108 protein-coding genes (2 of these 108 cut by a window edge) are annotated in these 112,219 nt (G+C 71.1%); 45 read left to right on the top strand and 63 right to left on the bottom strand.

The window, feature by feature from the left end:
- A protein-coding gene (locus OG406_RS14940) for an alpha/beta fold hydrolase (RefSeq protein WP_266847034.1) crosses the window boundary here: on the bottom strand, positions 1-24 show its 5' end (the start). 966 nt of this gene lie to the left of the window's left edge; 24 of the gene's 990 nt are visible here — the first part of the coding sequence; it begins with the start codon at positions 22-24; its stop codon lies off the left edge, out of view.
- Between the two features lie 159 nt (positions 25-183).
- On the opposite strand from OG406_RS14940, the gene OG406_RS14945 reads away from it, so the two are divergent.
- The 4 genes from OG406_RS14945 (at position 184) to OG406_RS14960 (ending at position 2,119) form a co-directional block, all read left to right on the top strand.
- Entirely contained in the window at positions 184-402 is a 219-nt protein-coding gene (locus OG406_RS14945) for a hypothetical protein (protein ID WP_164371918.1), read from the top strand.
- A gap of 186 nt (positions 403-588) precedes the next feature.
- Positions 589-1,230 carry a TetR/AcrR family transcriptional regulator gene (locus OG406_RS14950; RefSeq protein ID WP_081219278.1) on the top strand — a complete coding sequence of 214 codons (642 nt, stop codon included), beginning with the start codon at positions 589-591 and terminating at the stop codon, positions 1,228-1,230.
- Between the two features lie 193 nt (positions 1,231-1,423).
- Positions 1,424-1,651, top strand: a complete 228-nt coding sequence (locus OG406_RS14955; RefSeq protein WP_081219277.1) for a DUF3107 domain-containing protein — start codon at positions 1,424-1,426, stop codon at positions 1,649-1,651.
- A 198-nt stretch (positions 1,652-1,849) separates the two neighbouring features.
- Positions 1,850-2,119: a hypothetical protein gene (locus OG406_RS14960; protein ID WP_081219276.1), complete on the top strand. Its 270-nt coding sequence runs from the start codon at positions 1,850-1,852 to the stop codon at positions 2,117-2,119.
- Between the two features lie 178 nt (positions 2,120-2,297).
- Here the strand turns inward: OG406_RS14960 and OG406_RS14965 are convergent, their stop codons facing one another.
- The gene (locus OG406_RS14965; RefSeq protein ID WP_081221797.1) at positions 2,298-3,059 is read right to left on the bottom strand and encodes a ferritin-like fold-containing protein; all 762 of its coding nucleotides are present in this window, start codon (positions 3,057-3,059) and stop codon (positions 2,298-2,300) included.
- A 472-nt stretch (positions 3,060-3,531) separates the two neighbouring features.
- Here OG406_RS14965 and OG406_RS14970 point away from each other — a divergent pair, with 472 nt between their 5' ends.
- Together OG406_RS14970 and OG406_RS14975 are read left to right on the top strand one after the other, a co-directional pair.
- Positions 3,532-5,826 (top strand): DEAD/DEAH box helicase, encoded by a 2,295-nt coding sequence (locus tag OG406_RS14970; protein WP_267048470.1) that lies wholly within the window; start codon positions 3,532-3,534, stop codon positions 5,824-5,826.
- Positions 5,827-5,995: 169 nt separating this feature from the next.
- Positions 5,996-6,865 carry an alpha/beta fold hydrolase gene (locus OG406_RS14975; RefSeq protein ID WP_329186170.1) on the top strand — a complete coding sequence of 290 codons (870 nt, stop codon included), beginning with the start codon at positions 5,996-5,998 and terminating at the stop codon, positions 6,863-6,865.
- A gap of 34 nt (positions 6,866-6,899) precedes the next feature.
- Here the strand turns inward: OG406_RS14975 and OG406_RS14980 are convergent, their stop codons facing one another.
- Positions 6,900-7,796, bottom strand: coding sequence for an NYN domain-containing protein (locus OG406_RS14980; RefSeq protein ID WP_164371913.1), 897 nt, complete (start codon positions 7,794-7,796; stop codon positions 6,900-6,902).
- A gap of 225 nt (positions 7,797-8,021) precedes the next feature.
- Here OG406_RS14980 and OG406_RS14985 point away from each other — a divergent pair, with 225 nt between their 5' ends.
- The gene (locus OG406_RS14985; RefSeq protein ID WP_106983652.1) at positions 8,022-8,174 is read left to right on the top strand and encodes a hypothetical protein; all 153 of its coding nucleotides are present in this window, start codon (positions 8,022-8,024) and stop codon (positions 8,172-8,174) included.
- A 162-nt stretch (positions 8,175-8,336) separates the two neighbouring features.
- Here the strand turns inward: OG406_RS14985 and OG406_RS14990 are convergent, their stop codons facing one another.
- From OG406_RS14990 to OG406_RS15000, 3 genes are all read right to left on the bottom strand, one after another.
- Complete coding sequence (locus OG406_RS14990) at positions 8,337-8,942, bottom strand: MarC family protein (RefSeq protein ID WP_164371912.1); 606 nt, start codon at positions 8,940-8,942, stop codon at positions 8,337-8,339.
- Positions 8,943-9,299: 357 nt separating this feature from the next.
- Positions 9,300-10,157: a PHP domain-containing protein gene (locus OG406_RS14995; protein WP_266616318.1), complete on the bottom strand. Its 858-nt coding sequence runs from the start codon at positions 10,155-10,157 to the stop codon at positions 9,300-9,302.
- 169 nt (positions 10,158-10,326) lie between these two features.
- Positions 10,327-10,968: a DUF6758 family protein gene (locus tag OG406_RS15000; protein WP_081219272.1), complete on the bottom strand. Its 642-nt coding sequence runs from the start codon at positions 10,966-10,968 to the stop codon at positions 10,327-10,329.
- 162 nt (positions 10,969-11,130) lie between these two features.
- Between OG406_RS15000 and OG406_RS15005 the strand changes: the two genes are divergently transcribed.
- Positions 11,131-12,384, top strand: coding sequence for an MFS transporter (locus OG406_RS15005; RefSeq protein WP_267048469.1), 1,254 nt, complete (start codon positions 11,131-11,133; stop codon positions 12,382-12,384).
- Positions 12,385-12,476: 92 nt separating this feature from the next.
- Here OG406_RS15005 and OG406_RS15010 read toward each other — a convergent pair whose 3' ends face one another.
- Positions 12,477-13,061: a suppressor of fused domain protein gene (locus OG406_RS15010; RefSeq protein ID WP_267048468.1), complete on the bottom strand. Its 585-nt coding sequence runs from the start codon at positions 13,059-13,061 to the stop codon at positions 12,477-12,479.
- Positions 13,062-13,681: 620 nt separating this feature from the next.
- Between OG406_RS15010 and OG406_RS15015 the strand changes: the two genes are divergently transcribed.
- Both OG406_RS15015 and OG406_RS15020 read left to right on the top strand, forming a co-directional pair.
- Positions 13,682-14,794 (top strand): magnesium and cobalt transport protein CorA, encoded by a 1,113-nt coding sequence (locus tag OG406_RS15015; RefSeq protein ID WP_164371908.1) that lies wholly within the window; start codon positions 13,682-13,684, stop codon positions 14,792-14,794.
- A 24-nt stretch (positions 14,795-14,818) separates the two neighbouring features.
- The gene (locus tag OG406_RS15020) at positions 14,819-15,361 is read left to right on the top strand and encodes a hypothetical protein (RefSeq protein ID WP_267048467.1); all 543 of its coding nucleotides are present in this window, start codon (positions 14,819-14,821) and stop codon (positions 15,359-15,361) included.
- Between the two features lie 40 nt (positions 15,362-15,401).
- Here OG406_RS15020 and OG406_RS15025 read toward each other — a convergent pair whose 3' ends face one another.
- Positions 15,402-16,163, bottom strand: coding sequence for a hypothetical protein (locus OG406_RS15025; protein WP_267048466.1), 762 nt, complete (start codon positions 16,161-16,163; stop codon positions 15,402-15,404).
- 186 nt (positions 16,164-16,349) lie between these two features.
- On the opposite strand from OG406_RS15025, the gene OG406_RS15030 reads away from it, so the two are divergent.
- Genes OG406_RS15030 through OG406_RS15040 form a run of 3 tightly spaced genes read left to right on the top strand, consistent with a single transcriptional unit; the run spans position 16,350 to position 19,508 of the window.
- Complete coding sequence (locus tag OG406_RS15030; RefSeq protein ID WP_329186178.1) at positions 16,350-17,747, top strand: magnesium transporter MgtE N-terminal domain-containing protein; 1,398 nt, start codon at positions 16,350-16,352, stop codon at positions 17,745-17,747.
- On the top strand, positions 17,737-18,330 hold the full coding sequence (locus OG406_RS15035; protein WP_081221794.1) for a DUF1003 domain-containing protein: 594 nt from the start codon (positions 17,737-17,739) through the stop codon (positions 18,328-18,330). The genes OG406_RS15030 and OG406_RS15035 overlap by 11 nt, the downstream gene beginning before the upstream one ends.
- A 44-nt stretch (positions 18,331-18,374) precedes the next feature.
- Positions 18,375-19,508, top strand: coding sequence for an Mrp/NBP35 family ATP-binding protein (locus OG406_RS15040; RefSeq protein WP_164371904.1), 1,134 nt, complete (start codon positions 18,375-18,377; stop codon positions 19,506-19,508).
- Positions 19,509-19,601: 93 nt separating this feature from the next.
- On the opposite strand, the gene OG406_RS15045 is transcribed toward OG406_RS15040, so the two are convergent.
- From OG406_RS15045 to sigE, 5 genes are all read right to left on the bottom strand, one after another.
- The gene (locus tag OG406_RS15045) at positions 19,602-20,258 is read right to left on the bottom strand and encodes a hypothetical protein (RefSeq protein ID WP_329186181.1); all 657 of its coding nucleotides are present in this window, start codon (positions 20,256-20,258) and stop codon (positions 19,602-19,604) included.
- Between the two features lie 271 nt (positions 20,259-20,529).
- Positions 20,530-20,967: a sec-independent translocase gene (locus OG406_RS15050; RefSeq protein WP_164371903.1), complete on the bottom strand. Its 438-nt coding sequence runs from the start codon at positions 20,965-20,967 to the stop codon at positions 20,530-20,532.
- A 218-nt stretch (positions 20,968-21,185) separates the two neighbouring features.
- Positions 21,186-23,321, bottom strand: a complete 2,136-nt coding sequence (locus OG406_RS15055) for a trypsin-like peptidase domain-containing protein (protein ID WP_329186183.1) — start codon at positions 23,319-23,321, stop codon at positions 21,186-21,188.
- Positions 23,322-23,460: 139 nt separating this feature from the next.
- Positions 23,461-24,441, bottom strand: coding sequence for an anti-sigma factor family protein (locus OG406_RS15060; RefSeq protein WP_164371901.1), 981 nt, complete (start codon positions 24,439-24,441; stop codon positions 23,461-23,463).
- Positions 24,438-25,136 (bottom strand): RNA polymerase sigma factor SigE, encoded by a 699-nt coding sequence (gene sigE, locus OG406_RS15065; RefSeq protein ID WP_081219262.1) that lies wholly within the window; start codon positions 25,134-25,136, stop codon positions 24,438-24,440. The genes OG406_RS15060 and sigE overlap by 4 nt, the downstream gene beginning before the upstream one ends.
- 392 nt (positions 25,137-25,528) lie before the next feature.
- Here sigE and OG406_RS15070 point away from each other — a divergent pair, with 392 nt between their 5' ends.
- Positions 25,529-26,062 carry an O-methyltransferase gene (locus tag OG406_RS15070; protein ID WP_203660035.1) on the top strand — a complete coding sequence of 178 codons (534 nt, stop codon included), beginning with the start codon at positions 25,529-25,531 and terminating at the stop codon, positions 26,060-26,062.
- 178 nt (positions 26,063-26,240) lie between these two features.
- Here the strand turns inward: OG406_RS15070 and OG406_RS15075 are convergent, their stop codons facing one another.
- The gene (locus OG406_RS15075; RefSeq protein ID WP_003966491.1) at positions 26,241-26,408 is read right to left on the bottom strand and encodes a DUF3117 domain-containing protein; all 168 of its coding nucleotides are present in this window, start codon (positions 26,406-26,408) and stop codon (positions 26,241-26,243) included.
- Between the two features lie 362 nt (positions 26,409-26,770).
- On the opposite strand from OG406_RS15075, the gene OG406_RS15080 reads away from it, so the two are divergent.
- Positions 26,771-27,574, top strand: a complete 804-nt coding sequence (locus OG406_RS15080) for an enoyl-CoA hydratase/isomerase family protein (RefSeq protein WP_266847056.1) — start codon at positions 26,771-26,773, stop codon at positions 27,572-27,574.
- Between the two features lie 118 nt (positions 27,575-27,692).
- On the opposite strand, the gene OG406_RS15085 is transcribed toward OG406_RS15080, so the two are convergent.
- Positions 27,693-28,244 carry a DNA-3-methyladenine glycosylase I gene (locus OG406_RS15085; protein ID WP_266620221.1) on the bottom strand — a complete coding sequence of 184 codons (552 nt, stop codon included), beginning with the start codon at positions 28,242-28,244 and terminating at the stop codon, positions 27,693-27,695.
- Positions 28,245-28,270: 26 nt separating this feature from the next.
- Positions 28,271-28,621 (bottom strand): DivIVA domain-containing protein, encoded by a 351-nt coding sequence (locus OG406_RS15090; RefSeq protein WP_164371898.1) that lies wholly within the window; start codon positions 28,619-28,621, stop codon positions 28,271-28,273.
- A 206-nt stretch (positions 28,622-28,827) separates the two neighbouring features.
- Between OG406_RS15090 and folP the strand changes: the two genes are divergently transcribed.
- Positions 28,828-29,688: a dihydropteroate synthase gene (gene folP / locus OG406_RS15095; protein WP_164371897.1), complete on the top strand. Its 861-nt coding sequence runs from the start codon at positions 28,828-28,830 to the stop codon at positions 29,686-29,688.
- A 346-nt stretch (positions 29,689-30,034) separates the two neighbouring features.
- Here the strand turns inward: folP and OG406_RS15100 are convergent, their stop codons facing one another.
- Positions 30,035-30,793 carry a TIGR00730 family Rossman fold protein gene (locus OG406_RS15100; RefSeq protein ID WP_266847060.1) on the bottom strand — a complete coding sequence of 253 codons (759 nt, stop codon included), beginning with the start codon at positions 30,791-30,793 and terminating at the stop codon, positions 30,035-30,037.
- Positions 30,794-30,935: 142 nt separating this feature from the next.
- A complete protein-coding gene (gene dapE, locus OG406_RS15105; protein ID WP_164371895.1) occupies positions 30,936-32,015 on the bottom strand; it encodes a succinyl-diaminopimelate desuccinylase in 1,080 nt (359 codons plus the stop codon).
- Between the two features lie 146 nt (positions 32,016-32,161).
- Here dapE and OG406_RS15110 point away from each other — a divergent pair, with 146 nt between their 5' ends.
- Together OG406_RS15110 and OG406_RS15115 are read left to right on the top strand one after the other, a co-directional pair.
- Positions 32,162-33,172: a heavy metal transporter gene (locus OG406_RS15110; RefSeq protein ID WP_329186185.1), complete on the top strand. Its 1,011-nt coding sequence runs from the start codon at positions 32,162-32,164 to the stop codon at positions 33,170-33,172.
- A gap of 333 nt (positions 33,173-33,505) precedes the next feature.
- Complete coding sequence (locus OG406_RS15115; protein ID WP_164371893.1) at positions 33,506-33,952, top strand: ATP-binding protein; 447 nt, start codon at positions 33,506-33,508, stop codon at positions 33,950-33,952.
- Positions 33,953-34,054: 102 nt separating this feature from the next.
- Here the strand turns inward: OG406_RS15115 and OG406_RS15120 are convergent, their stop codons facing one another.
- Both OG406_RS15120 and fdxA read right to left on the bottom strand, forming a co-directional pair.
- A complete protein-coding gene (locus OG406_RS15120) occupies positions 34,055-35,152 on the bottom strand; it encodes a bifunctional succinyldiaminopimelate transaminase/glutamate-prephenate aminotransferase (protein WP_267048460.1) in 1,098 nt (365 codons plus the stop codon).
- Positions 35,153-35,366: 214 nt separating this feature from the next.
- The gene (gene fdxA, locus OG406_RS15125) at positions 35,367-35,687 is read right to left on the bottom strand and encodes a ferredoxin (RefSeq protein ID WP_030573070.1); all 321 of its coding nucleotides are present in this window, start codon (positions 35,685-35,687) and stop codon (positions 35,367-35,369) included.
- Positions 35,688-35,827: 140 nt separating this feature from the next.
- Between fdxA and OG406_RS15130 the strand changes: the two genes are divergently transcribed.
- Entirely contained in the window at positions 35,828-36,973 is a 1,146-nt protein-coding gene (locus tag OG406_RS15130; protein WP_267048459.1) for a GNAT family N-acetyltransferase, read from the top strand.
- 17 nt (positions 36,974-36,990) lie between these two features.
- A complete protein-coding gene (locus tag OG406_RS15135; protein ID WP_329186188.1) occupies positions 36,991-37,842 on the top strand; it encodes a transglutaminase-like domain-containing protein in 852 nt (283 codons plus the stop codon).
- 31 nt (positions 37,843-37,873) lie between these two features.
- Here the strand turns inward: OG406_RS15135 and OG406_RS15140 are convergent, their stop codons facing one another.
- The 9 genes from OG406_RS15140 to OG406_RS15180 form a co-directional block, all read right to left on the bottom strand.
- Positions 37,874-38,488 (bottom strand): response regulator transcription factor, encoded by a 615-nt coding sequence (locus OG406_RS15140; RefSeq protein ID WP_164371890.1) that lies wholly within the window; start codon positions 38,486-38,488, stop codon positions 37,874-37,876.
- Positions 38,485-39,708: a sensor histidine kinase gene (locus OG406_RS15145; protein WP_329190808.1), complete on the bottom strand. Its 1,224-nt coding sequence runs from the start codon at positions 39,706-39,708 to the stop codon at positions 38,485-38,487. The genes OG406_RS15140 and OG406_RS15145 overlap by 4 nt, the downstream gene beginning before the upstream one ends.
- Positions 39,709-39,713: 5 nt before the next feature.
- Positions 39,714-40,454, bottom strand: coding sequence for an ABC transporter permease (locus tag OG406_RS15150; RefSeq protein WP_081219246.1), 741 nt, complete (start codon positions 40,452-40,454; stop codon positions 39,714-39,716).
- The gene (locus OG406_RS15155) at positions 40,451-41,404 is read right to left on the bottom strand and encodes an ABC transporter ATP-binding protein (RefSeq protein WP_203660030.1); all 954 of its coding nucleotides are present in this window, start codon (positions 41,402-41,404) and stop codon (positions 40,451-40,453) included. Before OG406_RS15155 ends, OG406_RS15150 begins: the two co-directional genes overlap by 4 nt.
- Before the next feature lie 192 nt (positions 41,405-41,596).
- Entirely contained in the window at positions 41,597-43,834 is a 2,238-nt protein-coding gene (locus tag OG406_RS15160) for a hypothetical protein (RefSeq protein ID WP_329186195.1), read from the bottom strand.
- 160 nt (positions 43,835-43,994) lie between these two features.
- Entirely contained in the window at positions 43,995-44,420 is a 426-nt protein-coding gene (locus OG406_RS15165) for a DUF6113 family protein (protein WP_266616277.1), read from the bottom strand.
- 46 nt (positions 44,421-44,466) lie between these two features.
- On the bottom strand, positions 44,467-45,378 hold the full coding sequence (mshB, locus tag OG406_RS15170; RefSeq protein ID WP_267048454.1) for an N-acetyl-1-D-myo-inositol-2-amino-2-deoxy-alpha-D-glucopyranoside deacetylase: 912 nt from the start codon (positions 45,376-45,378) through the stop codon (positions 44,467-44,469).
- Between the two features lie 58 nt (positions 45,379-45,436).
- Positions 45,437-46,426, bottom strand: a complete 990-nt coding sequence (locus tag OG406_RS15175) for a helix-turn-helix domain-containing protein (RefSeq protein WP_329186198.1) — start codon at positions 46,424-46,426, stop codon at positions 45,437-45,439.
- A 198-nt stretch (positions 46,427-46,624) separates the two neighbouring features.
- Positions 46,625-47,110, bottom strand: a complete 486-nt coding sequence (locus OG406_RS15180; RefSeq protein ID WP_329186199.1) for an ATP-binding protein — start codon at positions 47,108-47,110, stop codon at positions 46,625-46,627.
- A gap of 155 nt (positions 47,111-47,265) precedes the next feature.
- Here OG406_RS15180 and OG406_RS15185 point away from each other — a divergent pair, with 155 nt between their 5' ends.
- Both OG406_RS15185 and OG406_RS15190 read left to right on the top strand, forming a co-directional pair.
- Positions 47,266-48,138, top strand: a complete 873-nt coding sequence (locus OG406_RS15185) for a helix-turn-helix domain-containing protein (protein ID WP_164371869.1) — start codon at positions 47,266-47,268, stop codon at positions 48,136-48,138.
- Complete coding sequence (locus tag OG406_RS15190; protein ID WP_329186201.1) at positions 48,135-48,344, top strand: DUF397 domain-containing protein; 210 nt, start codon at positions 48,135-48,137, stop codon at positions 48,342-48,344. The genes OG406_RS15185 and OG406_RS15190 overlap by 4 nt, the downstream gene beginning before the upstream one ends.
- A 4-nt stretch (positions 48,345-48,348) precedes the next feature.
- On the opposite strand, the gene OG406_RS15195 is transcribed toward OG406_RS15190, so the two are convergent.
- A complete protein-coding gene (locus OG406_RS15195) occupies positions 48,349-48,543 on the bottom strand; it encodes a hypothetical protein (protein WP_081219228.1) in 195 nt (64 codons plus the stop codon).
- A 207-nt stretch (positions 48,544-48,750) separates the two neighbouring features.
- Here OG406_RS15195 and OG406_RS15200 point away from each other — a divergent pair, with 207 nt between their 5' ends.
- Positions 48,751-50,901: a S9 family peptidase gene (locus OG406_RS15200; RefSeq protein WP_329186202.1), complete on the top strand. Its 2,151-nt coding sequence runs from the start codon at positions 48,751-48,753 to the stop codon at positions 50,899-50,901.
- Between the two features lie 148 nt (positions 50,902-51,049).
- Here the strand turns inward: OG406_RS15200 and OG406_RS15205 are convergent, their stop codons facing one another.
- Genes OG406_RS15205 through OG406_RS15225 form a run of 5 tightly spaced genes read right to left on the bottom strand, consistent with a single transcriptional unit; the run spans position 51,050 to position 56,705 of the window.
- Complete coding sequence (locus tag OG406_RS15205; RefSeq protein WP_329186203.1) at positions 51,050-52,111, bottom strand: ABC transporter ATP-binding protein; 1,062 nt, start codon at positions 52,109-52,111, stop codon at positions 51,050-51,052.
- Positions 52,092-53,078 (bottom strand): ABC transporter ATP-binding protein, encoded by a 987-nt coding sequence (locus tag OG406_RS15210; RefSeq protein ID WP_164371872.1) that lies wholly within the window; start codon positions 53,076-53,078, stop codon positions 52,092-52,094. The genes OG406_RS15205 and OG406_RS15210 overlap by 20 nt, the downstream gene beginning before the upstream one ends.
- Positions 53,079-53,083: 5 nt before the next feature.
- A complete protein-coding gene (locus OG406_RS15215; RefSeq protein WP_164371873.1) occupies positions 53,084-54,103 on the bottom strand; it encodes an ABC transporter permease in 1,020 nt (339 codons plus the stop codon).
- Positions 54,096-55,019, bottom strand: coding sequence for an ABC transporter permease (locus OG406_RS15220; RefSeq protein WP_081219218.1), 924 nt, complete (start codon positions 55,017-55,019; stop codon positions 54,096-54,098). The genes OG406_RS15215 and OG406_RS15220 overlap by 8 nt, the downstream gene beginning before the upstream one ends.
- Before the next feature lie 54 nt (positions 55,020-55,073).
- Entirely contained in the window at positions 55,074-56,705 is a 1,632-nt protein-coding gene (locus OG406_RS15225; RefSeq protein ID WP_164371874.1) for a peptide ABC transporter substrate-binding protein, read from the bottom strand.
- 547 nt (positions 56,706-57,252) lie between these two features.
- Between OG406_RS15225 and OG406_RS15230 the strand changes: the two genes are divergently transcribed.
- From OG406_RS15230 to OG406_RS15250, 5 genes are all read left to right on the top strand, one after another.
- Positions 57,253-58,281 carry an ABC transporter permease gene (locus OG406_RS15230; protein ID WP_267048451.1) on the top strand — a complete coding sequence of 343 codons (1,029 nt, stop codon included), beginning with the start codon at positions 57,253-57,255 and terminating at the stop codon, positions 58,279-58,281.
- A gap of 81 nt (positions 58,282-58,362) precedes the next feature.
- Positions 58,363-60,120: an ABC transporter substrate-binding protein gene (locus OG406_RS15235; RefSeq protein WP_329186208.1), complete on the top strand. Its 1,758-nt coding sequence runs from the start codon at positions 58,363-58,365 to the stop codon at positions 60,118-60,120.
- Between the two features lie 102 nt (positions 60,121-60,222).
- Positions 60,223-61,203, top strand: coding sequence for an ABC transporter permease (locus OG406_RS15240; RefSeq protein WP_267048449.1), 981 nt, complete (start codon positions 60,223-60,225; stop codon positions 61,201-61,203).
- Positions 61,204-61,261: 58 nt separating this feature from the next.
- Positions 61,262-62,299 (top strand): ABC transporter ATP-binding protein, encoded by a 1,038-nt coding sequence (locus tag OG406_RS15245; RefSeq protein WP_267048448.1) that lies wholly within the window; start codon positions 61,262-61,264, stop codon positions 62,297-62,299.
- Positions 62,300-62,325: 26 nt separating this feature from the next.
- Positions 62,326-63,372: an ABC transporter ATP-binding protein gene (locus OG406_RS15250; RefSeq protein ID WP_164371879.1), complete on the top strand. Its 1,047-nt coding sequence runs from the start codon at positions 62,326-62,328 to the stop codon at positions 63,370-63,372.
- Between the two features lie 171 nt (positions 63,373-63,543).
- Here the strand turns inward: OG406_RS15250 and OG406_RS15255 are convergent, their stop codons facing one another.
- Both OG406_RS15255 and OG406_RS15260 read right to left on the bottom strand, forming a co-directional pair.
- On the bottom strand, positions 63,544-63,936 hold the full coding sequence (locus OG406_RS15255) for a VOC family protein (RefSeq protein ID WP_266616249.1): 393 nt from the start codon (positions 63,934-63,936) through the stop codon (positions 63,544-63,546).
- Between the two features lie 3 nt (positions 63,937-63,939).
- Complete coding sequence (locus OG406_RS15260) at positions 63,940-64,458, bottom strand: DinB family protein (protein ID WP_266616247.1); 519 nt, start codon at positions 64,456-64,458, stop codon at positions 63,940-63,942.
- A 292-nt stretch (positions 64,459-64,750) separates the two neighbouring features.
- Between OG406_RS15260 and OG406_RS15265 the strand changes: the two genes are divergently transcribed.
- Complete coding sequence (locus tag OG406_RS15265; protein WP_329186210.1) at positions 64,751-65,485, top strand: class I SAM-dependent methyltransferase; 735 nt, start codon at positions 64,751-64,753, stop codon at positions 65,483-65,485.
- A gap of 87 nt (positions 65,486-65,572) precedes the next feature.
- Here OG406_RS15265 and OG406_RS15270 read toward each other — a convergent pair whose 3' ends face one another.
- The 7 genes from OG406_RS15270 to OG406_RS15300 all read right to left on the bottom strand — a co-directional run bounded on the left by OG406_RS15270 (position 65,573) and on the right by OG406_RS15300 (position 77,108).
- A complete protein-coding gene (locus OG406_RS15270) occupies positions 65,573-66,730 on the bottom strand; it encodes an ABC transporter ATP-binding protein (RefSeq protein ID WP_267048446.1) in 1,158 nt (385 codons plus the stop codon).
- A gap of 13 nt (positions 66,731-66,743) precedes the next feature.
- The gene (locus OG406_RS15275) at positions 66,744-67,805 is read right to left on the bottom strand and encodes an ABC transporter ATP-binding protein (RefSeq protein WP_164372067.1); all 1,062 of its coding nucleotides are present in this window, start codon (positions 67,803-67,805) and stop codon (positions 66,744-66,746) included.
- A 9-nt stretch (positions 67,806-67,814) separates the two neighbouring features.
- Positions 67,815-68,795, bottom strand: coding sequence for an ABC transporter permease (locus tag OG406_RS15280; protein ID WP_164372066.1), 981 nt, complete (start codon positions 68,793-68,795; stop codon positions 67,815-67,817).
- Positions 68,796-68,890: 95 nt separating this feature from the next.
- A complete protein-coding gene (locus OG406_RS15285; protein ID WP_164372065.1) occupies positions 68,891-70,699 on the bottom strand; it encodes an ABC transporter substrate-binding protein in 1,809 nt (602 codons plus the stop codon).
- Between the two features lie 150 nt (positions 70,700-70,849).
- A complete protein-coding gene (locus OG406_RS15290) occupies positions 70,850-71,884 on the bottom strand; it encodes an ABC transporter permease (protein ID WP_164372064.1) in 1,035 nt (344 codons plus the stop codon).
- A gap of 842 nt (positions 71,885-72,726) precedes the next feature.
- The gene (typA, locus tag OG406_RS15295) at positions 72,727-74,634 is read right to left on the bottom strand and encodes a translational GTPase TypA (protein WP_164372063.1); all 1,908 of its coding nucleotides are present in this window, start codon (positions 74,632-74,634) and stop codon (positions 72,727-72,729) included.
- 179 nt (positions 74,635-74,813) lie between these two features.
- On the bottom strand, positions 74,814-77,108 hold the full coding sequence (locus OG406_RS15300; RefSeq protein WP_329186211.1) for an ABC transporter family substrate-binding protein: 2,295 nt from the start codon (positions 77,106-77,108) through the stop codon (positions 74,814-74,816).
- A gap of 453 nt (positions 77,109-77,561) precedes the next feature.
- Between OG406_RS15300 and OG406_RS15305 the strand changes: the two genes are divergently transcribed.
- The 4 genes from OG406_RS15305 to OG406_RS15320 are packed head-to-tail and all read left to right on the top strand — an operon-like array spanning position 77,562 to position 81,482.
- Positions 77,562-77,885 carry a hypothetical protein gene (locus OG406_RS15305; protein ID WP_329186213.1) on the top strand — a complete coding sequence of 108 codons (324 nt, stop codon included), beginning with the start codon at positions 77,562-77,564 and terminating at the stop codon, positions 77,883-77,885.
- A 46-nt stretch (positions 77,886-77,931) separates the two neighbouring features.
- Positions 77,932-78,753 carry a hypothetical protein gene (locus tag OG406_RS15310; protein ID WP_329186214.1) on the top strand — a complete coding sequence of 274 codons (822 nt, stop codon included), beginning with the start codon at positions 77,932-77,934 and terminating at the stop codon, positions 78,751-78,753.
- An 18-nt stretch (positions 78,754-78,771) separates the two neighbouring features.
- Entirely contained in the window at positions 78,772-80,715 is a 1,944-nt protein-coding gene (locus tag OG406_RS15315; protein WP_329186215.1) for a fumarate reductase/succinate dehydrogenase flavoprotein subunit, read from the top strand.
- Positions 80,712-81,482: a succinate dehydrogenase/fumarate reductase iron-sulfur subunit gene (locus tag OG406_RS15320; RefSeq protein ID WP_164372058.1), complete on the top strand. Its 771-nt coding sequence runs from the start codon at positions 80,712-80,714 to the stop codon at positions 81,480-81,482. Before OG406_RS15315 ends, OG406_RS15320 begins: the two co-directional genes overlap by 4 nt.
- 90 nt (positions 81,483-81,572) lie before the next feature.
- Here OG406_RS15320 and OG406_RS15325 read toward each other — a convergent pair whose 3' ends face one another.
- Positions 81,573-81,893, bottom strand: a complete 321-nt coding sequence (locus OG406_RS15325) for a hypothetical protein (protein ID WP_164372057.1) — start codon at positions 81,891-81,893, stop codon at positions 81,573-81,575.
- Between the two features lie 79 nt (positions 81,894-81,972).
- Positions 81,973-83,271, bottom strand: a complete 1,299-nt coding sequence (locus tag OG406_RS15330) for a hypothetical protein (RefSeq protein WP_329186216.1) — start codon at positions 83,269-83,271, stop codon at positions 81,973-81,975.
- 166 nt (positions 83,272-83,437) lie between these two features.
- Here OG406_RS15330 and OG406_RS15335 point away from each other — a divergent pair, with 166 nt between their 5' ends.
- The gene (locus tag OG406_RS15335; protein ID WP_329186217.1) at positions 83,438-84,994 is read left to right on the top strand and encodes a hypothetical protein; all 1,557 of its coding nucleotides are present in this window, start codon (positions 83,438-83,440) and stop codon (positions 84,992-84,994) included.
- A gap of 55 nt (positions 84,995-85,049) precedes the next feature.
- Here the strand turns inward: OG406_RS15335 and OG406_RS15340 are convergent, their stop codons facing one another.
- The 6 genes from OG406_RS15340 to OG406_RS15365 all read right to left on the bottom strand — a co-directional run bounded on the left by OG406_RS15340 (position 85,050) and on the right by OG406_RS15365 (position 91,857).
- Positions 85,050-87,728, bottom strand: a complete 2,679-nt coding sequence (locus OG406_RS15340; RefSeq protein WP_327409018.1) for a SpoIIE family protein phosphatase — start codon at positions 87,726-87,728, stop codon at positions 85,050-85,052.
- 367 nt (positions 87,729-88,095) lie between these two features.
- Positions 88,096-88,503: an ATP-binding protein gene (locus OG406_RS15345; RefSeq protein WP_179165295.1), complete on the bottom strand. Its 408-nt coding sequence runs from the start codon at positions 88,501-88,503 to the stop codon at positions 88,096-88,098.
- Positions 88,504-88,686: 183 nt separating this feature from the next.
- Positions 88,687-89,097 carry a (deoxy)nucleoside triphosphate pyrophosphohydrolase gene (locus OG406_RS15350; RefSeq protein ID WP_327409019.1) on the bottom strand — a complete coding sequence of 137 codons (411 nt, stop codon included), beginning with the start codon at positions 89,095-89,097 and terminating at the stop codon, positions 88,687-88,689.
- Positions 89,098-89,142: 45 nt separating this feature from the next.
- Positions 89,143-89,325 carry an SPOR domain-containing protein gene (locus OG406_RS15355; RefSeq protein ID WP_081219182.1) on the bottom strand — a complete coding sequence of 61 codons (183 nt, stop codon included), beginning with the start codon at positions 89,323-89,325 and terminating at the stop codon, positions 89,143-89,145.
- Positions 89,326-89,654: 329 nt separating this feature from the next.
- On the bottom strand, positions 89,655-90,407 hold the full coding sequence (locus OG406_RS15360) for a GntR family transcriptional regulator (protein WP_081219181.1): 753 nt from the start codon (positions 90,405-90,407) through the stop codon (positions 89,655-89,657).
- Positions 90,408-90,555: 148 nt separating this feature from the next.
- Positions 90,556-91,857: a DUF4190 domain-containing protein gene (locus tag OG406_RS15365; RefSeq protein WP_267048437.1), complete on the bottom strand. Its 1,302-nt coding sequence runs from the start codon at positions 91,855-91,857 to the stop codon at positions 90,556-90,558.
- 283 nt (positions 91,858-92,140) lie between these two features.
- Between OG406_RS15365 and OG406_RS15370 the strand changes: the two genes are divergently transcribed.
- Positions 92,141-93,247 (top strand): threonine synthase, encoded by a 1,107-nt coding sequence (locus tag OG406_RS15370; protein WP_164372052.1) that lies wholly within the window; start codon positions 92,141-92,143, stop codon positions 93,245-93,247.
- A gap of 116 nt (positions 93,248-93,363) precedes the next feature.
- Here the strand turns inward: OG406_RS15370 and OG406_RS15375 are convergent, their stop codons facing one another.
- Positions 93,364-95,733 (bottom strand): DEAD/DEAH box helicase, encoded by a 2,370-nt coding sequence (locus OG406_RS15375; RefSeq protein WP_329186219.1) that lies wholly within the window; start codon positions 95,731-95,733, stop codon positions 93,364-93,366.
- A gap of 560 nt (positions 95,734-96,293) precedes the next feature.
- On the opposite strand from OG406_RS15375, the gene OG406_RS15380 reads away from it, so the two are divergent.
- Entirely contained in the window at positions 96,294-96,554 is a 261-nt protein-coding gene (locus OG406_RS15380) for a hypothetical protein (RefSeq protein ID WP_329186221.1), read from the top strand.
- Positions 96,555-96,583: 29 nt separating this feature from the next.
- Here OG406_RS15380 and OG406_RS15385 read toward each other — a convergent pair whose 3' ends face one another.
- The 4 genes from OG406_RS15385 to OG406_RS15400 all read right to left on the bottom strand — a co-directional run bounded on the left by OG406_RS15385 (position 96,584) and on the right by OG406_RS15400 (position 99,126).
- Positions 96,584-97,567 carry a class I SAM-dependent methyltransferase gene (locus OG406_RS15385; RefSeq protein ID WP_329186222.1) on the bottom strand — a complete coding sequence of 328 codons (984 nt, stop codon included), beginning with the start codon at positions 97,565-97,567 and terminating at the stop codon, positions 96,584-96,586.
- 109 nt (positions 97,568-97,676) lie between these two features.
- Entirely contained in the window at positions 97,677-98,300 is a 624-nt protein-coding gene (locus tag OG406_RS15390) for a helix-turn-helix domain-containing protein (RefSeq protein ID WP_329186224.1), read from the bottom strand.
- 293 nt (positions 98,301-98,593) lie between these two features.
- Complete coding sequence (locus OG406_RS15395; RefSeq protein ID WP_073443650.1) at positions 98,594-98,848, bottom strand: Txe/YoeB family addiction module toxin; 255 nt, start codon at positions 98,846-98,848, stop codon at positions 98,594-98,596.
- Complete coding sequence (locus OG406_RS15400; protein WP_053623546.1) at positions 98,845-99,126, bottom strand: type II toxin-antitoxin system Phd/YefM family antitoxin; 282 nt, start codon at positions 99,124-99,126, stop codon at positions 98,845-98,847. Before OG406_RS15400 ends, OG406_RS15395 begins: the two co-directional genes overlap by 4 nt.
- Before the next feature lie 189 nt (positions 99,127-99,315).
- On the opposite strand from OG406_RS15400, the gene OG406_RS15405 reads away from it, so the two are divergent.
- Entirely contained in the window at positions 99,316-99,585 is a 270-nt protein-coding gene (locus OG406_RS15405) for a type II toxin-antitoxin system Phd/YefM family antitoxin (RefSeq protein WP_326842432.1), read from the top strand.
- Positions 99,578-99,841 carry a type II toxin-antitoxin system RelE family toxin gene (locus OG406_RS15410; protein WP_329186225.1) on the top strand — a complete coding sequence of 88 codons (264 nt, stop codon included), beginning with the start codon at positions 99,578-99,580 and terminating at the stop codon, positions 99,839-99,841. Before OG406_RS15405 ends, OG406_RS15410 begins: the two co-directional genes overlap by 8 nt.
- A 134-nt stretch (positions 99,842-99,975) precedes the next feature.
- Here OG406_RS15410 and ychF read toward each other — a convergent pair whose 3' ends face one another.
- Positions 99,976-101,064, bottom strand: a complete 1,089-nt coding sequence (gene ychF / locus OG406_RS15415; protein WP_164372045.1) for a redox-regulated ATPase YchF — start codon at positions 101,062-101,064, stop codon at positions 99,976-99,978.
- 309 nt (positions 101,065-101,373) lie between these two features.
- Between ychF and OG406_RS15420 the strand changes: the two genes are divergently transcribed.
- Entirely contained in the window at positions 101,374-101,895 is a 522-nt protein-coding gene (locus OG406_RS15420; protein WP_329186226.1) for a DUF6542 domain-containing protein, read from the top strand.
- Position 101,896: 1 nt separating this feature from the next.
- Here OG406_RS15420 and ppgK read toward each other — a convergent pair whose 3' ends face one another.
- Together ppgK and OG406_RS15430 are read right to left on the bottom strand one after the other, a co-directional pair.
- Entirely contained in the window at positions 101,897-102,646 is a 750-nt protein-coding gene (gene ppgK, locus OG406_RS15425; protein WP_266847127.1) for a polyphosphate--glucose phosphotransferase, read from the bottom strand.
- Between the two features lie 29 nt (positions 102,647-102,675).
- Complete coding sequence (locus OG406_RS15430) at positions 102,676-103,689, bottom strand: 4-hydroxy-3-methylbut-2-enyl diphosphate reductase (RefSeq protein ID WP_267048431.1); 1,014 nt, start codon at positions 103,687-103,689, stop codon at positions 102,676-102,678.
- Between the two features lie 129 nt (positions 103,690-103,818).
- Between OG406_RS15430 and OG406_RS15435 the strand changes: the two genes are divergently transcribed.
- From OG406_RS15435 to OG406_RS15450, 4 genes are all read left to right on the top strand, one after another.
- On the top strand, positions 103,819-105,216 hold the full coding sequence (locus tag OG406_RS15435) for an APC family permease (RefSeq protein WP_266847129.1): 1,398 nt from the start codon (positions 103,819-103,821) through the stop codon (positions 105,214-105,216).
- A 143-nt stretch (positions 105,217-105,359) separates the two neighbouring features.
- Positions 105,360-106,568 (top strand): exodeoxyribonuclease VII large subunit, encoded by a 1,209-nt coding sequence (xseA, locus tag OG406_RS15440; protein ID WP_164372041.1) that lies wholly within the window; start codon positions 105,360-105,362, stop codon positions 106,566-106,568.
- 9 nt (positions 106,569-106,577) lie between these two features.
- The gene (locus OG406_RS15445; RefSeq protein ID WP_081219164.1) at positions 106,578-106,835 is read left to right on the top strand and encodes an exodeoxyribonuclease VII small subunit; all 258 of its coding nucleotides are present in this window, start codon (positions 106,578-106,580) and stop codon (positions 106,833-106,835) included.
- Positions 106,836-107,096: 261 nt separating this feature from the next.
- Positions 107,097-107,687 (top strand): malonic semialdehyde reductase, encoded by a 591-nt coding sequence (locus OG406_RS15450; protein WP_164372040.1) that lies wholly within the window; start codon positions 107,097-107,099, stop codon positions 107,685-107,687.
- 127 nt (positions 107,688-107,814) lie between these two features.
- Here the strand turns inward: OG406_RS15450 and OG406_RS15455 are convergent, their stop codons facing one another.
- Complete coding sequence (locus OG406_RS15455; RefSeq protein ID WP_164372039.1) at positions 107,815-108,333, bottom strand: DUF4245 domain-containing protein; 519 nt, start codon at positions 108,331-108,333, stop codon at positions 107,815-107,817.
- Between the two features lie 127 nt (positions 108,334-108,460).
- Between OG406_RS15455 and glpX the strand changes: the two genes are divergently transcribed.
- The gene (glpX, locus tag OG406_RS15460) at positions 108,461-109,492 is read left to right on the top strand and encodes a class II fructose-bisphosphatase (protein WP_081219161.1); all 1,032 of its coding nucleotides are present in this window, start codon (positions 108,461-108,463) and stop codon (positions 109,490-109,492) included.
- A gap of 165 nt (positions 109,493-109,657) precedes the next feature.
- On the opposite strand, the gene OG406_RS15465 is transcribed toward glpX, so the two are convergent.
- Positions 109,658-110,029 carry a WhiB family transcriptional regulator gene (locus tag OG406_RS15465; RefSeq protein WP_081219160.1) on the bottom strand — a complete coding sequence of 124 codons (372 nt, stop codon included), beginning with the start codon at positions 110,027-110,029 and terminating at the stop codon, positions 109,658-109,660.
- Between the two features lie 199 nt (positions 110,030-110,228).
- Positions 110,229-110,957 (bottom strand): DUF1707 SHOCT-like domain-containing protein, encoded by a 729-nt coding sequence (locus OG406_RS15470; protein WP_164372038.1) that lies wholly within the window; start codon positions 110,955-110,957, stop codon positions 110,229-110,231.
- 186 nt (positions 110,958-111,143) lie between these two features.
- Here OG406_RS15470 and OG406_RS15475 point away from each other — a divergent pair, with 186 nt between their 5' ends.
- Positions 111,144-112,219: the 5' portion of a fumarate hydratase gene (locus OG406_RS15475; protein ID WP_164372037.1), read on the top strand. 595 nt of this gene lie beyond the right edge of the window; only the first 1,076 of its 1,671 coding nucleotides appear in the window; its start codon is at positions 111,144-111,146; the stop codon falls past the right edge of the window.

The following is a 112,219-nucleotide window of genomic DNA, read 5'->3' on the forward strand; positions in this document are numbered from 1 at the left end:
GGACGGGAGTTCGGTCGAAGACATGCCGCAATGTTACGAGACGATCACGCCGGGGCTCATGTGTTCGCCGTCACAGATCGTCCGGGGATCGCATAGCGCCCCGATCGCGTGTCTCCTAGGCTTCGATCGAGGGCACTCGTAGGTACGTCAGGAGCGCACTCGTACCGTTCGGGAAGAGGAACCATGACAGTCGACCCGACAGATCCCACGACGTTCGACGACCAGTTCCGGGACATCCTCGACGTGGAGGCCCCGGAGGCGGACGCCGCCGAGCAGGCCAGCGAGGTCGATCCCGCCGAGGACCTGGACCCGGAGCCCCCGGGCGATCCCCTCAGCGCCGATGAAGGGGATCGCGCCGAGCAGGCCCGGGTCGTCCGGCAGAACGAGGACGACTACAGGTGACGCGACACCGCTGATCAGGGCCGTAGCGAGGGGCGGGCGCCCAGCTCGTCCCCTTCGGCCCCCTGTGCGCCGCCGCCGTCGGCGTCCGGTCCGTGAAATTCTGCGCTCGCACCGCACACAGCACGGTTACCGAAAAGTACGATGGCGGCGCGGCGCACACCGCAGTGGACAATTTTGGGAGGCGGCGTGACAGCCATCGAGCAGACAGAGGCGGCACGCCCGCGGGGCACTCGCCTGCCGCGCCGTGCCCGACGCAACCAGCTCCTCGGCGCCGCCCAGGAAGTCTTCGTTGCGCAGGGGTATCACTCGGCCGCCATGGACGACATCGCCGAGCGCGCGGGCGTCAGCAAGCCGGTCCTCTACCAGCACTTCCCGGGAAAGCTCGATCTGTACCTCGCCCTGCTGGACCAGCACTGCGAGTCCCTGCTCCAGGCGGTCCGCACGGCGCTCGCGTCGACCTCGGACAACAAGCTGCGGGTCCGGGCCACGATGGACGCCTACTTCGCGTACGTCGAGGACGACGGCGGCGCCTTCCGGCTGGTCTTCGAGTCGGACCTGACCAACGAGCCCGCGGTCCGCGAGCGGGTCGACAAGGTGACGCACGAGTGCGCCGAGGCGATCTGCGACGTCATCGCGGAGGACACCGGTCTCTCGCGTGCCGAGTCGATGCTCCTCGCGTCGGGGCTCGGCGGTCTGGCCCAGGTGGTGGCCCGTTCCTGGCTGCACAGCGACCGCAGTGTCCCGCGCGACCAGGCGGTGCAGCTGCTGACCTCGCTCGCCTGGCGCGGCATCGCGGGTTTCCCGCTGCACGGCACCGACCAGCACTGAGCGGGCAGGGCATCGATCGGCCCGAGCACACGGAAGCGGCCGGGGGCACATCCCCCGGCCGCTTCTTTGTTCCCGTCCGCTGTTCGCTCCTGGCGTTCCCGGGCGGAGCGTGCAGGTCCCCTCACCGGGCTAATGTGTGCTGCGTACGGCGCGTACGAACGCGCACATGACTGACCGTCGGAGGGACAAAGCCGTGGAGGTCAAGATCGGCGTGCAGCACGCGCCCCGCGAGATCGTTCTGGAGAGCGGTCAGACCCCGGAAGAGGTCGAGCGCGCGGTGTCGGAGGCGCTGGCCGGCACGTCGCAGCTGCTCAGCCTCGTGGACGACCACGGCCGCAAGGTCCTGGTTCCGGCCGACCGCCTGGCCTACGTGGAGCTCGGCGAGCCCACGCAGCGCAAGGTCGGATTCAGCGCTCTGTAAGAGGTTCACAGAGCGGCACGGAGGTACACGAAGGGTCCGGTGGCGACGTCACCGGACCCTTCGCGTGCATTCCGCCCCGCGCGAACTCCTCCACAGATGGAGCACAGTTCGAGCACAGGGGAGGGTTGCGTTCCGCACGCCACGGGTAGGACCGGCTACGACCGATTTGCACCGGCCGTGAGGGAGGGACACCCCACCATGTTCTTGGAAGCGCTCGGCTCCGCGCTGCTTGGTCTGGCTCTGGCATGGGCGGCCTCGTACCGCCTGCCGCACCGTCTGCCGGCCCGCAGCCTGGTCCTGTCGACGGGGGTGGCGGGAGGCCTGTTCGGCGCCTTCCTGACGCACACCGCGCTCGGCTCCGGCCACTTCCTCGTCATCCTCGCCGGAGCGGTGGCCGTCTCCGCGGCGCTGCTCTCGCTGCTGCTCCGCCCGGAGGAGCGTTTTCGCCGACGCTCGGCCACGGCCTGACGCCGGGCGACCGCCCGGTCCGTCCGGCGGGATCCGCGGGTTCCGTCCGCGCGGGCGCCAGCGGGACGAGAGGGAGCGGCAGCCGCGCGGATAGCCGCACCGGCAGCCGTTCGCGGTCCGCCGCGGCCAGGACGGGCCCATGGTCCCGGAGGCCGGGACCCGTCCGAGCGGGCGGGTGCTAGGCGGCCAGCCCCAGGGCCGCCATCCGCTTGGTGTGCGCCTCGGTGATGCGCGAGAACATCCGGCCGACCTCCGCGAGGTCGAACCCGTCCGCCACGCCGCCCACGAGCATCGTCGAGAGGGCGTCACGGTCGGCGACCACCCGCTGCGACTGCGACAGGGCCTCGCCCATCAGTCGTCGCGCCCACAGCGCGAGCCGGCCGCCCACCCGCGGGTCGGCGTCGATCGCGGCGCGCACCTTCTCGATCGCGAAGCTGGCGTGCCCGGTGTCGTCGAGGACGCCGAGGACCAGCCCGCGGGTGTCCGAGTCGAGGCGGGCGGCGACCTCGCGGTAGAAGTCACTGGCGATCGAGTCGCCGACGTACGCCTTGACGAGGCCCTCCAGCCAGTCGGAGGGAGCCGTCTGCTTGTGGAAGCCGTCGAGGGCCGCCACGAAGGGGTCCATGGCCTGGCCCGCGTCGGCGCCGACCGCGGTGAGCCGGTTCGACAGCTGCTCGAAGTGGTGGAACTCGGCCGACGCCATCTTCGCCAGCTCCGCCTTGTCGCTCAGCGTGGGCGCCAGCTTGGCGTCCTCGGCGAGCCGCTCGAACGCCGCCAGCTCGCCGTACGCGAGCGCTCCGAGCAGGTCCACCACCGCGGCGCGGTACTGCGGGTCGGCGGAGGCCGTGTCCCAGTTCTGCGCGGCGACTCCGGTGGCCGTCGGAGCGGTGTCTGCGGGGGCTTCGGCGGGCTTCTCAGCGGCGTTGTCAGGCGTCGTCATGAAGCGCACAATAGCCCTCTCACCGCACGGGGGAAGTCCCTGGTCAACCAGTGTGACGACGACTACGTGACCGAACCGGCCATCGCATATGCGCGAATCCGGGGTATGGTGGTAATGCGCCCGGCGAGTATGTGTCGGGCCGCACGAATGAGGATGCCCGGTCGGAGGCCCGATCGGCTCCGACCCGACAGCCCTCCTCGTCGGTACGGCACATTGCGTACGGCATCCGGAGGGAACCCTCAGCGGCACGAGAGCTCGAGCGTCGGCAGTGGTCCCATGCCACTCGGCCCGCCCGTCACAGAGCGGCCGACGTCCCCGGCACGGTCCCGTCACGACCCCCGCGCTCGCCTCGCACCGCGTACACAGAAGAGGCAGCACCCTGACTACGACTTTCCGAGAGCTCGGAATCCTTCCCGAGACGGCCGAAGCCCTTGAGGCCGTCGGCATCATCAACCCCTTCCCCATCCAGGCGATGACGCTCCCGGTGGCCCTTTCCGGCTCCGACGTCATCGGCCAGGCGAAGACCGGCACCGGCAAGACGCTGGGCTTCGGCCTCCCGCTCCTGGAGCGCGTCACCGTACCCGCGGACGTCGAGGCGGGCCGGGCGACGCCCGAGCAGCTGACCGACGCCCCGCAGGCCCTCGTCGTCGTCCCGACGCGCGAGCTGTGCACCCAGGTGACCAACGACCTGCTGACAGCCGGCAAGGTCCGTAACGTGCGCGTCCTCGCCATCTACGGCGGCCGCGCCTACGAACCCCAGGTGGAGGCCCTCAAGAAGGGCGTCGACGTCATCGTCGGCACCCCGGGCCGTCTGCTGGACCTCGCGGGCCAGAAGAAGCTCAACCTCGGCCACATCAGGGCGCTCGTCCTCGACGAGGCCGACGAGATGCTCGACCTGGGCTTCCTGCCCGACGTCGAGAAGATCATGAACATGCTGCCGCCCCGCCGCCAGACGATGCTGTTCTCGGCGACCATGCCGGGCGCGGTCATCGGTCTCGCGCGTCGCTACATGTCGCAGCCCACGCACATCCGCGCCTCGGAGCCGGACGACGTGGGCGCGACGGTCGCGAACACCAAGCAGTTCGTCTACCGCGCGCACAACATGGACAAGCCGGAGATGGTCGCGCGGATCCTGCAGGCCGACGGCCGCGGTCTCGCGATGGTCTTCTGCCGCACCAAGCGCACGGCGGCCGACCTCGCCGACCAGCTCCAGCAGCGCGGTTTCGCGTCCGGCGCGGTCCACGGCGACCTCGGCCAGGGCGCCCGCGAGCAGGCGCTGCGCGCCTTCCGCAACGGCAAGGTCGACGTGCTGGTCTGCACCGACGTCGCCGCCCGCGGTATCGACGTCGAGGGCGTGACCCACGTCATCAACTACCAGTCCCCCGAGGACGAGAAGACGTACCTGCACCGCATCGGCCGTACCGGCCGCGCGGGTGCCAAGGGCATCGCGATCACCCTCGTCGACTGGGACGACATCCCGCGCTGGCAGCTGATCAACAAGGCGCTGGACCTCGGTTTCCCGGCCCCGCCGGAGACCTACTCGACCTCTCCTCACTTCTTCGAGGAGCTGAGCATCCCGGCCGGCACCAAGGGTGTCCTGCCGCGTACCGAGCGCACCCGCGCCGGGCTCGCGGCCGAAGAGGTCGAGGACCTGGGCGAGACCGGCGGCCGTGGCGGTCCGCGTGGCCGCGGTGGCCGTTCGGCCGCGCCGGTGGCCACCCCTGTCGAGCGTGAGCGCGACCGTTCGGAGCGCACCCCGCGCCGCCGGCGCCGCACGCGCAACGGCGAGGCGGCGGCGACGCCTTCGGCAGCCCCCGAGGTCACCACCGAGGCGCCCGCGTCGGACGGGGCCACCGAGCCCCGGACGCCGCGCCGCCGTCGTCGTACGCGCGGAGGATCGGGCTCCGAGCAGCCGGCCGCCACGACCGCTCCGGTGGCCGAGACCGCGGTGACCGCCGTGGCGACGGCCGAGGGCGTCACCGACGAGGCGGCCAAGCCGCGCCGTCGCCGGGGCCGGAAGACCGCCGAGAGCATCGAGGCGATCGAGAACGCCGAGGCCGCGGTGACCGCGGCGGAGGCCGTGGTCGAGAGTGTCGCCGCCGAGGTCGTCGCGGACGCCGTCGAGGCCCCGGCCAAGCCGGCCCGTCGTCGGACCCGCAAGACCGCCGAGGCGGCACCGGTCACCGAGACGGTCGTCGAGACCGCCGAGGTGACCGAGGCGCCCGCCAAGCCGGCCCGTCGTCGGACCCGCAAGGTCGCTGAGGCCGTCGTCGACACCGTCGAGGCCGCCGCGACCGAGGTCGCCGAGGCGGTCGCCGAGACCAAGCCGCGGCGCACCCGCGCCAAGGCCGCGAGCACCGTCACGGACACCGCCGAGGCCACCGAGACGGCCGAGGCCAAGCCCGTCCGCCGACGCACCCGCAAGGCCGTCGCCGACGCCGACATCCCGGCCCAGGCCACGGACGACGCCGAGGCCAAGCCGGCCACCCGCCGCACCCGCAAGGCCGCGGAGGCCGTGGTCGACACGGCGGAGGGTGTCGCGGAGGCTCCGGCCAAGCCGCGGCGCACCCGCGCCAAGGCCGCGAGCACCGTCACGGACACCGCCGAGGCCACCGAGACGGCCGAGGCCAAGCCCGTCCGCCGACGCACCCGCAAGGCCGTCGCCGACGCCGACATCCCGGCCCAGGCCACGGACGACGCGGAGGCCGAGCCGGCCACCCGCCGCCGCACCCGCAAGGCAGCCGCCACGGAGCCCGCGGAGAGCTGATCTCCTGCCCGACGGCCCGGTCCCACCTCCTGGTGGGACCGGGCCGTCGGCGTTTCCCGCCCCGACGGGCGCCCGGCCGGGAGCGTGCCGCCCCGCCGCGGCGCACCGGGCCACGGGTGCCCCTCACCTCCCCGAGCGGCCTTCACGGGTGCCCTATAGCCTCCTGTGCATGAGCAGGCCCTACACGTTCGTCCCGCCCGCAGGTGTCCGCGCGTACCGCCTGGCGACCGCGCGCGGTGAGTTCGCCGTGCTCGACGCGGCGCCGGACGGGCCGCTGACGGGGACCGTGCTGCTGCTGCCCGGGTTCACCGGCAGCAAGGAGGACTTCGTCGCTCTGCACGCGCCGCTCGCTGCGGCGGGGTATCGCACGGTGGCCGTGGACGGGCGTGGGCAGTACGAGACCGGCGGACCGCTGGACGACGAAACCCCTTACGCGCAGGACGAGTTGGCACGTGACGCCCTCGCGCAGGCCGCCGCGATCGGCGCCCCCGTCCACCTCCTGGGGCACTCTCTGGGCGGCCACATCGCCCGGGCGGCGGTGCTGCTCGACCCGTCGCCTTTCCGTTCGCTGACCCTCATGGCCTCCGGCCCCGCGCAGATCTCCACGCCTCAGCAGCAGCGCGTGAAGCTGCTGCGGGACGCGCTCGCCGTGATGGGCATGGACGAGGTGTGGGAGGCGATCCGCGCGATGGAGCCGCCCGAGGAGACCGAGACCGGGGGCCTCGACGCGGGACTCGACGACCTCGCGGACCTCCGCCGCCGCTGGCTCGCCAACAGCCCGGCCCAGCTCGTCGCCACCGGACGCCAGCTGTGCACGGAACCGGACCGCGTCGCCGAACTGGCCGCCGTGCTGCTGCCCCAGCACGTGATCTCCGGCGAACACGACGACACCTGGCCGGTGCATCTGCTGGACGACATGGCCGTACGACTCGCTGCCCGGCGCACGGTCGTGGAAGGGGCGGAGCACTCCCCCAACACGGATCAGCCGCTGGAGACCGCCCGCGCCCTGGCCGCCTTCTGGGACACGACGGACGACTGACGGACAGCTGACGGGCGCGGGCCGACGGACCGGCCTAGTACTGCGCCTGAAGGTGCTCCCAGAAGCCGTCCCGCAGGGAGCGTCGCAGGTCGGACTGTCCGCGCAGCGAGTACTGGAGCAGGCCCTCGGCCTCGACCAGCAGGTCCTGGTCGACCGACCCCGGGAGGTAGGGGTGGCCGGGCAGCAGATCCACGAGGGACTCCCTGCCCCGCGCGGCGAGCCACTTCGCGGCGATCTGGGCGCCCACGAAGCGCACGTCCTCCCGGCTGGGCCGGGCCGCCGCCGTCGGGTCGTACGACTGGGCGGTCCTGCGCGCCACGTACGGCTTGAAGAAGTCGAGGTCGAACGTCCGCTGGCTGTCGACCTCCCAGAGCAGCGGCTCGGCCTGGTTGCGGCCCTCGGGTGCCTCGATGCCCCAGAGGTGGACCCGGGCCCCGTAGCCCTGCGCCGCCTCGACCGCGGAGACGAGGTCCTCGTCGCCGCCGAGCAGGGCCGCGTCGCTGATGGCGCGGTGCCGGGCGAGGGACTCCAGGTCGGACCTGATGAGTGAATCGACGCCCTTCTGCTGGTTGTTGGCGTTCAGATTGCCCAACCGGACCTTGACGTCGGGGAGTTCGGCGATCGACTGCTGCTCCGAGGTGTGGATGCGGCGCCGGGCGCCGTCGTACCAGTAGACGCGGAGCAGCCGGCTGTCGGCGAAGATCGTGCGGGCCCGGTCGATGAGCGCCTCGATGAGACCCTCGGTGTCCAGGTCGAACGAACGGCGGTCCTCCGTGCCGGCGACGAGCCGTCCCGCGGCCGCGTACAGATAGCCGGCGTCGACGAAGATCGCGTGCGTGGAGGGTGTCTTCGCCACCTCGGCGAGCATGCGCTGGAGCAGCTCGTTCGTGCGGTCGATGCGGGCGGCGAGCGCCGCGTGGTCGTCGTTCATCACGACCATTGTCCCGGCGGTCACGCTGCGAACACAACCGGCGGCGGTCAGTCTCCGCCACCCGGCTTACCGCTCAGTAATTAGGTTCTCGAAAAATTTCCTTAGCGTAGGGAATGTTTGTAACAAGCATCCCGTTGGATACATACGGAAGCCGGGACACCGATGCCCCGGCTTTCCCTACAAGTAGTTCTCCTCAGGAGGATGACCAGACGAAGGGAGAAGCCCATGCGCTTCGAAATCATGCGACTCGACGATGTCGACGGAACCCCCGTGGACAGCACCGTCGTGGATGCCGCCTCCGTCAACAGGATCGTTCAGCAGGCCGCCGCCATCGGACAGCGCCTGTGGATCCGCCCCGCCGATTCGACCGCTTCGTAATACTTCCCGTAGTGCGAGGACGCGACCGGTGGCGCCGACACGCGGCGCTGCGGACCGCGGCCGTCTATTGATGTAGAGACTTCGGAACCCCGTACGGCACGTATGCCGTACGGGGTTCTGCGTGTCCGGGGGGTGCGCGTCCGGAGCCGGGGGCCCGGTGGCTCAGCTCCCCTGGATCACCTGGGTGACGCCATTGATGATCTGCTGCACCGCGATCGCGGAGAGCATCATGCCCGCGAGCCGGGTCACGAGCACCACGCCGCCGTCCTTGATGACACGGATGATCAGCAGCGAGTAGCGCATCACGATCCACAGCACGACGTGGATCGCCAGGATCGCGGTCCACACCGAGACCTGCGTGGCGACCGTGTCGGCCTTCTGCACCGCGAGGATCACGGACACGATCGCTCCGGGCCCGGCGAGCAGCGGCATGCCGAGGGGCACGAGGGCGACGTTGACGTCCTTGGTCTGCTTCGGCTCGTCGGTCTTGCCGGTCAGCAGGTCGAGGGCGATGAGCAGGAGCAGTAGTCCGCCCGCGATCATCAGCGCGGGCACGGAGACGTGCAGGTAGTTCAGGATCTGGTGGCCGAGGAGCCCGAAGACGGTGATGACGCCGCCGGCGACGCAGACCGCCTGGAAGGCCATCCGTCGCTGCACCTTGGCCGGGCGGCCCGCGGTGAGCGCCAGGAAGATCGGGGTGATCCCGGGGGGATCCATGATGACGAAGAGCGTGAGGAAGAGGGAGCCGAAGACGGCGACGTCGAACATGGTGAGGAAGAGCCTTGCGCGTGGTGAGCGGGGGCGGACGGGTGTTCCGTCCGCCGGGGTGGGCGGGCGTCCCGCGGGCGGCGGGACGGGGACCTGGCGCGTACGGGCGCCGGGCGGCGGGGATCCGGCGGGCGCCGGAGGTCACGTGCGCCCGACGGCACGGACCGGCCCACAGGGGCGGTTCGGCGGCGGGCGGCACGAACCGTCCGGGACCGGCGGGCGCCTACAGGGAAGGGCCGTGCGGTACGGCGGACACGCCGTGACGGTGGGGATCCGGTTCAGGTCGGCCGGGCGTCGGCGACCGGTGGCCGGCGGGTGTCCGCCCGGCGCTCCGGACCAGGAGGGGAGCCTCCGGGGTCAGGCTCCGCCGGCTCCCGGGACGGGGAACGCCCCGGTGGAACGGCGGGTGATCTCTCCGTAGACCTCGGGGTCGGTGGTGAACTCGCCGAGCACGCAGGTCTTGCGGCTGCCGTGGTAGTCGGAGGAGCCCGTGGTGAGCAGCCCCAGTTCGGCCGCCAGGCCGCGCAGTCGGGCCCGGGTGGACGGTTCGTGGTCCATGTGGTCGACCTCGATGCCGTCGAGGCCCGCCGCGGCCAGCTCGGCGATCACCGACTCGGGCACGGTGTGGCCCCGCTTGGCCGCCGCGGGGTGCGCGAAGACCGTGACGCCTCCGGCTCCCTTGACGAGCCGGATCGCCTCGAAGGGGTCGGTCTCGTGCTTGGGGACGTAGGCGCGGCCGCCGTCGGCGAGCCACTCCTCGGTGAAGGCGTCGGAGACGGTGTCGACGACGCCCAGTTCGACGAGCGCGGAGGCGATGTGCGGGCGGCCGACGGACCCGTCGCCCGCGATGCGCGCCACCTGCTCCCAGCTGATCGGCACGCCCCCGTCGCGCAGCCTGGCGATCATGGCCTGGGCGCGCGGCACCCGGTCGTCCCGCACCAGCTCGCGCTCGGCGAGCAGGGCGGGCTCCTCGGGGTCGAAGAGGTAGGCCAGCATGTGCATGCTGATGCCGTCGACGCGGCAGGAGAGTTCGGCGCCGGTGACGAGGGTGAGCCCCTCGGGCAGCGCGGCGACGGCCTCGGCGTACCCGCGGGTGGTGTCGTGGTCGGTCAGCGCGACGACGTCCAGCCCGGCCGCGGCGGCGTTGCGCACCAGCTCGGCGGGGGTGTCCGTGCCGTCGGACGCGGTGGAGTGGGCGTGCAGGTCGATGCGCACTACGCGGACTCCAAGCGGTGACGGGACGGACGGGACGCTCAAGGATAACGGGAATCCGAGGCACTCCTGTCACACCCGAACCGGCCGAGCGCCCCCTACACCAGCGGACGGGCGGGGGCGCGGCGTTCCCCGGCGCCGCAGCCTGCCTCGTGGGCCCCGGAGACGGGCCTCAGGGCTCCAGGATCCGCGGCGACAGTGCCCCGCAGGGCAGCAGGTCGACCTCCGCGCCGGCGTCCCGCAGATCCGTCAGCACCAGTTCGTCGTACATCAGCAGCCCGGTCTGCTCGGGCCAGACGACGGCCCACAGCCACATTCCGAGGGCCTCGCCCGCGAAGACGGCGCGGTCGTCGGGGGCGCTGGGCACATGCCAGAGGGGGGTGGGGCGGCCGGCCGCGAGAACCTTCGCCTGCGGGGGCTTCTCGACGTTCATGGAGGGGCCGGGGTCCGGTCCGTCGACGCCCGCGTACCGCGCGCCGAGGCCCACGCCGAGTTCCTCGGCGACCAGGATCAGCTCACCCATGCCGCCGAGCGGTCCGGGGCCCGAGCAGGCGACAGCGGTGGCACGCCCGCCGCTGCGGTCGTCACCGGCGAAGGAGGCGCCGGTGAACAGCCAGCCGACGGGCAGCGGCCAGGGCATCCACACCGGCACCCGGGCGCGGTGCACGACCACACCGAGGGCCTCGACGCTGGGCGGGATCACGGGCTGCAGCGGATGCACCGTGCCGTGCACGTCGCACTGCCACGAGTCGGCAAAGAGGCCGGGAGCCCTGACCCGGCCACCACACTTCGGGCAACTGGGTTCGCCCCTCATAAAGCCCAACGGTCCTCCCCGTCCTTCCTCGCGTCAAGGACGATCACCCGTCCGGCGTGTGCCTGACACGACAAAACTGCGTGTATCTTGCATTAATTAGGCCACCTAACTTATCGTGTGTATAGCACAACGATCTGGCCGGTACGCAGTGAAGGAGCGGGCATGATCAGCAGCACGGAAGCCCCCGCCGAAGGGGACACGTTCGACGCGGGGGCGGGCGGCCTCCTGCGCCAGCCCAAGGCCGTCTGGGCGACGGCCGGCGCGTCCGTCGTCGCCTTCATGGGCATCGGGCTCGTCGACCCGATCCTGCCGTCCATCGCCAAGGGCCTCGACGCGACCCCGAGCCAGGTGTCGCTCCTCTTCACCTCGTACTTCCTGATCACCGCCGTGGCGATGCTGGTCACCGGCTTCGTCTCCAGCCGCATCGGCGGCAAGAAGACCCTGCTGCTCGGCCTCGCGCTCGTCGTGGTCTTCGCCGGGCTCGCCGGCACCTCCGGGTCGGTCGGCGAACTGGTCGGCTTCCGGGCGGGCTGGGGTCTCGGCAACGCGCTGTTCGTCTCCACGGCCCTCGCCGTGATCGTCGGCGCCGCGGCCGGCGGCAGCGCGGCGGCGATCCTGCTCTACGAGTCCGCGCTCGGCCTCGGCATGGCCTGCGGCCCCCTGCTCGGCGCACTGCTCGGTGACGCCAGCTGGCGCTACCCGTTCTTCGGCACCGCGTTCCTGATGGCGATCGGCTTCCTGTGCATCACGGTGTTCCTCAAGGAACAGCCGAAGCCGGCGCGCAAGACGTCCCTGCTCGACCCGCTGCGCGCCCTCGGGCACGGCGGCCTCGCCTCCGCGGCGGCATCCGCGTTCTTCTACAACTACACGTTCTTCACCGTGCTGGCCTTCACCCCGTTCGTGCTGAACATGACGCCCTACAAGTCGGGCGCGGTGTTCTTCTGCTGGGGTGTGCTGCTCGCGGTCTTCTCGGTGATCGTGGCACCGCGCATGCAGGCGTGGTTCGGCTCGCTCAAGGTGCTCGGCGGCTCGCTGGTGCTGCTCGCGGCGGACGTCCTCGCCCTCGGGTACGGCGACCACACCACCGCGATCGTCTGCACGATCCTGTCCGGCGCCTTCATCGGCGTGAACAACACCGTCTACACGGAGCTGGCCCTCGGGGTCTCCGACGCGCCGCGACCGGTGGCGAGCGCCGGCTACAACTTCGTGCGCTGGTTCGCGGCCGCCGCGGCGCCGTTCTTCGCGCCGAAGATCGAGGAGTGGACCGACATCCGCATCCCGTTCGTGGTGGCCGCGGTCACCGCGCTGCTGGGCGCCGTGGTGGTCCTCGTCCGGCGGCACGCCCTCACCCACGAGGCACAGGAGCTGGAGCCGGCCCACGCCGCCGAGGACGGTGTCACGGTCTTCGCGAACTGAACCGGCAGGGCCGGACGAGCCGGCCCGAACCGGACCGAGGTCACCGACTCACTTGAGGGACAGGGCAGTTGACGTCCCGTCAGGCTCGGGGATCAGTCGAGCGGGACGGACTTGCGCAGCGGATCGCGCAGGTCCGTCCCGCCGTTCAGCCAGCGCTCCTGAAGTGCGGCGGCGCCGTGCACCCGCTTCCAGGCCGCCTCGTTCGGGGTCATGGGGAGCAGCGGCAGGAACCGCACGGGATCGGCCGGCTCGTCGAGCTCCAGGTCCTCCACCAGGCCGCCGGACTCGGCGACCAGGACCGAGGTGAACGGCGCGCCGGGCCACAGCGGTTCCCCCACGTCGAGGGAGGCGCCGGGGGCCACGATCAGGCCCTCGACCTGCGGCGAGGCGGCGAGGACGGCCAGCGGGCGGAGCACCTTGTCGGTGTCGGCGCCGGCCGGGCGGACCGAGAGGATCAGCTCGGCGCGCGGGCCCTTCACCGGGTCGGCCAGCGCCGCGGTGGGGTCGGCCATCGGCTGGGCGGACATGCCGAGCGTGGCGTAGCGGACGACGTCGCCCTCTGTGAAGCGCACCACCTCGATGCGGTCGGTACCGAGGAAGGTGACCGCGGCGCGCGCGTCGGGTTCGCCCAGCGCGGAGCGCAAACGGGCCTCGACCAGGGGGAGAACATCTGCCATGCGCCGAGCATAGGCGGGGCCGCCCACCTGGGCGGGCACCGCACCCCGTGGTCAACAACGCGCAAAGCTGCGCCTTGACACATCGGTGCGCTGATAGTCTTGGCCGCTGGTCGGAGCAGCTGGTATCGGACGCACCCCTCATGCCCTCATGGCGCTGCGGGAGTTGGCTCCGAAGGCTCCGGCGCACTGAGACTGATCTGACTCCCCTTCGGAGGGAGACAGACTCCCCTTCGGGGGATGGCTCGTCCCCCACGGGGGACCGACCGGAGGAGGTGGGGCTGCAATGGATCGAAGTCGATCGTGCAGTACCACCCGCTCTTCCTGTCGCTGAGTCCGTAGCTGGTCCCGCTGGTCTTTCAGTCCTGCCGGCTGCCGTCTCCCGCAATCGTGTGCATACGTGTCAGCGTTGCCCGGTGCACCACGGAAGAGCGCTTCGTTTCCGCCTGATCTGTCCGATCTGAACCCCTGATCTGTCCGATCTGAATCAGTAGCGAAGCTGCCACCGCGACGGTGCGGTGCTCCCCGCTTTGTGGACGTGCCAAACATCCGCAGTCAGGACGTCCCCATTCCGGGTAGTTCCACCCGTCGCAGGCCGCCTCCGTTGCGAAAAGGAGCCTGCCATGTCGATGATCCGTGACCTGCGCGCCGCGGTCCGCCCCCGTCCGCCGCTGCGCAAGGACAGTGGCTCGTACGACACCACCCGTGACCCCGGCACCCCGTCGGCCGTGGTCGACTGCGCCGTCTACCGCGACGGCGCCCGCGTCGAGACGCGCACCCAGCTCACCCCGCACGAGGCGATGCGCCAGGTGCGCCGCGACGGCGGGTTCGTGTGGATCGGCCTGCACGAGCCCACGGAGGACGAATTCGCCGGTATCGCCCGGGAGTTCGGCCTGCACCCGCTGGCCGTCGAGGACGCCGTGCAGGCCCACCAGCGCCCCAAGCTGGAGCGCTACGACGACTCCCTGTTCACCGTGTTCAAGACCATCCACTACGTCGAGCACGACCGGCTCACCGCGACCAGCGAGATCGTCGAGACCGGTGAGGTGATGTGCTTCACCGGAGGGGACTTCTTCATCACCGTCCGGCACGGCGGGCAGGGCTCGCTGCGCGCGCTGCGGCACCGGCTCCAGGACGACCCCGAGCTGCTCTCCAAGGGCCCCTCGGCGGTGCTGCACGCGATCGCCGACCACGTCGTCGACGGGTACATCGCGGTCGCGGACGCCGTGCAGGACGACATCGACGAGGTCGAGACCGAGGTGTTCTCGCCGGGCCGCAAGGGCTCGCCGCGCGGCACGGACGCCGGGCAGATCTACCAGCTCAAGCGCGAGGTGCTGGAGTTCAAGCGGGCGGTGTCGCCGCTGCTGCGCCCGATGCAGCTGCTCAGCGAGCGGCCGATGCGGCTGGTCGACCCCGACATCCAGAAGTACTTCCGTGACGTCGCCGACCACCTCGCGCGCGTCCAGGAGCAGGTCCTCGGTTTCGACGAACTGCTCAACTCGATCCTTCAGGCCAACCTCGCGCAGGCGTCCGTCGCGCAGAACGAGGACATGCGCAAGATCACGTCCTGGGCCGCGATCATCGCCGTACCGACGATGGTCTGCGGTGTGTACGGAATGAACTTCGAGCACATGCCCGAGCTGCACTGGCGGTACGGCTACCCGGTCGTCATGGCCGTCACGGTCGGGCTCTGTCTCTCCATCCACCGCATCCTGAAGCGCAACGGCTGGCTCTAGGAGGGCCTGGATAGGCTGGGCCCCATGACGCACGAGCTGCTCGACCGGGCCCTCATCGAGGAGGCCACCAAGAAGTCCGGGCTGATCTGGGTGCGCGCCGGCAGCCTGCCGGCACCTCCCGGTCCGGACCGCGAGGTGCCCACCCGTCCGCTCTGGCACGTCTGGGCCGACGGGGCCGTCCTCCTGGTCGGCGACGGGCCCGGCGAACAGCCGCTGCCCGGCCTGGCCGACGGGGGCGAGGCGGTCGTCACCGTGCGCAGCAAGGACAAGGGCGGCCGGCTCGTCTCCTGGTCGGCGCGCGTCACCGACCTCGCGGCGGGCACCCCGGAGTGGGAGGCCGCCGTCGGCGAGCTCAAGGGCAAGCGGCTGAACGCGCCCGACGGCGAGGCCATGCCCGAGCGCTGGGCCCGCGAGTGCCGGCTCGTCCGCCTGGAACCGACGGGCGCGACCGCCGGGCTGCCCGACGGATCACTCGCACAGCGGCCGCTGCCGACCGCGGCGACCACCCGGCAGGCGATCCCCGCCGCGCTCCCGCGCCTCCTGCTGAAGCGCCGCAAGCGCCGCTAGCGGGCCCCGGACCGGGCGACGGCGCGGGCCGGTGCGCGGGCTACGAGGTGGGCAGCTGCTGCCCGTAGTCGACCGTCTCCTTCTCCGAGGGCTCCTCCAGCGAGAAGTCCTTGCCCCAGTCGGTCAGCCGGAGCGTGCCGGCGTTGCCCGCGCGGACCAGCAGCAGCGGGTACGGGGTGCCCTTCAGCGAGACGTCCAGGGCCCCGCCCGAGCCCTTGTCGCCGGTGATGCGGATGGTGCGGACCCCGGCCTGCTCGTGGTGCCCGTCGGTGGCGAGCGCCCCGTGCAGGCCGAGCAGCCCGTCGAGCAGCACGTCCTTGTCGGTGAAGCCGCTGAACCGCTTGTACGCGGGGTCGCCGCTCGGCACCTTCACGTACATGCCCTCCAGCTTGTCGGCCGCGGCGGTGTCCCCCGCCTTGTCGCCGTTCTTGTCGTCCTGGTGCGCCCAGAACTGCGCGTCGGCCTTGAGGAACAGGTGCTCGCCGACCCGCAGCAGCCGGAAACTGGCCCCCTTGGAGGTCACCGAGCCGGTGCCGCCGTCGGACTTGAGGCGCATGTCGAGGGTGTACGTGGTGCCGTTCGAGACGACGGTCCCGGACAGCCGTACCGTCTTCGCGTCCTCGGCGGCCTTCTTCGTCTTCGCCTGGATGGTGGCGGCGGGCAGTTTTCCGACCCCGTTCGTGCCCGCGTCCGGGTCCTCACTGGCGCACCCCGACAGCCCCGCCGTCCCTGTCACCGCCAGGGCGCACACGGCGCTCACCATCGCGACTCTGCGGGTACGGCCCGGGGGAATTGCAGTCACAGGTGGGGCTGCCTTTCGTGCGCGGTGCTGGGCGGCGTACGGCAGCGTACCGGTGCTGCGGCCGCCCGGCGGAGGCAGTCCGTCCGGACCGCCCACCAGGGCGTATCCGACCGGGACGGGCTAGCCTGAAGCCCACCCGAGCGGACAGACCGGCACAGAACGCTTCGAAGCGAAGGAGGCGCGGGCATGGCCGCAGGTGCCCCCCGGATCTTCGTCTCGCACCTGGCCGGTGTCGCCGTCTTCGACCCCAACGGCGACCAGGTGGGCCGTGTGCGGGACCTCGTCGCCATGCTGCGGGTGGGCCGGCGGCCGCCCCGGCTGCTCGGCCTGGTCGTCGAACTGTCCACCCGCCGCCGCATCTTCCTGCCCATGACCCGGGTGACGGGCATCGAGTCCGGCCAGGTCATCTCGACCGGCGTCCTGAACGTCCGCCGCTTCGAGCAACGGCCCACCGAACGGCTCATCTTCGGCGAACTCCTCGACCGGCTCGTGACCCTCGCCGAGACGGGCGAGGAGGTCACGGTCCTCGACGTGTCCATCCAGCAGCTCCCGGCCCGCCGCGACTGGGAGATCGACCGGGTCTTCGTGCGCAAGGGCCGCAGCGGCACCTTCCGGCGCAGCAAGGGCGAGACGCTGACCGTCGACTGGTCCGCCGTCACCGGCGTCGCCCTGGAGGAGGACGGGCAGGGCGCGGAGAGCCTGCTCGCCACCTTCGAGCAGCTGCGCCCGGCCGACCTGGCGAACGTCCTGCACCATCTGTCGCCGAAGCGGCGCGGGGAGGTGGCCGCGGCCCTCGACGACGACCGGCTCGCCGACGTGCTCGAAGAGCTGCCCGAGGACGACCAGATCGAGATCCTCGGCAAGCTCAAGGAGGAGCGCGCGGCCGACGTGCTGGAGGCGATGGACCCCGACGACGCCGCCGACCTCCTCGCCGAGCTGCCCACCGAGGACGTGGAGCGGCTGCTGACCCTGATGCGGCCCGGCGACGCGGCCGACGTGCGCCGGCTGATGGCGTACGAGGAGCGGACGGCGGGCGGTCTGATGACCACCGAACCGATCGTGCTGCGTCCCGACGCGACCGTCGCCGACGCACTGGCCCGGGTCCGCAACCCCGACCTCTCCCCCGCCCTCGCCGCCCAGGTCTACGTGTGCCGCCCGCCGGACGAGACGCCGACGGGCAAGTACCTCGGCGCCGTGCACTTCCAGCGGCTGCTGCGCGATCCGCCGTTCACACTGGTCGGTTCGCTGGTGGACGACAACCTCCGGCCGCTCGCCCCGGAGGACGAACTGCCCGTGGTCGCCGGGTTCTTCGCCACGTACGACATGGTCGCGGCGCCCGTCGTCGACGAGAGCGGCTCGCTGCTCGGCGCGGTGACCGTGGACGACGTGCTGGACCACATGCTGCCCGACGACTGGCGGGAGACGGAGTTCCACCTCGACGAGGGCGTCCCCGAGGACGTGCAGCACGCCGTACGCGACGACGCGGGGGCGGAGTCCGCCCGTGCCGGGGACGGCCGGGCGGACGCGGACCCCGGAGCGGGACCGGGCGGCGGTTCCTGTGGAGGGGGACGTCGTGGGCGCTGACCGCGAGAGCCGGGAGCGGGCCGCCACCGGGGCCACCGCGGCCCCCCGGCGTGGCCGGCTCGACCAGCCGCTGCCACCGCGGCGCCGGTTCCTGCCCGAGTGGGACCCGGAGGCCTTCGGGCGGCTGTCGGAGCGCATCGCCCGCTTCCTCGGCACCGGACGGTTCATCGTCTGGATGACGATCGTCATCATCGTCTGGGTCCTGTGGAACATCTTCGCCCCGGGCGCCCTCCGCTTCGACGGCTATCCGTTCATCTTCCTGACCCTGATGCTGTCGCTCCAGGCCTCCTACGCCGCCCCGCTGATCCTGCTGGCGCAGAACCGGCAGGACGACCGCGACCGGGTCAACCTCGAACAGGACCGCAAGCAGAACGAACGGTCCATCGCGGACACCGAGTACCTCACCCGCGAGATCGCGGCACTGCGGATGGGCCTCGGCGAGGTCGCCACCCGCGACTGGATCCGCTCCGAGCTCCAGGACCTGGTCAGGGAGCTGGAGGAGCGGTACGCGGAGGGGTCCGGGGACGAGCGCGTCGTATTCCCGGCGGAACGGTCGCGGGCACGTGACGTAGACGACCGGTGACGGGGCTTTCCCGGGCCCATGGGGAGCGCCGTACCATCGTCCCTATGGCTACGGAAGACGCGGTGCGTGAAGCACTGGCGACGGTGAACGACCCCGAGATCAACCGACCCATCACCGAGCTGGGGATGGTCAAATCGGTGGAGATCGGCGCGGATGGCACGGTCGCGGTCGCCGTGTACCTGACGGTCTCCGGCTGCCCGATGCGGGACACGATCACCCAGCGGGTGACCGACGCGGTCGCCGGCGTCGAGGGAGTCACCGCCGTCGAGGTCGAACTCGACGTGATGAGCGACGAACAGCGCCGCGAACTGGCGACCGCGCTGAAGGGCGGCACCGCCGAGCGCGAGGTGCCGTTCGCCCAGCCCGGCTCGCTGACCCGCGTCTACGCGGTCGCGTCCGGCAAGGGAGGCGTCGGCAAGTCCTCGGTCACCGTGAACCTGGCGGCCGCGATGGCGGCCGACGGCCTCAAGGTCGGTGTCGTGGACGCCGACATCTACGGCCACTCGGTACCGCGCATGCTCGGCGCGGACGGCCGTCCGACCCAGGTCGAGAACATGATCATGCCGCCGTCCGCGCACGGCGTGAAGGTCATCTCCATCGGCATGTTCACCCCGGGCAACGCGCCGGTGGTGTGGCGCGGCCCGATGCTGCACCGCGCCCTCCAGCAGTTCCTGGCGGACGTGTACTGGGGCGACCTCGACGTCCTGCTCCTCGACCTCCCGCCGGGCACCGGCGACATCGCGATCTCCGTGGCGCAGCTCGTCCCGAACGCGGAGATCCTCGTCGTGACGACTCCGCAGCAGGCGGCGGCCGAGGTCGCCGAGCGCGCGGGCTCGATCGCCGTGCAGACCCACCAGAAGATCGTCGGTGTCGTCGAGAACATGTCCGGGCTGCCCTGTCCGCACTGCGGCGAGATGGTCGACGTGTTCGGCACGGGCGGCGGCCAGTCGGTCGCCGACGGCCTGACCCGCACCACCGGCGCGGCGGTCCCGGTCCTCGGCTCCATCCCGATCGACGTCCGCCTGCGCGAGGGCGGCGACGAGGGCAAGCCGGTGGTGCTGACGGACCCCGACTCCCCTGCGGGCTCGGCCCTGCGCGCCATCGCGGGCAAGCTCGGGGGCCGCCAGCGCGGCCTGTCGGGCATGTCGCTGGGGATCACCCCGCGCAACAAGTTCTAGGGGCCCGTGCGGGGATCCCGGTACGCGTACGAAGGAGGGGCGCCGTCCATGCGGACGGCGCCCCTCCTTCGTACCGGCCGCGGCCGGTACGTCCTAGGCGTACGCCCCGATGTCCTTGATCATCGCGAAGCCCAGACCGTACGCGCTCATGCCCCGCCCGTAGGCGCCCACGTGGACGCCCTCCTGGGTGGAGCCGGCGAGCACCCAGCCGAACTCGGACTCGCGGTAGTGGAAGGTCGTGGGGATCCCGTCCACGGGGAGCGACAGCGTGGACCAGTCCGCGCCGTCCAGGTCGTCGGCCAGCACCCAGGCGGTCTCGGTCTGCTGGTCCAGCCAGTCGTCGCGCAGCGTGTGGTCCATCTGGCCCGGCCAGGTGAAGGACAGGAGCCCCACACCGGCCAGCCAGGCGGCCGAGGAGACCGAGGTGGCCTCCAGCAGGCCCGTGCCGTCGGCGCTGCGCCGGTCGGGGTTGGCGGCGACGGTGACCACCACCGCGAACCGCTCCTTGTCGTCGGCCGGTTCGGGGCGCACCACCGGCTCGTCGCCGTGGCCGATCGAACCGTGCTCGACCACGCCCTCCGCCGACATACCCACCTGCATCAGCCAACGCGGCCCCGTGAAGGCCTCGTCGAGGCCGTACCAGGGGAAGGGCGCCAGCAGGTAGCCGTCGACCGTACGCCGGGCGGTGGGGACCTGCTGTCCGCCGTCCGCGGCCGGCGCCTGCGCGCCTACCCGACTTGTCGTCTCCATCTGCCGGACGCCTCCTCGCTCTCGGCGGACCGGGTGGCCCGCCCCCCTCGGGCGTCCTTCGGTCCGCACAACAACTGGGCAGCATAGCCACACCGCTGCGAGGGGCGGCGAAAGCGCCCGGCGCGCGGGGCGTGTACACGGCGGAAACGGGCCGGGCGGGGCATCTTTCCGGCCCCGCCGCACCGGGCCGGAGCCGGTGTGGCGGCCCGTGTCCCGGCACGCGGTGCCGGCTCGGCGTCCCGACTCGGTGGTGGGCGGCTGACGCCGTGGATCAGGTGGCGTCGGCGTCGTAGGGCGGGCGCTCGTCCGGGTCGGCCTTCTCGGGCTTCTTCGTCATGTCGACGGAGCCGCCGGCCGAGCCGTTCACGGAGGCGGAGGAGTCGGACTCGCGGCTGTGCACCGCGTCCGTGACCTCGGCCATCTCCTTCTTCAGGTCGAAGCCGTTACGGATCTCCTTGAGCCCCAGCTCGTCGTTGTCCAGCTGCTTGCGCAGGAACGTCTTGGGGTTCAGGTCCTCGAACTCGAAGTCCTTGAACTCGGGGCCGAGCTCGTCACGGATGTCCGCCTTGGCGCTCTCCGAGAACTCACGGATCTTGCGGATGGTGCGCGTGACGTCCTGAATCATCTTCGGGAGCTTGTCCGGACCGAACACGAGGACGGCGAGGACGACGAGCGTCACCAGCTCGAGTGGTCCTATGTCATTGAACACCTGGTAGCTCCTTGCGATGTCCGGTCCTCGGCCCTCGGGAGTGTTCCGTGGTCCGGGCCGTGACCAACGGTACCCGGCGATCCCGTCCGTCCGGAACTGTCCAGGGGCTTCCGACTTGCTGTGCACCTCCGGTTTTCCGTGATGTTTGCCGTCCGGAGCTGCGCTGTCGTCCTCCGCTGTGAGGTTCGTGTCATTCCCGCGCCGGTGCTCGCGGGCCCTCAGTCGCCGTCGGCGGACCCGAGGACGAGGGTCACCGTGCGCTCCGCTCCGCCCCGGCGGAGGGTGAGCCTGAGGTGGTCCCCGGGCCGGTGGGCGCGGGTCCTGACGATGAGTTCCTCGCCGGAGTGCACGCGCGTGCCGTCGACCTCGGTGATCACGTCGCCCGCCTTGACGCCCGCCTCGGCGCCGGGTCCGCGCGGGCTGACCGCCGGACCGCCGTCGGCGGCCTTCGCGCCGACCCGCGCGCCGTCGCCCGTGTAGTTCATGTCGAGCGTGACGCCGATCACCGGGTGGGTGGCCCGGCCGGTGTTGATGAGTTCCTCGGCGACCCGCTTGGCCTGGTTCACGGGGATGGCGAAGCCGAGGCCGATGGAGCCGGCCTGACCGCTCTCCAGGTCGGAGCCGTTGTCGGCGGAGCGGATGGCGCTGTTGATGCCGATGACCCGGGCCCGCGAGTCGAGGAGCGGGCCGCCGGAGTTGCCGGGGTTGATCGGGGCGTCGGTCTGCAGGGCGTCCACGTACGAGACGTCGGTGCCGTCGCCCTTCTCGCCGCCGGCCGTGATGGGCCGCTCCTTGGCGCTGATGATCCCGGAGGTGACGGTGTTGGCCAGGTCGAAGGGCGCGCCGATGGCGACGACCGGGTCGCCGACCTGGACGCTGTCGGAGTTCCCGAGCGGCATGGGAGTGAGTCCGGAGACGCCGGTGACCTTCACGACGGCGAGGTCGTAGCCGCTGTCGTGCCCGACGAGCTTCGCCTTCGCGGTCTCGCCGCCGCTGAACGTCACGGATATCTCGCCGCTGTCGCCGGCGGGTTCGATCACGTGGTTGTTGGTGAGGATGTGTCCGCGGCCGTCGAGGACGAACCCGGTGCCGGTGCCCTCCTCCTCGCTCCCCTTCACATGCAGGGTGACGACGCTGGGGAGCGCGTGGGCCGCGATGCCGGCCACGCTGTCCGAGGGCCGCCCGGGGGCCTCCTCGGCGGCCTGCGGCAGCTCGACCTTCGTCACCCCTTCGTTGCGCTGCAGATACGCGCCCACGACGCCGCCGACCCCGCCGGACACGAGCGCGAGCACGACGGCCCCGAGGACGATGGTCCTCCGCGTCCGCCTGCGGCGCTGCGTCACGGTGGGCACGGCGCCCCCGCTCTGCTGGAGCGGCGCCGGAGCGGCCCAGGGGTCGTAGTTCCGCCAGGGATCCGGGACCGCCTCCTCGGGAGGCTGCGGGTCGCTCGGCCCCTCGGATGCCGGGGACGTGACGTCCTGGGGCACGGGGTCGAGAGGCGAGGTCCGGGCCTGCGCCGGGATCGCCGCGGAGAGGTCGGGGCCCTGGGCGTGGGGTGCGGTGGGGTGCTGGACGGGCGGGGCGGGGGCCCAGGGGCCGGGGTGGCCGTACGGAGGGGTGCTGTAGGGGTCGGACCCGTGCAGGGGCTCCGGACGCGCCACAGCGGGCCGCGCCAACTCGTAGTCGCCGTCCTCCCGGAGGCCCGTGCCGTCGACGGTGGGGGCCGACCCGTCAGGGCGGGGGCCGTGCGGAGCGCCGGGTGCCGCACCGGAGGGTTCCTCGGGGGCGCCGTCGACGGCCTCGACGCCTCGGGACGGCCGGTCGGAACGGGCGTCAGGGTCGAGAGCGCCACCGAGATCGGAGCGAGGGGCGGATCCGGTGTCCGCGGGGACGGGCTCCCGCGCCGGGCCCGGGTGCGCGGGGGCGGAGTCCGGCACCGAGTCCCTGTCGATGGGGGCGGGGTCCGGCGCCGGGTCCGTGGCGGTGGAGTCCGGCGCCGGGCCACTGTCGTGGGCGGTGGAGTCCGGCGTCGGGCCACTGTCGGGGGCAGGCCGGGCCAGTTCGTAGTCACCGCTGTCGGTCTCACGCGGTGCCGGCGGGTGCGCGTCTCCGTGGGTGGCGCCCTCGCCGGCCTCGGCCCTCTGCACGGCCGGGCGCGACTGCGCGGGAACGGTCTCGGAGAGGCCGGGACGCTCGGCGGTGTCGCCCTGCTCGGCCGCCGGTTCGGCGGCAGGGCTTTCGGGGTCCGGTCCCGGGTCCGGGTTCGCGGGAGGGGCCGGTGGGGTGTCGGGGCCCGTGCCGTGCGGCCGGGGCCTGTTCCACCACTTCGCCTTCGTGGGCTTCCCCTCGTTCATGCTCTCCCCACACCTGGCCCGCGGCACAACTCGCCGACGGTCACCACAGACCGGTCGACGCCCCGCCCGGAATCCCTCCCGCGGGCGCGGCCCACCCCGGATTCAACCAGGTTCACGGGCCGCCGCGCAGAGGACGTGGTCAGCGAAGGCTACGAGCGGAGGGGGAGGTGGGGGACGCGGTCGACGAGGGGGACGGTGAGGCGGCGGGGGCGGCGAGCAGGCCCGGTGCCGTGGCCTCCGAGGCGGGGGACCACGTGTTCAGCGAGACCGGCTGGGCGCTGCTGAGCGGGCGTATCAACGGGGACATGGCGGCGGCACCGGCGACCACCGGGGTCGTCAGCGTGTGCACGGCGTCCGTGCCGCGGTCCGCCGGAGCGGGGACTCCGGGCAGCAGCGGGGCGGACACCTCGGTCGGGGCGACCGGGGCGTTGCCGAGGGAGCGCTCGCCCTGGGCGAGCAGTGGCCCGACCGACCGGCGGCGCTGTGCCTCGGGGGTCGTGGGCGTGCCGGTGCCCTGGGTCCGCGCCGGCGTCACATTGCTGCCGAGGCCGGAGCCTCCGCGCGCGTCGACGGTGTCCCCGGCGATGCCGGTCGACACTCCGCCGAGCGCGACGGCGGCCAGCGAGACGGCGCCGGCCGCGGCGGCCGCGAAGCGCAGACCGCGCGAGGCCGACCGCTCGGCCTCGTGACGGCTGACGTCATGGATGCGGAAGCCGCGTCCGGAGGAGGGAGGCAGCACGTCGGCGTGCGGTCCGGCGGGCACGTAGCCGAAGGGCTCACCGCGCACTCCGAAGACGCCGGGCATGCCCGGGCTCGCGGAGCCGCCGGGGAGTCTTCCTCCGAACGCGCCTCCGCCGAAGGGCGAACCGCTGTCGGAGTCGCCTCCCCCGGGCAGCCCCTGGAGGCGGGCCAGGAAACTTTCGGACGGGGGCGGCGGGGCCATTTCGGCGAACACGTTCTTCAGGCGTCGCTGCGCATCGGCCTCGGCCTTGCACTTCGCGCAGGTCGCGAGGTGGGCGAGGACGCGGTCGCGCGACTCATGACCGAGCTCTCCGTCCACCAGGGCGGAAAGTCGGTCCCCCAGATGCTGCTCGGCAGGTGTGGGACGGGTTCCACTCACGCGGTCGCGCCCCCTCCCCCCAGCACGGGCACGCGGGCCGCGAACGAGCGTCGCTCGGCGCGGGCCTCGGGGGACCGGTGTGCCAGGGCCTTGCGCAGCTGGGAGCGGCCGCGGTGGATCCGGGAGCGGACTGTACCGAGCTTGACGCCCAGGGTCGCGGCGATCTCCTCGTACGACAGTCCTTCGATGTCGCAGAGGACGACGGCGGCGCGGAACTCGGGCGCGAGGGTGTCCAGCGCCTGCTGGACGTCGGCGTCGAAGTGCGCGTCGTTGAAGACCTGCTGCGGGGAGGGTTCTCTGCTGGGCAGGCGCTCCGCCGCGTCGTCGCCGAGGGCGTCGAAACGGATGCGCTGCTTTCGGCGCACCATGTCCAGGAAGAGGTTCGTGGTGATGCGGTGCAGCCAGCCCTCGAAGGTGCCGGGCGTGTACGTGGACAGCGAGCGGAAGACGCGGACGAAGACTTCCTGTGTGAGGTCCTCGGCGTCGTGCTGATTACCCGTGAGGCGGTAGGCGAGGCGGTAGACGCGGCCGCTGTGGGTGCTGACGATCTCCTCCCACGTGGGCGGAGTCCACGGCTGCGACTCCGCGTCGGTGGTGAACGTCGCGGTCTGCACAGGGGCAGCAGCGTGGGGCTGGTCAGCGTTGTCGGTCACGGATTTCGGCTCACCCGCTGATCTGAGCAGGCGCCGGAGCACCCCGCCTCGATCCACAGGCGCAGCCGCACCTCCCCTGTCGGCTCTGGTGGTGTCCAGTGGAGCCCCTACCATAGCCACCTCGCCCGTTAGCTCCGGATAAGCGGTTTTACGAGAATTTGATACGGGCTCATATGGGTGCGTCAGCACCTGCCCGTCACCTCGCTCCGTGCGCTGGTCCATCGTCTTTCCCCCGCTCTGTTTCCCCACCCCTCTAAACGCCCGGTCCCATCAGCAGGTTCCCGGCACCAACGGATACAGTCACGCCCAGGCAACCACGGGGACAGGAGAGGGTCATTACCGGCAACCGGCAGACGAGCTGGGCGTTCGCCGACGCCTTTGTCGCCGAGGACGAGGCGCTGCGCTGGGCCCGGGACCGGGCCCGCGAGGCAGGCATGCGCTCGGTGTCTCCCGGCACGGGCGCGGCGCTGCGGATGCTCGCCGCCACCGTGGACGCGAAGGCGGTCGCGGAGATCGGGACCGGGACCGGCGTCTCCGGAATCCATCTGCTGCACGGCATGCGGCCGGACGGGGTACTGACCACCGTGGATCCGGAGCCGGAGCGCCAGCAGATCGCGCGCCAGGCCTTCCGTGCCGCCGGTTTCGCCAGCAACCGGGCGCGGTTCATCCCGGGTCGCGCGCTGGAGGTCCTGCCCCGCCTCGCGGACGCGGGATACGACCTCGTCTTCTGTGACGGCGACCGTCTGGAGTGCCTGGACTACCTCGCTGAATCGTTGCGCCTCCTGCGCGTCGGCGGGCTCGTCGTCTTCGAGGGCGTCTTCGCGGACGGCCGCACCGTGGACTCCGGACCCCAGCCGGTCGAGGTGAGCCGGCTGCGCGAACTGCTGCGCGCGGTGCGCGAGAGCCAGGAGCTGGTGCCGTCGCTGCTGCCGGTGGGCGACGGCCTGCTGTGCGCGGTCAAGCGCTGACCTGAGACGGCCGCCCGTCCCCCACCGCACTCCCCGTCGCACAGCCCTGACCAGGCCGTACTTGGCCGTGGTGCGCTCCGGCCAAGGCTTCGGGGCGGTGTTCTCCGCCCGAAAAGACAGCTTCCCCGACACCAGGTACGGTGCCGGGGAAGCCGAAAAGGTAGGGTCGCGTTCCGCGTCAGCCGACGACCTTCTTGAGAGCGTCGCCGAGCGCGTCGGCCTCGTCAGGGGTCAGCTCGACGACGAGCCGACCGCCGCCTTCGAGCGGAACGCGCATGACGATGCCCCGCCCCTCCTTGGTCACCTCGAGCGGGCCATCGCCCGTCCGCGGCTTCATGGCCGCCATGCTCGTTCCCCTTCCTGAAACCAGCTCATCGTCGCCGACGGCCCCCTCGGAGGGCACGCACGTCCTCTCATAGGACACACGTCACCGGCATCGAACACATTGCTTCCAGGCCATTATCCCGCATCTCCAGACCCGATGACCAACATCAGTCGGCATCGCTTGCGCAACGCGCTTGAGCAAAACCACTCAATTCGGCGATGTGACTGCGATACTGCGCCGCCGCATGGACTTCCAGGAGCCGGAATTCTTTGACGCAGGTCACATGACCGCCCGGCTCCACCGCCGGTGATCTCCGCCATGCTGTCATCGGACAGGACGTACCGGCCGGTACGACGGAGCCGCGACACCGGAGGGGACCCACCATGGCCGACACCGTGCTCTACGAGGTGAGCGACGGACTCGCGACGATCACGCTGAACCGCCCCGAGGCGATGAACGCGATGAACACCGGGACCAAGGTCGCCCTCCGCGACGCGGCACAGGAGGCGGCGGCCGACGAGGGTGTGCGGGCGATCCTGCTGACCGCCGCGGGCGACCGGGCGTTCTGCGTCGGGCAGGACCTCAAGGAGCACATCGGGCTGCTCGCCTCCGACAAGCAGTCCGGCGAGGGCCGGACCATGAGCACCGTGCGCGAGCACTACAACCCCATCGTGCGGGCCCTGACCGGTGCCGCGAAGCCGGTGGTCGCCGGCGTCAACGGCGTCGCGGCCGGTGCGGGCTTCGGGTTCGCGCTCGCCGCCGACTACCGCGTCGTCGCCGACACCGCCGCGTTCAACACCTCGTTCGCCGGCGTCGCGCTGACCGCCGACTCCGGGGTCTCCTGGACGCTGCCCCGGGTCGTCGGCCCGAGCCGCGCCGCCGACCTGCTGCTCTTCCCGCGCAGCATCAGCGCGCAGGAGGCCTTCGACCTGGGCATCGCGAACAGGATCGTTCCGGCCACGGAGCTGCGCGCCGAGGCGGAGAAGGTCGCTCGGGCGCTGGCCGCGGGGCCGACGCTCGCCTACGCGGCACTGAAGGAGTCCCTGGCCTTCGGGCTGACCCACTCCCTCGACGAGACCCTGGAGAAGGAGGACGAACTCCAGGCGCGCGCCGGTGCCTCCGAGGACCACACCATCGCGGTCCAGGCGTTCGTCGACAAGGAGAAGCCGAAGTACCTCGGACGCTGACCGGCCGCCGGTCGACGGGACGGTCGACGGGGAGGGGTGTGCGGGCGCTGAACGGCCCGCACACCCCTCCCCGTCGTGCGTGTCGCCCCGCGCGGCGGGTCACCGCCGCGCGGGGCCGTCAGACGGCGTCGCGGGCCCCGCAGTCCGCCAGGTGGTCGTTCACCAGTCCGCACGCCTGCATCAGGGCGTACGCGGTCGTGGGGCCCACGAAGCGGATGCCACGCTTCTTGAGCGTCTTGGACAGGGCGGTCGACTCGTCGGTGACGGCGGGGACGTCGGAGAGCCCGCGCGGCGCCGGGCGCGTCGCCGGGTCGGGGGCGAAGGACCAGATCAGTTCGTCCAGCTCGCCCGGGGCCCAGTCGGCCAGCACGCGCGCGTTGGCGACCGTCGCCTCGATCTTGGCGCGGTTGCGGATGATCCCGGTGTCGCCGAGCAGGCGCTCCTTGTCGGCGTCCGTGAACGCCGCGACCTCGGCGATCTCGAAGCCCGCGAACGCGGCACGGAACCCGGGGCGGCGGCGCAGGATGGTGATCCAGGACAGGCCGGACTGGAAGGCCTCCAGGCACAGCCGCTCGTACAGCGCCTGGTCGCCGTGGACCGGGCGGCCCCACTCCTCGTCGTGGTACGCCACGTAGTCCTCGGTCGACAGGGCCCAGGGGCAGCGGAGCATGCCGTCGGGACCGGCCAGCGCGTCGCTCACCGCTCGTCCTCGGGGTGCTTGCGCAGCGAGGTGGGGGCGCTCGCCGCGCGGGCCCCCGCGAGCGCGGACTCCAGGTCGGCGATCCGCGCGTCCCGCTCGCCGATCTCGGCGCTGAGACGCCCGAGGACGTCGTCCACGTCCGCCATGCGGTAGCCGCGCACGGCGACCGGGAAGCGCACCGCGTCCACGTCGCCCCGGGACACCGGACGGTCGTACGGCAGCGGGTCGTGCAGGCGCTCGGGCTCGGCGTCGGGAAGCGGGGTGCTCTCGCCGCCGCCCACCACGGACACGGTGACCGCGGCGACCACGACGACGAGCGCGACGACGAGGAACAAGAACATGAACATCGCTGGAGGTCCCCACGCTCTGGTGCCGGCGCGGAGCGCGTCGGCGCGAAGTACGGATGCCCGGCGACCGCTGGTGCCGGAGGTGCTGATGCTGCCGGACAGCAGTCTGCCGCCGGAAGTGTCAGGCTCCGATCGTGCCATGCGAGTCTGACAGTTAAGGTCGCAGGCGGCTCATCGGCGGTAACCACTGGGAGAGGTCATAGGGGATGCTCAGGCTGGGCAGGCGTGAATTCGACCCGCAGGAGCCGGTGATCATGGCGATCGTGAACCGGACCCCGGACTCGTTCTACGACCAGGGCGCCACCTTCCGCGACGAGCCCGCCCTCGCGCGCGTGGAGCAGGCCGTGTCCGAGGGCGCCGCCATCATCGACATCGGCGGGGTGAAGGCCGGCCCCGGCGAGGAGGTCACCGCCGAGGAGGAGGCGCGCCGCACGGTCGGTTTCGTCGCCGAGGTGCGCCGCACCTTCCCCGACGTGATCATCAGCGTCGACACCTGGCGGCACGAGGTGGGCGAGGCGGTCTGCGAGGCCGGCGCCGATCTGCTGAACGACGCCTGGGGCGGGGTCGACCCGCGGCTGGCGGAGGTGGCCGCCCGGTACGGGGTGGGCCTGGTGTGCACGCACGCCGGGGAGACGGAGCCGCGGACCCGCCCGCACCGGGCGGCGTACGACGACGTGATGGCCGACATCCTGCGGGTGACGCTCGGTCTGGCGGAGCGCGCGGTCTCCCTGGGGGTGCCGCGCGAGTCGGTCCTCATCGATCCCGGGCACGACTTCGGGAAGAACACCCGGCACAGTCTGGAGGCGACCCGGCGGCTCGGCGAGATGGTCGAGACCGGGTGGCCGGTGCTCGTCTCGCTCTCCAACAAGGACTTCGTGGGCGAGACGCTCGACAAGCCGGTCAAGGAGCGGGTCGTCGGCACGCTCGCGACGACCGCCGTCTCCGCGTGGCTGGGGGCGCAGGTCTACCGCGTGCACGAGGTCGCCGAGACCCGGCAGGTGCTGGACATGGTGGCGTCGATCGCGGGCCACCGGCCGCCGGCGGTGGCCCGGCGGGGGCTGGCCTAGCGGACGGGGGCGGCACGGGGTTCGGGAAAGCGGACCGGGCCGACCGGGCCGACCGGGCCGCGGAGGGGCTGGACTCACAGCCCCTCCCGAACCCGGGCCGGCGACCGGACGCTCGACGGAACGGCAGGACCTAGGGCCTGTCGTTTGGATCATGCGGCGGGTCGCGGGGCTGGGCACGCACATCTGCCGCGTTGTCGTCGGTTGCCGACGTCCCCCAGCCTTCGGCCGGGAGGTGCCCCCACCGCGTCGTCGCCCTCCTCTGCCTTGCATCTGCACGCACCCAGCCCCACTCGGCCCAGCCGACAAGGCACCGCACCTCGGCGCCGCCTGATCCAAACGACAGGCCCTAGCGGCCGGCCTCCTTCGACACCAGGGCCACCGCTTCGTCCACGTCGTCGGTCAGGTGGAACAGCAGCAGGTCCTTCTCGGAGGCCTTGCCCTGGGCGATGAGCGTGTTCTTGAGCCAGTCGACGAGGCCGCCCCAGTACTCCGTGCCGAACAGCACGATGGGGAACCGGGTGACCTTCTGCGTCTGGACCAGGGTGAGGGCCTCGAACAGCTCGTCGAGGGTGCCGAGTCCGCCCGGCAGGACCACGAAGCCCTGCGCGTACTTGACGAACATCATCTTCCGGACGAAGAAGTACCGGAAGTTCAGGCCGATGTCGACGTACTGGTTGAGCCCCTGTTCGAAGGGGAGCTCGATGCCGAGGCCGACGGAGATGCCCTTCGCCTCGCAGGCGCCCTTGTTCGCGGCCTCCATGGCACCGGGGCCACCGCCGGTGATCACGGCGAACCCGGCCTCGACGAGGCCGCGCCCGAGGGCGACGCCCGCCTGGTACTCGGACGAGTCGACGGGCGTCCTCGCGGACCCGAACACACTGATCGCGGGCGGCAGTTCGGCCAGTGTCCCGAAGCCCTCGATGAACTCCGACTGGATGCGCAGCACCCGCCAGGGGTCGGTGTGCACCCAGTCCGACGGGCCTCCCGCGTCCAGCAGCCGCTGGTCCGTGGTGCTCGCCTGCACCTGGTCCCGCCTGCGCAGCACCGGGCCCAGCCGCTGCTCCTCCGGTGGCCGCTTCTTGCCCTCCGGGTTGCCAGTAGCCATGTCCACTCCCTCCGCGTACGGGTCTCCCCCGCCCCGGCCGGAGCCGGGTCCTGGGGAAGGTCGTTCCGCCCCAGCGTAGATCTCCGCTGGTTACGGCGGGGGGACGTGGGCATGTCCGCCACGAACCGCCGTCGGGTACGTCTCAGGCGGTGAGCCAGGAGCGCAGTCGCTCCTCGCCCGCGAGGATCTTGGCCGTCTCCACCCGCTCGTCCCTCTTGTGCGCCAAGTGGGGGTTGCCGGGGCCGTAGTTGACCGCCGGAACGCCGAGCCGGCTGAAGCGGGAGACGTCGGTCCAGCCGTACTTGGGCTGCGGGGTGCCCCCGACGGCCTCGATGAACGCGGCGGCGGCCGGGTGCGAGAGTCCGGGCAGGGCGGCTCCGCTGTGGTCGTCGACGACGAACTCGTCCACGCCGCAGTCGGCGAAGACCGCGCGGACGTGCTCGATCGCCTCCTCCTCGGTGCGGTCGGGCGCGTAGCGGAAGTTGACGGTGACGACGCACTCGTCGGGGATGACGTTGCCGGCGACCCCGCCGGAGATGCCCACCGCGTTCAGTCCCTCGCGGTACTCCAGGCCGTCGATGACCGGGTGGCGCGGCTCGTACGCGGCGAGCGCGGCGAGGATCGGGGAGGCCGCGTGGATCGCGTTCGACCCCATCCAGCTGCGGGCGGAGTGGGCCCGCTCGCCGCGGGTCTTCAGGAGCACCCGCAGCGTGCCCTGGCAGCCGCCCTCGACCTGCCCGTCGGAGGGTTCGAGAAGGACCGCGAAGTCGCCCTCCAGCCAGTCCGGGTGGGCGTCGGAGACGTGCTTCAGCCCGTTCAGGTGGGCCGCCACCTCTTCGTTGTCGTAGAAGACGAAGGTGAGGTCGCGGTTGGGCTCGGGGACCGTGGCCGCGATCCGGAGCTGGACCGCGACGCCCGACTTCATGTCGCAGGTGCCGCAGCCCCACAGCACGCCGTCCTCGTCGAGCCGGGAGGGCACGTTGTCGGCGATCGGCACCGTGTCGATGTGACCGGCCAGGACGACGCGCTCGGCGCGGCCGAGGTGGGTGCGCGCCACGACGTTGTTGCCGTACCGGTCGACCGTCAGATGCGGCAGGGCGCGCAGGGCGGTCTCGACGGCGTCCGCGAGCGGCTTCTCGTCGCCGCTCTCCGAGGGGAAGTCGACGAGCTGCGCGGTGAGCTCGGCTGCGTCCAGGGTGAGGTCAAGGGAGGTGTCGGCCATGGCGTCGACCCTAGCGCGCCGGCCCGGCGCCCCCGAAGGGCCCAGAAGCGGCCGGAAGGGCGGGAAACAGTCGTACGTCCCGGCCGTCCCGAAGGTTGTCCACCGTCACAGGGGGCGCCGACAGGGACCTCCAGTACCTTGTACGCGTGTCAGAGCCGTCCCCCACCCCCGTCCGGCGTCCGCGCCGCAGGTTCCTCCGCTTCGGAGGCGCCCTCGTGGTCCTGCTCGCGCTCGCGGGCTACCTCGCCGTGCAGTACCTGACGGGCGGCACGGGTGCGCCCCGGTGCAGCGTCGTCTCCGGCAAGGGCGACGGCGCGTCGTACGAGTTCAGCCCCGAGCAGGCGGTGAACGCGGCGACGATCTCGGCGGTCGGCACCTCCCGGGGGATGCCCGAGCGCGCGGTGGCCATCGCGATCGCGACGGCGCTCCAGGAGTCGGGGCTGCGCAACATCCGGCACGGCGACCGCGACTCGCTCGGTCTGTTCCAGCAGCGGCCCTCACAGGGCTGGGGCACCCCGCGCCAGATCATGGACCCGGCGTACGCGTCGGGCATCTTCTACGAGCACCTGGCCAAGGTTCCGGGCTACTCGCGGCTGCCGCTCACCGTCGCCGCCCAGCGGGTGCAGCGCAGCGGCTTCCCCCAGGCGTACGCCAAGCACGAGCCGGACGCGACGCTGCTGGCCGCCGCCCTCACGGGCCGTGCCGCCGCCACGCTGACCTGTCAGGGGCGTCCGGACGCGACCCCCGCGGGCGGTGCGGACGCGGTGCGCAGCGCGCTCGCCAGGGACTTCGGGCGGGACGTCCTCCAGGAGGCGGGCGCGACCGTCGGCGCGGCGGGTGTCTCGCCGTCACCGGAGGCCACCGCCTCCGCGGGCGCGGCGGCGGTGGCATCACCCTCTCCGGGGTCCGGCGGCGGGACCGTGACCGTTCCGGTGCGCGAGGGCGCCACCTCCGGGACCGGGACGCTCCGGCGCGGCTGGGAGCTGGCGCACTGGGCGGTGGCCAACTCCTCGGCGCTGCACATCGAACGGGTGTCGTACGCGGGGCGCGAGTGGACCGCCGGACGCTCCGAGGGGTCGTGGCACACGACCGACGCGAAGGGCGCTTCCCCCACCGGGAAGGCCGCGTCCGAGGTCCGGATCATCACCGGGCAGTAGTACGGGCCCTCACTCGTGCGGATTACCCCGCCCGCGACGGGCCGGCGTTCCGTACGGCATTTCGCTCGCTCACTCGGCGGTTCGCGAAATCCCTTGAGAACAAAGGGCCGTAAGGATTCGCCAGGCTTTCCCGACGGACTCCGTTTGCCCGTTTTTATCCACAACTGATTATGCGACGCATTACCAACTCTTTACGTCGGGTCACCGCAACCTTCGAGGGCTTCGAGCGGTAGTCACTGCGTCCGAGCCCGGAACGATCACCGGAGGCACACCAGCAGCCGGTACCCCGGACCGGTCGGACAGTTCACCGTTTTCTCCCGTCTAAGGAGCACCATGTCCCTCCCCCTGACCCGCCGGATCGCCCGTGTCGCGCTGCTCATCGCAGCGGGAGCGGCGCCCGTGGTCGGTGCGGCCGGCTCCGCCAACGCGGCGGCCGCACTGCCGGCCACCCCCGACCTCGGCGGACTGACCGCCCTGGACGGGGCGAGCGTCGGCAACACCGTCGACGGAGCGACGCAGAACGTCACCGGGACGGCCGGCAAGTCCGGTGGCGACACGGTCAAGAAGGCGGTGCCCGCCGCGGGCAAGGCCGGCGGCAAGGTCGCGAAGACCGTGACGCCCGCCGCCCAGAAGGTGGCCGGGGACACGGCCGGCCAGGCCGGCGGTCTCCTGGGTGACACCGCGAAGACCGCGACCGGCGGCGGCCTGCCGACGGACGGCGTGGCCAAGGGCGGCCTGCCGACCGACCAGCTGCCGCTCAAGGGCCTGCCGCTCGGCTAGTCCGGCCGGCCGTACGACGACGGGGGTCCGGGGAACTCGCTTCCCCGGGCCCCCGTTTCGCTGGTCCCGGCCGCCTCACGCCACCGCGCCGCCGGGCGCAGCTCAGGAGGTGAGGCGCTCCACCGCGGCGGCCACCCGCTCGTCCGAGGCGGTCAGCGCCACGCGGACGAACGTCTCGCCGGCCGTGCCGTAGAAGTCACCCGGGGCGACCAGGATGCCCAGCTCGGCGAGGTGGGCCACCGTCGACCAGCAGGACTCGTCGCGGGTGGCCCAGAGGTAGAGGCTCGCCTCGCTGTGCTCGATCCGGAAGCCGTGCCGCACCAGGGCGTCGCGCAGGGCCGTGCGGCGGGCGGCGTAGCGCTCGCGCTGTTCCCGGACGTGGGTGTCGTCCCCGAGGGCCGCGACCACGGCGGCCTGGGTGGGCGCGGAGGTCATCATGCCGCCGTGCTTGCGGATCTCCAGCAGCTCGCCGAGGACGGCGGGGTCGCCCGCGAGGAACGCCGCGCGGTAGCCGGCCAGGTTGGAGCGCTTGGACAGCGAGTGGACCGAGACGATCCCCTCGTAGGAGCCGCCGCAGACGTCCGGGTGCAGGACGGAGACCGGCTCGGCCTCCCAGCCCAGTTCGATGTAGCACTCGTCGGAGAAGACGAGGACGCCGTGCTCGCGGGCCCAGGCGACGATCCGGGTCAGCTCGGCTGGGGAGAGGACCCTGCCGGTCGGGTTCGACGGGGAGTTCAGCCACAGGAGCTTCAGGTCCGTCGGGTCCAGCTCGGTCGGGTCGTCGTAGGCCACGTAGTCCGCCCGGGCGAGCCGCGCGCCGACCTCGTACGTCGGGTACGCGAGGCGCGGGTAGGCGACCTTGTCCCCCGGGCCGAGGCCCAGCTGGGTGGGCAGCCAGGCGACGAGTTCCTTGGAGCCGACGATCGGCAGGACGTGGCGGTGGGTGACGTCCCGGGCGCCGAGCCGTCGCTCCACCCATCCCGTGAGCGCGTCCCGCAGCTCGGGCGTGCCCCACACCGTGGGATAGCCGGGCGAGTCCGCGGCGGCGACCAGAGCCTTCTGGATCAGCTCGGGCACCGGGTCGACCGGGGTACCGACGGACAGGTCGACGATGCCGCCCGGGTGAGCTGCGGCGGTCGCCTTGTAGGGCTCCAGCTTGTCCCAGGGGAAGGTGGGAAGCCGGTCGGAGACTGCGGACACGGGATCGGGCTCACTTTCTCGTACGTACGACCCGTACGGTGTCGTGCTGACGGCCCTGCCCACGGCCCGTCCGGACGGACACGGGCCGCCGCACGGGCCGGAACGGCAAATGCCTCGGTCCCGTACGGCGATCGGAGCGATCGAGGCCGTACGGGACCGAGGCGGCGCTCCTCGAGCTACCGCCGGGGGTGCCCCGGCGGTCCGCTCACCGGTGCTACTGGTTCTGCGGCGGAAGGGCTGCGATGAAGGCGTGGTCGCGCTCGATCAGGCCCAGCTTGCTGGCGCCGCCGGGCGAGCCGAGCTCGTCGAAGAACTCGACGTTCGCCTTGTAGTAGTCCTTCCACTCCTCCGGAGTGTCGTCCTCGTAGAAGATCGCCTCGACCGGGCACACCGGCTCACAGGCTCCGCAGTCGACGCATTCGTCCGGGTGGATGTACAAGGACCGGGAGCCCTCGTAGATGCAGTCGACCGGGCACTCCTCGATGCACGCCTTGTCCTTGACGTCGACACAAGGCTGCGCGATGACGTAGGTCACGCTGTCGTTCCTCCTCGATAGGGCGCTGGCGGGCCTGCGTAGGCTCCGCCGCCTGGCGCGCGGGAGCGCGGCGTCGTCGATGCCCGCCCCTAGTATCTCCGTTCTTGGGCATGATCCGAACAGGAGGGGTGGACCGACCCGTGGAAATCTCTGCTTCCGGCCGACTCGAGGTCCGTATCACCGCTGCTGACGTGGGCAAACGCGTCTCGGTGCGCCGCATGACGGACGATGGAGACACGGTGGAGAAGTTCACCGATACGGTCGGTGTTCTCACATCATGGGACGACGGTGTGCTGCTGATCACACGACGGGCCGGCGAGCGGGTCCGGATCGCGGAGTCGACGCTCGTCGCGGGCAAGGTCGTCCCGTCCGCTCCGGCGCGGCGGCGCGGCCCGGCCGCGACGTACGAGGAGCTGGCGCGGGTCGCCGCGCGGGCCTGGCGTCCGGTGGAGAGCGAGCGGCTCGGCGACTGGGAGCTGCGCGCCGCCGGCGGGTTCACCCGGCGCGCCAACTCCGTGCTGCCGCTGGGCGACCCGGGCGTGCCGCTGGACGACGCGCTGACGGTCGTCCGGGACTGGTACGGCGACCGCGGACTCCCCGCCTACATCCAGACCAGCACCGGCGCCGAGGGCACGCAGGAACTGCTGTGCGCGGCGCTGGAGGCGCGCGGCTGGTCGAGCGAGGTGACCGCCGAACTGTGGATCGGCGCACTCGCGCCGCTCGCCGACCGCGAGGCTCCCGAGGTGGCCCTCTCCCGGACGGCGGACGCGTCGTGGCTCGGCCGCTACCAGCGCAAGGGAGTGGGCGAGGTGGCCCTGCGGGTGCTGGGCAGCGGGCCCTCGGTGTGGTTCGCGACGGTTCCGGGGGCGGAGGGTGAGCCGCCGGCCGCGATCGGCCGGTGCGTGGTGGACGGCCGCTGGGCCGGATTCGCGGCCGTGGAGGTGGACCCGGCGCACCGGCGCCGGGGCCTCGCCACCGCCGTGATGGCCGCCCTGGCCGACCGTGCCCTGGCCGAGGGCGCGTCGGCGGCCTGGCTCCAGGTGGAGACGGACAACACGGCGGCCCGCACGCTGTACGCCGGACTGGGCTTCTCCGCCCACCACGCGTACCACCACTACCGGTGGGCGGCGGGGACGGAGGCCGCGGAGGCCACCGGCGTCGAGCGGGACGCCTCCGCGGGCGCGCCCCCGGCAGCAGCGGGCACGCCCACGGACGTTCCCGCGGTGGGTGACGCCACCCCGGGGCCGGACGGATCCGGCGGTGCCGAGACGTATCGATCGGCGTGAAGGGGCACGAACCCGCTATGTCTTCCCCGCAGCCCCCGGAGAGGGAGCGAGCCGACGAGGTGCGGCGGCGGTTCGCCGCGGAGGCGCGGGCCGAGCGCCCTGATCTCGCGCTGCTCTGTCTGCTGGTGGGGGCCGCCGCGGACGGCACGCTGGACGAGGCGGGGATCGACGCCGCGCAGATCGAACTGGACGATCTGGCCGGGCAGTTGCCCTTCCGCCCGGGCGGCCCGCGGTCCTGGGCGACCGCACTGGCCGAACTGCTCGGCGGGCGCTGCGGATTCCGTGGGCTGCCGGCCGACTACCAGCGGCTGGAGTCGTCCCTGCTGCACTCGGTCCTGCGGCGGCGGCGCGGGCTGCCCATCCTGCTCTCCGTGGTGTGGATGGAGGTCGCCCGCCGGGCCGGGGCGCCGGTCTACGGCGTCGCGCTGCCCGGCCATTTCGTGGTGGGCTTCGGACCGCCGGAGGAGCAGGTGCTCGCGGACCCCTTCGACGGCGGACGGGTCCTCGCCGGGGCGGACGCGGAACTCCTCGTCGCGGGTGCGACGGGCGCTCCGCTGGACCCGTCGATGCTCTCCCCCGCCGAGCCGCTCGACGTGATCCTGCGCATCCTGAACAACATCCGCGCCTGGGCCACCGCCCGCCCGGAGCGTTCCGACGTCTCCCTCTGGGCGGTCGACCTTTCCCTGCTGCTCCCCTCCCACCCGGCCCGGCTGCGCTACGAACGCGCCCAACTCCTCGTCCAACGGGGCGACTTCCTGACCGGCGCCGCCGAACTCGACGCCTACGCCGAAGTAGTCGCGGCAGTCGACGAACCCGCAGCCACCCGAGTCCGCCAACAGGCCCTGGCGGCACGGGCGATGCTCAACTGACGGGGAGGCGCCACCTTGGATCCCCGGCTCCTCAAAGCCAGCCCTTCTCCCGGGCCGTTCTGACCGCCTCCGCGCGGTTGCGGACCGCGAGTTTCTGGATGGCGGTGGAGAGGTAGTTGCGGACCGTGCCCTGGGAGAGGTGGAGGGCGGTGGCGAGTTCGGCGTTGGTGGAGCCGTCCGCGGCGGCGCGGAGGATCTCGCGCTCGCGGTCGGTGAGCGGGTTGGCGCCGCCGGCGAGTGCGGCGGCGGCCAGGGTGGGGTCGATGACGCGCTCGCCGGCGAGCACCTTGCGTACGGCCGCGGCGAGTTGGGCGGCCGGGGCGTCCTTGACGAGGAAGGCGTCGGCGCCGGACTCCATGGCGCTGCGGAGGTAGCCGGGGCGGCCGAAGGTCGTGAGGATGAGCAGTTTGACGCCCGGGAGTTCCCGGTGGACCTCCGCCGCCGCCTCGATGCCCGTCATGCCCGGCATCTCGATGTCGAGGAGCGCCACGTCCACGTCGTGGGCGCGGGCGGCCGCGAGCACCTCGTCGCCGCGGGCCACCTGGGCGACCACGTCGATGTCCGGCTCGAGTCCCAGCAGGGCGGCCAGCGCCTCGCGGACCATCGACTGGTCCTCGGCGAGCAGGACCTTGATCATGCGGCTCATGCACCGGATCCTACGGTGTCGTCCGCCGGGCCCACAGGGGCCCGTTCGTCGGTGAGGGGGACGCGGGCGACCAGCCGGAACCCGTGCCGGGTGCGGCCCGCCTCCAGTGATCCCGCGGCCTTCTCCAGGCGTTCGGTCAGCCCCGTCAGGCCGTTGCCGGGGGTGCTGCCGCCGGAGCCGCCCGAGCCGTCGTCCTCCACCGACAGTTCGAGGACGGGACCGTCCAGGGTCTGGCGGCGGACGAGTTCCACCGTGCAGCGCCGGGCGCCGCTGTGCCGTACGACGTTGGTGACCGCCTCGCGCAGCGTCCAGGCGAGCGCGGACTCGCTCTCCGTGGACACACCGTGCAGGTCGGGTTCGGCCGGCAGGTCGGCGACGACGCCCGCCGCGGTCAACGCGACCTGCGCTCCGGCGAGTTCGCCGGCGAGCCGGGGCCGCCGGTAGCCGGTGACGGCCTCGCGGACGTCGACCAGGGCCTGGCGGCTGACCTGCTCGATGTCGGCGACCTGCTGGGCCGCCTTCTCGGGGTGGTCGGGCAGCATCCGCCCGGCCAGTTCGCTCTTCAGCGTGATCAGCGACAGCGAGTGGCCGAGCAGGTCGTGCAGGTCCCGGGCGAGCCGCAGGCGCTCCTCGTTCGCGGCGAGTTGGGCGACGGTGGCCCGCGCCCGGCGCAGCTCCACCGTGGTGCGCACGAGCTGGCGTACGCCCGTCATCGCGAAGCCGATCAGGACGACGAGGAGGATCAGGTCCCGGGCGTCCTTCTCCCCGGCGTGCAGCCCGACGAGGAGCATCACGACGGCGGTCAGCGGGATGGTCCAGTAGGACACCCGGAGCGGGAACGCCGTCCCGCAGGCCACCGAGACGTACACGAACAGGCCGAGCCAGGGCGGGCCGAGGGTGAGGCAGAGGACGACGGCGAGCGCGACGAGGGCGAGGACCATGAGGGCCACGGTGCGGATGTCCGCGGTGGCCCTGCCCATGTTCCGGAAGACCAGCGTCAGATAGACCGCGACGAAGGCCGCGAGGCCGATCCCGCCGGCCACGGTGGCGCGTGTGGTGTGTTCGCCGGAGACGAGGTCCTGGACCGGCGAGCTGAGGAACACCAGCCAGATGACGATCCACAGGGACTTGACCAGGGCCTCGCGGAGGGTGCGCGGGGGCTCCCCCATCTGCACCAGCCGGTCCTGGCGGGCCCCGTCGGGCAGCGGGTCTTCCGTCATGGCACTCACGCCTTCAGCGTGTCCTTCCGGTACAGCCACGCCGCGCCGCCCGCGAAGAGGGCGAAGAAGACGACGAGGATGGCGATGTCCTTCGCGTGTGGGGCGTCGCCCAGTTCGATGGCCTGCCCCAGGGCAGCGTACGCGTGCGTGGGCAGCCACTTCGCGATGTTCTGCAGCCAGTCCGGGAAGGTCGTCGAGGGGATCCAGAGGCCGCCGAGCATCGAGAGGCCGAAGTAGACGATCATCGTGATGGGGCGGACCGCGTCTCCGCTCGCCACGTATCCGATGGCCACGCCGAGCGCGGCGAACACGAAGCTGCCGGCCCAGATCACGCCGGTGAGCGCGAGCCACTGCCAGGCGTCCAGGCGGACGTCCTTCACGGCGGCGGCGACCACGAACACGATGACGATGGACGGCAGGCTGATCACGGCGGCGCTCGCGGTCTTGGCGAGGACGTAGCCGCGGCCGGGCAGTGTGGTGAGCCTCAACTGCCGTACCCAGCCGCTCTCGCGCTCCTTGGCGATGCGCTCGCTGTTGCCCATGAGCACGGCGGTCAGGGCGCCGAAGGAGGCCATGGAGACCATGAAGAAGGTCGGCAGGGTGAGTCCGGTGCCGTCCACCTTCGTCGTGCTGTCGGCGTTGCCCGCGATCAGCAGGAACAGGGCCGAGGGATAGATGACCGAGAAGAACAGGAACTTGCGGTTGCGCAGGGCGCGGGTGATCTCCAGCTTGATGAGACTGTTCACTTGGAGGTCGCCTCCTCGGCGGCGGTGCGGTTGGCCTCTTCGGCGGCGGTGATGGCGACGAAGGCCTGCTCGAGACCGAGCCCGGCGACTTCGAGGTTGCGGGGGTAGACACCGAGTCCGTACAGCGCGTGGACGGTCGCGTCGGCGTCGGCGGACTGGATGCGGACGGTCTGCCCGGACACGTCGATCGAGGTGAGGAAGGGCAGGGCGCGCAGCGGGGTCTCGTCGATGGGGCCCTCCAGGTCGAAGGCGACCCGGCGGGCGCCCGCCCTGGCCTTGATCTCGGCGGCGGTGCCGTCGGCCAGCAGGCGTCCCCGGTGGAGCACGAGGACGCGGTCCGCGATGGCGTCGGCCTCCTCCAGGTAGTGCGTGGCGAACAGGACCGTGCGGCCCTGGTCGGCCTGTTCGCGCATGGTGGCCCAGAAGGCCTGGCGTGCCGTGACGTCCATGCCGGTGGTCGGCTCGTCGAGGACGATCAGGTCGCTGTCACCGGCGGTGGCGAGCGCGAAGCGGACGCGCTGTTCCTGGCCGCCCGAGAGCTTGTTGACCTTGCGGTCGGCGATCTGGGTGATGCCGGCCCGGGCGAGGACGTCGGTGACGCGGTAGGGCCGGGGGTGCAGGTCGCAGGCGAGCTTGACCAGCTCGCCCACCGTGACCTCGTCCATCAGGCCGCCGCTCTGCAGCATGGCGCCCACGCGGCCGGCGACGATCGCCTCGCGGGGGCTGGTGCCGAACACCCGGACCGTGCCGCTGTCGGCGTTCTTCAGGCCGAGCAGGAGGTCCAGCGTGGTCGACTTCCCCGCGCCGTTCGGGCCGAGCAGAGCGACGGTCTCGCCCGGGTGCAGGTCGAGCGTCAGCGCGTCCACGGCCCGGACGTCGCCGTAGCTCTTGGTCACCGATTCGAACCCGACCACCGAGGTGGTGGCCGCCGCAGTCGCAGTGGTTGTCATGCCGTCCATCGTGGCCGCGGAGGGGGTACGGACGGCAGTGCGGTGTGTCCTCGGTCCCGGATGACAGATGTCATACGGCGCACGGATGTCCTGCCGCGCACGGATGTCCTACGGCGCGAGGGCGTCCCACCGGTACGAACCCGGTGGGACGCCCTCGTGGCGTGCTGCTGTTCCGCGTTCCCGCGGCCGACGCTAGCTGGGGTCGGTGGGGATGGTCACGACGCGGTCCGCGGCCGTCTTGCCGACCAGGGCCCGGCCGACGGCGGAGGCCACTTCCTGGGGGCTGACCGGCTTCTTGCTGCCGTCGCCCTTGGTGACCGTGACACCGTCGAAGACGCCGCCGTACAGCGACTTGAGCACCTTCAGGTCGTAGTGCTCGACGAGCTTGCCGTTGACGGGTTCGACGCTCAGGAACCTCCAGATGGATTTCTGGGGGCTGAAGGGGACGGAGTGCAGGTCGTCCGTCCGGATCGTGATGTTCGCCGACATCGCGAGGGTCGCGAACGTCGCCATCTTCCGGTCCACTTCCGCCTTCGACACCGTCGGCTGCCGTGTCGTCGTGGCCACCTTCACCGGGGTGGTCGCGTTGGTCTCCACCTGGGCGCGGTAGGCGTCCTCGACGGCCTGTATCGACGGCGTGATGTCGATGCCCTTGCCGACCTTGCCGTAGACGGGAACGGCCTTGCCCGGCTGGAACTTGATCGTGCCGTCGCTCGCCGAGCCGGAGCCGCTCGCGGCGCGCTCCAGGGCGGCCTGGAGCTTCTCCTCGTCGACCGGCATGCTCGGTTCGACCACGCGCTGCCGGCCGAACAGCGAGCCGATCACGGAGACCGGGTTGTAGTCGCTGCCCGCGGCGGCACGCACCGTGGCCTGGGAGTCGAGCTGGAGTCCGGCCTGGTCGGGCTTGAGGGAGACCGTGTCCCCGTCGACGGAAAGCTTGAGCGCCTTGTTCGTACGGTCGCCGAACGCGTCGTCGAGCTTCCTGACGGCGTCGTCGCGGGTGCCGCCGCCGATGTCGACGCCGAGCACCGTGGTGCCCTTGGGCACGTCCGAGTGGTTCATCAGCAGGCCCGCGCCGTAGGCGCCGCCGGCCAGGACCACGACGAGGACGCCGAGGAGCGCCGGCTTGTTGCGTCCCTTTTTCTTCTTGGTCTGCTTCGCCGCGGCGGGCGGCTGCTGGACCGGCTCGGGCAGCTTCGGCGGGGTGTGCGGCAGCGGCCCGTCGGGGTGCGATCCGGGCCCGAACGGCGAGTTCTGGCCGGGGTTGATGACGGGGATGCCGCTGGTCAGGGTGTGACCGGAGACGTTGTCCACGGGAGCGCCGTAGCCGCCGGGGCCCGGGTCGGGTGCCGGCTTCTGCGGCGTGAGGATCGCGGTGTCGTCGCTGAGGCCGCCGCTCAGGCCGCCGCCCGGATATCCCTGACCCGCGCCCGGGTTCGGGTTCGGGTTCGGGTTGCCGGGACCGGAGCCGTGGCCCGGTGCCGCCGCGAGGCTGCCGGGAGCGACGCCCGGGCCGGCCGGGGGCAGCAGAGGGCCGTCACCGGTGACCGGACCGCCGGTCGCGCCGGACGGGCCGCCCTGGGCGCCCTCGGAGAAGTAGGGGAGGTCGTCGCGGCGCGGTTCGCCCGGACCGCCGTGCGCGCCGACGACCGGGAACGAACCCGTGTCGCGCAGCGCTCCGGAGACGTCGAAGGACCCCGTGCCACCGCCGTGGCCGGGAGCCACGGGTCCGGCGCCGGTGGCGCCGGGCAGGCCGGCGCCGTTCGTGCCGGCGCCGTTCGTGCCGCCGGGGCGGACCCCGCCGGTGATGCCCAGCGGGCCCGCGCCGCCTGACGGCGTCGGCCGTCCGGTGCCGGGCCGGTTGCCCGAAGGGCCGCCCTGACCTGCGGGGCCGCCGGCGCCCGCGGGCCCGGCGGGAGCCGAACCGACGGGCAGTCCGGCCCCGTTGGTCGAGCCGCCGCCCTGGCCGCCCTTGGGGGCACCGGACTTGCGGGGGGCGAACCAGTCGCTGGTCTTCTCCTCCGGCCCACCGGGCTGGTCCCCGGGCGGTGCCTGCGCGGGGGCGGGCACAGACGGGGCCGTGGTGGTGACCGTCGCGGAGGTGCCCGTGGGCGCGCTCGTACCGCGGGACGACGGTGCCGCACCGCTGTTCGCGCCGTCGGCACCCTCGGCGGGTGCGTCGGTGTCCGCGACGGGCGTGCGGACGACCACCGGCGGGATGGGCCGTGATCCGGGGATGTTGATCCGGATCCGGGTCGTCAGGGTGGTCTCGGTCTTGCGCTCCTCCGGCGGCTTGCCGGCGGCCGAACGGCCCGCGTCGGCACCGCTCTCGGAAGCCGCGGGGGTCCCGTACGGCGGCGTCCCCGACGGGTACGCGGCTCCACCGCGCCCGTTGGGCCCGGAGGACGAACTGTCAGTTTCACGACTCAAGGCAGGTTCTCCCGGTTGGCTCCGCCGCCCGTTTCCTCGACCTCATCTCGGGCAGCTCGGCGGCGCGCACCACCATACTGGCCGTGTCCGGCGCGCAAACCTCGCCCGATGGGGAAACTCGCACGCGACCCGCACCTGACCGATACGGCGAAGTAGTACGTCACTTGCCAAGTCGGGCACCGGAGGCGCCCGGTTGCCGTCCCCGGCCCAGGGTGGCGCACATCACAGCGACGGCCATCCCTCCGAGGAGGAAGAGGTAGGAACCGATCCCGGCGCCGAAGAGGAAGTCCCCTTCCGGGCGGCTGGCGGTGAGCAGGACGACGGAGAGCACCCAGCCGGCCGCGGGCGCGACGGCCCCCGCGCGGGTTCCGGTGGCGCGGGAGCCGCCGAGGAAGAGTCCGGCGGCGCCCGCCAGCGCGAGCAGCAGCCCGAGCGGGAACCAGCCGGGCTGCACCAGCGCCCCGGCGGCTCCGACGACCGCGCCGAGCAGGAAGAGCCCCGCGTAGGCGGCGATGCGCCCGCCCGAGGGCCGTGTCAGTGGCTGCGCGAGCATGCTTCCGCCGCCGCGCTGTCCCGTCGTACTCATCACAGATCCGTCCCTCGCCGGGTCGTGCTCGTCACTCGTGCGTTCCTCACCGGGCTGTCCTCCCGGTCCCGTCGATCCCCGCGATCCCCTCGAAGAGGTCCGTCTCCCGCACGGCCGGGCGCGGCGCGTTCACCAACTCGTAGTACTCGGTGGTGAAGAGGGGCTGGGCCAGGTCGTTCGAGAGCGCGAACCAGGGGCCGTCCACGGTGATCTGGGTGGTGTGCGCGCGCATCGCGGCGATCTTGGCGGCGGCGAACGCGGTTCCGTCGATCTCGGTGGTGACGGTGGCCTCGTCGACCACGCCCGGTACGTCGTCGACGGCGGCGGCCCGCTCGAACGGCAGCTCGGGGAGCGCCGCGCGCAGCCGGGCGAAGGCCTCCTCGGCGACCGGCCGCGGCATGCGGTTCCAGTAGGTCTTGGTGATCCGCCAGGCGTCGCCGAGGTCGGGGCGGTGGGCGGGGTCGGCGGCCAGTTCTGCGGCGCGGGTGGCGACGCGGTGCGCCTGGATGTGGTCCGGGTGCCCGTATCCCCCGTCCGGGTCGTAGGTGACGAGCACCTGGGGGCGCACCTCGCGGACGACCTCCACGAGGCTGTCGGCGGCCTCGTCCAGGTCGGCGGACCAGAAAGCGCCCGGCCGGTGGTTCTGCTCGACGCCCATCATCCCGGAGTCGCGGAACCGCCCGGGGGCGCCGAGGAAGCGATGGTCGTGGACGCCCAGCTGCTTCATGGCGGCGCTCAGCTCACCGGTGCGGAACGTGCCGAGTCCGCCCTCGCGGTCGGCGGCGAGATGGGCGAGTCCGGGCGGGATGACCTCACCCTCCTCGCCGAGGGTGCAGGTCACCAGCGTCACATGGGCGCCCTCGGCCGCGTAGCGGGCCATGGTCGCGCCATTGTTGATCGACTCGTCGTCCGGGTGCGCGTGCACCAGGAGCAGACGCCGGTCGGGCAGTTCCGTCATGGGGCCAGCGTACGAGGCACCGGCCGGAGCGGGCTCGGGCAGCCCCGGGCCCCGGGCATCAGGGGGCACTGCCGAAGGCCGGGGTGCAGGCGCGGCAGCGGCGGCCGGGTTCGGGTGCTCTGAAGGCGCGGTCGCAGCCGTCGCAGTTCTGGAGCCGGTGCCGGACGTCCGGTGGTGGAGCGGGAGCGCGGAACGGCGGGGGCGGAGGCAGGTGCGCCGTGAGGCGGTGGGCCAGGAGCGCTGCCGGGCGCCTGAGTCCCTCCGGCGGCAGGTCCCTGGTCAGGGCCAGGGTCACGGATCCCGCGTCGACGTCCCGCTCCAGCCAGGCGGCGACTCCCGGGGCGAGGTGGGCGGTGTCGTCCCCCGACAGCAGCAGGCGCGGGTCGCGTCGGTGGAGGCCGGCGAGCAGGTCGGTGGCGGTCCGCAGCAGGTCGGGGGCGGCGCAGGACGGGCGGGGCACCTCGGGAAGGGACGCCCGGGCGGTACGCCGCTCGCTCCGTTCACGCGGCTCGTACGAGACCGGGTGCGGGCCCCGGTCCGCCGCCGGGCGGCCACGAGCGGGGCCCTCGGGGTCGATCCCGTCCTGACGCACCGGCTCCTCCCCCGCGTCCCGCCGCACGGCCTCTGTCGCCCTCCGGGGCCCGGGGCGGGCCTCGCCTGCGCGGCCCGGCTGGTTGCAGGAGACCGTACGGGTGACGATCCGGCCGCCGGGGACGCGTTCGCGGGTGCGGCGGAGGTAGCCGTGGGCTTCGAGTTCGCGCAGGGCCGCCGCGATGCGGGTCGCGCCCTCGGGGAACCGGGCGGTCAGGGTCCTGATGTCGACGGGGGCGCCCACGGGGAGGGACTGGATGTGGACGCCGAGTCCGATCGCGAGCCCGGACAGTTCCGGGTGCTGGGCGAGGTGATTGCCGATCACCGTGAAGCGGGTGGTGTGGCGGGTGTTGTCGTGGATGACACCACCGGCCCGTACGGGTCCCCGGTTCGGGTGGCCGTTGGCGGCAACCCGGGACCGGGCGCGCGGGGGCGCGCTAGGGTTCTGCGTATCCATCGGGAAGCTCCTACTTCCTCGGTGGTCAGGCCCTCGCACTGGGATTGGCGTCCCGGCGAGGGCCGTCGCATGTCTGCTGTTGTGTTGCGCCGAGCGTAGGGCAGCCAACCGCCCACGAATCCAGCCGAGTCGGTGATGTTCACTCGCGCGAGTGAGTTCACGCCGGGGGCGGGAGGGGTGGGGCTTGGCCGGGTCATTTCACCCTTGTGTTCCTTGGGAAGGACCGCGTCCGGCACCGCAGCACGCGTGGGCGGGTTCCGGTGGCAGGTCGATCTCCGCCCACACGGTCTTCCGCGGGTGCGGCCCCGGAACGACCCCCCAGCGGTCGGCCAGCGCGTCGACGAGGACGAGCCCACGGCCGGACTCCGCCTCCCCCACCGGGTGCCGCATCTCCGGGACCCGGTCGCCCCGGGTGTCGGTGACCTCGATCCGCAGGGTGCCGCCGACGACGTAGAGCGTGAGCCGGAAGTCGCGTCCCGGAACCCGGCCATGGGTCGCCGCGTTGGCCGCCAGCTCGGCGACGACCTGCGGCGCCCGGTCCAGGGGCAGCCCCCAGGCGCGCAGTTGCTCGGTGGCGAGCAGACGGGCGAGACGGGCACCGCGCGGGGTCGGCGACAGCAGAACGCTGGAGTTCCTGACGGTCCCCGACAGCTGGACCTCGGGGTCGGCGATTTCTTGGTTCACGTCACTCAGCGTGGCGGGGCACACCTACCGTGAACAGTGACGACGCCGGTACGTACGGTGACTGTCCGGAGCTTGTCCGGTCGTGTCCGGGCTGTCCGGAACCGTCGTACGGGTAGGGCGCGTTGAGGTTCAGCGGTACGGCGGAGGGGTGCGGGATGTCGGTGGACGACGTGAGGCGGCTCAAGAGCGAGGCGGACGAGCCGGGCTGGGAGGTGGACCCGGACGACGACTGGGGCGTCGCGGTCGTCGCGACCGTCGGGCGGCAACTGAGGCTGCGGCGCGAGGCGGTGGGCATGCGGGCCGCCGAGTTCGGCGAGGCGGTCGGGTACGGCGAGGACATGGTCTACAAGATCGAGAGCGGGAAGAGGATCCCGCGCCCCGAGTACCTGGACATGGCGGACGAGGTACTGGGGGCGGGTGGGCTTCTCTCGGCGATGAAGGAGGACGTGAAGAAGGTCAGCTACCCGAAAAAGGTGCGGGACCTTGCGGCGATGGAGGCCAAGGCCGTCGAGATCGGGGTGTACGAGTGCAACACCCTCCCCGGCCTGTTGCAGACCCCCGACCATGCACGGGCGTTGATCGAAGCTGCGCAGCCACCGTACTCACCGGACGATGTCGAGCGCATGGTGGCGGCCCGCCTGGCTCGGCAGTCGGTCTTCGAGCGAGAACCGTCACCGTCGATCAACTTCGTACTGGAAGAGGCCGCACTTCGCCGGGAAGTCGGGGGCACAATGACGTGGAAGCAGCAGCTCGAACGTCTCCGGAAGGTGGGACGAGTGCGTCACGTCACGCTTCAGGTGATGCCGACGAAGAGCGACGCCCATCCCGGGCTGGACGGCAGGATCGAACTGCTGAAGTTCGGGGACGGAGCCGCTGTGGGGCGTGCCGATGGCGTGTTCAGTGGCCGGCCAGTCTCCGAGCTGAAGCAACTCCGGATCCTCGACCTGTGGTTCAGCACCATCCGGGCTCAAGCTCTCCCACCACGGGAATCTCTGGCCTTCATCGAACAACTGCTGGGAGAAACATGATCCGCACCACCTCAGCCCAGGACGCCTCTGAACTGGCGTGGTTCAAAAGCAGCTACAGCGGCGGCACCAGCGGCGAATCCTGCATCGAGGTCGCCACCACCCCCGGCACCGTGCACGTCCGCGACTCCAAGAACGCCGCCGGCCCCCGGCTCGCCGTGACGCCGGGAGCCTGGGCCGACTTCGTGTCGTTCGCGTCCGGGGGCTGACCGGTCAGAACTTGATGCTGCCGATCATCCCCGCGATGTTCGTCGTCAGATCGTTGATCGTGGGCGCGATCGTCGAGGAGGCGAGGTAGAACCCGAGCAGGACACACACCAAGGCGTGAACGGCCTTCAGTCCTGACTTCTTCACCAGGATGAAGACGATGATCGCCAGCAGCACCACCGCCGAAATCGAAAGTGCCACGGCGGCTCACCTCCAAAGTTCCCAGGGACCAGGGGGGTTGTACGGGTGACATACAGATCCCCGTACGGGCTCGTACGGGGTCGGGTACGTCGTTCCAGCAGCCAGCAGGTTCTTACCCACGCAGCGCTAGTGATCATAACTATCCGTACGCGCGCATCGATCGGCGCACGGCCGCACAAGGGGGCGCATGGCCAATATGGTCGAGGCATGACGAACGAGCCTCTGTCCTTCCCCCGCCGGTCCGCCCGGACGCAGCGGTTCACCTCCGGTGCACCACGGGCGTTCACCGTGGCGCCGGACGGTTCCCGCGTGGTGTTCCTGCGGTCCTCGTCCGGTACGGACCGGGCGAACCAGCTGTGGGTTCTCGACGTGGCGGAGAACCGGGAGCGGCCGGCCGCCGACCCCGCCGCGCTCCTCGGGGGCGCCACGGAGCGGCTCCCGGCGGCGGAGCGGGCGCGCCGCGAACGCAGCCGCGAGGGCGGTGCGGGGATCGTCGGATATGCCACGGACACAGCCGTCGAGCTGGCGTCTTTCACCCTTTCGGGGCGGCTGTTCACGGCGGAGCCGCGGGCGGGGACGGCACGGGAACTCCGCGTTCCCGGCCCGGTGATCGACCCGCGGCCGTCGCCCGACGGGCGGCTCGTGGCGTACGTCGCCGGGGGCGCCCTGCGGGTCGTCGGGGCGGACGGCGAGGGCGACCGCGCGCTCGCCGAGCCGGAGTCCCCGGCCGGAGAAGGATCGGTTTCGTACGGTCTGGCGGAGTTCATCGCGGCCGAGGAGATGGGGCGTTCGCGCGGCTTCTGGTGGTCGCCCGAGAGCGACAGCCTGCTGGTCGCGCGGGTCGACGACTCCCCCGTGCGGCGCTGGTGGATCTCCGATCCGGCACGTCCGGAGAGCGAGCCGCAGCGGGTCGCGTACCCGTCGGCGGGCGGCGCCAACGCGGAGGTGCGGCTCTTCGTGGTCGGGGTGGACGGGTCGCGCACCGAGGTCTCGTGGGACCGGGCGCGGTACCCGTATCTGGCGCATGCGCACTGGTCAGCGGCGGGTGCGCCGTTGATCCTCGTCCAGGCGCGGGACCAGCGCAGCCAGCTCTTCCTGGCCGTGGATCCGGCTTCCGGTTCGACGCGGATGGTGCACGCGGACGAAGATCCAACTTGGCTTGATCTTTTCCCCGGGGTGCCGTGCTGGAGCCCGGGCGGACAGCTCGTGCGGATCGCCGACGAGGGGGGCGCGCGGGTTCTGGCGTTCGGCGAACGGCCGCTGACCGGTGCGCAGTTGCACGTCCGGGCGGTGCTCGACGTGTCGGCCGACGACGTCCTGGTCGCGGCGTCGGCGGGCGAGGCGGCGGCCCTGCCGGAGACCGGCGAGGTGCACGTGTACCGCGTGAACGAGCTGGGCGTGGAGCGCCTCTCGCAGGAGCCCGGCGTGCACTCGGCGGTTCGCGCCGGGGGCGTGACCGTGCTCGTGTCGTCGGCGCTCGACAGGCCGGGCACCCAGGTACAGGTGCTGCGCGGCCCCAAGAGCCCGACGACCGTCACGTCTCACGCCGAACACCCCGGTTTGTCCCCGCGCGTGACACTCACACAGGGGGGCGCACGGAAAATCCCATGCGCCGTGCTTATGCCGACCGACTACGACGGCGACAATCCCCTTCCCGTCCTGATGGACCCGTACGGCGGTCCGCACGGCCCCCGGGTACTGGCCGCGCACAACGCGTACCTCACCTCGCAGTGGTTCGCCGACCAGGGATTCGCCGTGGTCGTCGCGGACGGCCGCGGCACCCCGGGGCACTCCCCCGCCTGGGAGAAGGCGGTCCGCGACGACTTCACGGTCACGCTCGACGACCAGGTCGAGGCGCTGCACGCGCTCGCGGAACGGTTCCCGCTGGACCTGTCGCGGGTCGCGATCCGCGGCTGGTCCTTCGGCGGCTGGCTCGCGGGGCTCGCCGTGCTGCGCCGCCCGGACGTCTTCCACGCGGGCATCGCGGGCGCGCCCGTCACCGACTGGCGGCTGTACGACACCCACTACACGGAGCGGTACCTCGGCGATCCGGCCACGAACGCGGCCGTCTACGCGGAGAGTTCGCTCGTGACCGACGAGGGGCTGTCCGCGCCCGCCGCACCGCACCGGCCCCTGATGCTCGTGCACGGGCTCGCGGACGACAACGTGGTGGCGGCGCACACCCTGCGACTGTCCTCCGCCCTGCTGGCCGCCGGCCGCCCGCACGAGGTGCTCCCGCTGTCGGGCGTCACCCACATGACCCCACAGGAAACGGTGGCGGAGAACCTGCTCCTCCTCCAGGTGGACTTCCTGAAGCGCTCACTGGGACTCACCCCGCCCGGCGCGACCCCGGCCTAGGCAGCAACGAGCCGGGGTGACATGGCGCACCCCGGCTCGTTTACGGCACCCGCACGGCCGTACGGTGTTCACCTTGGCGTGTCCGTATATCGGTACCGCTTCCGCCAAGTTGCCTGCGTGTTAACGACGTTCGCTCACCTTTGTACGGTTATGCGGCGCCGCCGCGAGGCTCTTCCGGCGGGACGACCTGCTTCTCCTCGGCGAAGTGACAGGCGGAGTCGTGGGCGGCCGGACTGTCACCGATCCGGAACACGGCCGGCACCGCGAGCAGCGGCACCTCCAGCGCGCAGCGCTCCTGCGCCTTCCAGCAGCGGGTACGGAACCGGCAGCCCGAGGGGATGTTCGCGGGCGAGGGCACGTCCCCGGAGAGGATGATCCGCTCCCGGTGCTCCCGGGCCTCGGGGTCCGGCAGGGGCACGGCGGAGAGCAGTGCCTGGGTGTAGGGGTGCGTCGGATGGTCGTAGATCTCGGCGTCCCTGCCGGTCTCGACGATGCGTCCGAGGTACATCACCCCGACCCGGTCGGAGATGTGCCGGACGATCGACAGGTCGTGCGCGATGAACACGTAACTGAGGTCGAACTCGTCCTGGAGCTTCTCCAGCAGGTTGATGACCTGGGCCTGCACGGAGACGTCGAGTGCGGAGACGGGTTCGTCGGCGACGATGATCTCGGGCCGCAGCGCGAGGCCGCGGGCGATGCCGATGCGCTGGCGCTGACCGCCGGAGAACTGGTGCGGATAGCGGTTGATGTACTCGGGGTTGAGCCCGACCACGTCCAGCAGGTCCTGGACCCGCTTCCTGCGGTCGCCCTTCGGAGCCACCTCGGGATGGATCTCGTAGGGCTCCCCGATGATGTCGCCGACGGTCATCCGGGGGTTGAGCGAGGTGTACGGGTCCTGGAAGACCATCTGGATGTTGCGGCGCACGGCCTTGAGCGCCCGGCCGGACAGCCGGGTGATGTCCTCGCCCTTGTACTTGATCGTTCCGCCGGTCGGCTTCTCCAGGTTGACCAGCATCTTGGCGACCGTCGACTTGCCGCAGCCGGACTCGCCGACGATGCCGAGCGTCTCGCCGCGTCCGAGGGCGAAGTCCACCCCGTCGACGGCCTTGACCGCGCCGACCTGCTTCCGGAACAGGATTCCCTGGGTGAGCGGGTAGTGCTTGACCAGCCCGCTGACCTCCAGCAGGGGTTCAGTGGCTGTCTGTGCCATCGAGGCATTCCCTCCAGAAGAAGCAGGCGCTCCCGCGGTCCGCGTCGACCTCCGCGAGCGGCGGCACCTCGGTGCGGCAGATGTCCTGGGCCATCGGGCAGCGCGGGTTGAAGGCGCAGCCCGGCGGGATGTGCATCAGGTTGGGCGGCAGCCCCTTGATCGCGTAGAGCTCGGACCCCTTCTGGTCGAGGCGCGGGATCGAGTCGAGCAGCCCCTTCGTGTAGGGGTGGGCGGGCGCCTTGTAGATGTCGTGGACCGGTGCCGTCTCGACGATCCGTCCGGCGTACATCACCGCGATCCGGTCGGCGACGTCCGCGACCACCCCGAGGTCGTGGGTGATGAGGATGAGTCCCATGCCGAGTTCGCGCTGGAGCTCCGCGAGCAGGTCCATCACCTGGGCCTGCACGGTGACGTCGAGCGCGGTGGTCGGCTCGTCCGCGATGATCAGGGCGGGCTCCAGGGCCAGCGCCATGGCGATCATGATGCGCTGGCGCATACCGCCGGAGAACTGGTGCGGGTAGTCGCGCACGCGCTCGGCGGCGGCCGGGATGCGCACCCGCTCCATCAGCTCGATCGCCTTGGAGCGGGCCTCCTTGCGGGACATCCCGCGGTGCACGGTGAACATCTCGCCGAGCTGTTCACCGACGCTGAGCACGGGGTTCAGGGACGACAGCGCGTCCTGGAAGATCATCGCCATCTCGGCGCCCCGCACCTTGCGCCGCTCCTCCTCCTTGAGCTTCAGCAGGTCGCGGCCCTGGAAGAGGATCTCGCCGCCGGTGATCTTCCCGGGCGGTGTGTCGAGGATGCCCATGATGGCCTGGGCGGTCACCGACTTGCCGGAGCCGGACTCGCCGAGGACGGCGAGCGTCTCGCCCTCGTCGACGCTGTAGTTGACCCCGTTGACGGCCTTGGCGACTCCGTCCCGGGTCCGGAACTCCACGTGCAGGTCGCGCACTTCGAGCAGCACGTCGGTCACCTCAGCTTCGGGTCGAGGGCGTCGCGCACCGCGTCGCCGAGCATGATGAACGCGAGCACGGTGATCGCGAGCGCGCCGGCCGGCCACAGCAGCATGTGCGGGGCCTGGCGGATGTACGCGGAGGCGGAGGAGATGTCGATCCCCCAGCTGACCGTGGGGGGCTTCAGACCGACGCCCAGGTAGGACAGGGTCGCCTCCAGGGAGATGTACGTACCGAGTGCGATGGTCGCCACGACGATGACGGGGGCGACCGCGTTCGGGGTGATGTGCCGCAGCATCAGCCGGGAGTTGGAGGCGCCGAGGGCGCGGGCCGCCTGGACGTAGTCGTTCTGCTTGGTGGTGATGACGGAGCCGCGCGCGATACGGGAGATCTGCGGCCAGCCGAGCAGCACCATGAAGCCGACCACCGGCCAGATCGTGTTGCTGGTCACCACGGACAGCAGGACCAGACCGCCGAGGACGACGGGGATGGCGAAGAAGATGTCGGTGAGCCGGGAGAGCAGGGAGTCGCTGATCCCGCCGTAGAAGCCCGCGAGCCCGCCGAGCAGCGAGCCGAGGATCGCGACCCCGAGCGTGGCGAGCACACCGACGCTGATGGAGATCCGGGTGCCGTAGACCGTCCGGGTGTAGACGTCGCAGCCCTGGCCGTCGAAGCCGAAGGGATGTCCGGGCTGGGAGCCCTCCTGGGCCTTGGCGAGGTCGCACTGGAGCGGGCTCTGGGAGGTGATCAGTCCGGGCCAGATGGAGATGACGACCAGGAAGAGGATGACGAGCCCGGAGACGATGAAGACGGGGTTGCGGCGCAGGTCCCGCCAGGCGTCGGACCACAGCGAGCGCGGCTTCTCCCGCGGGCCGGTGCCCTCGGGGCCGCCGGGTGTCCGCTCCAGGGTCTCCGCCTCGCTCGTCCCGAGGTCCATCGGGCCGCCGAAGCCCGTCCCGGCGATGGCGAGGTCCTCCTTGGGAGGGCCCTCGGGGCCGTGGTGCGGCTGTTCCTCGTACGGCGGCTGCTCAGGCATAGCGGATCCTCGGGTCGAGTACGGCGTACAGGAGGTCGACGAGGAGGTTGGCGACCAGGAAGACGAGGACGAGCACGGTCACGAAGCCGACGACGGTCTGGGTGCTCTGACGGACGATCCCCTGGTAGAGCTGGTAGCCGACACCGTGGATGTTGAAGATCCGCTCGGTGACGATCGCGCCGCCCATCAGTGCGCCGATGTCGGTGCCGATGAAGGTGACCACGGGGATCAGCGAGTTGCGCAGCAGGTGCCGGATGGTGACCCGGCGCCGGGGCAGGCCCTTGGCGACCGCCGTGCGGACGTAGTCGGACCGTCTGTTCTCCGCGATGGAGGTCCGGGTCAGCCGGGTCACGTAGGCGAGGGACACCGACGCGAGCACCAGGCCCGGCACGATCAGCTCGCCGAAGGTGGCCTCCGGGGAGACCGACGGTTTGATCCAGCCCCATTCGACGCCGAGGAGCAGCTGGAGCAGCAGGCCGGTGACGAAGGTCGGCACGGAGATGACGACGAGGGTCAGCAGCAGGACGCCGGTGTCGACGGGCCGGCCGCGGCGCAGGCCGGTGATGACGCCGAGCGTGATGCCGATGATGATCTCGAAGAGGATCGCGACGATCGTCAGCCGGATGGTGACCGGGAAGGCCGACTTCATCAGCTCGGTGACCGGCTGTCCGTTGAACGCGGTGCCGAAGTCGCCGGTGAAGATGTTGCCCAGGTAGGTCAGGTACTGCTGCCACAGGGGCTTGTCGAGGCCGAACTCCGTGCGCAGCTGGGCGGCCGTGGCGGGGTCGCACTGCCGGTCGCCGCACAGGCCCGCGATGGGGTCGCCCATCACGTTGACCATCAGGAAGATGAGCAGTGTGGCGCCGATGAAGACCGGGATCATCTGCAGCAGACGCCGGATGACATACCGTCCCATGAGTGCTCCGGAAGTAGTGGGGCGGGCCCGCGCGGCGGGCCCGCCCCGGGCGGCTCAGTTGACGGTGATCTCGTTGTAGACCGGGACGCTGAACTGGTTGAGCGCCACGTTCGAGACCTTGTCCGAGTAGCCGGCGCTGCCGTTCTGGTACCAGAGCGGGATGGCGGCCATGTTGTCCCGCACGACGCCTTCGGCCTGCTGGAAGAGCTTGACGGCCTTGCCGGTGTCGGTCTCCGCGTTCGCCTGGTTGACGAGGTTGTCGAAGTCCTTGTTGGTCCACTGGCCGTCGTTGGACGAGGCGTTCGTGTAGTACAGCGGCTGCAGGAAGTTCTGGATCAGCGGGTAGTCCATCTGCCAGCCGGCCCGGAACGGACCGGGCATCTTGTGCTGCCCGATCTGGTTGCGGAAGTCGGCGAAGGTGCCGATCGGGTTGCCGACGCACGCCTTGTTGTTGCCGAGGGCGTTGTTGATGGAGTTGCAGACGGCGTCGACCCACTCCTTGTGGGAGCCGGTGTCCGCGTTGTAGCTGATCTTGACCTGGCCGCCGGGCAGGCCGCCGCCCTCCTGGACCAGCTTCTTGGCCTGGGACGGGTTGTAGTCGCAGGAGTCGCCGCACAGGCCCTTCTGGAAGCCGCCCTTCTCACCGAGCACCGGTGACGTCCAGTCGCTGGCGGGCGTGCGGGTCTTCTGGAAGATCGTGTCGGTGATCTGCTGGCGGTTGATCGCCATGGACAGACCCTGCCGGACCTTCTTCGCGCCGCTGGTGTTCCACTTCTTGTCGTAGAAGGGGAAGGCGAGCGTCTGGATGATGCCGGCCGGGGTGTTGATGTACCGGCCGGACAGGTCGCTCTTGGCGTTCTTGAGCTGGGCCGCGGGCACGTCGTCGACGAGGTCGAGGTTGCCGGCGAGGAGGTCGTTGTAGGCGGTGTTGTTGTCCGTGTAGACCTTGAGGTCCACTCCGCCGTTCTTCGCCTTGTCGTCCCCGGAGTAGTCGTCCCACTTCACCAGGGACATCTGCGAGCCCTTGGTGTACGAGCTGATGGTGTAGGGGCCGTTGCCGACCGGCTTCTGCACCCAGGCCGCGTGGTCGTCGAAGAACGCCTTGGGCAGCGGCGAGTAGGCCGCGTAGCCGAGGGTGTCCGGGAAGGTCGAGAACTTCTGGTTGAGCTTGACGGTGAAGGTGTTCGTGCCGGTCACCTTCAGCCCGGACAGCGTGTCGGCGCTCTGGCTGCCCGACTCGGGGTGGACCTTGTCGTAGCCGTCGATGTAGCCGAAGAAGTACGCGTTCTTCTGGTTGTTCTTCAGGCTGGCGCCGTAGTTCCAGGCGTCCACGAAGGACTGGGCGGTGACCGTCTCGCCGTTGCTGAACTTCCAGCCGCTCTTGATCGTGATCGTGAAGTTCTGCGAATCCGTGGTCTCGATCGTGTCGGCGAGCATGTCCTCGGCGGCGCCGGTCTTGGCGTTGTACCGCTTCAGCCCGCGGAAGATCATGTCGAGGACCTTGCCGCCCTGCACCTCGTTGGTGTTGGCCGGTTCGAGCGGGTTCTGCGGGTCGCCCCAGGAAGAACTGACCGTGCCGGAGCCGTCGCCGCCGCCGCTGTCACTCCCTCCGCCCCCGCAGGCGGTCGCCGCGAGGGCTACCACCACCGCACATGCGGCCCATCTGGCGTGCGTGGCTCCACGCATGGAGTGCCTCCTCAAGAGTGCGCTGTGCCGCCGGCGCCGGGGTCGTGCTCGGCTCCGGTGCGTCGTGCCTTTACGGCCCAATATCTGTCCATATGAGCCGTATCGCACATTCACTCCACCCTTCCGGGTGGCAACTCCATCCGGATGGATCGATCCGGATGGATCTGGACCGAATCCGGGAGGAGGCGCTCCGGACGCGGCGTCAGAAAGATCCAGCAAAGGATCTTGAAGATCAGCGCAATGGATCTACACCGTTCGATGCCGAACCGTTCATTTGCGCGCACCACATGTACGCATTCCGAGACTCCACCGTCCGGTTATCGAACTCATTGACCGTTTCGCGTAGTTGGTCCGTTTCTGGACACGGAACGGCCACAGTGCGCTACCCGCGTAGTTACGTTCCGGTCAAGTGGAGGTAAAGAGAGTAAAGAGAAACCCAAGGCGACCGAGATTTTATTGACCTTGCATGAATTGCGTTGAAAAAGTCCGGCGTAGCCCGTAGGGAGCGCCCTGCGGATGCCGTTGACCCCATCGGGCATGGAGCACCATGACACTCCCCACTCCTTCCGCGGCCGCATCGCTTGAGGTGACCGACGAGATCGGATCGATCCCGGATACGTCGCTGAACCCCAAGGGCTCGGAGAGTCGCTCCCCGGGACGACTCGCCTGGAAGCGGTTCAAGCGTGACCGCACCGGTGTCATATCCGCGTACATCGTGATCTTTTTCTTTGCGATCGCGATTCTGGCCCCGCTCATAGCCAAGCTGTACGGGAAGAACCCGTACACGACCTACGCGAGCGAGCGCCCGGAACTCCTCGACGCCTTCTCCTACCCGGCCGGCGCCAACGGCGGGATGAGCTCGGAGTTCTGGTTCGGCATCGAGCCCCAGCTGGGCCGGGACGTCTTCACCTTCCTGCTCTACGGCATCCGCACCTCCCTGGGCATCGCCGTCGCGGCGACCCTGGTGACCACGATCGTCGGCGTGATCGTCGGCGTCACCGCGGGCTACCTCGGCGGGCGCACCGACTACTTCGTCGGCCGGGTCATCGACATCCTGCTGTCGTTCCCCTCGACCCTGTTCTTCATCGCCTTCATGCCGGTGGTCTACGGGCTCTTCGTCGCCCCCGACGACAACATCCCCACCTCGCTGCGGGCCATCTCCCTGATCGTGGTCCTCTCCGGCTTCGGCTGGGCCTCCATCGCGCGTCTGCTGCGCGGTCAGGTCCTCGGCCTCCGTGAGCGCGAGTACATCGAGGCCGCCAAGGTCACCGGCGCCTCCTCGCGGCGGATCGTGTTCAAGGAACTGCTGCCCAACCTGTGGACTCCGATCATCATCCAGTCCACCCTGATGCTCCCGGCGTACGTGACCGCGGAGGCGGGCCTGGCCTTCCTCGGCGTCGGCATCATCGACCCGACCCCGGACTGGGGCGTCATGATCCAGCGCGGCGCCCAGTTCTACACCGAGGACCTCACCTTCATGCTCTTCCCGGGCGTGTCCATGGTGATCTTCGTCCTCGCCTTCAACCTGCTCGGCGATTCGGTGCGCGACGCGCTCGACCCGAAGTCCAAGCGGTAGCCACCACAGCTCCACCCGGCCGGTTCAGTGTCGTGCGGCCGGATCATCCGTCTCGATCGTCCCTATAAGGCAGGATTCTCCATGTCTTTCTCCCGTAGAAACTTCCTGATCGCCACCGGCGTGGTCGCGGCCTCGTCGTCCGTGCTGACCGCCTGTGGCGGCGGCAGCGACAACAAGTCGAGCCGCAAGGTCCCCACGGTCAGCGGCTCCAAGACCAAGGCGATCCTGGTCGGCACGAAGGCCGACTCCACCGGCCCCGCGCCGGAGGTCCCGGGAGCGGTCAAGGGCGGGACGATCTACTCGCTCGACCAGTTCGACATGGACCACATGGACCCGGCCCAGATCTACGTCTCGACCGAGGGCGCCATCACCCGGCCGATCCTGCGTGGGCTCACCGGCTACAAGATCGACAACAAGGGCGGCGCCACCCTCGTCGGTGACGCGGCCACGGACGCCGGCACCACGAAGGACGGCGGCAAGACCTGGACCTTCACGCTGAAGGACGGTCTGAAGTGGGAGGACGGCTCGGACATCACGGGTGACGACCTCCGTCACACCTTCGAGCGCCTCTTCGCCTCCTTCGTCACCGAGGGTCCCCGCTACGTCCAGCAGTGGCTGGTCGGCGGCGACAAGTACAAGGGCCCCTACAGCGGCAAGAAGCTCGACTCCATCGAGATCGACGGCAAGACGGTCACGTTCCACCTCAACGAGGCGCGTGCCGACTTCAACTTCACGCTCGCCATGCCCGGCTACGGCCTCGTGAACAAGAAGAACGACACGAAGGAGAAGTACGACAAGCGTCCCTTCTCCTCCGGCCCGTACAAGATCGGCAGCCGCAGCATCGGCAAGTCGCTCACCTACGTGCGCAACGAGCACTGGGACCCGGCGACGGACTCGATCCGCAACAACTACCCGGACCAGTTCGTCTTCCAGTTCGGCTTCCAGCCGCTGGCCGCCACGGACCGCTTCATCGCGGACTCCGGCAAGGACCAGCACGCCATGGCCATCTTCAACGAGGTCGCGGCCGAGCGCATCGCCCAGGTGCTCACCAACGCCAAGCTGAAGAAGCGCGTCCTCACCGAGGTCGACACGGTCACGTACTACTGGCCGATCAACATGACCCGCGTCAAGGACGTCAAGGTCCGTCAGGCCATCAACTGGGCCTGGCCGCACCAGCAGCTGCAGACGATCCGCGGTGGCGCCTCCACCAGCGAGCTGGCCACCACGGTCCTCTCGCCCGTGACCCCGGGTTACCAGAAGTTCGACCTGTACGGCGTGACCAAGAAGCCCGGTGGCGACCCGGTCAAGGCCAAGGCGCTCCTGAAGGAGGCCGGCAAGGTCGGCCAGAAGCTGGTCATCGCGTACCAGCAGTCCGACAACGCCCAGAAGCAGGCCGTGGCGATCAAGAACGCTCTGGAGGCCGCCGGCTTCCAGGTCGTCAACAAGCAGATCGACAAGTCGACCTTCTACACCCAGATCGGCAAGATCGACAACGACTTCGACCTGTTCGCCGCCGGCTGGAGCCCGGACTGGCCGAACGGCTACTCCGTCTTCTACCCCTGCTGGAGCGGCAAGAACATCGGCGACGGCCGCAGCAACTACGCGCAGCTGAACGACCCGAGCATCAACAAGGCGATCGACGCCGCCGCCAAGATCACGGACACCGAGGCCGCGAACAAGGCCTGGGGCGCCGTGGACCGCCAGATCATGGAGACGTCCGCCGTGGTCCCGGACTACCACTCGATCCGCAACTGGATGTACGGATCCAAGGTCGGAAACGTCATCTACGACAGCGGCAACACCTGCATCGCGCTCACCAAGCTCTACGCGATGAAGTAAGCCGTACGACCCAGGGGGGCGGCCGTTCGCCCGGCCGCCCCCTCAGGCCCACCCCCCTTCATGCCCCCGGCGACGGCGCCCCGTCCGGAAAGTCACGCCCCCATGTCCCGCTTTCTCATCCGCCGAGTCCTCGGCGCACTGGTCATCCTGCTGATCATCAGTGCCATCACCTTCGGCCTCTTCTACGCCATCCCGCGTGACCCGGCGATGATGTCCTGCGGCAAGAACTGCACGCCCGACATGCTCGCGCAGATCCGGCACAACCTGGGCATCGACCACCCGATCCCGGTGCAGTACTGGGACTGGCTCAAGGGCGTGTTCGTGGGTCGTGATTACGGCAGCTTCGGCAACTGCAACGCCCCGTGCCTCGGCTACTCGTTCGCCAACCGCGAGCCGGTGCTCGGCACGATCCTGGACCGCCTGCCGACGACCCTCTCCCTGGCGTTCGGCGCGGCCGTGGTCTTCCTGATCTTCGGTATCGGCGCGGGCATGCTGGCCGCCGTCAAGCAGGGCAAGTTCCTGGACAAGTTCGCCAGCTCCGCCTCGCTGTTCGGCTCCTCGCTCCAGATCTACTTCGTCGGCTACGTCGCGATGTTCTTCCTGGTCTCCAAGGTGCACCTGTTCTCGCAGCCCTCGTACACGCCGCTCACCGAGAACCCGGTCGACTGGTTCTCCGGGATGCTGCTGCCGTGGCTCACGCTGGCGATCATCTTCACCGCCAACTACACGCGTATGACCCGCTCGCAGCTCGTCGAGCAGCTCAGTGAGGACTACGTCCGCACCGCCCGCGCCAAGGGCCTCTCCCGTGCGAACGTCTTCTTCCGGTTCGCCTGGCGCGGTGCGATGGGTCCCATCGTCACGGTCTTCGGCATCGACCTGGGCACCCTGATCGGTGGCGCGATCATCACCGAGTCGGTCTTCAGCATCCAGGGAATCGGCCGCCTCGCGGTGGACTCCGTGAGCAAGAGCGACCTGCCCATGCTGCTCGGTGTCACCGTCCTGTCCGCCGGCGCGATCGTGTTCTTCAACATCATCGTCGACGCCGTGTACGCCCTCATCGACCCGCGGATCCGGCTCGCCTGACCCCGGGCACCCCGCCCCCGACAGCAACCCCGGCATCACCCCCCTCAGGAGCGTCCCCGTGACGAGCACCGATCAGCAGCCCTTCCTGTCCGTCAGGGATCTGAAGGTTCACTTCTCCACCGAAGACGGCGTCGTCAAGGCCGTCGACGGTCTCACCTTCGACCTGGCCAAGGGCAAGACGCTCGGCATCGTGGGCGAGTCGGGCTCCGGCAAGTCCGTCACGAACCTGACGATCCTCGGCCTGCACGACCGCGACCGCACCGCCATCGACGGCGAGATCCTGCTCGACGGCAAGGAGCTGCTGACCGCCTCCGAGCGGGAGATGGAGCGGCTCCGCGGCAACAAGATGTCGATGATCTTCCAGGACGCGCTGGCCTCGCTGTCGCCGTACCACACCATCGGCAGGCAGATCGCCGAGACGTACCGCAAGCACACCGGTGCCTCCAAGAAGGAGGCCCGGGACCGCGCGATCGAGATGCTGCGCCGTGTGGGCATCCCGCAGCCGGACATGCGTGTGGACGACTACCCGCACCAGTTCTCCGGCGGTATGCGCCAGCGCGCGATGATCGCCATGGCGCTGGTCTGCGACCCCGAGCTGCTCATCGCGGACGAGCCGACCACCGCGCTCGACGTGACCGTGCAGGCGCAGATCATGGACCTGCTGAAGGACCTCCAGCAGGAGTTCGGCACCGCGATCATCTTCATCACGCACGACCTCGGTGTCATCGCCGACATCGCGGACGACGTGCTCGTGATGTACGGCGGCCGGTGCGTGGAGCGCGGGACCAAGAAGGAGGTGCTGCGGGCGCCGCAGCACCCGTACACCTGGGGTCTGCTGGGCTCGATGCCGAGCCTGGACGGACCGGTCGACGTACCGCTGTCGCCGATCCCCGGTTCGCCGCCGTCGCTGCTGAACCCGCCGTCCGGCTGCCGCTTCCACCCGCGGTGCACCTTCAAGGAGAAGGTCGAGGGCGGGCTCTGCTCCACCGAGCAGCCGCTCCTCCAGGTCACGGACGGGCGCGGTGCCGCCTGCCACCTCACGGCGGACCAGCGCCAGGAATACTTCGCCGACCTCGCCGCGACCCGGTCGCACTGACGTAACTGAGACGGGACTTCACGATCATGAGCAACACGAACCCCCTCCTGGACGTCACCGGGCTGACCAAGCACTTCCCGGTGATGGGCGGCTTCCCCTTCAAGCGGAAGATCGGCGCGGTGCAGGCCGTCGACGGTCTCGACTTCCAGGTGGCCGAGGGCGAGAGCCTCGGTCTGGTCGGCGAGTCCGGCTGCGGCAAGTCGACGACCGGCCGGCTCATCACCCGGCTCCTCGAACCCACCGGCGGTCGGATCACCTACCGCGGCCAGGACATCACGCACGCCAACCGCAAGCAGCTGGCGCCGGTCCGCTCCGAGATCCAGATGATCTTCCAGGACCCGTACGCCTCGCTGAACCCGCGGCAGACGGTCGGCAAGATCATCTCGGGACCGATGGAGATCAACGGGATCGACCCGAAGGGCGGCCAGGAGAAGCGCGTCCGCGAACTCCTGGAGACGGTCGGTCTCAACCCCGAGCACTACAACCGCTTCCCGCACGAGTTCTCCGGCGGCCAGCGCCAGCGCATCGGCGTCGCCCGCGCGCTCGCCCTGGAGCCGAAGCTGATCGTCGCGGACGAGCCGGTCTCGGCCCTCGACGTCTCCATCCAGGCGCAGGTCGTCAACCTCCTCCAGGAGCTGCAGAAGGACCTGGGGATCGCGTTCCTGTTCATCGCCCACGACCTCGCGATCGTGCGGCACTTCTCGCAGCGGGTCGCGGTCATGTACCTCGGCAAGATCGTCGAGATCGCCAACCGCGAGGACCTGTACGACAACCCGCGTCACCCGTACACCCGCGCGTTGATGTCGGCCGTGCCCGAGGCGACCGCGGACGACGTCCCGGCCCGCGAGCGCATCCTGCTCAAGGGTGACGTGCCCTCGCCGCTCAACCCGCCGTCGGGCTGCCGGTTCCGCACCCGCTGCTGGAAGGCGACGGACAAGTGCGCCTCCGAGGCTCCGCCGCTGGTGCAGATCTCGGGCAGCAACGCCGGCCACCTGACGGCGTGCCACTACCCGGAGACGACGGAGACCGTTCCGGCCCCGCGTTTCTCCAAGGACCCCGAGGCGGCGGTCTGACACACCCCAATTCGTCAGCCGCCCCCTTTCGGAACCGACCTTCACCGGCCCATTGACCCGAGCCCACGAACGTCCTGTTCCAGGGGAACGAAGGCCCGCGCCCTCCTGGGTGCGGGCCTTCTTCGCGGGCCGGTCCGGGCCCCGAGGGCGTGCCGGCCGCGGAGCGGGGCCTCAGCCCAGCTCGCCCCGCTCCACGCAGAACTCGTTCCCCTCCGGATCGGCGAGGACGACCCAGCCGCCGCCGTCCGGGCGGGTGTGGTCGGCGATCCGGCGGGCGCCGAGAGCGACGGCCCGCTCGACCTCCGCGCTGCGGGTGCGCCCGTGCGGCTCCAGGTCGAGGTGGACGCGGTTCTTGGCCGTCTTGCCCTCCTCGACGTGGACGAACAGCAGGGTCGGGCCGCCGGACGCGTCGGTGATCACCGCCTCGGGATCACCCGGCTTGTCGTCGTCGGCGAGCGGGCGGCCGAGCAACTCGCTCCAGAACAGCCCGAGTTCGTACGGGTCGCCGGTGCAGTCGAAGGTGATGGTGCGGATGGTCGGGTTCAACGCCCCTGTGTCTCCCATGGTCTAGTCACCGGTCCGGCCGTCGGCCAGTTCGCGCAGGATGTCGATGTGGCCGTTGTGGCGTGACGTCTCCTCCACGAGATGCAGCAGGATCCAGCGGAGGTCGACGTGCCGGCCGTCCCGGATCGGCCGCTCCGCCTTCGCGTCGAGGTCGTGGTCGGCGACCAGCTTGCGGTAGCGCGCGCTCTGCTCCTCGTACGCGTCGAGGATCTCGGCCGACGGGATGTCGACGGCGATGCGCATCTCGCGGTCGGGGTCCTCGTCCGTCCAGGGCCCCTCGTCCTCCTCACCGAGGAAGACGACCTGGAACCAGTAGTACTCCACCCAGCGCAGGTGGTTCACGACCCCGCTGAGGGTCATCAACGGGGACCCGGGCAGCGGCGCCTTGCGGGCGTCCTCCTCCGAGAGCCCCTCGCACTTGGCGCGGGCGGTGGCGCGGGCGTAGTCGAGGAAGGTGGTCAGCTGGGTACGCTCGTCCCAGGCCGCGGGCGTGTCCGTACGTGTCTGCGAAGTCGAAGTCATCGGGGTGAAGCATCCCGGTCGGGCGGGATGCTGTCGACCGATTAACGGGGCGCCCGGCAGGCCCACTTGCCGCAGACAGACGGCGCAGTGTCCGGGCCCGCCCGGATCCGGATGACGGTCCGGAAAGAGAAGGGTCCAGCCGAACGCGGGTGCTTCACCGGCCAGCTCATCGAGCTCGGCACGGCTCGGCACGTGCAGCCTCTCCAGCCTTGCCAAATCTTCACCTGCTCCAGTGCTGGATTCCTTGGTGATCACTGTTTCGGACGGACCCGATGGCTGAGAGACTGCTGCGATGGCTGATCGTTCGTTCAGTGACGTGTCACTCGCCGCCCTGTACGACCAGCTCAATCCATGGGGGGCCGGCGACGACTTCTATCTGGACCTGGTGATGTCCGCGCGGTCCGTGCTCGATGTCGGGTGCGGGACGGGGCGGCTGTTGGCGAGAGCCCGGGAGGCCGGGCACGGGGGGCGGTTGTGCGGGCTCGATCCCGCCGCGGCGATGCTGGTGCAGGCACGCCGACGGGCCGCCGCCGAGTGGGTGCTCGGGGATCTCGGATCGGCGCGCTGGGAGCGGGAGTTCGACCTCGTGGTGATGACGGGGCACGCGTTCCAGGTGCTGCTCGGCGACGACGAGGTGCGCACCGCGCTGGCCTCCGTACGGCGGGCTCTCGGTGACGGGGGCCGGTTCGTGTTCGAGACGCGCAATCCCGCCGCGCGGGCGTGGGAGACGTGGACGCCCGACCGGGCGCGCGAGGTGAGTGACGCCCGCGGGGGCTTCGTACGGGTCAGCCACCGGGTGGAGGGGCCCGTTCTCGGGGACCGGGTCACGTTCAGCGAGACGTTCGAGCACCCGGACTGGGAGCGGCCCCGGGTCAGCCGCAGCACCCTGCGGTTCCTGGGGGCGGACGCGCTGCGCGGGTTACTCGGGGACGCGGGGTTCGTCGTGCGGGAGCAGTACGGGGACTGGGGCCGGGAGCCGCTGTCCCCCCGCTCCCCCGAGATCATCACCGTCGCCGGCGCCGTCTGAGACACGCGAAGGGGCGGGCCCGGCCCCGAGGCCGGACCCGCCCGCGCACCGATGGGGTGCCACGCGCTCTGTGGGGCCCCTGTCGCGCTACTCGGGGCTCCCCTGGTCGTCCTTCTCCAGCGCGGCCAGCGCGGGGTCGAGGACGATGTCCTCCGCCCGCGCGGCGACCGACGGCTCCTCCGGGAAGTGGCAGGCGGTCAGGTGGCCGTCGGAGTTCCCTCCGAGCCGGACGAGCGGGGGCTCCTCCTGGGCGCACTTGTCCTGCGCCTTCCAGCAGCGGGTGCGGAACCGGCAGCCCGACGGCGGGGAGATGGGCGACGGCACGTCACCCGCGAGCCGGATCCGCTCGCGCCGGGCCTCGCCCGTCCCGTCCAGCTCGACCTCGGGCACCGCGGACAGCAGGGCGTGCGTGTAGGGGTGCCGGGGCCGGGTGTAGATCGACTCCCGGTCGCCGACCTCGATCACCTTGCCGAGGTACATGACCGCGACCCGCTGCGAGAAGTGCCGTACCACCGCGAGGTCGTGGGCGATGAACAGGAACGCGATGCCCATCTCCTTCTGCACCTGCTGAAGGAGGTTGACGACCTGCGCCTGGATGGAGACGTCGAGGGCCGAGACCGGCTCGTCCGCGACGATCAGCTTCGGCTCCAGGGCGAGCGCACGGGCCACGCCGATGCGCTGGCGCTGGCCGCCGGAGAACTCGTGCGGGAAGCGGTTGTAGTGCTCGGGGTTGAGACCGACCGTCTCCAGCAGCTCACGGACGCGCTTCTCCCGGCCGCCCTTCGGGTTGATCCCGTTGACCTCCATGGGACCCGAGATGATCTTGCCGACCGTCTGCCGCGGGTTCAGCGACGAGTACGGGTCCTGGAAGATCATCTGGATCTCGGAGCGGACCGGCGCCAACTGCTTGCGGCTGGCGTGACTGATGTCCTGGCCGCGGTAGGTGATCCGACCGCCGGTGGGTTCGAGGAGCCGGGTGATGAGCCGGCCCGTCGTCGACTTGCCGCAGCCGGACTCGCCGACCAGGCCGAAGCTCTCGCCCACGTGCACGGTCAGGTCGATGCCGTCCACGGCCTGCACGGCGCCGATGGTGCGCCGGATCGGGAAGCCGCCCTTGACCGGGAAGTGCTTGACCAGTTTCTCGACCACCAGCAACGGCTCGTCGGAGCCGCCGTCCGTGGCCGCGCGCGGAGCGGGCAGCGTGGCATCACCCGTCGGGACGTCCTTCGCGACGTCTTCCTTCATGACGCTGTTCTCCCTAACGCAGCCGGGGCTTGATCTGCTCGATGAAAATGGCCTGCTTCTGCTGGGCCGTGAGGTGGCAGGCGCCTCCCCGGCCCGCCGGGAGCAGCGGAAGTTCGTCCACGCAGCGCGTGCCCCCGACCTCGCCCTGGAAGGTGCAGCGGGGGTGGAACCGGCACCCGGACGGCGGCCTCAGCAGGGAGGGGGGCGCGCCGGGGATGGGGGCCAGCGGCACGTCGATGTCCGAGTCGAGGCGCGGCATCGAGTTCAACAGGCCCCAGGTGTAGGGGTGCTGGGGCGACCGGAGCACCTCGCTCACGGAGCCGCGTTCCACCGCCCCGCCCGCGTACATCACCATGATGTCGTCGGCCATGTCGGCGATGACGCCCAGGTCGTGCGTGATGAAGATGATCGCCGAGCCGAACTCCTGCTGGAGGTCCTTCAGGAGGTCGAGGATCTGCGCCTGGACGGTCACGTCGAGCGCGGTGGTCGGCTCGTCGGCGATGAGCAGGTCGGGGTCGCAGACCAGCGCCATGGCGATCATCGCGCGCTGGCGCATACCGCCGGAGAACTGGTGCGGGTAGTCCTTCGCCCGCTCCCTCGGGTTGGGGATGCCGACCTTGCCGAGCATCTCCACGGCCCGGTCCCAGGCCGCCTTCTTCGACGCCCCGGTGTGCTTCATGAACGGCTCGGCGATCTGCCGGCCCACCGTGTAGTACGGGGACAGGGCCGTCAGCGGGTCCTGGAAGATCATCGCGGCCTTGTTGCCGCGCACCTTCTCCAACTCCGACTCGCGGGCGGTGATCAGCTCCTGCCCGTCGAGCACGATCTCGCCCTCGATGGTGGTGAACATCGGGTTGTGCAGGCCGAGGACGGTCAGGTTGGTGACCGACTTGCCGGAGCCCGACTCCCCCACGATGCCGAGGGTCTTGCCCCGTTCGAGGTCGAAGGAGAGCCCGTCGACGGCCTTGACGACGCCGTCCTCGGTCTTGAACCGGACGTACAGGTCACGCACCGAGAGGAAGGCGCCCGAGTCCGCCGGTACGCCGGCACCCGATTCCTTGGTCAGAGTGGTCACGGAGTGCTCCTAGGACAGCCGCACGCGCGGGTCGATGAAGGCGTAGCAGGCATCCACGATGATGTTGAACAGCAGGATCATGGCGGCGGAGAAGAGCATCACGCCCAGCAGCAGCGGAAGGTCGCTGAAGAAGACCGCCTGGACGGCGAGTTGGCCGAGTCCGGGCAGGCCGAACGTGTACTCGGTGATGATCGCGCCGCCGAGCAGCGAGCCGAGGTCGATGCCGAAGATGGTGACGATGGGGATGAGGGAACCGCGCCAGGCGTAGCGGAAGAACACGTACTTGCGTGACATGCCCTTCGCGCGCGCGGTGCGGACGTGCTCCTCCTGGAGCTGCTCGATCATCGACGAGCGCGCCATACGCGTGTACTGCGAGGCGAAGATCGTGGAGAGGATCACCCAGGGGATGACCAGTCCGCTGAACCAGGTCACCGGGTTGGCGGTGAAGTCGTTGTAGGCGGGCTTGGAGAACAGGTGGGTCTGGTAGACGAGCGCCGCCAGCGCCAGCGGGCCCAGGAAGTAGATCTGCATCGAGCTGAGGATCATCGCCCCGGCCGTCACCGTCTTGTCGAAGAGCGTGCCCCGCTTCCAGGCGGAGAACATGCCCGTGCCGAGACCGACGAAGAGGAAGATGACGGCGGCGCCCAGCGTCAGCGAGACGGTGGTGGGCAGCCGGTCCATGAGCGTGCCCCAGACCTGCTCGTTGGTGTGGTACGAGTACCCGAAGCAGGGCGCGGGGCACGGCCCTTGGGTGAAGTCGCTGCTGCCCAGCACGAGGTTGTGCAGGAAGATCCAGTACTGCTCGGGGATCGACTTGTCGAGCCCGAGCACATGGTGGATGTTCTCGAGGTTGGCAGGCGTGCATGTCTTGCCGCACATCAGCAGCCCGGGGTCCCTCGGCATCCCGAAGAACAGCAGGAACGCGACGATACTCAGCAGAAACAGGATGACGACGGCGCCGAGTGAGCGGCGAACGAGGAAGCGCAGCATGACAGGGGCAGCTCTCAGACGTCAGCGGGCCCGGCGGGGCCCGGTGCGTGCCGCTCGTCGAGCGGCAGGTGCACCGGGCCCCGTCAGAGCGACGGTTACTTGACGAACAGGCGACGCGGGTCGACGCCACCGATCACGTCGTCGTAGACCAGGCCGCCGACCTTGGAACCGGCGATCTGAGTCTGCTTGTAGTACGCGGTCGGGACGACGTTGACGATGTCCTTGACCAGGTACTGGTCGACCTTCTCCCACGCGGCCGCGGCCTTGACCGGGTCGGTGATCTTGTTGATGCGGTCGATGTCCGCGTTGACCTTGGGGTCGTTGACCTGCGAGTAGTTCTGCGCGCCGTCGGCGATTCCGCGGCCGTCGTACAGCGGCGGGATCACGGTCGAGGCGGACGGCCAGTCGGCACCCCACGCGGTGTGGAAGATGTCGTAGTTGTTGTCGAGCTTGCTGACCTGGTCGTAGTACGTCTCGGCCGGGATCTCCTGGCGCTGGACGTCGAAGCCGGCCTTCTTCAGACCCGCGGCCATGGCGGTGGAGTACTGCTGGCCCTCGGGGGTGTTGATGTAGCCGAAGGTCAGCTTCATGCCCACCTTGCCCGCTTCCTTCAGCAGGGCCTTGGCCTTGTCCGGGTCACCGGCCGGCTTCTTGCGCTTGCCGAACGGGTCGAACGAGGCGTCGTAGCCGCTGACGGTCGGGCTGATGAGGCCGCCGGCGACCTCCATCGCGTCGTTGCCGCCGAAGGCACGCACGAACGGCGTGATCGGCAGGGCGTAGGCGATGGCCTCGCGGATCTTCTTGTCCTTGAGGGCCGGGTGGCTCATGTTGATGTTCATCTGACCGACGTACGGCTGGAAGCCGGAGACCGTGCGCGCCTTCATCTTCGGGTCGGAGAGGACCTTGGACAGGTTGCCCGCGTCGACCTGGTTGTTGAAGCTGATGCCGGCCTGGTCGGCACCCGAGTCGGCCAGCAGCGTCTTGGTGGACGCCTCGTACTGCTGGTTGAACGTGAAGTTGAACTTGTCCACGTACTGGTGACGGATCGGGTCGGTCTTCGGGTCCCAGTTGGTGTTCTTCACCAGGACCATCGACTTGCCGGACTTGAACGACTGGATCTTGTACGGTCCGGCCGCCACCGGCGCCCGGTCGTACTTCTCCTTGGTGTCACCCTTCGCGGAGACGATCGCGTAGCCCGCCATGGCGAGGGCGTACGGGAGGTCGGCGTGCGGCGACTTGAACTTGAAGACGATGGTCTTGTCGTCCGGCGTCTGCAGGATGCTGTCCGGCAGGTGCTTGCCCTTGTAGGGACCGTCCTTCAGCAGCTTGCGGTAGTCGGCGCCCGGGCTGTCCGCGAGCCACTGCTGGACGTAGGGCGGGCCCTGGTTGATGAACGGCGCGAAGAGGCGCTCCATGGTCTGACGGACGTCCTTGGACGTGATCGGCGTGCCGTCCTGGAACTTGATGCCGTCCTTGAGCGTGTACTTCCAGGTCTTGCCGCCGTCCGTGGTGGTACCGGAGTCGGTGGCGAGGTCGCCGACGACCTCGTGCTTGGAACCGTCGTCGCTCGTGGCCTTGTAGCCGGTCAGACCGCGGTGGAGCAGTGTCGCGAGGGAACCCTCGTCGGACACGTAGATCTGGCCCGGGTCCAGGTGCGCGTAGCTGTCACGCTGGAGGACCTCCATCGTGCCGCCGCTCTTCGCGCCGGGGACCTCGGCCGCGGGGCCGGTGGAGTCGGCCGCGTCGCCGAACTTGATCGACGCCTGCTGCCGCTGCGCGTTCTCCTTGTCCTTCTTGTTGTCGTCCTTGCTGTCGCTGCCGCCCTTGCTGCAACCGGTGAGCACGAGAGCTCCCGCCGCGAGCACGGAGATCGCGGCGTATGCGTGGCGTCCGCCCCTACTCATCACTCAGATTCCTACCCATCTGTGTATCACCAGTGCGAACAAGTGCACCTGCGGTGCTGGTGAGTCGCTTTTGGTCGACCAGTGAAGTGCCGTTGATGTGCTGTGGAAGTGCCGTTCGAAATCGGGGCGAAGGCGCCCACAACTCTGTGGTCAGCGAGCCGTCTTGGGATCGAAGGCGTCCCTGACCGAATCCCCGAGCAGGTTGAACGCGACGACGAAGATGATCATCGAGATGCCCGGGAAGAACATGTAGGTGATGTCGTTCTGCAGGACGAGTTCGGTCGAGGCCTTGGAGAACATCTGTCCCCAGTCGGGCGTCGGTTCGACGATGCCGACACCGAGGAACGACAGGCCCGCCTCGATCGTCACGAAGTTCGGGAGCAGGTAGGTGGCCTGCACGAGGAGCGGTGTCACCACGTTGGGCAGCACCTCCTTGCGGATGATCCGCCAGGGGGGCGCGCCGCTCACCTTGGCCGCCTCGATGAACTCCCGTTCCCGCAGGGCGAGTGCGGTGCCGCGCAGGATGCGGGCCAGACTCATCCAGCCGAGCACCCACTGGACCGCGATCAGCGCGACCACGCGGACGTAGGTGGGTGTCTCGTCGCGGGGACTCACGAAGAGCGAGACCACGACGGGCATGCTCGCGATGAAGAAGAGCTGCGAGGGGAAGGCCAGCAGGAAGTCGATGACGCGGCTGATGCCGTAGTCGACCTTGCCGCCGATGTAGCCGGCGGTGACTCCCAGCAGGATGCCGGTGATCACGACCGCGATCGTGACCGCCACGGAGATCATCAGCGAGGTCCGGATGCCGAAGATCAGCTTGGTGAAGACGTCGTAGCCGTTGCCCGGCTCCAGGCCGAACCAGAACTCGCTGCTGATACCGCCGTTGGGCTGGATCGGCACGCCGGCGCTGTCGAAGAGCTCGGGACGCTCGTCCGCGTACACGGTGTACGGGTTCTTGCCGTACAGCTTGCCGATCAGCGGTGCGAGGAGCGCGATCAGGAAGTAGAACCCCACGACATAGGCGGAGATGACCCCCGAGCGGTCCCGCTTGAAGCGGATCCACATCAACTGGCCGGGAGACCGGCCGACGAGCTGGTCGGCCTCGGGTTGCGCGGCCGCCACCTGCCCGTCGTCCACGGCGACCGGTCCAGCGCCGTCCTCAGTCTCGATAGGACTCGTCACAATTCGCCCATTCCGCAAGTGTGGGTGTGCCGTACCCGGACGCGGCCGGTCCGCCGGAGCGGAAGAGGCTGCGCCGAGTCGGCGGCCGTCACCTGGTGTGCCAGGCCGCCGTTCGGTTGAGAAGAGACGTCAATTACCCGGTCGCCGACCGGAACTCCCAGTCGGACGCGCGTAGTTGGAACCACATCGGGGTCCGCCGCCAAGAACGGGGAACCGGGTGGTGCTCAGCGACGCACCGGGCCGGGCGGGTGCCCGGGCCGCGGCGTCAGCGCACGCGGGCACAGAGGCGTGATCGGAACTCCGCCTCGTCGCGGATCGCGGGGGACGATGTGACCCACATGGTGCTGGTGACACCGCACATGGGTACCTCCTCATGACTCAACCGGTGCACGGACAGGAGGGGCACTGCTGACCTCCGACACCCCTGACGGAGGATCAAGCACCCCACTGTGCTCGTGAGTCGGCACTGTCCCCACAGCGCATGACCCATTGACCCGAGCGTTACGCGGCTAACTATCTGACATGAGCCAGATAACCGACCACAGCCTTTAGGTCTCGGTTCCATCACAGCTACCGCGTACATCTTCCAAAATCTGGACAAAATGATCCGCCGGAGAAGCCCCCGAAACGGACGTGTTACATGCGTATCGGTCGAGGGGCTCCGCATTTCGGACATGGCGGGGCGGAAAACGGGTTGCAAAAAGCCCGGGTGCCCCCATGCTTGGGGGCACCCGGGCTCGGTTGCCGGTGGATCCACGCGTCACGACGGGCGGATCGGCCCGTCCCGGCCGGCCGGCTCAGCGGCGGCGCGGCGGGTCGGACAGGGCGCTACGGCCGGTGGATCAGCCGTGCTTGGCGCGGCTCGCGGAGCGACCGCGCTCCTTCTGGTCCAGGACGACCTTGCGGATGCGAACGGCCTCCGGGGTCACCTCGACGCACTCGTCGTCGCGGCAGAACTCCAGGGACTGCTCCAGCGAGAGCTTGCGCGGCGGAACGATCGCCTCGAACGAGTCGGCCGCGGCCGACCGCATGTTCGTGAGCTTCTTCTCCTTGGTGATGTTCACGTCCATGTCGTCGGCGCGCGAGTTCTCGCCGACGATCATGCCCTCGTACACCTCGGTGCCGGGGTCGGTGAACAGCACGCCACGCTCCTGGAGATTCGTCATCGCGAACGCGGTGACGGCTCCGGAGCGGTCGGCGACGAGCGAGCCGTTGTTACGGGTCGTCAGGGTGCCGAACCAGGGCTCGTGGCCCTCGTGGATCGAGTGGGCGATGCCCGTGCCGCGCGTGCCGGTCAGGAACTCCGTACGGAAGCCGATGAGGCCGCGGGACGGGACGACGAACTCCAGACGGACCCAGCCGGAGCCGTGGTTCGACATGTTGTCCATCCGGCCCTTGCGGACGCCCATGAGCTGCGTGACCGCGCCCATGTGCTCCTCGGGGACGTCGATCGTCATGCGCTCGACCGGCTCGTGCACCTTGCCGTCGACGATCTGGGTGACGACCTGCGGCTTGCCGATGGTCAGCTCGAAGCCCTCACGGCGCATCTGCTCGACCAGGATGGCGAGCGCGAGCTCACCACGGCCCTGGACCTCCCACGCGTCCGGACGCTCGGTGTCGAGCACGCGCAGCGAGACGTTACCGATCAGCTCGCGGTCGAGGCGGTCCTTGACCTGGCGGGCGGTGACCTTGCGGTCCTTGACCGCGGCCTTGGCGTCCGCGCCCTTGCCGGTCGCACCGCGGCCGACCATCGGAGAGGTGTTCGTGCCGATGGTCATGGAGATCGCCGGCTCGTCGACCGTGATCAGCGGCAGCGCGATCGGGTTCTCGGGGTCGGCGAGGGTCTCGCCGATCATGATGTCCGGGATGCCGGCGACGGCACAGATGTCACCGGGGCCCGCCTTCTCGGCGGGCTTGCGGGTGAGCGCCTCGGTCATCAGCAGCTCGGTGATGCGGACGTTCGCCATGGTGCCGTCGCGCTTGATCCACGTGACGTTCTGGCCCTTGCGCAGCTCACCCTGCTCGACACGGAGCAGCGCGATACGGCCGAGGAAGTTGTCGGCGTCCAGGTTGGTGACGTGGGCCTGGAGCGGCGCGGTCTCGTCGTAGGACGGGGCCGGGACCGATTCGAGGATCGTCGTGAAGAACGGCTCCAGGCTGTCGCTGTCGGCCGGGACGGTGCCGTCCTCCGGCTTGGTCAGCGAGGCCACGCCGTCACGCGCACACGCGTAGACGATCGGGAACTCGATCTGGTCCTCGTCGGCGTCGAGGTCGAGGAAGAGGTCGTACGCCTCGTTCACGACCTCGTCGATCCGCGCGTCCGGGCGGTCCGTCTTGTTGATGCACAGGATGACGGGGAGCCGGGCGTGCAGCGCTTTGCGCAGCACGAAGCGGGTCTGGGGCAGCGGGCCCTCGGAGGCGTCGACGAGCAGCACGACCGCGTCCACCATCGACAGGCCGCGCTCGACCTCACCACCGAAGTCGGCGTGGCCGGGGGTGTCGATGATGTTGATCGTGATGGCCTCGCCGCCATCCTTCGGGTGGTACTTGACCGCCGTGTTCTTCGCCAGGATCGTGATGCCCTTCTCACGTTCCAGGTCGTTCGAGTCCATCATGCGGTCGTCGAGCGACTCGGCGGCGTGCGCGGCGAAGGCACCGGCCTGCTTGAGCATGGCGTCGACCAGAGTGGTCTTGCCGTGGTCGACGTGGGCGACGATGGCGACGTTGCGGATGTCGTGGCGCGTGGCCATATTGAGGCGCTTCTCCCGGAGTGAGTGGACGGCCTCCGCGTCGCGGGGCCTGCCGGGCTGAACACGCCACGGCCTTACCCCATCGTACGTGGCCCTGGCGGAGGCAACCTCCGCAGGGCCACGGGGGGCGGGTCCGCGCGGGCCCGCCGCATGGCGGGCCCGCGCGGTTCATCCGCAGGTCATCCGGTCTTCGACGGGCTCGCCACGGGGTGCGCGCCCTTCTTCAGGAAGCCCATGTCCTCGTACACCGGGGTCTGGAAACCGAAGGCTCCGGCGTTGGCGAGACCGGTGCGGACGGCGGTCAGCTGGGGGCGCTGGTAGAGGGGGATGGAACCGGCCGCGGCCCAGATGCGGGCGTCGGCCTTGCGGACCAGGGAGCGCTCCTCGCCCTCGTCCAGCGTCGAGAGCGCCTGGTCGAACAGCTGGTCGACCTGGTCGGTGCCGACGCGGGTGTAGTTCTGCTCCACGCTCAGCGAGCCGTCGGCCGCCGGGACGGGCTTGGAGTAGATCGGGCGGGCGTCGGTGGCCGGGTAGGCGGACCCGGGCCACGAGTACAGCGCCAGGTCGTACTGGCCCGAGGCGATGTGGTCCTTGAAGTAGCTCGCGTCGGACACCTTGGAGATGTCCGTGCGGATGCCGATGCGCTGCAGCATCTGCGCGATCCTGTCGGCGACGGCCCGCAGCGACTCGGAGCCCTGTCCGGAGGGCAGGACGAAGCGGAGCGTCAGCGGCTTGCCGTCCTTGGCGAGCGCGCCCGACGCGGCACCGGCGGGTGCGGCCGTGCCCTTCGGGGCGTACGCGCCCTGGGCCCCGCCCTGCTTGGCGTACTGCTTGCCGGCCTGCTGCTCGTCCGCCTGGATGCCGGACTGCGCGCTGGTCCGCTCGTGCGCGCCGGTGTGGTCCTTGGGGTCCTTCCGCAGGTCCCGGTCGGCCTCGGACGGCTTGTTGTCCTCGCCGACGATGTACGTCCCGTCGTCGCCCGGGCTGTCGTCCGTGTCGGCCTTCTTGCCCTTGGACCCGGCGGCCTTCTCCGTCTTCTTCTGCTCGGTGACCGGTCCGCCGGGCACCCACCCGGCGTCCGCGAGGAGCGCCCGTGCCTCGGCGGTGTCCTGGCCGCCGAGCGCGCCGCTGTTGTCGGAGTAGGCCGCCTGCCCGATGAGGGCGAGGTGGCTGCCGACCGGCTCGGCGGGCAGGCCCAGCGGCTTCAGGACCACCTTGGCCAGTTCCTTGCGGTCCAGGGCGCGGGCCACGGCGCGGCGGACCCGCTCGTCGGCCAGGGGGCCCTCGGAACCGTTGAGGGCGAGCTGGGTGTAGGCGGGTTCGAGGGACTTGCGCACGACGAAGGCGCTCAGCGCGGCCTGCTGGTCCGCGGCCTTCGCCTTGCTCCCCTCGGCGCCGCTGGTGTCCTTCTCGTCGCCGTCCGAGGACTCGTCGCTGTCGCTGTCGCTCTCGCGCTTGCTCTTGCCGTCGTCCCGGGCCTTCTCGTCCTTGCTCTTTCCGGTCTTCTCGCCGGAGTCGTCCTTATCGCCCTTGTCCCGCCCGGTTCCCGGAGACTGCGTGCCGGTGGCGGACGCGCCCTTCAGCGGGCCGGACCTGCCGCGGGCCGCGGTGATGCGCTCGGCGTCCGCGGGGTCGATCTCGGCCATGTCCAGCTCGTCGGCGGCGAGCGCGGTGGCCCGCTTGTCCCGGGCCACGGCCACCAGGTCGATCTCCGACAGCTTGGTGGGGCTGCCCCACCAGCGCGGATTGCGGGTGAGCTGGACCTGGCCGCCCTTCACGTCGACCTTCTTCACCGCGAAGGGGCCCGCGGAGACCTTGAGCTTGCGCCGGGCTCCGTCGTTGAAGGAGTCCGCGGTGCCCATGACGCTCTTCGGGTACAGCGGCGAGAAGAGTGACTTCCAGTCGGCGTAGGGCCGCGCGAAGGTGACCCGGACCTCCAGGTTGTTCTTGCCCCGCTCGATCTTCTCGATGCGGTCGTAGCCCGCGTTGCGGGCCGTCCAGTACGCGGCATCCTTGCCGGACAGGGCGCGCCACTGGGCGGCGAAGTCGGCGGCGCCGATCTCGCGCCCGTCGCTCCAGACGGCCTGCTGGTTGAGCTTGTACAGCACCACTTGCTTGGGCTCGGTGCCGACGACCTTGGCCGACTCCAGGTAGGCGGGGTTGATCTGCGGCCGCCCGTTCGCGTCGAGCCGGTACATCGAGGGCAGGACGGCGCCGGCGACCCGGGAGGTGGCCGCGTCCGCGTCCGCCTGGAACGCGTTCAGCGTCTCCGGGACCGCGTCCACCGCCCAGCGCAGGGTGCCGCCGTCGGCGACCTGGTCTCGGGACGCGGGAGCGATGTCCTGCGCGGCCGCCGGCCTGTCCCCCTCGTCGTCCGCGCTGCAGGCGGAGAGAAGGGGTACCGCGAGCACGCCCGCGGTGAGGAATGCGGCCGAGCGCATCACCGCGCGCAGTCCGACGCCGTCGTGGGACATCACTGCAACCTCCGGGGGACGCTCCGCTGTCTGGGGCACGTACTGCTTCTGATCACCATTGGGCTTATTTGGAGCTGATCAGATCTATGCGCCCACTGAAGGCGAGTGAAGGCCGCCGGAGGGGGCGACACGGCGGCAGCGGAGCGGAACCCCACCCGTGCGGCGCAATCCCGGGCCCGGCGCCCTAGGGGCACGGCCGCTGCGCGGGGCCGGACACCCGCCCGCATGGAGCGCCGGCCCTCGGCGCGGGTCCCTGACGGGGGGCGCGCGGATCGTCCGCGGGGCGCGCGGACCGGCGCACGGGGGAAGACCGCCGCGCGCACGGCGCGATCTCGCACGGATGAGCCCTCAATCCGTGCACACGCCTTCACACGGGTGTGTGTGACGCGCAACACTCGCAGGCGCATGAACGTTGCCGCCTGGGGCCACGGGGCCCGGAAGTGAGGGCAAGTCATGTCCGTGCACGACGACCTGACAACGGTCCAGCGCTGCCTCGACGACCTGCTGCGGTCGGTGCGACGCCTGGAACAGGACCTGGGCACCGGCCTGGAGATGCGCCGCGTCCGCACCGACGCCGACCACCTGCGCGAGAGCGTCGCGCTGCTGCGCGAGGCGAGCGCGTCCCCGGCCCGGCTCCCGGCCGTCCCCGGACCGGCGGGACCCGCGTCCGGGCCACGGCCCGACCTGGTGCGGATCCCCGACACCCCGTACGACAGCTCGCTGTGGACCGACTCCGACGACGAGGGTCTCGGCTCCTCCCACGGTCCCACCCACTGAGCGCCCTCGACACCGGCGCGCCCCCGAACCCGACCGGAGTGCGAAGTTGGCCACTGGTACGGAACCCCATCTGAACAGCGGCGGTGTACGCGCCGGTACGCGCGCCGCGATCGCCGCACCGCATCTGCGCACCGACCGCTGGTGGCTGGCACCCGCCGTCACCGCCGCCGGGCTGCTCGCCTTCATCGTGTACTCGACGTGGCGGGCCTTCGCGGACACGGACTACTACGCGGCGCCGTACGTCTCGCCGTTCTACTCGCCCTGTCTGGCGGAGCGGTGCAGGACGATGCACGCCGGGCCGAACGCGGACCTCTTCGGGAGCTGGTGGGGCATCTCGCCCGCCATCATCATCCTGGTCTTCCCGCTCGGGTTCCGGCTGACCTGCTACTACTACCGCAAGGCCTACTACCGCGGCTTCTGGGCCAGCCCACCGGCCTGCGCGGTCGCCGAGCCGCACAAGAAGTACTCCGGCGAGACCCGCTTCCCGCTGATCCTCCAGAACATCCACCGGTACTTCTTCTACGCGGCCCTCGTCGTCGCCGGCATCCTCACGTACGACACCGTGCTGTCGTTCCGCGACGAGCACTACGCCTGGGGCCACATGGGCCTCGGCTCGCTGGTGTTCCTCGCCAACATCACGCTGATCTGGGCGTACACCCTGTCCTGCCACTCCTGCCGGCACATCGTCGGCGGGAAGCTGAAGCACTTCTCCCGGCATCCCGTGCGCTACCGGATGTGGCAGTGGGTCGGGAAGCTGAACGCCCGTCACATGCAGCTGGCCTGGGCCTCGTTGATCAGCGTGGCGGTGGCCGACCTCTACGTGTACCTCGTCGCGTCCGGCGCCTTCGACGATCCGCGCTTCTTCTAGATTGGGTGGAGCCCCCTGATGTCCGTGGTCGACCGACAGGAGTGGGACGTCGTCGTGGTCGGTGCCGGTGGCGCCGGACTGCGTGCCGCGATCGAGGCACGCGAGCGCGGCGCCCGTACGGCGGTGATCTGCAAGTCGCTGTTCGGCAAGGCCCACACGGTGATGGCCGAGGGCGGCATCGCGGCCGCCATGGGCAACGTGAACTCCGGCGACAACTGGCAGGTCCACTTCCGCGACACCATGCGCGGCGGCAAGTTCCTCAACCAGTGGCGGATGGCCGAGCTGCACGCCCGCGAGGCACCCGACCGGGTCTGGGAGCTGGAGACCTGGGGCGCCCTCTTCGACCGCACGAAGGACGGGCGGATCTCCCAGCGCAACTTCGGCGGCCACGAGTACCCGCGCCTCGCGCACGTCGGCGACCGCACCGGGCTCGAACTGATCCGCACGCTCCAGCAGAAGATCGTGTCCCTCCAGCAGGAGGACATGCGGGAGACCGGCGACTACGAGTCCCGCCTGAAGATCTATCAGGAGTGCACCGTCACCCGGATCCTCAAGGACGGGCAGCGGGTGTCCGGGACCTTCTGCTACGAGCGCGAGTCGGGCCGCTTCTTCGTCCTCGAAGCACCCTCCGTGGTGATCGCCACCGGCGGCATCGGCAAGTCCTTCAAGGTGACGTCCAACTCGTGGGAGTACACCGGCGACGGGCACGCGCTCGCGCTGCTCGCCGGGGCACCGCTGCTCAACATGGAGTTCGTGCAGTTCCACCCGACCGGCATGGTCTGGCCGCCGTCCGTCAAGGGCATCCTCGTCACCGAGTCGGTCCGCGGCGACGGCGGGGTGCTGCGCAACTCCGACGGAAAACGCTTCATGTTCGACTACATCCCGGACGTCTTCAAGGAGAAGTACGCGCAGTCGGAGGAGGAGGGCGACCGCTGGTACGAGGACCCGGACCACAACCGGCGCCCACCGGAACTGCTCCCCCGCGACGAGGTCGCGCGGGCCATCAACTCCGAGGTGAAGGCCGGTCGCGGATCGCCGCACGGCGGGGTCTTCCTCGACGTGTCGACCCGGATGCCCGCCGAGGTGATCCGGCGCCGACTCCCCTCCATGTACCACCAGTTCAAGGAGCTGGCCGACGTCGACATCACGGCCGAGGCGATGGAGGTCGGGCCCACCTGCCACTACGTGATGGGCGGCATCGCGGTCGACTCGGACACGGCGGCGGCGCGCGGCGTCCCCGGCCTGTTCGCGGCCGGCGAGGTCGCGGGCGGCATGCACGGCTCCAACCGGCTCGGCGGCAACTCCCTCTCCGACCTGCTGGTGTTCGGGCGGCGCGCGGGACAGCACGCCGCCGCGTACGCGGCCAGGCACACCGGCGACCGTCCCCCCGTGGACGAGGTCCAGGTCGACACGGCCGCCGCGGAGGCGCTGCGGCCCTTCTCGGCGGAGGGCCCGGTACCCGGCGAGGACAACGGCCGCCCGCCCGAGAACCCGTACACCCTGCACCAGGAGCTCCAGCAGGCCATGAACGACCTGGTCGGCATCATCCGGCGCGAGGCCGAGATGGAGCAGGCGCTGGAGAAGCTCGCCGACCTGCGGGTCCGGGCACGCAGGGCCGGCGTCGAGGGGCACCGGCAGTTCAACCCGGGCTGGCATCTCGCCCTCGACCTGCGCAACATGCTGCTCGTCAGCGAGTGCGTGGCCAGGGCGGCGCTGGAGCGCACGGAGTCCCGCGGCGGGCACACCCGTGAGGACCATCCCGCGATGGAGCGCGTCTGGCGCCGCGCCAACCTGCTGTGCCGGCTCACCGACCCCAGCGGCGGACTGGCCGCCACCGATCCCGTCCGCGGCCAGATCGATCTCACCCACGAGGACACCGAACCCATCCGTCCCGACCTGCTCGCCCTCTTCGAGAAGGAGGAGCTGGTCAAGTACCTCGCCGATGAGGAGCTCTACGAGTGAGCAGCTATGAGGCCCGCTTCAAGGTGTGGCGCGGGGACGTGAAGGGCGGCGGCCTGAAGGACTTCGAGGTCGAGGTCAACGACGGCGAGGTGGTGCTCGACATCATCCACCGGCTCCAGGCGACGCAGGCCCCCGACCTCGCGGTGCGCTGGAACTGCAAGGCCGGCAAGTGCGGTTCGTGCTCCGCGGAGGTCAACGGCCGGCCGCGGCTGCTGTGCATGACACGGATGTCGGTGTTCACCCGGGAGGAGACGATCACCGTCACCCCGCTCCGCGCGTTCCCCGTCGTACGGGACCTGGTGACCGACGTCGGCTTCAACTACGCCAAGGCGCGCGAGGTCCCGGCCTTCGTGCCGCCCGCGGACGTCGGGCCCGGCGAGTACCGGATGATGCAGGAGGACGTCGACCGCTCGCAGGAGTTCCGCAAGTGCATCGAGTGCTTCCTCTGCCAGGACACCTGCCATGTCGTCCGTGACCACGAGGAGAACAAGCCGGCGTTCGCGGGTCCCCGGTTCCTGATGCGGGTGGCCGAACTCGACATGCATCCGCTGGACGCGGCGGCGGACTCCGGACTGGACCGCAAACGCACGGCCCAGGAAGAACACGGCCTCGGCTACTGCAACATCACCAAGTGCTGCACCGAGGTCTGCCCGGAGGGCATCAAGATCACGGACAACGCGCTGATCCCGCTGAAGGAACGAGCCGTCGACCGCAAGTACGACCCGTTGGTCTGGCTGGGCTCGAAGATCGGGCGGCGGCGGGGCTGAGGCCGCGCCGGACGCTTCCCGGCGCGAGAGCCAGGTCGGGGCGGGGAACGACTCCCCGCCCCTGACGTCCACGCCGTACGTGATGGTGCGTCAGTTGAGGTCAGTGCGAGGGGACTTGGCGACGCGCCCCGGGTACTGTCCGAGCATCTGGAGCGCCTGGCCCACGAGGAACAGGGCCATTCCGGTCATCGCGTACGGCGTCATGTCGGCGTCGGGGCCGTGGAACGGCCCCAGGAGCATGAACAGGGACATGCCCAGGGATCCGATCAGCGCGCCCCAGCCCCACAGCCTCGGCCGGACGACCCGGCGGCGGACCAACGGCGGCACCCAGGAGGCCGCGATCGCCGCGACGCCGAGTCCCGCGCCGCCCGTGACGGCCGCCACCGCCAGTCCCACCAGGTACCCGTGCATCCGTCCCCCACCTCACGTCTCCCGCGCCGCCCCGGGCCCGCGGGGCGTGCCCGGATCATGGCACGCCGGGCCGGGGACGTCACTCCTTGCCGACCCAGTCCTCGCGGTACGCCGTCCAGTCGGTCTCCGTGGCCGCGAAGTCGACGTAGAGGGCGACGCCGAAGTGTTCGCGGGTGCGGTCCGTGCGGGAGAGGCCGAGGCGGGTTCCGCGGACGGCCGCGGCGACCGTCTCGGCGTACGCGCTGTGACCCATCTTGTTCTCGTGGAAGAACGGCAGGCCCATCAGGAGGTCGGTCGACGTCGGCGTGACCTCCAGGGCGAGCGCGGTCTGCTGGGCGACGTAGCCGCCGTACAGGCTCTGGATGGGCATCGCGGTGTCGTACGACATGACGGCGATCTGGTCGACCCGGCGGGCGACCTGCCCGAAGTAGGCCTGGGACCACCACTTGGGGTGTCCGGTGAGGGTGCCGGCCGCGGAGTGCAGGCCCGGGAGCGGGTCGATCTGGTGGGAGGCGACCGAGAGTTGGACGTGCCGGGCGCGGGTGAGGGCGTGCAGGCGGTCCAGGAGCGCGAGGTAGTGGGCGTCGCCCGAGTGGAGGGGTTCCAGGTCGAAGTGGACGCCGTCGAACCCGGCGTCCAGGATCCGGCCGGCGGAGCGCACGACGGCGTCGCGGGTGCCGGCCCGCTGCAGCCGCATGCCGTCCGGGGTCTCGGTCGCGAGTTCGTCGCCGAGCCAGGCCTGGACCCGGACGTGGGGCAGGCGCTCGTGCACGACCGCGATCAGCCGCCCCGCGGACGGGTACGCCGTCGCCGGGAGCGAGCCGTCGTGCTCCAGCGGCCCCGCGTGGACGTACAGGTCGCGTATCCCGGTGCCCCGCAGCCGCTCCGCCAGCGCGTCGAGGTCCGCGTCGCTCTTCCGGCCGTCCACCCAGGCGTGCCCGAGCCACAGCGCGTCCCGGTTCCGGGTCTGGGTTCCGGCGGCCGGGTCACCGGCGTAGTTCACCCGCAGGGCGATGCCGGCGGCGAGGAGGGGGAGCAGCAGGAGCAGCACCAGGCCGAGCGCGATCCGCCGGGGTGTCCGCAGGCGCGGGTGGCGCCAGACGCGCACGAGCCGCCGGTACGGAGAGGCCCCGCCCGGGCGCGGGCCGGTGTCCTGGCCGGGGAGTGACGGTCTCTCCTCGTGCCACCGCGTCCCGTCGGCGGGTTCCGTCCCGGGCAGTGCCGGGGCGTCGGAGCGCGGCGGCCGGGGTGCGGGCCCGGCGGTCGGGTCGGACGGGCCCTGCCGGGGCACGGCCGGGTCGGGCGGATCCTGCCGGGGCGCTGTCGCCCCGCCGCGTTCCCGCTGCTCGTCCGGCCCGCTGTCCCGCCCCGTGTCCATCCCTCGCACCCCTCCCGTACGCCCCCGTATCCCCTCGTACCTTAGGCGTCCCCACCTCGGTGGATCCGGGTCGCGGAGGCGGTCCGACGGCCATACGCTCCCAAATGTGACGTCGTCCTCGAGTCGAAGCCGGTCGCCCCGGGCCCCGTCGCACAGAGCCGTGCGGGTGGCGCATGCCGTGCTCGGGGGGCTGGTCGCGGTGGGGTGGCTGGTGCTGCCGCTGGCGGGCGGGGCCGGCGGACGGAGTGGGGCGGGCGTCGCGGACGGGGCCACGGTGACGGTCGCGCGGAGCGAGGGCGTCACCGCTCCGGCCGCCCCCTCCTCCGAGGCGGTGGGGGCGACGACCGGGGATCTGGTGCCGCCGCTCGTCGCGGCGGGTGCGGCGGGAGCGCTGGCGGCCTACGGGTACGGGCGGCGCAGACGACGCGTGACGACCCGGACGACACCCGGCGGCAGCGGGAACCACCTCATACCCCTGCCGGAACTGGACGCCCGGGCACGGGAGTTGCTGGTCGGCCTCGACGACTGCGTACGCGCCTCGGCCGAGGAGCTGGGCTGCGCGGCCGACCGCACCGCGCCCGGCGCCGTGACCCCCTACGCGGAGGCGTTGGCGTACGCGGAGGCCGAGCTGCGGGCCGCCTTCCGGCTGCGGCAGCGGCTCGACGACGCGGAGACGGCACCGGACGGCGACGACCGCCGGGACGTGCTGGAGGAGATCGTCGCCCGGTGCGAGGACGCGGGGCGGCGGCTGGACGCGGCGGCGCCGGGCTTCGACCAGCTCCGGGCGCTGGAGCGGGAGACCCCGGCGGCCGTGGAACGGGCGGAGACGCGCTTCAGGGAGCTTGCCGGACGGACTCCGGCCACCGAGGCCGCGCTCGCCGCCCTGCACGAGCGGTACGCCCCCGGCGCCTCACTCCCGGTCGCGGGTGACGTCGAACAGGCCAAGGACCGGCTGGTGTTCGCCGGCCTCCGGCTCAACCTGGCCCGTCAGTGCGCGGACCGGGGCGAGGCCACGAAGGCGGCGGCCTCCCTGCGCGCGGCCGAGGCGGCCGTGGCGCAGGCGGGTGTCCTGCTGAACGGTGTGGACCGGCTGGCGGACGAACTGGCCACGGCCGCCGCGCGGTTGCCGGCGGCTCTCGCGTCGGCGGAGACCGCTTCCGGCGTGGTCCCCGGCCGTGCGACGGCCACCGGGGGGACCGATCCCTTCCCCCTCGGCGGCGACGCACGGCTCGCCCGGGCCGGGGTGCTCCTCGCGGGCGTACGCCGGGAGACGGCGTCCGGGCCCTACGATCCGCCGGACGCGCTGCGCCGGGTGGTGGAGGCGGCCGCGCTGCTCTCCGAGGCGGGCGAGGGCGAGGTTCCGGACCTGCGCGACGACGCGCTGCTGCCGGCTCGCGGCGCGCTCGCCGCGGCCACGGGCTTCATCGGCACGCACCGAGGAGCCGTCGGCAGCGCGGCCCGAACGCGGCTGGCGGAGGCGGAACGCCTGCTCGGCCCCGGTTCCCCCACCTCGACGGCCGTACGGCGGGCCGGTGAACTCGCCCAGGAGGCACGGCGGCTCGCCGAACGGGACGTACGCGCGCACGGCAGTCCCGTGAGCGGCGACGCGGGCGCCGGGGCGGGCGGTGCGGTGCTCGGCGGGATTCTCCTCGGCGACGGCGAGGGCCCGGTGAGCTACGGCGGCCCGCGTACCCGGGGCCGCCGGGCGACGCCCACCGTCTGACCCGACCGCCCGCGGGTGCGGGGGCCGCGGCCGGGTCACGGAGCGGGCGTCGGTCTCAGAACAGGCTCAGCAGCGCCTCGGCCGGGTCGGTGAGGCTCGTCTCCCCGTCCGGCAGCGGGAGTTCGAACCAGACCGTCTTCCCGCGCGGGGTCCTGCGGGAGCCCCACGCCGCGGAGAGGAGACCGACCAGCTGGAGGCCGCGTCCTCCCTCGTCGGTGTCCCGGGCGCGGCGGCGGCGCGGCTGGACAAGTCCGGCGTCCCAGACCTCGCAGACGAGGGTGCGGTCGAGCAGCAGCCGCAGTCTGATCTCGCCCTCGCCGTACCGCAGGGCGTTGGTGACCAGCTCGCTGACCAGCAACTCCGTCGTGTCGACGAGCGGTTCCAGGTCCCAGGCGACGAGCTGTGTGCGCGCGTACTCGCGGGCGCGGCCCACACTGCGCGGCTCGCGCGGCAGGGTCCAGTCGCCGACGGAGTCGGCGGGCAGCCCCTGGACGCGGGCCATCAGCAGGGCGATGTCGTCCTCGCCGTGATGGGTGTCGAGGGTGTTGAGGACGTGGTCGCAGACGTCCTCCAGCGGGCTGGTGGGGTCGGTGAGCGCACCGACGAACGCCTGGAGACCCTCGTCGAGCGGGTGGTCGCGCGATTCGACCAGTCCATCCGTGTAGAGCGCCAACAGCGCGCCCTCGGGCAGTTCGACCTCCACCTCCTCGAAGGGCTCGCCGCCCACCCCGAGGGGCATGCCGGGCGGCACGTCGAGCATCAGCGCGGTCTCGCCGGGCTCGACCAGCACCGGCGGGAGGTGGCCCGCGTTGGCGAAGGTACACCGGCGGGTCACGGAGTCGTAGACCGCGTAGACGCAGGTGGCGAGGTACACCTCGGAGAGGTCGGCGTCGCGGGGCTGGCGTGCCGTGCGGGTCGCCTGCTGGACGCCGCCGGGCGTGCCGAGGCCGCGGGCGATCTCGTCCAGGGCGGAGAGGACCTCGGCGGGTTCGAGATCGAGGAGGGCCAAGGTGCGTACGGCCGTGCGGAGTTCACCCATCGCCACGGCGGCGCGCAGACCGCGGCCCATCACGTCGCCCACCACGAGGGCGGTGCGGTGGCCGGGGAGTTCGATCACGTCGAACCAGTCGCCGCCCACCTCGGTCGCCGCGTTGCCCGGCAGATAGCGGCACGCGATGTCCAGGCCGGAGGCCTCGGGGTCGCCCGGGGGCAGCAGGGAGCGCTGCAGGATGAGGGCGCGTTCGTGCTCGCGGCGGTACAGCCGGGCGTTGTCGATACAGACGGCCGCGCGGGCGGCCAGTTCCACGGCCAGGGACCGGTCGCGTTCCCCGAACGGTTCGCTGCCCTTCGTCCGGGAGAACTGGGCGAGTCCCACGACCGTGTCGTGGGCGACCATCGGGACGGCGAGCGTGGACTGGATGAGGCCGCCGTCGTCCGCGGGGATGTACTGCGGCTTGGCGGTGCGCAGCGCGTCCGCACAGGGCGAGTTGAAGGGGTAGTGGTGGACGGCGCCGACGGCGACGGGTGCCTGGCCGCCGGCGAACGGCGCGTCGGACACCGCGCTGGCGAACGCGACCCGGCGCAGTTCCGCGCTGCCGTCGACGAGCCCCGGCGGAGCCTCGTCCCCGGCCAGCAGTCCCTGGTACAGGTCGACCGTCGCGAGGTCGCAGAAGCCGGGGACCACGACGTCGAGGAGTTCGCGCGCGGTGGTCTCCAGGTCGAGGGAGTTGCCGATGCGGGCGCCCGCTTCGTTCAGAAGGGCGAGATTGCGCCGCGCCGCGGCCGCTTCCCGGGCGGCCGCCCGGCGGGAGGTGATGTCGGTTCCGAGCCAGGCGATACCGATCGGACGGCCGCTTCCGCTGTGGACGCGGTAGAGGTTCACGGACCAGTGGCGGCGCTCCTCGGAGCCGGGCACGTAGCCCGTGACGTGCATGTCCGTGATGGAGTCGCCGGTTTCGAGGACGCGGCGCAGGACGGCCGTGACGCGCTCGGCCTCCGGGTGCGGGAGGTAGTCGTGGACGCCCTTGCCGTGGTGGTCGTCGACGTCACCGCCGAAGATCGAGGCGAACCGCTCGTTGGCCCGCCGGACCCGGAGGTCGGTGTCGATCAGAAGGAACCCGAACGGAGATTGACCGAAAATCGCCTGCGAGGCGGCGAGGTCGGTCTCGATGCTGCGCAGGGTGCGGACGTCCACGACGATGCACACCGCGGCCCGCTCGCCGTCCTCGGTCGTGGTCGGCATCACATAGACCTCGGCGAGGCCCTCCACCGGCTCGGCCGTGCCGTCGGCGGCCGGCACCCGGAAGGGCACCACGCCGGTCCACTCGCGGCCGTCCAGGATCTCCGCCATCTTGCGCTGGCCGAACTCGCGCCGGTCGGCGGCGACGAACGCCTCGATGGGGTCCATGCCGACGGCCCGCTCCGCGGGGATCCCGAAGATCTGCTCGGCGCGCAGGCTCCACTGGTCGACCAGCCCGTCGGCGCCGATCGAGAAGGACGCGACCTTGATGTAGTCGTAGATCGAGCCGGGTGGACTGGTCTGCCACATCGCGTCGCCCGGCGCCTCGCCGGACGCCTCACCGGCCGGGCCGGCCGCCGCGCCGCCCGCCTTTTCGCCCGAGGTGTCACCCGCGTCGTCGCCGGGGGCCGTGCGCGCGGAATCGCTCGCCGCATCAGCCCTCGCGCCGCCCGACGGGTCCTCCGACTCCGTGGCCTTCGCTGGTATCTCGCTCACGCGAACCGTCCCCTCCAGCTCACCGCGTCCGGCACCGGTCACCGGGGGCGGCTGCCCGCAGTATCCAGCACTACGGCGCCGCACAACACGGTGTTCACGATCACAGCACGGTCCCGATGGTTTTTGGACCGGCCGCGACATACTCCCAGTCTTCTAACCAGGTGGCGCCCCGTCGAATCAAAGAATCCGACACCCGCCAGTGGCCTGAACCAGTCGAGCGCCGAGCGCACGCCCCGTCCCCCGGTCCCACCACCCGGCGCGGCGGGCTCATCCCGGCCCCGAGCTGCCGCTTCGGGACCGGACGGGTGTCCCTCGCGGACCCGGCCGAAACCCCGCTGCGGGCCCTGACCGAATCCCTCGGTTCACCTCACCCCGGCACGGCGAGTTCGAACCAGACGGTCTTTCCGTTGTCCCCGGGCCAGGTGCCCCAGCTTCTGCACGAACCGGCCACCAGCTGGAGTCCGCGGCCGCTCTCGTCCTCGGCGGCGGCGGACCGTTCGCGCGGCGGGTCCGGCAGGGGGTCGGAGACCTCGACGCGCAGGGCGCGCTGCCCGTCCACGGGGCGCACCAGACGGACGCCGATCGGGCCCGTCGCATGGCGCAGGGAATTCGTCACCAGCTCGCTGACCAGCAGAACCGCGATGTCACCGACGGAATCCAGCTCCCACGCACGCAGCTGTCCCCGGACGGCGGCACGGGCGGTGCGGACAGCACCCGGGTCCGCCGGAAAGGTCCACTCGGCGCAGTCGCCTTCGGTGTCGATCACATCGATCACTTCCCAGACCAGGAACTCACACCCATGTCCGGTTTCGTGGGATTAGTGGTCACATACCCGATATCGACGCCGGTTTACCGCACTGGGCCGTCCCCTGTGGGGCGAACGGCGTACGCGTCGCGCACGAGCCGCGTCACACCCCCGGGCCGACCGCGCCGCCCGCGCGCGGGCGGCGCCGGGAGATCACCCGCGCGGGGGACCGAGCAGCGGCAGCACGTCCTTGACCGCCGGCACGTCCTGGTCCAGCCAGTCCACGTCCCAGATCTCTTCGGCGGTGAGCCAGCGCAGTTCGTCGTGGTCCTGCAGCGGACGAGGGGCGGCGGAGCCGGCCCGCAGCCGGGCGGCCCAGACCACGAGGACGTAACCGGGCTTCAGCGGCCACTCGCCGGGGACGCGCTCCAGGGGGTCCGTCTCGACGCCCAGCTCCTCGCGCAGCTCACGCACGAGGGCCGGCTCGGGGGTCTCCCCCGGCTCGACCTTGCCGCCCGGCAGTTCCCAGCGCCCGGCGAGTTCGGGAGGCGCGCTGCGGCGGGCGGCGAGCAGGCGCCCTTCGTGCACCAGGGCGCCTGCGACCACCACGATCCGTTCCGTCATGCGCCGGAGCCTACGGGAGCGGAGCGCGGGTCCTGACGCGGCGGATCAGCGGGTGCCGTTCTGCCCGATCCGCTCGACCCAGTAGAGCTGTTTGTGGCCGCGGGCGTCGAGGCTGTCCGCGGTCTTCTGCGCCTCCGCGCGGGTCGCGTACCTGCCGACGCGGTAGCGATTGCCGTTGTCGTCCTGCCGTATGACGAGCCAGGGAAGAGTGATCGTGCCGTCGTTCATCCAGCCCCTCCGCTTCCCGCCCCGGGCCCCCGTCCTGCCCCGCCCTCTAACGAAACCCCACTGCGCATATGCCCGAGCCTACGCCTAACCTTCACGCAGCGAATACGGCTTTTCACAAAGAGGTACGCAACCAGCCAGGAGGGGACGCCTCCCCCGGGGGCGCACGCCGCCGAACACGCCGTCGGCCGCCCCCCGCGCGCCCGCGAACAGGGCGAAGACCGTTCCGCGCCCGGGAGTTGAGAAAGGCCAGATTCCAACCGGGCCGCCCGTCCACCGGGGCCTCCGGCTCATGTCACCGGCCGGTGGACGCAACCCCCGTCAAGGGCACGTCACTTCACCGGCAGGTGGTACGCGATGCGGTATCGGTCCGCCGGGACCACCACGTCCGCCGTCTCGACCGGGCGGCCCGAGGCGTAGAAGGTCCGCTGGATGACGACGACGACATGACCGGGGACGCCGCCCAGCGCGAGGAGTTCCTCGGCGAGACCGGGGCGTGCACCGACCTCCTCGGTGACGTTGTCCACGATCACGTCGATGGCGGCCATGCGCTCGACGACACCCATGCCGCCGAGCGGCCCCTCCTCGGGGAGCATCACCGGCGTACGCCCGGTGACGGCGAGCGGCTCCCAGGAGGTGGAGAGCATCATCGCCTCGCCGCCGTCCCGGTAGACGTAGTTCGTGCACATCACGCGGTCGCCGGGCCGGATGGCGAGCCGCTCGGCGATCGCGCCGCTCGCCTCGACCTGCCGGCTGTGGGACTCCCAGGTGCCGCGCGCGGCCATGTCGGCCTGCTCCTGGCGGAACGGGGTCGCGCCACTGTCCGGCCGGTATCCCGACCGGGCCACCCGGCGCGGCACCGGGCGCTCGCGCACATACGTACCGGAGCCGGAACGGCCCTCCACGAGGCCCTCCGCCATCAGGACCTTCCGCGCCTCCAGGGCGACGGTGTCCGACACCCCGTACTCCTCGCGGATCCTGGCCTGCGAGGGGAGGCGGGTGTGCGGTGGCAGTGAACCGTCGACGATCTTCTTACGGAGATCCCCCGCGACGCGCAGGTAGGCCGGCTGTTCACCGAAAGTCACTTAGCCGCTCCCATCAGGTTGTACAGACAGCAACAGCGTGGCAACCGTGGGTTGTGCCATGCAAGCAAAGGCCAGAGAATCACTCGATGTGATGACGCGAGCCCCCCAAGGGCTTTACGCAGGCACTTTCTCCCCGCTATGGGCGCGGTCACACCTCCATGCCGCTGCCGCCTTCACCACCGCCGTCAGCGCCGCCGGAGCCGCCGCCCGCCGGCGGGGTGGTGGCGAGACCCAGAGCCTCGCGGGTGGTGACCGTCGTGCTGCCGTCGATCAGCTTGGCGCCCTTTTCGTAGTGGGCGTAGAACGTGTCCGCGTCCCGCGCCTCGGCGGCCTTCTCCCACTCCTTCCGCGACCGGTCGAGGTTCTTCAGCAGGGCCTCGACCTGGCCGCTCACCGCCGGGTCGAAGGTGTGGCGGCGGAGCTGCCCGGTCTGCTCGGTGATCGCGTCGGAGACCCTGCGCGCCCACTTCTTGTGGCCCGGCAGGTCGTCCTCCACGTACTCCTCGTCGGGCGCCGAATCCATCGCCGTGTTGAGGAGGCGTGCCGCGTCCAGGTAGGCGAACTGGTCGCCGTCGAGCGTCGTCACGTCCTTGCGCAGCGAGCCGGTCAGCGTGCCCTGTTCGTCGGTGTTCCCGAACATGCAGGTGATCTCGCGGTCCCCGATGCGCCAGCTCTGCGCGGTCGGCGTGAAGTAGTACACGTCGACGTCGTCCGGGACGGCCCAGGCGTCCATCGCGTACGCGTCCATGAGCGCGTAGCACTTGTCGTCGGCCTGGTCGGTGACCGCGGAGTCGCCGGGGAAGGAGTCGCCGGCCACGGTGACCGAGGCGAACACCTCGGCGTCGTGCTTCCCGGCGCAGGGCACCGTGTCGACGTCGTAGGCGAGGCCCTCCAGGCTGTCACCCGGGGCGTCGAAGCACTCGCCCTTGCTCAGCGAGAAGGTGTTTCCGGCCGCCCCTTCGCTGAAGCCCTTCCAGAAGTCGTCCGCACCCCCGGTGGCGAACATCAGCCCGACCAGCAGGGCGCCGATCGACGACATCACGATGCCGCCGATCGCCATGCCCTTGCCGCGCTCCCCGCGCCTGCCGATCTGGACGAGCGCCACGATCCCGAGCACCAGCCCGACCCCGGGCAGGAAGCAGAGGACGCCGAGGACGAGCGCGGCGATCGCGAGCCCGTTGACGGGTGCGGGGCGGTTGTACGGCGAGTACCCCTGGCCCCAGGTCTGGTACGGGGTCCCGTACGGGGACTGCTGGTAGGGGCCCTGCTGGTAGGGAGCTTGCTGGTACGGACCCGGGTAGGAACCCTGCTGGTACGGGCCCTGCGGGTTCGGAACCTGCGGGTTCGGGGGCGGGTACGGCCCGGACGTCCCCGGAGCGCCCGGCGGTGCCCCTTGCGGCGGGTGCTGGCCCTCTGGTTGCTGCGGCCCGGGCGGCGGGGGTATGGCCACGAGTTCCCTTGCTCCTAGTCCACGCGCGGTGGAACCTGCGTACGGCTGCCGGATGGCTGCGCGCATCGTAAAGGGGGCGCGGGTACGGGCGGGACGGAGGGCGGGAGAACGGACGGGGAGAGGCCGGGGGTGCGGGTCGGGAGTGCGGGTCGAGGGTGCGGCTCGGGCCGGTCCGCCGGGCTGCGGTGCCGGGAACGGACGTGGTGGGGCCACGGGGGTAACACGCCTGCGGCCGACCGCCGGTGACACGCCATCACCCGCCGGCCGCGTCTAACCTGCGCGTATGACTGCACTGCCGGACTGCTTCTGCCCGACGGACGGCACCCGCGTCCCCTCCGGTTCGCTCGCCTGGTGCTGCCCGGTGTGCCGGGGGCCGCTCGACCTGGACTTCTCCCCGACCCCGGCCCCGCTCTCGTCGCTGACCGGCCGGGTGAACTCGCTGTGGCGGTACGCGGAGTGCCTGCCGCTGGCCTCGCCCACCGTGAGCCTGGGCGAGGGCCGCACCCCGCTGGTGTCCCTCCGCGAGGATGTCTCCGCGAAGCTCGACTTCCTGACGCCGACGCTGTCGTTCAAGGACCGGGGAGCGGTGCTGCTGGCCGAACTGGCGCTGCGGCTGGGTCCACGGCAGGTGCTGGCGGACAGCAGCGGCAACGCGGGCACGGCGGTCGCCGCGTACTGCGCGCGGGCCGGCCTGCCCTGCACCGTGTACGTGCCCGAGGGCACCTCCCCGAAGAAGCTGGAGCAGATCGAGGCGCACGGGGCGCGGCTGCGGGTGGTCGAGGGCGACCGCGAGGCGACGGCACGGGCGGCGCGCGAGGCGGCCGACGAGGAAGGCGTGTTCTACGCCTCGCACGTCTTCAACCCGTACTTCCTGCACGGCACGAAGACGTACGTCCACGAACTCTGGGAGGACCTCGGCGGACGGCTGCCGGACGTCGTCGTGGTGCCGGTCGGCAACGGCACGCTGCTGCTCGGTGCCGCGCTGGCGGTGGCGGAACTGCACGGAGCGGGGCTGATCGACCGCAGGCCCGCGCTGTACGCCGTCCAGTCGGCGGCGGTCGCGCCGCTCGCCCACGCATGGTCCGAGGGTGCCGAGGACCTCGTGGGTGTGACGGCGACAGCGCCCACGTTCGCCGAGGGCATCGCGATCCCGAACCCGCCCCGGGCCCGCCAGATCCTGCGCGCGGTACGCGCCTCCGGGGGCGCCTTCCTGACCGTGACGGAGGACCAGATCCGGCACGCCCAGTCGGATCTGGCGAGCCGCGGCCTGTACGTGGAGTCGACCGGGGTGGCCTGCTGGGCTGCGGTGCGGGACGGCGCGCTCGGCGGGCGCGAGGCGGTGGTGCCGCTGTGCGGCGCGGGCGTGAAGACGGGGATGGCGCGGGAGTGAGGGCGAGCGGGGAGGCGGGGCCGAGCGGGCAGGTGGGGGCGAGGGTGGAGAGGCGGACGACACGGGAGTGAGGGCGGGGTCCGTGGCTCGGCGGTGAAGGCGGCGCCCTGCCGAGGTCAGCCCTTGGGCTCGGCCTGGGATTCGCGCTCGGATGCGCCGTCTGACGCGCGCTCGGATGCGGCCTCAGGCTCGGCCTCGGGCTCGGGTTCGGCCTCTGGTTCGGACGCGGACGCGAGTCGCTGCTGCTCCTCCTCGACGATCCGGCGGGCCAGGCCGCTGTCCGAGACGTCGACGGCGTCCGGGGTCGCCTCGGCCATGTCGCTGCGGCGGGCGTAGGCGTCGAAGAGCAGCGCCTTGTTCTGCAGGATGCTCAACAGCCGGTCGTCCACGCTGTCCGCGACGAGCAGCCGGTGGACCTGGACGGGACGGACCTGTCCCATGCGGTGGGCGCGGGCCACGGCCTGGTGCTCCAGGGTCGGCTTGACCTGCGGTTCGCACAGGATGACCACGGACGCCGCCTGGAGGTTGAGACCGATGCCGCCGGCCTCGATCTGGCAGAGCAGCACCGCGTGCCCGTCCGCCTCGGTGAACGCGTCGACCAGGCGCTGCCGGTCGGCCGCGGGCACGCTCCCCGATATCGGCCCGAACACCCTTCTCCCCGGCGCCTCCTGGTCCCCGGACCGCAGCGCCTGCTGGACGGCGGCGAGCACGTCACGGAAGTACGAGAACACCACCACCTTGAGATCGTTCGCGGCGGCCTCCGCGGCCAGTTCGCGCAGCCGCTGGAGCTTCGCGGACCGCTCGGGGTCGGCGTAGGCGGCCCGGCGCATCGCCATGAAGTTCCCCGCCGCGACCGCCCTGCGATAGGCCTTCCGGTCGGCCGGTCCGAACTCCTCCCACTCGTCGACCTGGACGAGCGCGGGCAGTTCGGTCAGCACGTCACGCTGGTTGCGCCGCAGATAGGCGGGGGCGACGGCCGTACGGAAGGCGTGCGGGCCCGCGGCGGCACTGCTGTTGTGGATCGCGGGGAGCAGGTCGGGACGCAGGTGGCGGACGAGGCTGCGGAACTCCTCGACACGGTTCTCCATCGGCGTACCGGTGAGGAAGAGCACCCGGTCGCAGCGGGCGGTCCAGGCGGCGACCGCCTTGGAGCGGCGGGCGTCCGGGTTCTTCACGTAGTGGGCCTCGTCGACGACGAGCATCCCGGGCGGCGCCCCGCCGACGGCCCCCGGTCCGGTGCCGTCCGGTACCGGCAGGGTGTGCAGCACGTCGTACGTGGTGATCGCGACGCCCCCGCGCTCGCGCCACTCGCTGTACGCGTCCTGCCGGTGGCCCCCGTGGACGGGGAAGGCGCGCAGGGTGCTGCGGGTGCCGATCTCCCGGGTCCAGTTGATCAGGACGCTGGCCGGGCAGACGACGAGGAAGTGGGTGTGGCCGTCGGCTGCGAGATGGGCGAGCGCGGCGATGGCCTGGACGGTCTTGCCGAGGCCCATCTCGTCGCCGAGCACGACGCGGCGCTGGGCGAGGGCGAACCGGGCGCCGAAGGACTGGTAGCCGCGCAGCGAGACCCGGCGGTGGGTGTCGTCCAGGCGCTGGCCGTGCACACGCTCGGCGACCTCGGACGGCAGGAACCCCTCGGCCGCCTCGACGTCGGCGGCGCCCGCGGGGTGGTCGGCGATCTCGGCGAGCTGGCTGTAGTACTCCGCGGAGCGCAGCTCGAAGTCGACCCAGGCCTCGATCTCGGAGGCCGGTTCGCGCAGCAGGTCGGTGGAGGCCTGCGCGAGCAGCAGGCGTACGTCTCGGGCGGCGGCGTCGGCCGTGAGGTCGCGCAGGGCGACGATCGCGGCGAACGCGCTCTGCCTGCGGCGCCTTCCGGTGACCGCGAGCCGCAGCCAGCCGGCGGCGGGTGCCGCTTCGGGGAGCAGGGCGCCGATGCGCTCGTCGAGCCGCCGGGCGGCGTCCACGGCCCGCCGCAGTTCGGGTGCGGCCTCGACGAGCCGGCGCAGCGCGACGACGAGGGCGGTGGTCCGGGGTTGGGGGTGGTCGACGTCGATCCGTACGGAGACGGTCTCCTCGACGGCGCGCGCGATCTGCCGGGCCGCCGCGAGCGCCTGGTCGGCCGTCTGGGCGCCGACGCCCGGGATCTGCCGCAGGTCGTAGCGGCTCGCCTCGTGCACGGCGCGCACCGAGGCGAGTCCGGCGGCCTCGACGGCCGCGAGCCGCAGCCGGCCCTCGGTGACGTCCTTCAGCCGGGAGACGGGGATGGACTCCAGCTCCCGGGCGACGAGTTCGTCCCGGAGCGGGGTGAGGGCCGAGCGGACCGCCTCGACGGCGCGGGTGTGGTCGGCGAGCACCGTGCGGGCGGCCTCGTGCAGCCGCGTGGCCTCCGCCAGCAGAACGCGCGCCTGCCGCCCGACGGGCGGTTGCGCCACGGGCACCTGCCCGCCGGCACGCCGCCCGCTCACCGCCTCCTCCGTACCCGCCATGACACCCCTCACGTGCCGCCCGCCGCACGCCTGCCGCCGTCCGATGCGCGCATCCTTCCATGCACCGCTGACACCGGTCCCGGGCGAGCCACCGTGCCCCGGCGAGCCACGGACGACCTCGGCGCGACCGACGAAGCCGTCCCCTCCGTCTGCCCGCCGCCCGAGCCGAAACACCGGCACCGGCACCGGCACCGACAGCAGCACCGGCATCGGGCCCGGAACTCCTCGCCGGCCCTCCACACCTGGCCGACCGGGATGTGTCGGATGAGGGGCAACCTCCGGTCGGGCAGGGGTCGTCTTCGGCCGTGATCGTCTCTTTCCCGCCAGGTCCGAACCAACGGAAGATCCGGTTCCGTCCCGATCCGTTCCGGTTCGGGTGTCAACTCGCCCCGTTTCGGGGAGATTTCAGGAATGGCTGCATCATGCAGACGTCCCCGTGGGCGGCAGGGGCATCCTGATCGCACCCCCGCGCACCACCACCCGTACGACGTCCCCCCACTCCTGTCCGGCACCACCCGCACGACCGCCTCCACGGTCGGCCCGACTGCCAGGAGTTCACGGTGACCGCCCACACAGCCACCACGATCGCCCGTCTCCTCGGCCGCCTCCTGTGCCTGCACCTCGCCCTCGCGATGGCGTCCGCGGCCGCCTTCACCGTGCTCGGCGCGCACACCCACCGCACGGCGCTCTACGCGCTGTGGGCGGCCCTGCCTCTCACCGGCGCCGCGTGGGCGCTCGCGCGGGCCACCGAGAAGCGGCGGTCGCGGCGCGACCGGGACGCCAGCACCGCCGACCCCGCCGACTGGACGTCCGCCGCCTGAATCCCGCCGCACCGCCCCCGCGGGGGCGGTCAGGCTCCCCGGCGCGCGGCCCAGACCGTGCGTTCGGTCCGCACCTCCAGGTCGTCGCGGCGCAGGATGCTGTGCGGCCCGTCCGTGTCGAGCAGCCGGTCCAGCGCGGCGAGGTCCTCGGCCGGAAGCCCGTCGGCGACCGTGCCGCGCAGGCGTCGCAGACTCCCCAGGGCGTAGGCGCCGACCGCCGCGTCACGGGAGCCCTCGATGTTCACGGTGAGAGCACGTTCGGCCTCGACGGTGAATCCGGCGGCGGTGAGCTTCGGGCCCCAGTCGGCGCCGCGGTGGGGAACGTGTTCGGCGTGGTACCGCTCGCTCGCGGCGTGACAGCGCTCCTCCAGGCCGGGCCTCTCCTCCGGGGCGTTCTCGGGCAGGAAGCGGGGGAAGCCGGCCAGTTCCAGGACCACGAACAGTCCGCCGCGCGCGAGGGCGTCGCGGACCGCGCGCAGCGCCCGGTCCGGGTCGGCCATGTGGTGCATCGAGGCCGACGCCCACACCAGGTCGGGCGCCCCGAGGTCGGGCCAGACGGTGTCGTCGAGGTCGGCCTGCACGGTACGGATCCGCCCGTCCACGCCCCGGGCGCACGCCTTCTCCCGCAGCCGCTGGAGGTGCGCGGCGGAGAAGTCGACGGCGGTCACGTCCGCCTCGGGGAACCGGTCGAGGAGGGCGAAGGTGCCCGCCCCCGTCCCGCAGCCCAGGTCCACGATCCGGCGCGGGTGCGTCCCGGTCGGCAGCCATGCCGTGACGGAGGCGAGGTGCTCGGCGAGGACTTCCGCGTCGAGGTCGAGGATCTCCGCCTGGCCGTCGACGGTGTCGCCGGAGTGCGCGTGAGAGCCGGAGTGGGAGTGACCGCCCTGGTGGCGATGGTGGTCCTGGCCGCCGGGGCCGCCGGGGACCCCGGAGTTGTCGTGACTGTCATGGCTGTTGTGGCCGTCGTGGCTGTCATGACCGGACGAGTGGGGGTGCGGGTGTGCGTGAGCCATGCCCTCACGCTAGAGCGGACATGCGCCTACGGCACGAATCCTTGCCGTTTCCGCAACAAAGTCGCCGGCCGGAGGGCGGTACGCGCAAGACGTGCGGCACCGCGGCCCCTCAGGCGCGGGAACCGTCACCGCCACTGTCGCCGGCACCGGCGTCGGCTCCGGCGTCGGGACGCTGGTGGCCGCGGCGGGCGTCGCGGTCGAAGATGCCGAGAATCTCGCACGACCCCCCTTCGGCCCCGATGGCGTGCGGCAGCATCGTGGGGAACTCCGCGGCTTGGTTGGTCTCCACCCGAAAACGCCGGTGGCCCAGCATCAGGATCGCGGTGCCGGACAGGACGACCAGCCATTCGCGGCCGGGATGCGCACGCATGCGGGCGGGGTTGTCCGGCGGCGGCTCGGTCATGCGCTGCCGTACGACGCTCATGCCGGGGTCGCCCTTGACGGGCCAGCGCATCAGCCCGTGGGCGGCGTCGATCATCGGACTGACGACCACGTCGTCGGAGGCCGTCTCGACCAGTTGGTCCAGGGTGGTGTCGAGTGCGCGGGCCAGTGTCACGAGGCTGTCCAGCGCCAGGCGCCGCTGCCCGTTCTCGATACGGCTGAGCGTGGACTGACTGAGCCGGGCGCGTGAGGCCAGCTCCTCCAGCGACCAGCCCTGCGCCACCCGCAGGGCCCGGATGCGCTTGCGCACGAGGCTGTCCAGCTCGCCGTCATTTTGCGTCATACGCAACATCGTATGCCTCTGATGCAAAGCGCGATGAGCGTCGGCGCCCCAGCACCTGAACGCCGGCAGTCACAACTCGTGAACGCCCACAGCCGCAGGGCGCACACGCCCTTTTCCTCGGCGGCCCGCCGACCCCGTTGCCCGTTCCCCGTTCCGCGTTCCCCGCTCGCCATTCCCCGTTCCACGCTCAAGCCCATGCTGAGCTGAACGTCGAACGCTGGGATCCCGTCCCCGAAACTCAAGGCGTAAATGAGGTCATCCCAGCGTGGAAGAGACGCCCCAGCACACCGGACACTCGCCGATCAGTAGTGATACCGGGCAGCGAGGATGACGATCTCCTTGTCCGTCACCAAATAGACGAGGCGGTGCTCATCGTCGATCCGTCGCGACCAGGCCCCAGGCAGGTGATACTTCAACGGCTCCGGCTTGCCGATGCCCGTGAAGGGGTCACGCCTGACATCTTCGATGAGCTTGTTGATCCGGGCGAGCATCTTGCGGTCGTTCTTGAGCCAGGACGTGTAGTCCTCCCAGCCCTGATCCTCGAAGACGAGCCTCACGCGGCACCCGCACCTGCGTCCGGCGACTCGGGATCGATCAGCTCACGCTCCGACACATTGATGTGCGACAGGGCGTTCTCGTACGCCTTGAGCAAGCGCCGGGCGTTCGCCGGCGAGCGCAGCAGATAGGAGCCCTCACGCAGCGCCATGTAGTCCTCGGCCGAGACAAGCACCGCGTTGCCGTGCTTGGAGACGATCTCGATGGCCTCATGGTTCTCGTTGACCTTTTTGATCAACGGAAACAGTTCCTTGCGCGCTTCACTCGCAGTTATGGACATGACATCAACCCTCCCGCCAAGTGGTACTTAATAACGTACCACTCTTACGTCATCCGAGAGGGGAGACGACTGATGACCGCCCAGCTGATCCAGCACCCATCCAGCGCGGTGCGAGTTCATCCAGCACATCCAGCACCACACGGCCGGACCGGATGGTGTACACATGGCACACTCGGTACGCTTGAGCGCATGACGCAGCCGCTACACATGGAGTCCATTCGAGACGTGCGCGCCCACCTGGCGGAAGTCGTGGAGCGTGCGGACCGCGACGACGTACCGACGGTCATCACCCGCCGGGGCAAGGAAGTCGCCGCCGTCGTCTCCATCGAGGTGCTGCGCAAGTACCAGGAGTGGGAAGAGCGCGAGATCAACCGGATCATCGATGAGCGCATGGCCAACCCTGCGCCCGGCATCCCGATCGAGGACACCATGAGGGAGACGCTGGCACGCGGTGAGTGAGTACCGGACCGTCTTCCGCCCCGAGGCGCAGGCCGAGCTGCGGAAGATCCCTCGTGACATGGCGCTGCGCATCCTCGCCAAGCTGACCGAGCTGGAGACCGACCCTCTCGGCTTCAACACCACCGCACTCGTATCCCAGCCCGAGCGACGCCGCCTGCGCGTCGGCGACTATCGCGTCCTCTACACGATCGACAACGGAGAGCTGATGGTCTGGGCCGTTCATGTCGGACACCGGTCCACCGTTCACGAGACCTGATTGCCGCTGACCCCACGCCAGAATATCCAGCACCCATCCAGCACGGTGACGGCGAAGGGGTCGGACTCAACAGAGTCCGACCCCTTCTGACCTGCATGTTTGCCACGCCAGTGACGTGGTGTTGTTTCACCCGCTCACACGTTGAAGCGGAACTCCACCACATCGCCGTCCTGCATCACATACTCCTTGCCCTCCATGCGGGCCTTGCCCTTGGAGCGGGCCTCGGCGACCGAGCCCATCTCGACCAGGTCGGCGAAGGAGATGACCTCGGCCTTGATGAAGCCCTTCTGGAAGTCGGTGTGGATGACACCGGCCGCCTCGGGAGCGGTCGCGCCCTTCTTGATGGTCCAGGCGCGGGATTCCTTGGGGCCTGCCGTCAGGTAGGTCTGCAGGCCGAGGGTGTTGAAGCCGACGCGGGCCAGCGTGGCGAGGCCGGGCTCCTCGGCGCCCACCGACTCCAGGAGCTCCATGGCGTCCTCCTCGTCCAGCTCGGCGAGGTCCTGCTCCAGCTTGGCGTTGAGGAAGATCGCCTCACCGGGGGCGACCAGGGCGCGCTGCGCCGCCTTGAAGTCCTCGTCGACCAGCTCGTCCTCGTCCACGTTGAAGACGTAGAGGAACGGCTTGGTGGTGAGCAGATGCAGGTCGTGCAGCAGCTCCTCCTTGCCGGAGCCCTGGACGATGCCCGCGGAGAAGAGCGTGTCGCCCTTCTCCAGGATCGCCTGGGCCGCCTCGACCGCCGCGACCTTGGGCGCGATGTCCTTCTTGATGCGCGACTCCTTCTGGAGGCGCGGCAGGACCTTCTCGATCGTCTGGAGGTCGGCGAGGATCAGCTCGGTGTTGATCGTCTCGATGTCGTCCTTGGGCGAGACCTTGCCGTCGACGTGCACGACGTTCTCGTCCTTGAAGGCACGGATGACCTGGCAGATCGCGTCCGACTCGCGGATGTTCGCGAGGAACTTGTTGCCCAGGCCCTCACCCTCGCTCGCGCCGCGCACGATGCCCGCGATGTCGACGAAGTCGACGGTCGCCGGCAGCACGCGCTGCGAGGAGAAGATCTCGGCCAACTTGGTCAGTCGGGGGTCGGGGACGCCGACCACGCCGACGTTCGGCTCGATCGTGGCGAACGGGTAGTTGGCCGCGAGCACGTCGTTCTTGGTCAGGGCGTTGAACAGGGTCGACTTGCCGACATTGGGCAGACCGACGATTCCGATCGTGAGCGACACGTTGCGACTTCCCGTACGAGGAGGATGGGCGAAGGGCCCTAGGAGAGCACGGGCCGATCCACCAGTCTACGGCGTGCCCCGGCGCCTCCCGGCGAGGTATCGAACGCATGGCCAAGGTCTTTCCATGGCCTCGTCTTCGGTGGCTCTCCGGCGTGTCCGAAGAGCGGTTCCACACATAAAACGACCTAAGTTGGTCCGGTGGAGCAACACAGGACGCGCCCCCCTCAGTACAGGCCGCGACGCGGCATGCCCGTTCCGGCGCAGGCCGGGCGTGCCGTGTCCGACGGTGTCCGGCGGAGTGCCCCGGCGGTGCGGAGGCCCGCCGCGGCGGGTGTGCGGGCGGGGCGGCGGCTGCCGAACCCCCGGCTCACCGGGCTCGGCAGCGGGCTGTTCTGCGGTGCCACGCTGTTCGCCCTCGCCTGCCTGGACCAGCTCCTCCTCGGAGGTTCCCAGACGGTCTACGGGGTGCTGTTCCTGCCGGTGTGCCTGCTGACCGCGCTGTGGGTGCGGCCCGGCGACCTGGTGACCGCCCCCGTGGTCGTGCCGATCGCGTTCACCTTCGGGCTGCTGCCGGTGGCCGCGGACAGCGACGGCGGGATCAGCGGCCGCTTCATGAGCCTGGTCACCGCCCTCGCCCTCCAGGCCGGCTGGCTGTACGGCGGCACGCTGATCGCGGGCCTCGTGGTGATCGTGCGCCGGATCCGCCTCATGGCCCGCCGCGCCGCCCGGCGCAGGGCCCAGGCGGCGCAGGCGGGACAGACAGGACAGACGGGCCAGACGGGCCGGACGGCTCCGGCGCGCGGGCCGCAGGTCGGCCGGCAGGCCCGCTGAGCTACGGCGCGAGCTTCGCGGCCCGCATGGCGGCGCCGACGATCCCCGCGTTGTTCTGGAGCTGCGCCGGGACGATCTCCGCGGTGATGCCCTCGATCAGCGGCAGGAACTTGTCCGCCTTGCGGCTGACACCGCCGCCGATGATGAACAGCTCCGGGGAGAACAGCATCTCGACGTGCGCCAGGTACTTGGTGACGCGGCGCGCCCAGTGCTCCCAGGTCAGTTCGTTGTCGTCCTTGGCCTTGGTGGAGGCCTTCTTCTCCGCGTCGTGGCCGTTCAGCTCCAGGTGGCCCAGCTCGGTGTTCGGGACCAGCTCGCCGTCGATGAACAGGGCGCTGCCGATGCCGGTGCCGAAGGTGAGCAGGATGACCGTGCCGCTGCGGTCCTTGCCCGCGCCGAACTGCATCTCCGCGACGCCCGCCGCGTCCGCGTCGTTCAGCACGGTCACCGGCAGGCCGCCGATCCGCTCGCCGAGCAGGGCGCCCGCGTCGGTGTCGATCCAGGACTTGTCGACGTTGGCCGCCGTACGGATCGTGGAGCCGCCGGTGACCACGCCCGGGAACGTGATGCCCACCGGGCCCGACCAGCCGAAGTGGTCGACGACGTCCTTGACGCCGTCGGCCACCGCGTCGGGCGTCGCCGGATGCGGGGTGAGCACCTTGAAGCGCTCCTCCGCGAGGTCTCCGCGGTCAAGGTCCACGGGGGCACCCTTGATCCCGGATCCGCCAATGTCCACACCGAAGATCTGCATGGCCCTACGTTACGTCGTGGGACTGACGGTCACTTCCCGGCGGTACCACCGGTGCGCTCCGCCACCAGGGCGGCCGCCTCGGCGCGCAGGTCGCGGCGCAGTTCCTTGGGCAGCGAGAAGGTGATGGACTCCTCGGCGGCCTTGACGATCTCCACGTCCTCGAAGCCGTGACCCGTGAGCCGCTCCAGGACCTGCTCGACGAGGATGTCCGGGACGGAGGCACCGGAGGTGACGCCGACCGTGGTCACGCCCTCCAGCCATGTCGCGTCGATCTCGTCGGCGAAGTCCACCAGGTAGGCCTCACGGGCGCCGGCGAGCTTGGCGACCTCGACGAGCCGTACCGAGTTCGAGGAGTTGCGCGAGCCGACCACGATCACCAGGTCGGCCTCGGCGCCCATCTGCTTCACCGCGAGCTGGCGGTTCTGCGTGGCGTAGCAGATGTCGTCGCTCGGCGGGGAGATGAGCTGCGGGAACTTCTCCTTGAGGGCGTCGACCGTCTCCATGGTCTCGTCGACCGACAGGGTGGTCTGGGAGAGCCAGACGACCTTGGAGGGGTCACGGACCTCGACCTTGGCGACGTCCGCGGGGCCGTCGACGAGGGTGATGTGGTCGGGGGCCTCGCCGGAGGTGCCGATGACCTCCTCGTGGCCCTCGTGGCCGATGAGGAGGATGTCGAAGTCGTCGTCGGCGAAGCGGACGGCTTCCTTGTGGACCTTGGTGACCAGCGGGCAGGTCGCGTCGATGGTGGCGAGCTTGCCGGCGGCGGCCTCGTCGTGGACGGCGGGGGCGACGCCGTGCGCCGAGAACATGACGATGGAGCCCTCGGGCACCTCCGCCGTCTGCTCGACGAAGATCGCGCCCTTCTTCTCCAGGGTCTGCACGACGTACTTGTTGTGGACGATCTCGTGGCGGACATAGATCGGGGCCCCGTACTGCTCAAGGGCCTTCTCGACGGCGATCACGGCACGGTCCACGCCCGCGCAGTAGCCCCGGGGGGCGGCGAGCAGGACACGGCGGCCAGTCGAAGCAGTCATGGGACCCATCGTAAGGCCGTACCCGGCCGGTCGAAGATCGCCTCTCGTAAGGCCGTACCCGGCGGGTCAAAGATCGTCTCCTTGGGGAGACTGGGAAGCCGGGAGGGGCGGGGCCCCGCACGACCCTCGGGAGGCACGATGTCCGACACCCGGACCACTGACGGCGCCGGAGCCGCGGAGCACGGGCTGCGGCGCAGCCTCGGCTTCCGTGACCTGGTCGTCTACGGGCTGCTGTTCATCGCCCCCATGGCACCGGTCGGCGTGTACGGGACGCTCGACGCGAAGTCGCACGGGGCGGTCGCGCTGGTCTACCTCGTCGCGACGGTCGCGATGGCGTTCACCGCGTTCAGCTACGCGCAGATGGTCCGGGTGGTCCCCCAGGCGGGTTCGGTGTTCGCCTACGCGCGCGCGGGTCTGGGCAAGGAGGCGGGGTTCGTCGCCGGGTGGATGGTGATGCTGGACTATCTGCTGATCCCGGCGGTGGCCTACCTGTTCTCCGGCATCGCGATGAACTCCCTGGTCCCGGAGGTCTCCCGGTGGGTGTGGACCGCCCTCGCCGTTGTGATCACGACGTTCCTGAACCTGTGGGGGGTGCGCACCGCGGCCCGGGTCGGCTTCCTGGTCCTCGCGCTGGAGATCGTGGTCCTGCTGATCTTCGTCGTGTCGGCCGTCGTGATGCTCGCGCGCGACGGCGCCCACCGCGACTGGCTGTCCCCGCTGGCGGGTGACGGCACGCAGGGGGCGTTCGCGCTGTCGGCGGTCGTCGGGGCGGTGTCGGTGGCCGTCCTGTCGTTCCTCGGCTTCGACGCGATCGCGAGTTTCGCGGAGGAGGTGACGGGCGGTTCGGAGAAGGTGGCCCGGGCGGTGCTGTTCTGTCTGGCGCTGGCGGGTGTGCTGTTCGTGGCGCAGACGTACCTGGTGGCGCTGCTGGAGCCGTTGTCGTCCGCTCAGCTCGCTGCGGACCCCGGCAAGCAGGGCGCGGCCTTCTACGACGCCGTGGACGCCTCCGTCGGCGCGTGGCTGCACAACCTGGTGGCGGTCAGCAAGGCCATCGGCGCGGCCTTCGCGGCGCTCGCCGGGCAGGCCGCGGCCGGCCGGCTGCTCTACGCGATGGCCCGCGACCGCCGGCTGCCCCGGGCGCTGGCCCGGACCGACTCCGGGGTGCCGCGGGCGGCGCTGGGGTGCGCGGCGGTGATCACGCTGGTCGCGGCGGTGTGGGCGGCGCGGCGCGACGACGGCCTCGACAAGCTGGTCTCGGTGGTCGACATCGGCGCGCTGACCGCGTTCACGCTGCTGCACGCGTCGGTGGTGGGCTGGTTCGCCGTGCGCCGCAGGAGCGGGCCTCCCGTCTGGTGGCGGCACGTCCTCGTCCCCGTGCTGGGCGCGGCGATCACCGTCGCCGTGATCGTCGAGGCCTCCGGAACGGCCCAGGTGGTGGGTGCGATCTGGCTGGCGGTCGGCCTGACGGTCCTGTTCGCCCAGCGCGGCCGGTCCGGCCGGGGCATGGACGAGGACGCGCCCGGCGGAGCGGTCTGAGGGCGGGGCCGGCTGATCGTCGGCCCGGCCCTGGCCGACCGCCGCGGGGCCACGGACCCGCCCGCGCCTGTCGCCCACGAGGTGGGGCAGGGGGCGGGCGTCGCAGGTGCGGGGATGTCGGTGGGGGCCACTACGCTCGGCGCATGGCTCTCAACACGTCCGCGGACGCTCCGCTGCCCGTCGGCGAGGTGTCACGGCTCATCGGGGGATGGATCGACCGGCTCGGCGCGGTCTGGGTCGAGGGGCAGATCACCCAGTTGTCGCGGCGCCCCGGGGCGGGGGTCGTCTTCCTGACGCTGCGCGACCCGTCGTTCGACATCTCGGTGAGCGTGACCTGCTACCGGCAGGTGTTCGACGCGGTCGCCGACGTGGTGAGCGAGGGCGCGCGCGTGGTGGTCCAGGCGAAGCCGGAGTGGTACGCGCCGCGGGGGCAGTTGTCCCTGCGGGCGACCGAGATCAAGCCGGTCGGCGTGGGCGAGCTGCTCGCCCGCCTGGAGCAGCTGAAGAAGTCGCTGGCGGCCGAGGGGCTGTTCGCGGCCGACCGCAAGAAGCCGCTGCCCTTCCTGCCGCAGCTGATCGGGCTGGTCTGCGGGCGCGCCTCGGCGGCCGAGCGGGACGTGCTGGAGAACGCGCGGCACCGCTGGCCGGCCGTGCGCTTCGAGGTGCGCAACGTCGCCGTGCAGGGCGTCCACGCGGTGCCGCAGGTCGTGCAGGCCGTGAAGGACCTGGACGCGCGCGACGACGTCGACGTGATCGTCGTGGCGCGCGGCGGCGGCAGCGTCGAGGACCTCCTGCCGTTCTCGGACGAGCAGCTCGTCCGGGCGGTGGCGGCCTGCCGTACGCCGGTGGTGTCGGCCATCGGGCACGAGCCGGACAACCCGCTGCTGGACCACGTGGCCGACCTGCGGGCGTCCACTCCGACCGACGCCGCCAAGAAGGTCGTGCCGGACGTGGGCGAGGAGTACGAGCGGGTGCGGTTCCTGCGCGACCGGGCCCGCCGCAGCGTGCAGTCCTTCCTCGACCGGGAGGAGCGGGGCCTCGCGCACACGCTGGCCAGGCCCTCGATAGAGGACCCGCACCGGATGATCGACGAGCGGGCGGACCAGGTGGCGGCCCTGCTCGACCGGGGCCGGCGCACGCTCGGGCACCTCCTGGACCGCGCGGACTCGGAGCTGACGCACACGCACGCGCGCGTGGTGGCCCTCTCCCCCGCGGCGACCCTCCAGCGCGGGTACGCGGTGCTCCAGAAGGCCGACGGGCACGTGGTCCGCGACCCGGCGGAGGTCACGGCGGACGAGACGCTGCGGGCGCGGGTCGCCGAGGGTGAATTCACGGTTCGAGTCGATGCATAGGGTGGGCGCATGACCAGCAAGGTGGACGAGGCGCTCGGGTACGAGCAGGCACGGGACGAGCTGATCGAGGTCGTACGCCGCCTGGAGGCGGGCGGCACGACCCTGGAGGAGTCGCTGGCGCTCTGGGAGCGCGGCGAGGAGCTGGCCAAGGTGTGCCGGCGCTGGCTGGAGGGCGCCCGGGCCCGGCTGGACGCGGCCCTCGCCGAGGAGGAGTCCGGAGAGGGCGGCGCCGCGGGCGGCGAGCCCGGGGACGCGGGCTCCCGGTAGGCATGTGATCGTCCACGGTGGGGCGGCTCCCGGCAGGAGCCGCCCCACCGCCGTGCCGCCCCACCGCCTACCGCCGCGCCGCCCACCGCTGTGCCGCCCCGCCGCTCACCGCTGTGCCGCCGCGCCGCCCCAGCACTGTGCCGCTGTGAAGCGGATCACCCTGCCCCGGCTTTGGTTGAACTTTCAACCTACTCGTCGTACTGTCGGTGATGCCAACAGATCCCCCACGGATCCACCGCACGCACCGAGAAGGTTTCTTTCATGTCTCTCGTCCTTGACCCCGCCGCTCAGGACCTGCTGTTCCGCGAGGCCCGCACCGCGAACACCTTCACCGACGAGCCGGTGACCGACGCGCAGGTCCAGGCGATCTACGACCTGGTCAAGTTCGGCCCGACCGCCTTCAACCAGTCGCCGCTGCGCATCACGCTGGTCCGCTCCCCCGAGGCCCGCGAGCGCCTCGTGCAGCACCTCGCCGAGGGCAACCAGGCGAAGACCGCCGCCGCCCCGCTGGTCGCGATCCTGTCCGCGGACAACGAGTTCCACGAGGAGCTGCCGGCCCTGCTGCCGCACTTCCCCGCCGCCAAGGACCTGTTCTTCTCCGAGCGCCCGGCCCGTGAGAACGCCGCCCTGCTGAACGCCGCTCTTCAGGCCGCGTACTTCATCATCGGCGTCCGCGCCGCGGGCCTCGCCGCCGGCCCGATGACCGGTGCCGACTTCGCCGGGATCCAGAAGGAGTTCCTGGACGACGACCACACCCCGCTGATGATCGTCAACATCGGCAAGCCGGGCGAGGACGCCTGGTTCCCGCGCTCCCCGCGCCTGGAGCTCGACCAGGTCATCACGACCGTCTGACGGACCACGCCGCCGAAACGATCCCGGCAGCACCCGCGCGGCAGAAGGGCCCCCGGCACACCGCCGGGGGCCCTTCTCGTACGTTCGCGCGCGGCCGGGGCGCCCTGCGGCGCGGCCACGCGACGCCCTAGGTCGTCTTGAGCGACTGCGCCATCTTCGTCAGCACACCGAAGGACGCGGTACCCGTCACCACGGTCGTGGCGCCGTCGCCCTTGAGGACGAGCGCGTCGTAGTGGTCGCCCTCGTAGCGCTGCCACGTCCGGTCGCCGATGCGCTGGGTCACCTTGGTCGCCCGCGCGCCCTGACTGGCCGAGTCGATGAAGACGGGCGCACGCTGAGTGGACTGCTCGACCGCCACGTACTGACCGTCGGGGTCCTGGAAGCCGAGGTGCCAGACATCGAACTCGCTGCCGTCGTACCGCACCGAGGTCGGCTTCCACTCCGCCGGCAGCCCGGCGGGGGCCGCCACGGGGTAGCTCGCCGCACGGCGCGCGGTCAGCAGCTCGACCCGGTAGTCGACCCGCTTGAGATCGGGCGCGGAGTCGTCGTGCGGGATGAAGATGTAGATGACGCCTGCCATCAGCCCGATGAGGCCCAGGGAGAGAATCATGTCCCGGACCGACTGCTTGCCTTTCGTACCTGCCACGCCCCTATCGTCGCAGGTGCCCTGGCGTGCTCATCCGTGGGCCCCCCTGCTCATTTTGTCAGCCTGGCGATAGAGTCGGGGGCACCACCCTCATCCGGCCGTCGTCGTATCAGAAAGGTGCGTCTCGATGACCGAGCATCATCTGCCGTCCGAACTCGAAGTCCCGTCGGAAGCCCCCGACCGCAACCTCGCCCTCGAACTCGTCCGCGTCACCGAGGCCGCCGCGATGGCCGCGGGACGCTGGGTGGGCCGGGGCGACAAGAACGGTGCCGACGGCGCCGCCGTCCGCGCCATGCGGACTCTCGTCTCCACCGTCTCGATGAACGGCGTCGTCGTCATCGGTGAAGGCGAGAAGGACGAAGCCCCGATGCTCTTCAACGGAGAGCGCGTGGGCGACGGGTCCGGCCCCGAGTGCGACATCGCCGTCGACCCGATCGACGGGACGACGCTCACCGCCAAGGGCATGACCAACGCGATCGCCGTCCTGGCCGCCGCCGACCGCGGCACCATGTTCGACCCGTCCGCGGTCTTCTACATGGACAAGCTGGTCACCGGCCCCGAGGCCGCCGACTTCGTCGACATCAACGCGCCCGTGTCGGTCAACATCCGCCGCGTCGCGAAGGCCAAGCGCGTCACCCCCGAGGACGTCACCGTCGTCATCCTCGACCGGCCCCGCCACGACGGGATCATCAAGGAGATCCGGGAGACCGGCGCGCGCATCAAGCTGATCTCCGACGGCGACGTCGCGGGCTCGATCCTGGCGCTGCGCGAGGGCACCGGCATCGACCTGCTGCTCGGCATCGGCGGCACGCCCGAGGGCATCATCTCGGCCTGTGCGGTCAAGTGCCTCGGCGGCACCATCCAGGGCAAGCTGTGGCCCAAGGACGACGAGGAGCGCGCGCGGGCCGTGGACGCCGGGCACGACCTCGACCGCGTCCTCGGCACGAGCGACCTGGTCTCCGGCGAGAACGTCTTCTTCGTCGCCACCGGCATCACCGACGGCGAGCTGCTGCGCGGGGTGCGCTACCGCCCCGAGACCGCGACGACCGAGTCGATCGTGATGCGGTCCAAGTCCGGGACGGTCCGCCAGATCACGTCGGAGCACCGGCTGAGCAAGCTGCGCGCGTACAGCGCGATCGACTTCGACCGCGCCAAGTAGGACCACCGGCCGGCGGCACCCGCCGGGCGCCGTGCAGGCGCGGAAGGGGCGCCCCTTGTGCGGAGGGGCGCCCCTTTTCCGTGCGTGGACCCGATGGGAGGCCTGACGGTTTCCCGCTCTGCCTCCCGTTCGGTCTCCCGTACGCGGCCGGTCCGGGCCGAGAGGTCAGCCGGCCGCGGCTATCGTCCCGCGCGCGGCCTTCTGGAGCTCCACGTCGCGGCGGCGGCGCCGGGCGAGCACGACGCGGCGCTCGGCGGCGGTCAGGCCGCCCCAGACGCCGTACGGCTCGGGTTGCAGGAGCGCGTGTTCGCGGCACTCGACCATCACCGGACAGCGGGCGCAGACGCGCTTGGCGGCCTCCTCACGGGAGAGCCGGGCCGCGGTGGGCTCCTTGGAGGGGGCGAAGAACAGGCCGGCCTCGTCGCGGCGGCACACCGCCTCCGTGTGCCATGGCGCTTCCTGATCCCTGTCCCGCACTGGCGCCCGCTGGGCCGGTACGGCAGCTACCTGCAGGGACTGATGCGGCGGTTGCAGCACGGTCTACTCCTGACGACGGCTTCGCGAGCGTGCCGGGCGCCGGGGGAAGTTCCACAGCGCCCTCCAAGAGACGATGCAGCAAGGCCTACCCGCTGTGCGCGCGCCTATGCACTGCGTTCCCAAGCCCGGGCGTTCTTCCGCGTGATCGATCGTCCACGACTGAACCAATGCCCGCGCGCCGCCCGCGCGTTCACAAGCGTCAACGGTCCAGGTGCTTGCGCAAACCCCGGTCCAGACGGTCGGCGACCCGGTCGTTCAGCCGGCCCGTGACGCGGTCGAGGATGTCCGCGACGAGCTTGCCTCGCTTGGGCCGGGCCTCCACGTTGCCGAGGACGGCGAGGCCGTCGATGTACACCACGGGGGCGTCCGGGTCGCCCGAATCCATCGTGTGCACCTCGAAGTTGCCCAGTACGCCGCCGCCGTTGCCGCGCAGCGAGACGTTCTCCGGGACACGGATCTCGATGTTGCCGAACACGGAGACCGTCTTGATCACGACCTGCTGGTACTCGAAGATCGCCTCGCTCAGGTCGATCTCGACGCTGCCGAACACCGCGTACGCGTGGATCCGGCGGCCCGCGCGCCAGCGGCCCTTGCGGACGGCGGCGCTGAACACCGCCACCACGCTCTCGTCGGCGTCGACCGGGATCGCGCCCGCCGTGGGGCGGTTGGGCGCCGAGGCGTAGGCGGGCGTCGCGCGGCCGGTGTGCGCGGCGGGCAGGTCCCGGACGAAGCGGTCGAGCTCGCCCACCGTCTTGGTGGCCAGCACCCCCTCCACGCGCTCGGAGTGCTCCTCCGGCGTGAGGCGGCCCTCGGCGAGGGCGTCGCGCAGGATGTCGGTGATCCGGTCGCGGTCGGCGTCGGAGGCGCGCAGCTCGACCGGGGGCGCCGCCGGGGCCGGGGTCGCGTCGGAGCTCTTCTGAAGGTCCACGACAGCAGCGTACCCAAACGCGATAGATCGCGACTACCCCTTCCGGGCCCCCTGTGGAGAACCGGGTGTCCGTCCGGTGTCCGAACTGAGCCTTACCTCACAGACTCGGCACCCGCGCCAGGTCCTACGCTGGTGGACGCTGCCAATGGAGGCACGCCGCTGTCTGTCGAGTGAGGAATGGGCGAGATGCCTGAGTTCGCGTACACCGATCTGCTCCCCCAGGGAGAGGACACCACCCCCTACCGGCTGGTGACCTCCGAGGGTGTCTCCACCTTCGAGGCCGACGGGCGCACGTTCCTCAAGGTGGAGCCGGAGGCGCTGCGCAAGCTCGCCGAGGAGGCCATCCACGACATCCAGCACTATCTGCGGCCCGCGCACCTCGCCCAGCTGCGCCGCATCATCGACGACCCCGAGGCGTCGGGCAACGACAAGTTCGTCGCGCTCGACCTGCTGAAGAACGCGAACATCGCGGCCGCGGGTGTCCTGCCGATGTGCCAGGACACGGGCACCGCGATCGTCATGGGCAAGCGCGGGCAGAACGTGCTCACCGAGGGCGGCGACGAGGCGGCCCTGTCCCGCGGCATCTACGAGGCGTACAAGAACCTGAACCTGCGCTACTCGCAGATGGCCCCGCTGACCATGTGGGACGAGAAGAACACCGGCTCGAACCTGCCGGCGCAGATCGAGCTGTACGCGACCGACGGCGGCGCCTACAAGTTCCTGTTCATGGCCAAGGGCGGCGGCTCCGCCAACAAGTCGTTCCTCTACCAGGAGACGAAGGCGGTCCTCAACGAGGGCTCCATGATGAAGTTCCTGGAGGAGAAGATCCGCTCCCTGGGGACGGCCGCCTGCCCGCCGTACCACCTGGCGATCGTCGTCGGCGGCACCAGCGCCGAGTACGCCCTGAAGACCGCGAAGTACGCCTCGGCGCACTACCTGGACGAGATCCCGGCCGAGGGTTCCGAGCTGGGCCACGGCTTCCGGGACAAGGACCTGGAGCAGAAGGTCTTCGAGCTGACGCAGAAGATCGGCATCGGCGCGCAGTTCGGCGGCAAGTACTTCTGCCACGACGTGCGCGTGGTGCGGCTGCCCCGGCACGGCGCGTCCTGCCCCGTCGCGATCGCCGTCTCCTGCTCCGCCGACCGCCAGGCCGTCGCGAAGATCACCGCCGAGGGCGTCTTCCTGGAGCAGCTGGAGACCGACCCGGCGCGCTTCCTGCCGGACACGACGGACGAGCACCTCGACGAGGCCGGCGACGTCGT

Source organism: Streptomyces sp. NBC_01428, assembly GCF_036231965.1.
GTDB lineage: Bacteria > Actinomycetota > Actinomycetes > Streptomycetales > Streptomycetaceae > Streptomyces.

Excerpts from the sequence above, each read along its gene's own strand:
- OG406_RS14945 (WP_164371918.1), top strand. The coding sequence starts at position 184 with ATGACAGTCGACCCGACAGATCCCACGACGTTCGACGACCAGTTCCGG.
- OG406_RS14960 (WP_081219276.1), top strand. The coding sequence starts at position 1,850 with ATGTTCTTGGAAGCGCTCGGCTCCGCGCTGCTTGGTCTGGCTCTGGCA.
- OG406_RS14965 (WP_081221797.1), bottom strand. The coding sequence starts at position 3,059 with ATGACGACGCCTGACAACGCCGCTGAGAAGCCCGCCGAAGCCCCCGCA.
- OG406_RS14970 (WP_267048470.1), top strand. The coding sequence starts at position 3,532 with ATGACGCTCCCGGTGGCCCTTTCCGGCTCCGACGTCATCGGCCAGGCG.
- OG406_RS14975 (WP_329186170.1), top strand. The coding sequence starts at position 5,996 with ATGAGCAGGCCCTACACGTTCGTCCCGCCCGCAGGTGTCCGCGCGTAC.
- OG406_RS14980 (WP_164371913.1), bottom strand. The coding sequence starts at position 7,796 with ATGAACGACGACCACGCGGCGCTCGCCGCCCGCATCGACCGCACGAAC.
- OG406_RS14985 (WP_106983652.1), top strand. The coding sequence starts at position 8,022 with ATGCGCTTCGAAATCATGCGACTCGACGATGTCGACGGAACCCCCGTG.
- OG406_RS14990 (WP_164371912.1), bottom strand. The coding sequence starts at position 8,942 with ATGTTCGACGTCGCCGTCTTCGGCTCCCTCTTCCTCACGCTCTTCGTC.
- OG406_RS15000 (WP_081219272.1), bottom strand. The coding sequence starts at position 10,968 with ATGAGGGGCGAACCCAGTTGCCCGAAGTGTGGTGGCCGGGTCAGGGCT.
- OG406_RS15005 (WP_267048469.1), top strand. The coding sequence starts at position 11,131 with ATGATCAGCAGCACGGAAGCCCCCGCCGAAGGGGACACGTTCGACGCG.
- OG406_RS15010 (WP_267048468.1), bottom strand. The coding sequence starts at position 13,061 with ATGGCAGATGTTCTCCCCCTGGTCGAGGCCCGTTTGCGCTCCGCGCTG.
- OG406_RS15015 (WP_164371908.1), top strand. The coding sequence starts at position 13,682 with ATGTCGATGATCCGTGACCTGCGCGCCGCGGTCCGCCCCCGTCCGCCG.
- OG406_RS15020 (WP_267048467.1), top strand. The coding sequence starts at position 14,819 with ATGACGCACGAGCTGCTCGACCGGGCCCTCATCGAGGAGGCCACCAAG.
- OG406_RS15030 (WP_329186178.1), top strand. The coding sequence starts at position 16,350 with ATGGCCGCAGGTGCCCCCCGGATCTTCGTCTCGCACCTGGCCGGTGTC.
- OG406_RS15040 (WP_164371904.1), top strand. The coding sequence starts at position 18,375 with ATGGCTACGGAAGACGCGGTGCGTGAAGCACTGGCGACGGTGAACGAC.
- OG406_RS15045 (WP_329186181.1), bottom strand. The coding sequence starts at position 20,258 with ATGGAGACGACAAGTCGGGTAGGCGCGCAGGCGCCGGCCGCGGACGGC.
- OG406_RS15055 (WP_329186183.1), bottom strand. The coding sequence starts at position 23,321 with ATGAACGAGGGGAAGCCCACGAAGGCGAAGTGGTGGAACAGGCCCCGG.
- OG406_RS15070 (WP_203660035.1), top strand. The coding sequence starts at position 25,529 with ATGCGCTCGGTGTCTCCCGGCACGGGCGCGGCGCTGCGGATGCTCGCC.
- OG406_RS15075 (WP_003966491.1), bottom strand. The coding sequence starts at position 26,408 with ATGGCGGCCATGAAGCCGCGGACGGGCGATGGCCCGCTCGAGGTGACC.
- OG406_RS15080 (WP_266847056.1), top strand. The coding sequence starts at position 26,771 with ATGGCCGACACCGTGCTCTACGAGGTGAGCGACGGACTCGCGACGATC.
- OG406_RS15085 (WP_266620221.1), bottom strand. The coding sequence starts at position 28,244 with ATGCTCCGCTGCCCCTGGGCCCTGTCGACCGAGGACTACGTGGCGTAC.
- OG406_RS15090 (WP_164371898.1), bottom strand. The coding sequence starts at position 28,621 with ATGTTCATGTTCTTGTTCCTCGTCGTCGCGCTCGTCGTCGTGGTCGCC.
- folP (WP_164371897.1), top strand. The coding sequence starts at position 28,828 with ATGCTCAGGCTGGGCAGGCGTGAATTCGACCCGCAGGAGCCGGTGATC.
- OG406_RS15100 (WP_266847060.1), bottom strand. The coding sequence starts at position 30,793 with ATGGCTACTGGCAACCCGGAGGGCAAGAAGCGGCCACCGGAGGAGCAG.
- dapE (WP_164371895.1), bottom strand. The coding sequence starts at position 32,015 with ATGGCCGACACCTCCCTTGACCTCACCCTGGACGCAGCCGAGCTCACC.
- OG406_RS15115 (WP_164371893.1), top strand. The coding sequence starts at position 33,506 with ATGTCCCTCCCCCTGACCCGCCGGATCGCCCGTGTCGCGCTGCTCATC.
- OG406_RS15135 (WP_329186188.1), top strand. The coding sequence starts at position 36,991 with ATGTCTTCCCCGCAGCCCCCGGAGAGGGAGCGAGCCGACGAGGTGCGG.
- OG406_RS15140 (WP_164371890.1), bottom strand. The coding sequence starts at position 38,488 with ATGAGCCGCATGATCAAGGTCCTGCTCGCCGAGGACCAGTCGATGGTC.
- OG406_RS15145 (WP_329190808.1), bottom strand. The coding sequence starts at position 39,708 with ATGACGGAAGACCCGCTGCCCGACGGGGCCCGCCAGGACCGGCTGGTG.
- OG406_RS15155 (WP_203660030.1), bottom strand. The coding sequence starts at position 41,404 with ATGACAACCACTGCGACTGCGGCGGCCACCACCTCGGTGGTCGGGTTC.
- OG406_RS15165 (WP_266616277.1), bottom strand. The coding sequence starts at position 44,420 with ATGAGTACGACGGGACAGCGCGGCGGCGGAAGCATGCTCGCGCAGCCA.
- mshB (WP_267048454.1), bottom strand. The coding sequence starts at position 45,378 with ATGACGGAACTGCCCGACCGGCGTCTGCTCCTGGTGCACGCGCACCCG.
- OG406_RS15175 (WP_329186198.1), bottom strand. The coding sequence starts at position 46,426 with ATGGATACGCAGAACCCTAGCGCGCCCCCGCGCGCCCGGTCCCGGGTT.
- OG406_RS15185 (WP_164371869.1), top strand. The coding sequence starts at position 47,266 with ATGTCGGTGGACGACGTGAGGCGGCTCAAGAGCGAGGCGGACGAGCCG.
- OG406_RS15190 (WP_329186201.1), top strand. The coding sequence starts at position 48,135 with ATGATCCGCACCACCTCAGCCCAGGACGCCTCTGAACTGGCGTGGTTC.
- OG406_RS15200 (WP_329186202.1), top strand. The coding sequence starts at position 48,751 with ATGACGAACGAGCCTCTGTCCTTCCCCCGCCGGTCCGCCCGGACGCAG.
- OG406_RS15205 (WP_329186203.1), bottom strand. The coding sequence starts at position 52,111 with ATGGCACAGACAGCCACTGAACCCCTGCTGGAGGTCAGCGGGCTGGTC.
- OG406_RS15215 (WP_164371873.1), bottom strand. The coding sequence starts at position 54,103 with ATGCCTGAGCAGCCGCCGTACGAGGAACAGCCGCACCACGGCCCCGAG.
- OG406_RS15220 (WP_081219218.1), bottom strand. The coding sequence starts at position 55,019 with ATGGGACGGTATGTCATCCGGCGTCTGCTGCAGATGATCCCGGTCTTC.
- OG406_RS15225 (WP_164371874.1), bottom strand. The coding sequence starts at position 56,705 with ATGCGTGGAGCCACGCACGCCAGATGGGCCGCATGTGCGGTGGTGGTA.
- OG406_RS15230 (WP_267048451.1), top strand. The coding sequence starts at position 57,253 with ATGACACTCCCCACTCCTTCCGCGGCCGCATCGCTTGAGGTGACCGAC.
- OG406_RS15235 (WP_329186208.1), top strand. The coding sequence starts at position 58,363 with ATGTCTTTCTCCCGTAGAAACTTCCTGATCGCCACCGGCGTGGTCGCG.
- OG406_RS15240 (WP_267048449.1), top strand. The coding sequence starts at position 60,223 with ATGTCCCGCTTTCTCATCCGCCGAGTCCTCGGCGCACTGGTCATCCTG.
- OG406_RS15250 (WP_164371879.1), top strand. The coding sequence starts at position 62,326 with ATGAGCAACACGAACCCCCTCCTGGACGTCACCGGGCTGACCAAGCAC.
- OG406_RS15255 (WP_266616249.1), bottom strand. The coding sequence starts at position 63,936 with ATGGGAGACACAGGGGCGTTGAACCCGACCATCCGCACCATCACCTTC.
- OG406_RS15260 (WP_266616247.1), bottom strand. The coding sequence starts at position 64,458 with ATGACTTCGACTTCGCAGACACGTACGGACACGCCCGCGGCCTGGGAC.
- OG406_RS15265 (WP_329186210.1), top strand. The coding sequence starts at position 64,751 with ATGGCTGATCGTTCGTTCAGTGACGTGTCACTCGCCGCCCTGTACGAC.
- OG406_RS15270 (WP_267048446.1), bottom strand. The coding sequence starts at position 66,730 with ATGAAGGAAGACGTCGCGAAGGACGTCCCGACGGGTGATGCCACGCTG.
- OG406_RS15280 (WP_164372066.1), bottom strand. The coding sequence starts at position 68,795 with ATGCTGCGCTTCCTCGTTCGCCGCTCACTCGGCGCCGTCGTCATCCTG.
- OG406_RS15285 (WP_164372065.1), bottom strand. The coding sequence starts at position 70,699 with ATGAGTAGGGGCGGACGCCACGCATACGCCGCGATCTCCGTGCTCGCG.
- typA (WP_164372063.1), bottom strand. The coding sequence starts at position 74,634 with ATGGCCACGCGCCACGACATCCGCAACGTCGCCATCGTCGCCCACGTC.
- OG406_RS15300 (WP_329186211.1), bottom strand. The coding sequence starts at position 77,108 with ATGTCCCACGACGGCGTCGGACTGCGCGCGGTGATGCGCTCGGCCGCA.
- OG406_RS15305 (WP_329186213.1), top strand. The coding sequence starts at position 77,562 with ATGTCCGTGCACGACGACCTGACAACGGTCCAGCGCTGCCTCGACGAC.
- OG406_RS15315 (WP_329186215.1), top strand. The coding sequence starts at position 78,772 with ATGTCCGTGGTCGACCGACAGGAGTGGGACGTCGTCGTGGTCGGTGCC.
- OG406_RS15325 (WP_164372057.1), bottom strand. The coding sequence starts at position 81,893 with ATGCACGGGTACCTGGTGGGACTGGCGGTGGCGGCCGTCACGGGCGGC.
- OG406_RS15330 (WP_329186216.1), bottom strand. The coding sequence starts at position 83,271 with ATGGACACGGGGCGGGACAGCGGGCCGGACGAGCAGCGGGAACGCGGC.
- OG406_RS15350 (WP_327409019.1), bottom strand. The coding sequence starts at position 89,097 with ATGACGGAACGGATCGTGGTGGTCGCAGGCGCCCTGGTGCACGAAGGG.
- OG406_RS15355 (WP_081219182.1), bottom strand. The coding sequence starts at position 89,325 with ATGAACGACGGCACGATCACTCTTCCCTGGCTCGTCATACGGCAGGAC.
- OG406_RS15370 (WP_164372052.1), top strand. The coding sequence starts at position 92,141 with ATGACTGCACTGCCGGACTGCTTCTGCCCGACGGACGGCACCCGCGTC.
- OG406_RS15375 (WP_329186219.1), bottom strand. The coding sequence starts at position 95,733 with ATGGCGGGTACGGAGGAGGCGGTGAGCGGGCGGCGTGCCGGCGGGCAG.
- OG406_RS15385 (WP_329186222.1), bottom strand. The coding sequence starts at position 97,567 with ATGGCTCACGCACACCCGCACCCCCACTCGTCCGGTCATGACAGCCAC.
- OG406_RS15390 (WP_329186224.1), bottom strand. The coding sequence starts at position 98,300 with ATGTTGCGTATGACGCAAAATGACGGCGAGCTGGACAGCCTCGTGCGC.
- OG406_RS15400 (WP_053623546.1), bottom strand. The coding sequence starts at position 99,126 with ATGTCCATAACTGCGAGTGAAGCGCGCAAGGAACTGTTTCCGTTGATC.
- OG406_RS15405 (WP_326842432.1), top strand. The coding sequence starts at position 99,316 with ATGACGCAGCCGCTACACATGGAGTCCATTCGAGACGTGCGCGCCCAC.
- ppgK (WP_266847127.1), bottom strand. The coding sequence starts at position 102,646 with ATGCAGATCTTCGGTGTGGACATTGGCGGATCCGGGATCAAGGGTGCC.
- OG406_RS15430 (WP_267048431.1), bottom strand. The coding sequence starts at position 103,689 with ATGGGTCCCATGACTGCTTCGACTGGCCGCCGTGTCCTGCTCGCCGCC.
- OG406_RS15435 (WP_266847129.1), top strand. The coding sequence starts at position 103,819 with ATGTCCGACACCCGGACCACTGACGGCGCCGGAGCCGCGGAGCACGGG.
- xseA (WP_164372041.1), top strand. The coding sequence starts at position 105,360 with ATGGCTCTCAACACGTCCGCGGACGCTCCGCTGCCCGTCGGCGAGGTG.
- OG406_RS15445 (WP_081219164.1), top strand. The coding sequence starts at position 106,578 with ATGACCAGCAAGGTGGACGAGGCGCTCGGGTACGAGCAGGCACGGGAC.
- OG406_RS15450 (WP_164372040.1), top strand. The coding sequence starts at position 107,097 with ATGTCTCTCGTCCTTGACCCCGCCGCTCAGGACCTGCTGTTCCGCGAG.
- glpX (WP_081219161.1), top strand. The coding sequence starts at position 108,461 with ATGACCGAGCATCATCTGCCGTCCGAACTCGAAGTCCCGTCGGAAGCC.